The sequence below is a fragment of the Halomicrobium sp. HArcht3-1 genome (genome assembly GCF_058933345.1).
Window position 1 is genome coordinate 1 of sequence record NZ_JBZYDM010000010.1, and the last position, 115,343, is coordinate 115,343.

Here is a 115,343-nt window from a genome sequence, read left to right on the forward strand (position 1 = left end):
TTTTGAGCCAGCGATGCGGCTTGTTTAACGAAGCGGAAGAGTACTCTAGTCACATTCACTCTTTCCGCTTCGCTTCCACCTTCAGAGCGACGCTATCCCCTCGCTGTCTCCGGATTCAACAGAGCAGATTGGTGAGAATTCTCATAGGAGGCTTTCTGTCGTACTCTAAGTTGGCGCTCGCCTCGGCGAAAGCGGCCCGGAGATGGCAGCGTTGTCTACAGACCTCGCGCATGAAATGCTTTAACACACTGGGATGATGCGCACGTTTGAAGCGAACGCGACTGAAGAGATTCGATTATCGCTACTGGGCCAAGACTCGGCGACGATGGAACGGGCCCTCGAACACGAAAAGACCTGTACATTTGCACCTACGCTGGTGTGCTGGGTCCAGACGAATCGTAAAGGCAGACTCGCTGGTTTTCCTTGTCAGTCTTCGACGGCCTCCGCACGCCCATCTTCCTGCAAGGAGGGAATCCGACAACTACTGAACGAACCCCGTTCTAACGCTCGCCCCGAATGCCGACCGTCATCTTTAACGTACGCTACTTCTTACGTTTAGGCGGATGAGAGCTGACTTCGATATGGAGCGAGGCGGGCCACTTCACGAAGCCGTGAAGGAATATGCCCGCGACCACGGAATACGCCACTCACGAGCGTACCCCGAACTACTCCGCAAAGCACTCGAATCCGAAGGCTACGATGTCAACGACCCAGACGGCGAATAAGACGCTGGAAGCCACGTTCGCACCACCCACGCGGTGCAAAGAGCAACGCCTCCAGCAAACGCTGTCTGAGTACCGTGACGCACTCGACGACGCCTTCGAGCAAGACTGCGATACGATGAGTGCTACGAACGACGTGGTGACGCCGTACAACCTGCCGTACCAAGCGAAAGATGCCCTCAAATCCTACGTCCCCAAACTCCACACCACGTACAACGCTACAGAGTTGGACGACGAACATCCGCTCCGATTCGTGAATCGAGCCGGGAAGTTCGACCGTGACTCCTCGCGTGAGTACGAAATCTGTTGGAATGTTCCACAACCCGGTCGCGGAACCAACTTCTGGATTCCACTCCGGCTGAATCCTGATCAAGAAGAGTCGTGGGACGACCTGCTCGATGACGAGTCGAATACGAAGGTGGGCGAACTTCGATTGCAGAGACACCGGAAGACGTGGACACTCCACGTCACTATCGAGTACGAAGTCGAGGACACCTCCAAACTACCCGAGAATCCGACTCAGGTTGGATTCGATATTGGCGAGTCGATGTTGGTCACGGGCTGTGCCCTCCAACACGACACTCCCACGGACCCGTTGCTGATCGATGGGAAAGAAGCCAAGCGACTCCGAAAAGAGACGCACACGACGCTCAAACGTCTTCAACAGCGGGATGCTTCCACGTGGCGTATCGAAGAACGATTCTCGTATTACCAGAACCGACTCACAGACATTATCGAGAAGGCGTCTCGTGAGTCTGTGGAGTACGCCAAACAGTTCGAGAATCCCGTCATCGTGATGGAGGACTTGGCGTACATCCGAGAGTCACTGGACTACGGGAAATACATGAACCGACGCCTGCACTCGTGGGCCTTCGCTCGGTTACAGGGACGAATCGAAGACAAGGCGAAGGACGCGGGGATTCCGGTTCGGTACGTCCACCCGCAGTACACCTCGAAGACGTGCCACTCATGCAAGCATATCGGGTATCGGCCTCGGCAGGCCGAGTTCAAGTGCAAGAACCCAGAGTGCCACGTATCGACGTTTCAAGCGGATATTAACGCGAGTGCGAATATCGCACGGCGCGTCAACCCGTGGGGAGAGAGCCTACCAGTGAAACGGGGAGGCAATGACTCGCCACAGGACGGGAGCGGTTGTGACACCGCCACGACTCTGTGTGAGCAGAGCGAGATACCCTCGCAGATGACACTCACATCGTTTCGAGAGTCGGACCCCTCTGCCAGCGACGATTAACTGGCATTCCTACCGTGTAGGAAGCCCCGTCGTTTACGACCGGGAGGATGTCACGTCCGCTGTTCTTGCACTGGGGTCTCTATTTGCTTGGGACATCTCACCCACACCACTCTGTCCGCAGTTCTTTTTCCAAGAGTGACCCCACTGTTTCCGCTGTAAATCGTTCTCTTAGAGTTTCTTAGAGCTGTCTTTTGGACTTTCTCTTTAACTCAGGTACCATGATATGGATGGCACCCACCCCACCACTTCCGCTGTTAGCGATCACGAAGTACCCTCAGAACGTTCGGTGATCTACCCCACGTTTCCGACATTCTGCTGAGACACTCACACCACCATGTCCGCAGCTCTTTTCACACAACCACCCCACCGCTTCCGCTGTTAGCTCAAAGAGAATCACGCTCTCACAACTCACCATCCACACTACCAGTTCCGCTATTGGCGACGTAAGGATTGTCTCTCCCGAGATACCACACCCACCCCACCGCTTCTGCTGTTAGCAAATTGGAAAGACGGTAACCTCGAGAACCACCGATCCCACTCTGTCCGCTGCTCTTGCTGAGACACCCACACACCACTATGTCTGCAGTTCTGATCGCAGAAGGGACCCCACTATTTCCGCTGTAAATCTATGTCTGAGGATCTGATTTAGCTGTTTTCGGGTGTACCTCTCGGTGGCTCAGACTGCTATCTAGCTTTCTCGAATGACACCCACCCCACCGCTTCCGCTGTTAGCGATCAAGAAGTACCCCTTCAGAATATTCGATCCCCACCCCACGTTTCCGACGTTCCAGACTTTTCCTCCTCCGACATCCTCGATCTCTCCACAGAGACACCACTGCTTCCGCTGTTAGCTTCTGCAGGGAGTCAGTGCAATCGTGGTGGAGTCACTGCCCCGTGCCAACCAGCTCTGGTGTCGATTCAAGAAACTCTGTGAGCCCATCTTCGATCGACGAGATGGATTGTTCAAGCTCGTACTCCTTGAACTTCCCACCACCTTTCCCCTTGTTGTACTCCGTCGAGGAGATGATTCCTAACTGCTCGAGTTCTCTGAGGTAATCTCGGACTGACCGTTCAGAGACTGGATCCAGACCCTCTTCGGTTACGATCTGTTTGTAGGTCTTGAGAACGTCTTTCGTCCGCGCAGGTGTTTCTTCTCGCTTTCCCAGCACCGTGAGTGCATACAGGACGAACTGGCCGTGGTCGGAGTAGTTTCGAATCCCTTCGACCACCTGGTCGGTCTGGAGACGCTGTCGGGCTTCTCTGACGTGTGCTTCAGTCACAGAGGCATCGTTTCGCTCTCGGGCGAGATCGCCGGCTTCGAGCAAGAGATCGAGTGCTTGGCGAGCGTCACCAGAGTCTTTTGCGCCGTAGGCTGCACACATCGCAATGACTCCGTTTTCGAGGACATTATCTTTGAACGCCACACTCTCACGTTGTTCGAGCACGAGGCGAAGTTCTGCAGCGTCGTATGCCGAAAAGGAGACCTCCTTCTCACAGAGGCTCGACCTGACTTTCGAGGACAGTTGGTTTCGGAAGTCGAGATCATTCGAGATCCCGATCACGCCGAGTTTCACTGCAGAGATGTCCCCGTTCGAGCGCGCTCGTGGAAGTTTATAGAGTAAGGAGTCGTCCTGGATGTGGTCCACCTCGTCGAGGACGATCAGGACTGTCCCACCGATCTTGTCTAGTTCTTCGAAGAGGAACTGATAGACCGAGGCCTGTGGATACCCCGTATTCGAAATCTGGCTTCGTGGATCACGGAGTTCGTTGACGAGTGAGACAGCCACCTGATAGCTGGAGTTCAGACCGTCGCAGTTGATCTCGATGGTGTGTAGGTCGAGTTCCTCGACGGATTCCGAGTCTCGTTCGAGTGCATGGAGGATATGTCGGGTGGCCGCTGTCTTGCCGACGCCGCTCTTTCCGTAGAGGAAGATGTTCGATGGTGTCTCGTTGTTGATCACGGGCTGGAGGGCAGCGTGATAGCGCTGTAGCTCTGTATCGCGGCCAACGAGTTCATCAGGCGTCCATTCTTCGAGGAGTGCTTCTCGCTGCTCGAAGATAGACGAAGAGGGTGAGAACGTGAGATCGGACATATGCGAATCGAAGCATGAGGGAATTATATAACTAGCGGTTCCGTTGTTTCCGCTGTTGGGTTCTATTTAAATACGACGGACACCACGACTTCCGCTGTTAGAGGAAGGGTGGGGTAGATATTGAACGCAAGCGAAGAGCTGGAGACGGGTGGCCTATTGCTGTGGCTAACAGCGGAAGCAGTGGGGTGGGTGTGTGTTGTGATCGGTCCCTGTTCTTCCTAACAGCGGAACCAGTGGGGTGGGAGTGTTGGCATCTCTTTCAGCATAGGCCTTTGTCTCCGGAGCTAACAGTGGAACCGGTGGGGTGGGTGTCCCAGAAGAACAGCGGACAGGGTGGGGTGTGGGTGTCTCTGGATTGGGGATCTAATCGAATCCTCCTATCAGCGGAACCAGTGGGGTGGAGGTCTCGCCCTCAAACGCCTTCGGGCCGCTCGCGGCCTGCTCCACATCTTTCGTTCGAGAGGGGCCTGCGAGCGACACCGGGCACGAGCGGTCTCGCCTGTTCATCCACCAGGGCGTGGGTGTCCGAAACATCACGACTCCAGTCTTTCGCCGTTCGGTCTCGTGTGTGTCCTGCTCTCCAGTTTCGCGTAAGGGGCGCGGCTGGCTCTGCGTGCACAGCCACTCTCGGTCGAGCCCTGGTGGGATCTCTTTCGATCGTGCAACACACTTTCGAATGACCTCGAGTGCCTCGTTGTCTTCCCAGAGTGCGAGGATTTGCTTGACCCGGATCCACCGGATCAGTCCGATATCCTGTTGCTGTACGACCAGATCCGGATTCATCAATGGGGGGTAATAGCCGTCGCCGTCCGGTGAGAAATCGAGCACGGTGAGCGTCGTCGTATCAACACTCAACACGCCGTTCGAGTCGTTCACCCTGAGTCTGACCAGCGCTTCGTCGAAGCCATCCGTGGTTGGCTCGATCGTGTCGATTTCGCAGTGCTTGCATCTGGCTGCGTCGGGGAGCCACGTCAGTGGCGGATCGTGCAAGTCCTTCAGATTCGGCATATCTCCCACGCGAAGAACGTCGTACTGGAGGGGGTCGTCGATCTCGAAGTGGTCGCCACAGTAATCACACCGTCGATCGTTGAAGACCCGTAGACCGTGAATTTCCCGTCTGAGCGTCTCTTTCGTCGCTGCAGGCATCGGCGGCATCTGCTCTCTTGAGGCAGTAGTGGGGTGGATAGTCTTCCGGCCAGTTGATGACAGGGTGATTCCGAGTCGTGTACAGGTGGTGCGACTTTGGTGAGCAGACGTGCTGGTGTCGTTTCTGCAGTGCGTCTCACGGCTGGCCGTCACTGACCGTGGTGAATTACGAGGATCCCTCGAACGCCCTCGGTCCGCATACGGTCGCTCGCAGACATCTCTCACTTCGTTCGAGAGGGGTCCACGAGCAACACCGGGCGCGAGTGGTCCTCGCCCGTTCATCCACCAGGATGTGGTTGTTGGGGCACTGCTCAGAGCCATTCGATCAGTCACCGAGAGAGTGCTGGCGCAACTGGGAGACGTACTGCTCGTCCCATCCCTTGGTCTCCACGTAATATGACAGTGCAGACTCGACGTATTCAGGAGGGAGGATTTCGTGGGTCGCGAGCGTACAGAGAATATGCGGTGTGGTAAAGAGGCTGTTCCGGTCGTCGAGAGCGAGCGTGACGAACAGGTAGTTGGTCGTGTTGAACTCGTCTGTCAGGAAGAGATCGGCCTCCAATTCGTTTGCCAGCCAGATGCCCTCAGATTCTCCCCGATCGAGTCCGTAGGCGAGTGGGTCATCAGTTTGGCCGGAGACATTGTGGGTCGTCAGGTGGTGTGCTGCCTGCAACACGAGATCGGCAGCTGCTGCGAGAAGATCGTTATCTCCTGTCGCTTCAGTACACTCTCCGAGGACGCTTGCGGGGATGTGAACGTCGTATGTGGTGAGCAGTGCTTTGAGTGGGTCTGCCCCAGTGGGGGCTTTTTCACGCCCGTCGACGACCGGCGTGGCGAGATTCAATAATACGTTGGTGTCGACGACGGCGACGGCTTGGTCCGACATCCTCAGGTGTCCGACTCCGTATTGTCAGATGCAGACTCAGACGCAGACTTAGACGACGGGTCCGTCCATTCGGGGACCGCACCGTCGTAGAAAGACTCGTCGCTCGGGAGGTTGTCCTCGAGTCGTGGCTCAGCAGGTGTCCGATCGATCGACGACTTGAGGAGCTTCATTCGCATCGCTTCCTCACGACCGAGGACTGCCTCGACGGTGTCGTACTCGACACGATCGTCGTAGTATGCATCGCTGAGGCGACGACGGAACTCCTCGTCGTCTGCGAGGGCTTCGAGTTCGTCTTCGAGGGCGTCGATGAGGAGGCGCGTCCGAGAGATATCGAGGACCTCGACAACACTGTCGGCACGGTCGACGAGGGATTTCGGCGCGTTGAAATCGACGCGTGTTTTTTCTTCAGCCATCACTCTATGTGTAGGTTCTACACATAGTTAATGCCGTCGGCGTTTGGTTTACAGCGGACATGGTGGTGTGGGTGTCTCCAACTCGAACGCCCTCGGTCCGCTCGCCCGTTCATCTACCAGGGTTCGGTTATCGAGCCCATCGAATTGGCGACATGCAACAGCAGCACGATCCTGACTCAGCAGCTTCGGAATCTCTGCCACTGGTATAATAGTAGATAAATGTGCTACACGGAGGGTCGGGTGCCAAAGTCCACAAGTATACTATCCACGCTCAATATGAACAAAGCGTCCTCACACGCCCGGTACGTATACTCACTATAAAAACAACTATACTTGTGGGTGGCGATGGTCGTGCTATCACAATGCCCTCTCACGAGCTCCCCGATCGTGCACCGGGAAAATACGTCCCGTATCATCCCCACCCGTACTATTCACCCGAGGCGCTTCCAGTCGAGCCGACGCTCGACATCGCCGACCAGACGCGCGATCTGGTGGCCGATGCCGCGTATCAAATCGGTCGCATTGAAGGGATTAGCTCGACGGTCGACTTCGCGACAGTACTGTATACCTCCCTCATTCGCATCGAAGCTGTCGAATCCGCACAGATCGAAGGGGCAGAGGTTGCATATCAAGACGTCGAGGCGTACCATACAAAACACCCATCAGGCGATGGTGGGGCGAACATCGAGAAAGATCTGCGAGAGGCACTCAATTACGAGACTGCGCTCACGTATGGGCTCGACAACATCGAGCAGGGCGAGGCAATAACGCTCTCGCTGATCAAAGAACTCCATTCGATGTTGCTCGAGGATGTTCGCAACGAGGGTGATGTCGTCGGAGACTTCCGCGACCATATGGTCCACCTCACGAGCCCACAGCCTGGACAGCGTCCGTTCGTTCCACCGACCCCAGAGGGACTCACTGCGCTCATGCGATCGCTTGAGTCGTACATTCAGATGGGTGGGCAGTACCATCCACTCGTCGACGCTGCCATCATCCACTATTTTTTCGAGACGGTGCATCCCTTCTCGGATGGAAACGGTCGCCTCGGCCGATTACTCATCATTCTCTATCTGGCGAGCGAGGGCTACCTCGAAAGTCCCTACATCTACCCGAGTGCATACTTCAATCGCCACAAAGTTGAGTACGTCGAGCGAATGCGTGCGGTGAGTGAGGACGGTGCGTGGGACGAGTGGCTCACGTTCTTCCTCGAAGGACTGCGAAGCCAGGCTGCGACATCGTACGATCGTACCCATCAACTTCGTGAACTCCAGGAGCGCTACGAGAAGGAGTACCCTGGCAGCACCAATACGGACCAGTTCGCTCGACAGTTGCTTCAGTACCCCTATTTCACGGCACCGGATCTCGTGGACTATCTCGATGTCTCACGCCGAACCGCGTACAAGATCGTCGAGGATCTCGAAGCGGATGGTCTCATCGAGGAAGTGACCGGCAAAGAACGCGGGAAGGAGTACAAAGCAGTCGAGGTGTTTGATATTCTGGCGTAGGGCACACTTTGGAACGCCCTCGGTCCGCTCGCGGCCGCTCGTCGACATCTCTCACTCTGTTCGAGAGGGGGCGACGAGCGACAACGAACGCGAGCGGGCCTCGCCCGTTCATCCACCAGGGATCGGTCGTGAGGGCTATTCGGGTGCCATTCCTTTTGCTTCGAGTTCTGCGATTGCGTCTGCCGTCTTCTCTATCTCTTCTAGGCCCATAGCACGGAGGACGTGGTCTGGCTTGGTGTATTGGATGTCTTCGTAGGCGACGATCTGGATTCGATTGCCCCACGGATCGCGGAAGTCCAGCCCTCGTCCTGAAAGCACCTTGATGTCGAGCTCTTTGAGGCGTTCCTCGACCGCAGTTGCGTCGTCGACGACAAGGCCAAAGTGACGATGTCGGTCATCATCCGTCACCTCGTCTGTCTCTGAGAGGGCGATGAATTGATCACCCATGTCGATGAACGCACTGGCCTCGCCCCGGCCACGCAACTCGACGTCGAATATGTCCCCGTAGAAATCCAGTGCATCCTCGATGTCGCCGACTTCGAGGGCGACGTGGTTGATTCCGACGAGGCGAGCACGGGACTCAGCTGAATCGCTCATATTGATGGGTGGGCCTCTAGAGGGATGTAGATTTCAGCGGGCCCGAATGGTGGGCACTCGTTATCTGAGCGAGGGACGATTGGGTATCGGTCAGTGGCACGCACCGCTCGCTTCGAAGCGGGCCGACTCGCACTTGGCTTCGCCGCGTGCGACCTGCGCCTCACTGCGTTCGTCGCACGCGTCGCTCACGCTCTTCGGAGCCACGAGGTTAGTCGGACGGCCCGTCGCTTCGCTCGGGCGCGTCAGACTAACTCCCGTGGCCACTCGGCCGGCCCGCCCAGCGCGCGCTGCTGGTTGGGTGGCCCGAACGTGCGCGCTGCCCGCGCCAGGGGCGCGGGACGAAGGCGCGAGCAGCGCGCGTAGAGTTGTCGTCGTTTGAGGAGAGCCACGGCTGGAGAGTCGTGAAGTTGTGAAGACGCTGAGTAGGCGCCTTCAGGATATTACGGCAATGAGCATTGAGCACTCGATTCGATATGAAGTTTCGCATGATGAACAGACGGTTGACGAGTTTGAGGTCGCGGATGGGCCCGAACTCCGAGGGTCGGTCGAACAGGAGATTCAGGGAAAGGTCGATACGAATCACCACGAGGCGGCTGGGCGAGGATTGACGATGGAGGCAGAGGAGAAACTGGAGGCGAGAGAGATGGAACTCGGGCGAACGAGAGTGCGGTGGGATCGGCGCCAAGAAAGTGATCGGGAAGCACGGACGCGAGACGTGGCTGAGGCGGGAAGTCGAGAACGAGGACGGACGTTCGAGAAGCGAGCAGCGAGCGTGGATCAGTGGCGCGATCCAGATGCGGTGGATCCTCGGGCAGAGATGGGTCGAGAGGAATTGGCGGGCGTGAACAGACAGGCAGTGCGGATCAATGAGCGGTTGAAAGGCGGTCCGACGACGGCGGCGATCAGTCGGCGATTAGCTGAGAGGGTTGGACGAGGAGCAGATATCGTGGATGCGTCGGTCGAGATGATGGAGGCAGAGTGGATGAGCGAAGGGGCGGTCGTGCCGATCGATCGTATCGAGGACGTTCCGAGAGGCGAGGTGAGCATTAGCGGGGTCGTTGAGGTACTATGGGAACCCAAGCACCCAGCGATTCAGCAGGTCGGGTTGATTGCAGATGAGAGTGGCCGGACGAAATTCACGAGTTGGGTTCGGTCGGACGCGCCGCTGGTCGAGAAGGGAGACGAGGTCGTGCTTCGAGATGTCGCCAAGAGCTGGTACGAAGGTCGGTGTTCAGTCGCACTGACTGGCTGGTCAGAGGTTAGATTCGAAGATCGCGAGCAGTGGTGGTAGGATAGTCACTGGCATTCCTTTTTTATTGTATGCCAGCCCCTCCCCAGCCGTCGTCCTCACTCCGTTCGAACGCCCCTCGCGCGTTCTCGCCATACGGTGGCGATTCATCGCGCGCCATTTTCTTGGAGTGTACTGAGTCATCTACTGAATGGGCGGAATTCAACTGTGCGAGGATCTTCTGAATCCAGGAGGGCGCCCTGTTCACTCTCAGAGAATTCGCTTCAACCCAACAAAGGCCCTTCTGAAAACCCTCAAAAACGCTTCAACGCGCTCTATTGACCGAGCGCTTCAACCCAACAAGGGTCCTTCTGAAACTCGCTCAGGACTGCCCCCACACCTCAGATCGGGTTGGCTTCAACCCAACAAGGGTCCTTCTGAAACCATGCCAGATTTGAGGACTATAGGGGCTAATAAGCTTGGATTATGACGTATGTTGTCATCGACCCCCCAGTTCTGTGTCACCCCTTGGGGGGTCGACGAAAACGAGGTCTCTGTCAAACTACACTGTCGCCGTCACGTGCTGACACTTCACCTACGACGGCGTCATCCTGAGTGTCTCTCGCGAGTGCCACTCTAAAGCTGATTCAGGCGTCACATCCGCACCTTCACGCAACACTGCGTTGCATATCCACGGATCGTACTTACTCACAGCCGTAGCTATCCTGTCGACAACAAGGGTGGGTGTAGTGCTTCGGACCACCTCTGCTGCTCGCGGAACATTCTTTTAGCTGAGTATGCCAACGTCACTGCATTTTATCACCCCCAGAAGGGTGCGGGGGAACCCCCGCACATAACTAATGGGACACAGAGCACTCGTTGCCTACGAACGATCGGATGGACTGTACAACTGCCACTACTCACACTGGGGTGGCATGAATCTCAAACTCACAGATAAATTGTCTACGGAAACTCCCTTTGGCGGCCATACACCTTCGAAGGAAATTCAAGCATACTTCGAAGAACTACTCGACATTCCTCGTGACTCCACTTCACTTGCACCGCCGACGAACGATTGCCCGATCGACCTCGACCCACTAGAGGTCGCGATCACGCTCGACGACATCGCCTTCACGACACTGGATTATCTTCATCATGAGGCGTTCTACGTCGTCTCGGAATCGTTCGAGGTCACACCCTATCGAACGTGCTGGCTCGGGCTCACACAGGATGCGGATACCATCGACGAAGCACCAACGATCGGCAATGGCGCGTACTACACCGTTCGGTGGTACGAGGGTGTTCCCGTCGGCGATGGCGTCATGCGCGGTCGTTGTAAGGCGCTGAAAGACTGCACGGGCGATATGCTTGACCGCGGTGTCTTCGACCAAGAAAGCGCGACGAGATACATGATCCAGAAGCTCAGAGCCTGGACTCGTGATCAGGAACTCCACGTCACCCGGCCAGCACAGCCGTAGTTCTATTGCGCCCCGACGGGCGAGGGCGCATTCATTGCCCTCACGATTATGCCCGAGAACGAACTTGCAGAACTCGTCGACGCCGAACAGCAACTCCAAGCATTCCTCGTCGCCACTGCCGAAGATGGTGTCCCTGAACTCGCACTCATCTCGATCCTTCGTGACTATGCTGATCTTGTCGAAGAGCAGGGATACGTGCCTCGGACGTGGCGACGGTAGGAGCTGACGACAGCCACGCCGACGCATTTTATCGCCCCCTGAGGGGTGCGGGGGCACTCCCCTCGCACTTCGCTATGACTGAACCTGAGCATCCACTCGATTTCCTTGACGCACCGACTCGCATTCTGAAACGCGCCCAGTACGAAGCCCTGACGTTCGAACTCTTCGAGACGAATGTCCTCGTTCGCAACGGGAACTACACCGATCCTGAGAACCACGAGTATCTCGTCGTGATCGACGACGGCCTTCCAGTCTCGTGTACCTGCCCCGCAGACGAGCACTACATCAACGCCTGCAAGCACCGGGTCGCGGTGGCGATGCGCCGACCAATTCTCGACTTCGCTAGTGACGCGAAATTGGTTGCAGACGGTGGCTCAGTGCCAGACGAAGGGCAACGTGAGGCGTTAGATCCCGATGGGACGGTTATCAAGGACGACGCTGACGATGTTGAGGACTGTGATTGTGACGGGCTTCCCGACGAGTTTCCCTGCTGGGAGTGCTATCGTGTCGGAAGATACGACTTCGAATGATATGGCATTGGTCCCATACTCTTTTGACCTATGGCATCGAAACCATAGCTAGGGATGGCACCCTACCACCTGGTCGAAGACTGGTCGTACACGGAAGATCGAAAGATCGTCAACGTCACCATCGGCACCACCGATGACGTTGACACATATCCCAGTGGTTGGCGCTACGCGCTCCACTACGGGTCGCTCGATGGAGAGACGATCCTGCGATACGACAACGCCCACGAGAAGACGAAAGGCCACGAGAAGCATACTGGTGATGCTGTCGAAGCGGTCGACTTCCCCGGCATGACAGCGCTGTACGAGCAATTCCTCGAAGCGGTCCGCGCTGACTTCGAGGATTTCCCGCAGTGATGTCTCGGGGTGCCATCGAACGGAGGAATCTATGACCAAACTCAAAATTACGGTCGGTACCATGGACGAACTGGCCGAGCGAACGCATGACCGCCTCGCAGCCATCGAATCGGGGACTGGTCCCGAAGAGCTCGACGAGGCACAACCCGAACTACGCTTTGCGTCCTACAGCGAACTGTTCGACGTGCTGAGTGAGCAACGAATAGAACTTCTGGAGGCAATCGCGACACACGAACCAGCGAGTATCTCTGCAGCAGCCGAACTCGTTGACCGGGATTACAAAACAGTCCACCGACAGCTGAGTGAGCTCGCCGAATTGGGTGTTATCGAGTGGATCGAGTCGGATTCGGGGACTGCAAAGAAGCCACAGTTCCCCTACGACGGGCTCGAAATCGACCTTGACCTCATCAACAACGAACGATCCGGTCCAGCGACAGCTTGACCACGCAGCCACCGCTCCCGCGTGTGTCATTGTCCCCCAGAGGGGTGTGGGGCGTCCCGAAAGATGCCCCGAAATCGATCATGGCTACAACTCCATACGCGAGTGGCTTCGACGAACCGATATCCAACAACTGCAGTGGCTCCTGTCCCGAATGCGACGGTGAGGTCGAAAGCGAAGGGGGTGAACGAACCTGCCGGTCCTGTGGACTCGTTATCGACGGCTACGGGATCGTGCATGACTTCGAACCGAGATCGTTCGAGGACGGGCCGAATCGTGAACGGACGGGCGCTCCTCTGACAAACGCACGGCACGACGACACAGACCAGCCAAACACTCAACTGACGCGGTAGCGCGGAGTCCCCTTCCTCAAGGAGCGACTGTCTGGAACGAGTAGGGAGGGGAGGAGCGCGTTCGTATCTGTCACAAACACCGGTCTATAAGTAGCAATCCATCCACATTGAATATGTGGCAGACGACTACGTGCGTCGGACGGCAATCACCCGCCTCGCGGTAGATAGCGAGCAACGCGAGTTGCTTGAGGAAACCATCTCCGAGTGGAAGCGTGGTTGCCAACTCGCCACCGACATGGCGTGGGGCAAGTGCAACGCCAAGAGCGACGTACAACCCCTCGCCTACGACACTGTGCGCGAGGAAACCGATCTCGGGAGTCAGCACGCGATTCTCGCTACTCACCAAGCCGCACAAACCATCACCGGCTGTCTCGAACGCCGTTCGAACGGCAAGACGGTCAGCAAGCCCACTTTCACCGCACCGACGGTGAAATACGACACCCGGACCATGACCCTGTTCGACGACGACACGGTGTCGCTCTCCACCACGGAGAGTCGCGTCCGGTGTGAACTTGCACTCCCCGACGCCGACGATGGCTACCAACGACAGTACCTTGACTCAGACGAATGGGGCGTCACCGAAAGCACGCTCACCGCCCGCGACGGCGACTACTTTTTGCACATCGGCTTCCGCCGTCACAAGACCGATACCGAGCGCAACACCGCCGAGGACGGAACGGTCCTCGGGGTCGACCTCGGTATCGAAAACCTCGCTGTCACCAGCACCGCCCGGTTCATCAACGGGCGCGAACTCTCCCACGACCTTCGCGAGTTCGAGAAAGTCCGTGCAGGACTCCAACAGACGAGCACGCGAAGTGCCCACAGAACCCTCGAACAATCGAGTGGACGCGAACTACGATACGTTCGTGACGTGCTTCACCGAGCGTCGAACGCCATCGTAGAGGAAGCACTGCGATACGACTGTGACGTGATCGCGTTTGAGGACCTGACCCACATCCGCGACCGCACGAGTTCGTCGTGGGGTCACAAGTGGGCGTTCCGAACGCTGTACGAGCAGGTAGAATACAAAGCCGAAGCGGTCGGCATCTCGGTGAAGCAAGTTGGTTCGGCGTACACGTCGAAACGGTGCGCCGAGTGTGGCTTTACGGCAGACGAGAATCGCGCGACTCGCAGCGACTTCCGGTGCGTGAAGTGTGAGTCGGAAGCGAACGCGGACTACAATGCGGCGAAGAACATCGGGATGCGGTACGTCCGTCGGGGCCAACAGTCGTCTCGGCGGACGGGCGACAGTCAGCTTGCCCTGAAGTCTGGAACTGTGACGCCGAGTGGCGGATTTACCGCCCACCCGGACGGGTTCGAGGCCGAGTTCATGGACAAGCCCCACCCTCCACGAGCGAACCCATCAGGGTGAACGAAGTAGGGTGGGGTAGTTGACGCAGAACTCGATGCGCTCCGCGAGGCTGGGTTCTGGATCTCGGACGACCTTTATTCGAAAGTTCTCTCCGAAGCGGAGAATTAACCTCGACAGCTTTTCGAATCCACTGAGCTACAACCACCGCTCCCGCAGTTTTATCGCCCCCCAGAGGGGTGCGGGGCGTCACACCAGATGCCTCGAATCGATTATGACTACAACTCCATACGCGAGTGGCTTCGACGAAGAGACTTCCAACCAATGCAGCGGTACCTGCCCGGAATGTGACGGCGAGATCCAAACCGATGGTGGTGAACGCACCTGTCGAACGTGTGGGCTCGTCATCGACGGCTACGGCATCGCCCACGACTTCGAACCACGGACCTTCGAGGATGGACCCAATCGAGAACGGACGGGCGCACCACTCACAAACGCACGACACGACCGCGGTCTCTCCAGTCAGATCGGTCGGTGGCGAGACGGGGAACAGCAGGTCCTTCCCGAAAAGAAGCGCCGACAGTTACACAGGCTGCGACGTGAGCACAGCAGAGCACGCTTCCAGTCGAAAGCAGAGCGAAACCTCGCCTTCGGTTGTACAGAGATCGCCCGTCTCGTCTCGGCGTTGGAACTTACACGCGAGACGACCGAGTTCGCCTCCTCGTTGTTCAGGCAAGCGCAGGATCGAGACCTCTTCGTCGGACGGTCTCTCGAAGGATTTGCAGCAGGGAGTGTGTATGCCGTGTGTCGATGTCGGTCGATCCCATACTCCACCGCCGAAATCGCTGACGTTGCTCGATGTGATGAACAAACCCTCACGAACGCGAATTCAGTCCTGAACGTCGAACTCGGGCTCGAAACAGCGATCCAGACACCGCAGGATCTCATTCCGAAATTCGGCGATGAACTCGAACTTCCACAGGTCGTGCGTCGACGGGCACGAAGGCTCGCTGAACGAGCCATAGATGAAGGATTAGACAACGGTCGTCATCCAGCTGGTCTCACAGCTGCAACCCTGTATATCGCCACACAGGAACGCGACATCCGGGTCACCCAAGCGGACATCGCAGACGTTGCAGACGTGTCGATCGTGACGCTCCGGAAACGCCAAGACGAATTGCTTGCGGTGGTGTAGTGCAATGTGGCCCTGGTCATGCTTGCGGCGCTCAGGCGTGCTGTACGAATGTCGTTGGTGTGGAATGACACTCGACCGAGAAGGCAACGAGTGCCCGTACTGTGGTCCCTGCGATGTCGTTGTCTTCAATCTCGATTCGTGAGCATCATCTACGACAATCCATGACATATTCAGTTGCTCATCATATACACTGCGAATAAACACGCAATTGGCCAAGAAATTCCTCTATATGTGGCGTTTTTAAAGGAAATACGAACGCTTATACGCTGCTTCCTCACTGGTTCGAGTGAGGGCTGCTCGGTGGTCGTCGTTGGGTTGCGGTGGTCACTCTGAGTGGCTACGCTCCCTCAATCATGCAAATTGACAGTTCAAACGCTGGCGATTCGAATCGACGCTCGATTACTTCCCTCTTTGAGGCCAACGCTCTGCGACGTTGGCTTCTTTCGCTCTCAATCGGTCTTCTCGTACTCGGGACCATCGCCGTCGAGCCAACGCTTGCAGACTCGCACACAGACGGTGGTGTCGGTGAAGCCTTCTGTGCCTCATCGATGGCACTCACCATCCAAAATCTCTTCACCGTCATCCAGTTTGGCGGCCCGCTCGTTGGCGGTGTGCTCGCGCTTGGTGCCACGGTTGCGATCCCAACGATCCGCCGAGCCGACGTGAAGAAAGAACTCAAAGAGGCCCGCAATCAGGGCGTCATCTGGGGTGTCATCGTCGCACCGCTTGCGACGACGATCCTCGGATTCATCCTCAACAACGTCGTCGCTGGCGGGACGAGCTGCGGGTTCTAAGTGTGGGCCGTGGTGTTGCCTTCGGCTGGCTTGCACTCCTCGCACTGGCTGCCCTCTCGATACCGGTCAGTGCTCATCCCCCAGCAGAACCAGATCATGGGATCAACAACTCGACGTTCGCAACGCTGTGGTCACTCGATGGCGATGCAGGACATTCGACGGATGAGGATGCACTGGTGACGCTTGGGACCCAGACGGACATTCCGTTCGACGCCCCACCTGAAGCAGTCGAGGCGTGGAACGATGGCGAACTCTCGTCGTTTCCAGACAGTGGTCTCGATCGCTCGCTCGTCCCGACGAATGCGACCACCTCGAACAGTGGTGTGATCCGTGATGCTCACGCGACGATTACGGCCCTCCGTCCATCGACACGGGTCCACGCTCAAGCTGGACAGACGCCGCTGTACGTCGGGCGGCGTGGCGACATTGCAGGATTCGTCGACTATCGAATTGCACTCCCCGAAAGAGACACGCCGACAGGAGAGAACCTGACGATCACGCGCTGGGTGAGCGAGGCCGCAATCACCGAGACGCGCCTCTACGTCGGCGGCGAACGCGTCGACACTGGCGAGGGATCGCACACGCCAACACTCGCATACAGTCGTGAGGACGTACAATCGCTCCCAACAGTAGAGACGACGATCCGACTCGAATCCACGATCGAGGTCACGTGGGTGCGTGAACGCAGCGTCTGTACACGATATAATAACACGACTGGCTGTACGGGCTGGCGTCGATCGACTCGAACGACGACCGACTCGGTCGATGTTCACGATACCGTCGCTGTCCATCTCCACGAGATCGGGGTTTCTGGCTATGTTGGCAGGTATCCCGACGGCGACCGGGCAATCGTCGCCTACACGAGTGAACCGTGGGCGGGCTTCGAGCGTCAGAACTCGCGCGGGTCGGTCAACGGTGTCTGGCGTTTTTACACGGCGAGAGATCCACGCTTCGATACGCTGATCGAACACTCTGGGTCGAGTGCTACGCGAGTCCATTCCCCGGTCCATCCACTCACTGTCCATGCCTTTCCGATGGAGACCGGTCCAACGGCTGGGCCACGTCAGTCAGTGAGCATCGTCGAGGGTTTTGGTGGGCAACGGACACCGCCTGATCTCCCACCAACGGTTGCACTCGATGTTGTCGAGGAACCGTACACTGCGACGTTCGGACTGGCAACACGGTGGTCTGCAGACACAGCAACGACAGACGATCAGTCGAATACGTCACCGGAGAGCATCATCGCCCGCGGACTGGTACGCGGCGTCGAACACCGTCGCTCGCTCTCGTCGTTCGAACCGATCCCGATCAACGAGAGTACGATTATACTCACGGCACTGAACGACTCAGGAAACGACACCCGTCGGGTTCGCATCACTCTTACCGACGCCACCACCGGTCGTCCAATCGAGACGGCCAATCAGTCTGGCTACGTCCACGTGGCCGGCGAGCGCATCAACACCAGTGCCAACGGGACTGCCACGGTCACGCTCGATCAGACGGGTGGGTCGGTCAGTGCCCGTTACTATCCAGATGATTGGTGGGGACGCAATCCCGGCTACATTGGCTCACAGACGACGCTTCGACTCGAAAACAGTGTGCTCGAATTCCTCGAAACGCTGTTTCGCTTCGCTGTCCCGGTCGGTCTATTCGCCATTGGTGTCTTCCTGATCGACCGTCTTACTGGGTGGGGCGTCTGGCCACCGTGGAGGCTGAGATGACTCACTCATCCCGTTCCCAGCGGCGACGAGGTGGGCCGTGATGCAGGCCCTTGGCGACATTATTCCCGAGGCACTCTCGGATTGGCTCCGTGGACTGTTCGAACCAATCGAGCAGGTCATTCAGAACGAGGGATCGGAAGTCATCGAGGCGGTCGTCAGCACGCCCGCACCGGATACGGTCTTTGGCACACCCACAAACGGGGCGTGGCCCCAGATCTACGAGTACTACTGGGAGGGGCTCATCCCACTCACCCTCTTCCTGTACGGCCTCTCGATCGGGTTGGTGATCTTCTTCGAGTCGACCAGTGGACTGTTCAGTAGCTATCACACGACGAATCTCAAGCGACGGGCGTTCTCGGGGTTGCTCGGCATCCTGTCGTGGTGGTGGATCGCTGCGTTCTCGCTCAGGCTGATCGACGGTCTGGGCAGATATCTTGTCCCTGATCTCGCGACGGTCTCGCTGTTCGAGATCACCTCCTTCGGTGTGATTGGTCTCCTTGGACTACTTGTGTCGCTGACGGTCGACCTGATCCTGTTCGTCCTCATTGCGTTGATCTACTTCACGCGCCACGTGATGTTGTACCTCTTCGTCCTCCTGATGCCGCTGCTGATCGTCTTCTGGATTCCCGGCGTCGGCCCGTTCTCGCTCGTCTCGCGGTTCATGCAACGTCTTGCCGGATTCTACGCACCCTTCCTGTTCATGACGATTCCGGTTGCACTCCTGTTCCGACTGGGTGCGCTGCTCGGTGAGAGCTTCTCACTCTCACTCGATGGGATGCTCGCCTGGGTCGTTGCGCTGATTATCCCTTTCGTTGCCGTCGTTTCGCCATTGCTGTTGTTCTGGCAGGCCGGGGCGATCTTCGTCTTCGGCGAGCGCGCCGGCCATCACGCGTCCGGTCGGCAGGCTCAAAATCGTGTGGCGAAAGCCAGTGCAGGAGCTCAGACGACCGCGCACGGCGGCCAGAACTTCACTCGCGGTGCCCGTGGGGATGCCGCAGTGAAACGCGATGGACAGGCCGTCCTTGGCTCTGGAAACTCTCGCGCCCACGCAGCGGGAACGAAACTCCGAGAGACGAGCGTCTCGCTCCGTGACCGGATTACCGAACGGACTGGCGACGCCGCGTCGAGTGGTGGGGCTGGTGACGATCACGACGGTCCATCGACGTCGAAGAACGATGCAGCCCCGTCTAGAGCCACTCGTCAGAGCGACTTCTCGACACTTCGCAACCGTGGAAACGACACTCCCTCCGAGGGTGACGACGCGGACGAACCGCCCTACGATCCTGACGACCGACCACGCTACATCAACTGACTATGGCACATCGAGATCCCGAAAAACGAATTCCGAAGTTCATCGGCACCGATCCCACGCTCGTTGGGAACTATACGATTACCGACGCGGCAGTTGCACTCTTTCCTGCCGTGTTGGTCCTCTTGACGATCCAGATGGTCGTTCCGGCCTCGTTTTCGGTCGCTGGCTACACGGCCGAGACGCTGGCGATCCCCCTCGCGATCGGTGCAGTTGCCATCGGGGCACTGTTTGTCTGGCTCACGCCCGACTATACGACCAGTCTCGAATGGATCACGACCTACGCGGGCTGGCTTCAGCGTTCGACTGAGCACACCTTCGAGGAGGCCACCCAATACACGCAGCTCGAACGACTCCACTCCGAACACGACGCAATCGAACGGACGGATGGTGCATTCGTCGGGATGATTCAGGTCGATCCACCGACGATGGCGCTTGCGACTGACGAAGAGTGGCACCAGCGAGCCAATGCCTTCAGCAGCGTCCTCAACTCGACGGTCGAGTTTCCCATCCAACTGTACTCGACCACGCAAGAATTCCCAGTCGAGGAGTATCTCGCACACTACGAGGATCGGCTCGACGATCCGGATGTCAAGAATAATCCGAAACTCGCCCGGCTCATCGACGCCTATCGGTCGTGGTATGTCGACGACGTGGCAAGTCGCCAGATGACGATCCGTGACCACTACGTCATTGTCCCGGTCACTCCCGCAGAGATCCAGTTCGACCGCGAGAGTCTGCTTCAACAACTAACCAGAATCCCAGTCATTGGCACACTCATCAGTGCATGGTTCGCCCCGCGCGTACTCGACGAACAGCAGGCGATGTTCGAGGAACTCGATAGTCGACTGCGCCGGCTCGAAGGTGGGCTACGGGAGATCGAGGGCTGTGGCACGACTCGTCTACATGGCGAGGAATGTCTGGCCGTTCTCGGACGGTTCTGGACGAACGAAGAGTACGCTCCCAAGACACTCGACAGGCTGACTCGAACTCAACCAGTCGTCGGGGAGACCTCTGCATGATCGGTCGTCTACTCACGTCGCTTGGCCTTGCCAGTGCTGTCTCCGATACTGAAGACGCTGGCGGGGTGCACGAACGGCCAGGTCGGCCGTCGAGGAACGCTGGTGGGTCGCGACCGGATGCCGATGATGATCAGAGCGCAGCCACTCTTGATCGTGCGGACTCAGAATCAAAGACCAAAGACATCACCGTGACGTACGATCCTGCGAGTGAGTCGCTTCCCACACCCGAGGAGATTCATCGCACACTTCTCGCGCCATCGGGCATCGAAGAACATCCCCAGCATGTCAGTCTCGCCCAGCACTCGATACGGTCACGCTGGATCGCCGAGTATCCAGAGACGCCCAGCGATGGGTTTCTCGAACGACTGTACGCCGCTCCTGAAACGAAACAGAGCGACATCTCGATTCACATCGACCCGCGCGAGACGACGGCGACACTCGATGCGCTGGAAAATCAGATCGAGGAACTCGAAGCCGACGTGGAGTACTTAGCGGAGAAGCGCCGCGCCAGTGCGCGCGGACTCCAGAAAGATCTTGAAGACTATCGAGACCTGTACGATTCACTTCGGAACAGTTCGACGCGAGCGTTCGATGTTGCAACGTATCTCACGAGTCGTGCTGGCGACGAGCAGTCACTCTCGGATAACGCTGTCAGAAAGACGGCCAGACAGCCACCCGCAAATCTCGTCCCGGTCACACCGCGCTGGCAGCAACTGGATACCCTGATTTCGGGCAGTCCGATCGGGCTCAACAAATTAGAGCACTCACTCTCGACACGAACGCCGATGCTCTCGGGAGCGGTGGGTGCGATGTTCCCCTTTGTCTCCGGTGCATTCGCAGAACCCGGCATCGAATACGGAACCTACGCACTGAACGAGAGTCCGTTGATTCTCGATCGCTTCGCTCGCGAGACGGGCTACTGCACGATGGTGATCGGGAAACTCGGCGCTGGCAAGTCATTTTCGACGAAACTCCAGCTTGTCCGTCGACGGATGTACGATCCCGACACCGTGATCATCATGCTCGATCCACTGCAGGGTTTCGCCGGAGTGAACGATGCACTCGGTGGCGAGCGCATCACTGTCGGTGGGACACGGGGATTGAACCCACTCGACTTGCAGCCAACGCCGCCCGGAATTCTGGATTCGGTCCCGGACCTCGACCCGTGGGCCGAGCAACTCTCACGGTCGATGGCCTTCTTCGAGACGTTCTTCGACAGCGTCGCGAACAATCCACTGGCCGATCGAAAACAGACGCTCCGTCGATCGGTGCAGGAAGCCTACGATCGGAAAGGGATTACGCGCGATCCGAGTACGCATTCGAATCCGTCGCCGACGATTACGGACGTGATTTCGGTGCTGGAGTCGCTGCTCGAAGAACCTGCGACGTTCGGGTATGCGACCAGTGGTGAACAGGACAGTGTTCGAGATGATGCTCAATCACTGCTGAAAGATTTACGACCGTCGTTCCGGGCGGACGGTGACCTCGCGAACCTCGCTCGCGAGACCGAGTTTGACCTCGACTCGCGCGTGGTCTACCTCGATCTCCATCAGGAGGAAGGCGCACGCGGTCGTGGTGAGACGAGCCTGATGATGCAGGTGTTGTTCAATGCGGTGTATGAACGCGCCAAGCAGACGGACAAGAAGGTCGTCTTCGCCATCGACGAAGCCCACTATCTGATGCACGATGCGACTTCGCTGTCCTTCCTGGAGACGGCTGTTCGACATTCGCGACACTACGATCTCTCGCTGCATTTCATCACACAGACTGGCGGCGAGTTCGCGCTGACGCCCGAGACACGGACGATCGCGAGTTTGTGTTCGATGACAGTTATCCATCGGGTGAATGAGGAAGCCGAGAAGTTGGTCGAATGGTTCGATTTGAGCGAGCGCGAGGTGAACTGGGTTCGAACGGCGAAGGCCGGGAACGACGAGGATGGCTACTCAGAGGCGTTGCTCGGAATTGACGAAGAGGGATGGTTCCCGTTGCGAGTACGGGCGAGTGAGTACGAGGTGAGTGCGATCGATGGCAGAGACAAGTGAAGAAATCATTTTTCGGAATTTGGATTGTTGATCAGGGTGGTTGTTAACCAACAAATTGTATCTAAGAGACGTTTGTTGGTTAATTTGGGTCGAATCCAGCTTCGGAGCGGTTCTAGCCCCTTCTTGGTCGAACTCGCAGTCCGCATGCGTCATCGCGATCGCAACGAGAATCTGCCGGGGTCTTCACCAAGATACCGACGCTGACCCAAAGCGGCATTAGTATGAATATGATCTGAATATATATGTCCGAAAAACATCGTCGGAAGGTTGGTGGCCGGGGGGAGGTGACGATTCCACAGGAACTCCGTGCCCAGTTCTGCCTCAGCGGCGGCGATGAAGTCCTCATCCACGAGGAAGACGGAAAGCTCGTTATCGAACCACCGGTCTCTCGTGAGTTGCTGGCAGAGGGGTACCGCAAACGGGCCAAGCGAGATCGTGAAATCGCTGATGAACTATATCACATCTCCAGGGAGACAGATTCCCAGCTGGGCGATGCACCGGACTGGGAGGCGTGACCGTGTGAATTCAACGAGGTGATATCGGTCTCGTTGAGCTGGACCCGACGCAGGGATCGGAGCAGCGTGGTACTCGACCGTGTCTCGTCGTGCAAAATGATATCGGGAATGTGAATGCGCCAACGACGATCGTCGTACCGTTTACTACCTCGTTTGCAGACCAGCTCTATCCCTTCGAAGTACTTGTGCCAGCTGATGAGTGTGCTCTGAAAGAAGACTCGGTAGCGCTGTGCAGCCAACTCCGGACGATTTCTGTGGAACACCGGATTATTGACAATGTGGGTGCTGTTTCATCGAGTCGGATGACTGCGGTGGATGATGCACTCAAATATAGCCCCGGACTGACTGAGGTATCCTGAGACGCGGAGGACAAGAGACTACCAAGGGGGTCGTTCTGTTTGAGCGCTTGTGACGTAAGGGGTGTGGAAGTGAAGATTTCACAACCGCGTGGGTTCCACGCAGTTGCAGGATATCTGCTTAACTAGTGTCCACACACGTCCACCGTCTAGTGGTTTTGCGCTGAAGTAGTCACAGATATACGAGAGCGCGCTACTATGGTGAAGTGCCTGTTGGGGACTCTCGGGCCCGCAAAACACCTCTAGCAGCTATCTAGGCTGTCAGAACAGAAAACCGGCAATTCACACTCGTCGCTACAGCCCGCAAGAGGGTGTTTCAATGGATACTAGCAGTTGTGTGTGATTCTATGCGCGCCCGTTCGGGCATTCGTAGAGCTGTGGGAAGACACAGGTGCGTGTATACGCCTATGAGAGACGGTTTTAGTAACGTGCCCGGCTTCGAACGTGGGTCATCGCAGGGGATTCTGAAAGTAGCCAAACCGACAGACGAAGACCGTGTGTGGATGCGATCTAAGGGGTGAAAAGGCGTCCGTCGATGGGTCTTCGCTGGTCAGTCGGTCTCAGACAAGACACGCGAAAGTGTGCTCTGGGGCTCAGAGGTGCGTGCTCTCTCCAGTTTCGCCTACACGCCACGCGTCGTCTATTTCTCCACACATTCGATGTTCTCTCCCTGTGAAACCCCTTCTTGCGGAGGAGAGAGCCGATTGTGCGATTTTGGCGGTGATCTTGGCTGACTCTGTCCGTTGAGTCACACGGATGCAAAGAGGACGTACATCGATATTGAGGTTGACGTGGAGTGCAAGCGAGGACAGTACGAGGGAACTCCCTCGGTGAACACGAAGCGGTTCCGCGTCATCGGCGTCCGTCACAGAAGTTGAAAACACGGCAATTCCATCCTTCTCTGCCCACCGATGCACGCGGTACGCCATCGATTGGATCATTCCCTACAGTGGTGGAGTGATGTTCTCCGCCGGGTTGCAGGTTCGGTGCAGTATGCGCCCACGGATCGACTCGGAATTGCGGTCGGCGTCGTTGTGTTTCTCCTTCGCCAGGCCCTGTCACCACCTACTCATCGTCTCGCCACGACCCCCATACCTCTCGATACTTGCCGAGTTCGCGGTACTCCTTCTTCCGCTCGAACGCATCGATGGCGTAGATCACCTCGTTGTCCTTGTCCCAATCGATGAGTACGCGGAAGTCACCGACACGAAGCCTGTAGCCGGGGTGGTTCTTCAACCGGTCAAGAAAATGATCCGGGAAGTCGCCAATGTTCTCCAGCTTGTTGATGATCCGCTCTGCGTCCTCTGTTTCGAATTGCTCCAGCGTTTCGACCACCGTCTCCGTCAGAACAACCTCATGAGCCACCGTTCAGCCCTCAGTCCTGGTCGATGCCGAGGCGTTCGCGGGCCTCGTCCGTGGACATCGTCCGCCCCGCTGCAACGTCCGCGTAGCCTTCCGAGACGCCCTCCTGCGCGCCGGGGGTCAAGATCGGTTCCGTGGTGTCGCGCAGCACCTCCCGAATGAACTCCGAGCGGTTGGTATACTCCAGTTCCTCGGCCAGTTCGTCGATCTCTTCGAGAAGTCGCTTCGGCACCTTTACGTTCAATTTCACCATGTCGCCGTCGTCGTTGTCGTCCGCGTCCGTGCTCATACAGCGTGGTACGCGGGTGGTACTCAAAGAACTGTCGCTCAGTCGTATCGCGAGTCGTCAACCAGTTCGTGAACCGCCTCGAAGTCAAGTGGTTCGAGACGCCGAAAGCGTCTCGTCATTACGGACGCCTTCGTCTTCCGTACAATCCGAGGCTTACTGCGTCCCGGTTGCTTGGGTGAACGAACAGCGGACACGGTGGGGTGTCCGGATGTCGATCGTGGCTTGATATGGCCCTCGCTCACAGCCGGTATGGGTGTGTCTGGAAGGACTCGAACGTCCTCGGGGGGCTCGCGGTCGCTCGTCGACATCTCTCACGGTGTTCGAGAGGGGCCGACGAGCGACTGCCCGAGCGCGAGCGGTCCTCGCCCGTTCATCCACCAGGGGGCGGTTGTGGGGGTCGTTGAGTGTGGCTGTGGTGGTCTCTGAATGGCACGCAGCGCTCGCTTCTTTGCGGGCCGACTCGCACTTGCTTCGCCGCGTGCGACCTGCGCCTCACTGCGTTCGTCGCAGGCGTCGCTCACGCTCGTCGGTGCCACGGGGTTAGTCAGTCGGCCCTTCGCTTCGCTCGGGCGCGTCAGACAAACTCTCGTGGCCACTCGGCCGGCCCGCCCAGCGCGCGCTGCTGGCAGTGTGGTCTCGAACGTGCGCGCTGGCCGCGCCCTATCGGGCGCGTGAAGGCGCGGCCAGCACGCGTAGCGGTGTCGTCGTTTTGAGGAGAGTCACGACTGGGAAGTCGTGGAAGTAGAAGACGCTGGATGGACGCCTTCGGATACTACTGCAATGAGCATTGAGCACTCGATTCGACAAGAAGCTTCGCATGATGAACAGACGGCTGAGGAGTTCGAGGCGGTGGATTCGCCCGAACTCCGAGGGTCGGTTGAACAGGAGATTCAGGGGCGGGTGGATACGAATCATCCCGATGGGGTTGGACGAGGACTGACCTTAGAGGCAGAAGAGAAACTGGCAGCGCGAGAGGCAGAAATCGGCCGAACGAGAAGCCGTTGGGATCACCGAGAAGACTCAGACCGAGAAGCACGGACGCGTGAGGTGGCTGTGAAGGGGAGTGAAGAACGTCGACGAACGTTCGAGAAGCGAGCAGCAAGCGTGGATCAGTGGCGCGATCCGGATGCGGTGGATCCGAGAGCGGAGATGGATTGTGAGGAGTTGGCGGGCGTGAACCAGCAGGCAGTGCGAATCAAAGAGCAGCTGAAAGGCGGGCCGACGACAGCGGCGCTCAGTCGTCGACTAGCAGAGCGGATTGGACGTGGAGCGGATCTCGTGGATGCGTCGGTCGAGGTGATGGAGGCAGAATGGATGAGCGAAGGGGCGGTTGTGCCAATCGATCGGATCGAGGATGTGCCGAGCGGCGAGGTGAGTATTTCCGGGGTCGTTGAGGTGCTTTGGGAACCCAAACATCCGAGCATCAGTCAGGTCGGGCTGATTGCGGATGAGACAGGGAGAACGAAATTCACGAGCTGGGTCCGGTCGGATATACCGATGGTCGAGGAGGGAGAACAGGTGTTGCTACGGAATGTGGCCAAGAGCTGGTACGAAGGCCGGTGTTCGGTTGCGCTGACGGGGTGGTCGGAGATCAGATTCGACGATCGCGGGCCGTGGTGGTAGGATAGTCACTGGCATTCTTTTTTGTACGCCAGCCCCTCCCCAGCCGTCGTCCTCACATTGCTCGGACGCCCCTCGCGCGTTCTCGCCACACGGTGGCGATTCATCGCGCGCCCAGGGTCGTAGCCCTCTCGTGGACGACCACACAGGTCCTGAAATCAAGGGTGGACTAGCGATCCTACAACGCACTCCGTTTGGTATTCTTCTCAGTGCGCCCAAAGGATCCTTCCTGAGTCAGGTGAGAGAACCCCTGGGGACCCCACCACGTCCGCATAATTCTCAGAGAGATAGAGTAGATTGTGTTGTGAGGTGCCCCTTCTGTCGTGTGGATTCGACAGTAGATTATGCGGACGTGGTGGGGTAGTTGTTCTTCATTTCCAGAATGCAGACGCTCCGGACACAGTGGTTTTATTCGCCCCCAGAAGGGTGCGGGGCACACCCCGCAGAGTACCAATGGGACACAGAGCACTCGTTGCCTACGAACGACCGGACGGACTGTACAACTGCCACTACTCACACTGGGGTGGGATGAACCTCACACTCACAGACAAACTCGCAAAGCAGACACCCTTCGGCGGTCACACGCCCTCGGACCACGTTCAAGACTACTTCGAGGGGCTTCTCGACACTCCTCGTGACACCACTTCCATCTCACCCCCGACGAACGATTGTCCGATCGATCTCGATCCACTAGAGGTTGCGATCACCCTCGACGACATCGCCTTTACGACACTCGATTATCTCCATCACGAAGCATTCTACGTCGTCTCGGAGTCGTTCGAGGTCACACCGTATCGAACTTGCTGGCTTGGGCTCACACAGGATGCGGAGACAGTCACAGAAGCACCGACGATCGGCAACGGCGCATACTATACGGTCCGATGGTACGAGGGCGTCCCTGTCGGTGACGGCGTCATGCGCGGTCGGTGTAAGGCACTGAAAGACTGCACGGGCGATATGCTAGATCGAGATGTCTTCGACGAGGAGAGTGCGATGAGATACATGATCGATAAGCTCAGAGCATGGTGTCGTGAGCAAGAACTACATGTGACCCGTCCAGCACAGCCGTAGTGTATCACGCCCCGAGGGGCGAGGGCGCATTCATCGTCCTCGCTACCATGCCCGAGAACGAACTCGCAGAACTGGTCGAAGCTGAACAGCAACTCGAACAACTCCTCGTCGCAACTGCCGAGGATGGTGTTCCCGAGCTCGCACTCATCGCGATTCTTCGGGACTATGCTGATCTCGTCGAAGAGCAGGGATACGTTCCTCGGACGTGGCGACAGTAGGAGCAGACGACAGCCACGCCGACGCATTTTATCGCCCCCCTGAGGGGTGCGGGGCGCTGCCCTCGCACTTCGCTATGAGTGATGCAGAACATCCGCTCGATTTCCTTGACGTACCGACTCGCATCCTGAAGCGTGCCCAGTACGAAGCGCTGGAATTCGAATTGCTGGAGACGAACGTTCTCGTTCGCAACGAGAGCTATGCCGATCCTGAGAACCACGAGTACCTCGTCGAGATCGACGACGGGTTGCCTGTCTCGTGTGCCTGTCCTGCAGACGAACACTACGACAACGCCTGTAAGCATCGTGTGGCGGTGGCGATGCGTCGTCCAATCCTCGACTTTGCGAGCGAGGCCAAACTGGTTGCAGATGGTGGCTCAGCAACCCGAGAGAGCGGGAGCGCTCCCTCCTCTCTTGACGAGCGGGGCATCGAGCAGGAAGGTACTGAAGATGATCCCGAGGACTGTGATTGCGATGAACTCTCCGATGCGTTTCCGTGCTGGGAGTGCTATCGAGCAGGCAGACAGACGTTCGAGTGACTCGCAACGCCGTCCCTCCTCGGGTAGCTGATTGTGCGAACAGCTTTGTCTACCATCACACAGCCACTGCTACCGCGTGTTTTATCGCCCCCCGGAGGGGTGCGGGGCGTCACACCAGATGCCCTGACTTTGAATATGATCGGAACTCCATTCGCAAGTGGCTTCGACGAACCACTCTCCAACAACTGCAGCGGCCAGTGTCCCGAATGTGACGGCGAGATCGAAACCGACGCTGGTGAGCGAACCTGCCGAGCGTGTGGGCTCGTCATCGATGGATACGGGATTGCACACGACTTCGAACCACGAACGTTCGAGGAAGGGCCCGGCAGAGAAGGGACGGGCGCGTGTCTTGACGACGCAGAGCTGACATGATGCAATCCGATCTGTTCGTCGAAATTCGTCATCGCTTAGATCTTGGTGAAACTGCGGTGATCTGCCATGCAGTCGCACAGGGTGCTGATATGGAATATCGGAGGACACACGCCAGATTTTGAGTAAGGGTGCTATCCCAGAGTGCTGTATCAAGCCTGCTACCCCGCTGCTTCGAAGATCCTTACTCCAAATCTGGTGTGTGTGCTTATTGTGATTTGCTTATTTTCCAGTTCAGACTGGTGAGACGCTCTTCCTCTTTGGCACATCTCTGCTCTGTTGAATCCGATGACGGCACGGGGACTTAGAATTCTCTCGACAGCGCTCCTGAACCGACGACAGAGTGACCCGATCCCGACGCCTTCTGTGGGTTCAACAGAGCATTCTGGACCGTAGTCACTCATCACATGGAGAGACACACCAGGTAACGAGTGTAGTACTCAATCGAAGAGAGACACCAGGCGCCTAGTGAAAAGCCACTACTGAGACTCAGCGTGGCTGATGACACACCAGATTTCCGCCGTCTTTGAGGCTGGATCGTGGAATGAGCTGAAATCGCCTGTGGATAGAGGCCGTCCATAGAATGGATGGGAAGATCTGCTGAGGGATACACACCACATTTCCGTTGTCTTTTCAGAAGGTGATGGCACTTCTTCGATTGATTAGATCCGATAGATTGTCTGCAGAATCTTCGAACAGAAGATGTATTCTGAATTGATTCTTGAGGTGTGTTTGGCCACTCCCGGCCTCATCATACACCATATTTCCGCTGTCTCATACAGAGGGTGATCCAAGGTTACTACCTACCTGTATAGGCAGATAGTGACTCGTGCATTCCGATATCGTCTATCGTCCCGTCGAGAGCAGTCACCATCGTTTCCAATCCATGATCCAGTTCGAATTCGTAGTAGTGGCCACCAGCTTCTCCCTGATTTCGTTCGGAGATCGTGATTGCCCCTAACATGTCGAGTTCTCTTAGGAAATCGCGAACTCGTCGTGAGGTCAATGAATCGACCGCAGTGAGGTCACAGATACGGGTGTACCGGTCGTGAATGGTTCGTGTGCGTGCAGGAGTAGCAGTTTCTGCTTCGAGCGTACAGAGTGCATAGAGGACATACCGACTATGATCGTGGAGTGATCGCACACCTTCGATGATTCCTTCGCGCTGGACTCGGCTCTGTCCCTCTTCAACATCTGCTTCCGTGACAATTTCGCGATCGTCGTTTCGAGCGATATCACCCGCTGCCCGAAGCAAGTCCAGTGCTTCTCGTGCGTCACCACTCTGTTTGCGACCGTATGCGGCACAGAGTGGTAGTACGCCCGATTCAAGCGCGTTGTCTTTGAATGCGATCTTCGCTCGCTGTTCGAGAACTTCCCGGAGTTCATCTGCATCGTACGTCTCGAAAAAGATCTTCTTCTGGCACAGTGAGGACCGGACTTTCGGAGAGAGGCGATCGGAGAAGGTGAGATCATTGCTAATGCCGATCACACCAACACGCATAGAATCAAGCGTATCCTGTTCTGCAGCACGGGAGAGCTGATACAGAATAGAATCTTCTCCAGCCTCAGTATGATCAATCTCGTCAAGGACAAGCAGGACAATCATGTTCTGTTCAGGATTTGCTTCCCTCTCAACGGCGTTGAGTTCAGACCACATCATCTCGTACACTTCTGACGTGCTGTATCCACTTTCGCCGATCCTGTTGTGCCGTTCTCGAAGGCTATTGATTATCGCGATCGCAACCCGATACGAGGTTGAAAGCCCGTCACAGTTGATGTAGACCGATGTGATATCTGTATCAGGATACTGTTCAACGTCTTCCTGGAGATGTGTGAGAAGATACTGTGTCGCGGCAGTTTTTCCGACACCAGTTTTCCCATACAGGAAAATGTTGTTTGGCTCTTCTCCCCACACTGCGGGTTCGAGATAGTCGATATATTGCTTGAGTTCTTTGTCTCGCCCGACAAGTTCGTCTGGAGTGTATCGATCGGAGAGGACATCCCGGTCAGCAAACGGTGTTTTTCCCCGGGTGAACACACGATCAGTCATTACCAAAGTAGAGAATAGCATGGGTCATAAACATACCCTTCTATAGGTACCGCAATTTCCGCCGAGACCAGTATTTCTTTTGTCTTCTGGTATGGTGTTAGTTGGTGTCTATAGGTCTTTATCGACTGAAGACTCCGGAAATATGGTGTGTCTATATTCCGCAATCCGGTAGACAGAGTATTCGCTGATTCGGGCGGCAAAGTATATTACAAAGACTGCGGAAATGTGGTGTCTGTGTCGATCTGTAATGCTCCGCTCAGGTGAGGTTCATCGGTGAGAATAACTTCAAAACAGGTGTGTCTCTACAGGCGGAGCAGGCTGAATATTCCGAGACGGCGCAAAAGACGAAGTCTTCCCCCAATGCCTCGAATCGCTTAATTTTGAGGCGGTTCAGGGGTAGATAGGAATGGGGAGTCACGTTATCTATGTGTGGGTCATCTCTAGAACAGCTAGTGACGCTTCTTGCTTAGACAGTACAACACGGAAGCCTTTCCGAAACAGTCAGTCAATCCCCGTTCGCAATCCGTGTATGCGCACTAATGAGCGCGCCGTCGAGATCCAGTCCTTCGATGTGGGTTTTCTCGTCGATGATCGACTGTCGGACATTAGCATCTCTGACCGTCGCCTCCGGGAAGACAACTGCATTGTCGACGTGCGCGTCGTGTAGTTCTGCACCTGGGAGGACGTGGACGTTCTCACCGAGCGTCGTCTCCTGAAGTGTCGCATCCGGAGCAACAACGTTCTCGCCGTTACTCTCCCAGCGGATCGCTTCGAGGTAACTCTCCGCGGTCCCGATGTCGTACCACGCGCCATCGAACGTGAAGGCTCGGACAGAGCCGTCCTCGACGAGCCACTGGATGAACCACCCCGGTTCGTCGGGGTTGTTGCCCGCTTCGAGGTACTCCTCGAACCGGATCGATTCTGATGGGAACGCGTAGCAGGCGATCGAGACGAGCGTACTGTCTGGGTCGTCGGGCTTCTCCTGAAAGTCGACGACTTTGTCGTCCTCCAGTTGAACCAGCCCATAGGATTTCGCCTTCTCCCGGGACCCGACATCGTAGGCCGCAAGCGTCGGATCGCCGTCCTGTTCGAAGGAGTCAATAAAGCCCGAGAGATCGAAACTGATAAGATTGTCACCAGCGACCACTAGGAGATCGTCGTCGTGAAGGTTCTCTCGGTCGACCAGTTGAGCGAGCGCTCCGACGACACCGAACTTCTCGTCTTCTTCAGTGGTTTCTTCGATCGTCAACGTCGGTTTCTCGAACGAGCTCTGTGCGATATGCTCTCGGAAGTCCTCGGCGAACCGCTCGTTCGTGCTGACGTATACGTCGCCGATGCGGTCGTCGTCTTCGAGTTCACGCAGAATTCGGTCGATGACAGTTGTCTCTCCGACCGGAAGGAGCATCTTCGGCCGATTTCGCGTGATCGGCCAGAGCCGTGTTGCGTACCCGCCCGCGAGGACGATCGCTTTCATATCACCTGCCTCTGTAGCCGTGTATAAATAGTTGTATATCCTTCTCAAGTATCCGATATTGAGACTATCAACCTCGGCGTTAAGACGTTTAGAAGGGGGTGTGTACCAGTTAAAACTTTGACTTCTTTGTTGCTTATGATAGAACTACGATATTGTGGTGGTATAACAAGGGATTCTGTATCTTGCTCCGGTGGTTTTATTCGGTTGAACATTGGTGCCTTAGATAATATGGATGACGTGCGCGAGGAGATTGATTCCCTTCTCGAAGAGAAACCCCAACTCGAATCTGATATCGAAGTACTTCTCAGCGCGGATGGGGACGGGCCCTGGACGTTCGATGAGGTCCCCGTTGACTCCGGTACTTTCGGCGAAATCGTCTCCCGCGATATCGTCGAAGAGCGTGATGACGGCTACCGGTTAACTGACGCTGATGCCGTCCGTGCCGTCCTCAACGACGAGTCAGTTGAGAACGGATCTGACGATGCAGGCAATTCACTCTCTTTCTCACTTCCTGACATTGATCGACGAGCGGTATTTGCGTTCATGGGGACACTCGCCCTCGTTGCGCTTACTCGTGTGGTGTTCATCTGGGGGAGTGTATTCAGAGGAGAGCACGTTGTTCTCGCTGGAAACGACCCTTGGGGGTATCGCTACTTCGTCGAGCAGTTGCTTGCTGCGGATCTATCGCCGTTCGCGTTCGGGTCACTCTCGGAGTTTCTTGGTACTGGTCTTGCACAGGACCACCTCTACGTCATCGTAGCGTGGTGGACAGCCGAACTCATGGGTGGGACGCCCCGTACTGCAGGCCTCGCACTTGCGTGGCTCCCCGTTGTTTCGGCTGTTCTGACAGCACTGCTTGTCTATCTCCTTGCCGTCAGGCTGACCGCGGACCGACGGGTCGGACTTGCGTCAGTTGTCCTACTCGCGTTGACGCCCGCTCACGCGTATCGGACTGCGCTCGGGTTCGGCGATCACCACGCGTTCGACTACTTCTGGCTCACTCTGACGGCGTACGCACTGGTCGTGCTTGCCACCGAGTACGAGAAAGTGGATCTGAAGCTCGGCAATAACAGTATTTCACTCCCTAGGTCGTGGGCGGTCTGGGTCAGCACGGCGTTTCTCGGGCTCGGAATTACCGCACAGTCGCTGGCCTGGCGTGCCGGCCCGTTGCTCTACCTCCCGGTTAGCGGCTACGCGGTCTACCGCGCTATCTCTGACGGTCGTTCCGGGTCGTCGCCCCTACTCGGTAATGCACCATTGATTGCTGGTCTCACGGTTGCCGCGTTGTTAGCGGCACTCCCATCGACTGTCTGGGGTTGGTCTCTGCGCTGGATCCGAAGCTTTGCCCCAACACTGTTACTCTGTGGTGTCATCGGTGTTCTCTTGCTCGGCGAACTTGGATACCGACTGGAGTTATCGACGAAAACGATCGGTGGTGGGGCCCTTGCGGTCGGTGTCGCTAGTCTCGTTATTGCGTGGTTTACGCTTCCAGAATTCACGAATACGATAACGGGTTTTTTCAATTATCTAGAGTATTACGGTCAAACGAATATTGCAGAGACGGCTTCCCTATTCAGCGGTGAACTTGGGAGCATCCTCGCCCCAATCTTCATTCTCGGATTTACGCTGTATTTGGCGTTACCCTATGTGGGATTGGCCCTCTGGAAGGCTTACCGGAACCATCGTCCTGCGTGGGCCGTTGTCGGGATATACACGGTATATTTCTTGCTTCTGGCAACAGTCCAGCTCCGCTTTGCCGGACAGCTCGCAGTGCTTATCGCTGTCTTTGCCGGTATCGGATTTGTCCATTTGGCTGCAGTGGTTGATATCACGACGCGACCGCGAGTGCTTGACAACTGGCGAGCGGTTGTTGACGTCATCCATCCCTCTTCGGTCAAGTTACCTGATCGGGCATCGTTGGGGCACCTCCTAGTTGTGCTCCTGCTCGTAACGAGCATAGGATTAGTACAGACCCCCATTAAACAGGGTCAGCTCGCTATTGGGGATGACACCTATCGAACTGCGATATGGGTTGGTTCTAATGCTAGCAGTCTCAATCAGAGCGACTCGGGCGGATACGTACTCAGTAATTGGGGACGAAACCGGGTGTACAACTACTTCCTTGATGGTGATTCTGAGTCATACTCGTATGCACGCCAGAATTACGCCGACTTCCTCCGATCTACTAACGGGCCCCGGTGGTATAATCGGCTCAGTGAGAGGAACACGTCCGTTGTGACAGACTCGATTAACGTGTCTGCCCCCAACTCGTTACAGGTCCGTCTCCACGAAAACCACGGAAGCGAAACCACTCGGAGCGACCCATTGTCACACTACAGATTGCGGCATATCTCGGAAAGCGGTGACCAGAAGGTGTTTTCCCTTGTTCCGGGTGCGGGGATTGTCGGACGGGCACCGCCCAATGAAACAATACAGCTACGGACCAATCGAACCGTATCAGGCACGACGTTCACCTATGAACGGACCGTACGAACGACGAAGAACGGGTGGTACGGCGCGATAGTTCCATATCCGGGCCAGTACACTGGTGTGAACGACACGTATGTCCCCGAAACGGCAGTGTCGAACGGTGAATTTCTTACTAATCAGAGTAACCATGCACACTGGCCACTTGAAGCCGGTCGGGGATCTGTGGCGTTTGACGTGGAAGGCGGGAACCATGCTCGGATACAAGGCGCGTCGTGGACTCAGACAGACAATGGACACGCTCTTTCATTCGACGGAGGTGATACAGTGGTCGTTGACAATGCAAGCACATTATGGAACAACGAGTTTACCCTGACCGTTCGGTTTAGAACACACCCGAATATTGATTACATAAATGAAACAAAATGGCCACGTCTTGCTACAACCGCATCCGACAGTGCATACAGGAACACAAGTGGATATACTCTTGCTTTAGCGAGGGGAAGGTTAATAGGTGTCGTAGGAAATGGAGAAGAGGCGATAAAGATTGAGAGCAAGGAACGTATTGATGATGCAAGATGGCACCAAGCACGTCTTGTTCGAGATGGTGATCAATTCCGTATGTATCTTGATGGTAAACTTGTCGGAAGTGGTGAATTCACGAGTGAAATAGAAAATGAGAATCGATTTGTAATTGGTGCTACTTCGGATCTGGTAAGTAAATTTATTGGGGACATAGATTATGTCGGATTTAAGAATAAAAATATCTAAGACGACTAGTTATTATTTCGAATTACTGTCTGTGGACAGCCATTGTCTAGTTGATGAATTGAGGAACGAGCAGGCTGTAGCGAGAACTGATCATGGCACTCGCGGATCCGCTGCAACAGGTTTGCTGGCGTGATGACGTGGAGTCCCCTGCTACCGCTTCTGACCGTCCGGTCAGAATCGGCAGCTATCGGATGTATCAGCGGAATTTGTGTATGAATTGCAGTCGCACGTTCAACGACAAGACCGATACGATCTTCCCTCACTCCAAACTGAATCTCAAAGAGTGGTACTTCAAGATTTGCGTGTTCTTGCAGCTTAACACGGGTATTCGTCATATTAAGGCGAAATTCGATCTTTTATACAGAGCAGTGGGGTGGCGTGTTGAACGCTTCGCCAGTGCGTTCGACGCGCCTTTGATCACGTTGTCTGGACCGTCGAAATCGACGAAGTGTATCTCTCTGTTGGCCTCAAAGGCCACGAACGCGACTAGGGTCACGCTCACGTAGCCTATCCACGCGTGGACAAGGATTATACATCGGCAATACGCCGCCGATGTTTATGCTGGTCGAACGTGACTCGGATGATCGACGCCGTGCCAGCGAAATTCGCCGAGGAATTGACCGTTCGAACCCTGCTCGCCGACCACGAAGAGGAGTCGCTAACCGTCTATAGAGATGGATTTCGGGCCTACGACCCGTTGGAGGACGACGAGTTTGACCGCGAATACGTCGTTCGCGGCGACGGAGAATACGCCGACGGTGGCATCCACATCAACATCTACGAGAACCACGCGTCGCTGACGCGACGGTAGCTCTCTGCCCACCGGGGAGTCTCGAAAGATAAGCTAACGTCGTATCTCAGAACCTTTCAGCTCCGCCGCGAACTATACAGAAAATCAGGTGATGAAGCGCTCAAACATGCTCTCTACGCTGCCCTCTGAAAATCAACAACAGCCTTTACAAAAGGGTCTAGGATACCGCGCCGATGCGATTATCACGAACCGCTTCGGGTTGAACAGCAAATTCTATCCATGAGCTTATAATCTTTGGAAATGTATTTTCACTACCGTGAGTAAGCGAATCGCAATTCTTGAAGCGGCTAAAACTCCCTATAGGCCGCCTGTATTTGAATCCGTAGGGGAATCATGCGACGTTACAGTATATTACGGAAACGCAGCTGCAGACTATCGTAAGTGGGAGGTTGATCACGACCCAGAAAATTTCAATGAATCCTCTATTTGGAGCGTCAAAACCGGGCCGTTAGTGATCCCTATCCTCTTCTGGTACCAACTCCTCCAAGAGGATTATGACGAGTACATAGCTTCTTCTACTTCAACTATGATCCTTTGCAGTATTACAATGATGGTTATGAGTAGATTCACAAATACCCAATTAACTATCTGGACAGAAAATATTGACACAGAATGGAGTTTAGCACAGAATAGAGGACTCCCGACGAAAATAAGTTACAAAAGTTGGCAGATAGTTCAAAGGGGTTTCCGAAAGATTCTCTACGGGCAGGCAGATCGAATCGTGGCCTTCAGCAAATTAGCAGCTAAATTGGCTGAATCAGAATCGCCTGGGGGAGTACCCGTTATTACTTCGCCACAGGTATATCCGGGCTCAAAATTGGCTAAAAGTGATCCCACTATCAGTTCGTCTCCAGAATTGTTTACTGTCATTTCAGTCGGTCATTTAAGTCATAGAAAGGGCGTGGATTTGCTCATCAATGCGTTTATGGGAATTGACAAGCCCTGTGAGCTACTTATTGCAGGAGAAGGCCCAGAAGAGGGAAAACTTAAAGTACTCGCAAAGAACGATGATAGAGTTCGCTTCCTTGGATATGTTTCAGAAGAAGAAAAATCGGGTCTATATGAAACCGCCGATTTATTTGTCCTTCCCACTAGGCATGACCCATGGGGGCTTGTAGTCAACGAAGCACTACATTTTAATACTCCTGTAATAACTACTGAAGCAGCCGGTGCTTCCATGATTTTAGACGACGATCGCGTCGTTCCGCCTAATGATGTGACTGCCCTTCGGAGGGCCATTAGTCAGGAAATAGAAACGCCGACGAATCCTCCTCAACCACCGGAGGTTGAAGCTATGGCACAGTCGCTTCAAGAAATACGTGATTGACTTTTGATGAGGATATTATTGAGGAGATTTATAGAGAGTGACTCAAAAGATACAATATAGAAGCAGATGAGAAAGATACTGTCCGATGTCCGTTTGCAGGTTAGTGTAGGTCTTTTACTCATAGTCACACCATTTTTATTAGCTAGTGATTTAGCACCAACATATCACTACCGGAATGTTTTCTATTTTGCTGACTCAACAGTTACGCATAATATCCTCAAAACAGGACATTCGCATATTGCACCCACAACTGTATCGGACCAATGGGCAAAAATACTATCAAGGAGTAGTCAGCCAATCCAGCCAATATTCATGGCTATTTCAACGCTTATTACCGGAACCCAACCACACATATTCCAATCTTATTTTCCTCTGTATATTGGGGTAGTCTTGCTCTACTTTGCCATCTGTCGGTTGTTTACCAATAGTCAAACTTCATTTCTAATCGCGTTAGCTGCGGCTATTGGACCAAATATGAAGATTGTCACCTCAATGGGTGCACAAAGTTTAAAGTACCTGTTTTACCTCTTGATAGTATATATTGCTATACGAAGATTCAATAATAAGCGTAAAACCGTTTTAGCTGGGATCGGGATTCCGATATTGCTTGTCCTTCTACTCTACACTTATCCTCGGTTGTTCGTATTGTCCGCAATTTTTGGATTGCTATTATATCTGAATAACACCTCAAAAAGTCGTTATCTAGTAACTGCAGCTATGTCACTAGTTGGAATTCATACTATTATAACAACTCCATTTGAAGCATATGTAACATCAATATCAGCTGTTATACTAGCCCTTTTAGAACCAGCAACCATTCTTAAAAGCTTTAATTACATTGGTGGAGCAGCGGATAGTCTGAGATGGGCTTTGGAATCTCCATCTTATACAATCTATACTGTACCAATCCCCGCCCTATTTGGGGCAATTGGTGGAATCGCGGCTCTAAAGAAGGCATATCTTGCGAAGTCACCCAAATACCAAGTTACAATAATTTGGGGGGTGTCAATAATACTGTTTATCTTAGTTCAATTTTCATCTGGCCTAGCATGGGTTGCCAGTAGAGCTTATGTGGTTGCGTTTCCAATAATGATTGTAGGAACTACAATCGGGATACAGTATATTTCACAGTCAAGAATACGACTAAACTTGGAATCAAGCATACCAACGACTTTCTTGATTATTATGGTGGCTTTTTTCATATTATCGGCTCAATCCAGCTCAGTTGCTCTGCAAACATATTCCATAGAAGAAGAAATTGGTGGAGACTGGATCACGTCTTATGGAAACAGTGAAGTAATGTCAGATATGAGATTGGCATCGTTACCTGCATCGGAGAAACCAACAGGAGACTACCCACAAACCGGATCACAGGTGTATAACATTTTCTACTCTGAGAATAGTTCGCTGTTCAGACATAGTATCTCTGGAAAATATTTCATTCTCAGTAAGAGAATGAATCAAGTAGGAATATATCTCCCACCCGGTAGTCGGCAACCAGTTTCGGATAGACAGGTAGCTGTATGGCACCAATCTTCGTCAAAAATATATAGTAATGGGGAAGCGAGAGTACTTCGAATATCGTAAATAATTTTAATCTCGTACAGAGTTTAAGAAGTCTGCTCGAAGAAAATACAGTAGCGGTCAACAGACCGTCGCTACTGGTTGAACTATTTCAAAGACTGCAGCTTACGGTGACGGACGCTCACCTTCAGGAGACGGCGAGATCAGTGTCAAAAGAACGCGATACGTCTGATTTATCGTGTTTAGTTAAGCGAATTCCCCTAGACGGCGAAGGCTTGTAGCCACGTTTCGGCCACCGTTGGATCAACGTGACTAAAACGATTGCTAAACGAGGTAGTACGCCGTTTTATTTCTCGAAAGCCATGTTCGACGACTTTCCGATTTCTATGCCGGACGGTCTGAAATCGAAGTCTTACTCGTCGAAGTGCAGCCGCCGAAATCAAGTTAATTTTGGCTGTCCTACAAAACAAGTTGTTTTAGAATAGACTCATATTCACCAAATATATCACTCCAATAATAATCCTTAATAGACTCAGCAGAATTCCTAGACAAATCTCTACGAAACGCATCATCTCCAATCACCCGGTCTAATTTATCGGCTAGATCAGCTGGGTTTTGGCGCTTAGCCATAACTCCAGCACCACACTCCTCAACAAATGGCTCAAATGTTTTTAAATCGGAAGTAACAAGCGGTGTCGAAGTAGCATATGCTTCTAGAAAAGTAAGCGGGAATACCTCTGTGGGAACCCGAGATGGTAAACAATATACATCCGCTCGGTTGAACAATTCTCTCTTGCGATCTTCTGAGACAAAGCCTAAGACAGATACGTTTCCATTTGTGGCTTGTCTTACTTCGTCTAATTGTTCGCCTTTGCCTGCGATAACTAGATGTGAATCATTGGACATCTGGGAATGCGCCTCTAATAGGTCCAACGGCCCCTTTTTTCCGATAACATCACCAAGGTATAGGATAACAGGCAGATCTCCACCAATATCGGCTTTTCTCGCGTCTTGAAATTTCGATACAGTCTCTTTGTCGATTCCATTAGGGACATAAATCACTTTTTCGTCATCGTACCGCTGGAGGAGCGGAGATTCAAGAGCGTACGAAGGAGAGGGAACTGTCACAACTTCTGCGCCCTCAAAAATAGGGGGTAAGACTGCAGTTGAGTATAGAATGTCACCGTACTTTTTGATAAAGGAAGCGCCCTCCGGTACATAGACCCTATCCTTCCCGTGGTGTGTAATCACTATTGGAGCGCCAGATCGTTTGTGATGCAAATATCCGGAGAGCATTCCCGTCGGGGTCGTGTTGTGTATATAGATTACATCAGGGTTCTTTTTTGGAGGTATTAATTGACCTAGTGAAACCGGGGTTTTACCTACAACGGCACGTGGTTTGGATCGGTTAACCGTGACACCTGTTTGGCTATCTGTTTGAGGGTCTCCCTCCGTATAGACCGTTACCTTGTGTCCCAGCTCAGAAAGGGCTTCAGAGACACGTTTAGCGACCCGTTCGCCGCCACTAGGCATTTCGTCATCGATTGGGTATCGAGAAGTGTGTACCGCAATGTCCATAGCTACCTTGAGATAGCGGCGTAGATTACTTTAGTTTGCCCTTGGAATACCCATAACAGATATTACATTCATATGTTTGCCATACACATATAGTAGCATTATCAGATTGAGACTCTATAATTCATCACGGTTTCACCTTACCTTTCTCCTCCGAGTAAATCATTGTAGCTCTCTTCAAGTCGGTCACCGACAACATCCCAACTGAAGTTCTGCACAACGTGTTCACGTCCTTGCTTCGCAATTCTATATCGAAGATCATCATCTGAGAGAAAAGTCAAAATCCCTTCTCGCAACTCTTCGGAACTTTTTCGGCTAACAACTAATGAGTTCTCTCCGTCAATAAGATGATTTTGCCCTCCTTGTTGATGAGCATCGGTTCCTATAATTGCTGTTTGACAAGCCATCGCTTCTAAACAGACGACGCCGAAGCCTTCATTAATAGAAGGGAACGCGCAAACATCCGCAGCAGTGTAGTAATTGATTAGCGTTTCGTCATCAACCGAGCCGATGAACCTCACATTAGGTGGCGCAATTGATTGAAGATGGTCTATCAATTCTTCATCTCCTCCCCCATATACCAGCAATAACGTTGCGGGCACCTGTTCTACCGCCTCAATCAAGTACTCGACACCTTTACTAGGGGAAATCCTGCCCACATAGAGTACGTAGTCATGGTCCTCTTTCAATCCGATATTTTGCCTCGATGCGTTCTGATCCTTTGGATGGTATTTTTCAGTATCTATTCCATTTGGAAGATATGCGTAATTGCTTGCGTCAATGAAATTAGATAGATTTTCTAGTTCTTTCTTATTCACAGATAGAATTGTAGAGTTGTCGGGGAAAACAAAATCGAGAATATTGTATAAAATTTGTGCAGATGTTTTATTCTCATTTAATTTTGGCCCATGATTTTGCCCCACAACATCACGGTTATAGATATTCATTAGTATATACGAGGGCCAGTTCTCAACAGAATGGAATGAATGGAAATGGAAGATATCGGCCTCGCTACGGACTAGGTGTTTGTACATTTGCGGGCTAATCTCCGTTTCTATTATAGGGATTTTAAATGAGTGAAATTGGCGGATATTGTGTCCATATTCATGTGTCGTTGTTGTTGTTCTTGGCCCTAGATGCCAGAATTCCACATTATGACCTCTCTTAGACAACTCTCTACAGTATTGATGATGGTATTCTGCAAATCTTATGAATTCAGATTGGGTGTCATATCCTACCGCTTGAGGTGAGTGTGGAGCGACGAGAACGATATCCATTATCAGCCTGTTACTGCATGAAGTTATAACCGTTATGCTATTTCCGCAGCAGTATTCGAAGGAGATCGTGAGGTCGATATCTTCGGAAACAGTCTACTGCCTATACCTGCGGTTCTGATGCTATTAAGACAAGAAGTATACACAGAAGGAACGTGTTTAGCCCCGACGAATTTCGCCACTGTCTCGTAGCAGGCGACCAATCAAGGGGGTATGTATCCTCAGCAAGAGCTAATTGAGCTTCTCCAGGGATGGTCTCCGCTCGGAGACCATCCCGGTGGCCCTGCTGATAGCACTGAGGTGATCATAGTGGATCGGGATGACCTCAGCAAAGACAAACTTCTCTCGCGGTTTCTCCAGATGGAAGAGCGAATCGACGAGCTGGAGAGAAGCTTGAGCAGAAGGACGAACGAGTCGAAGAGCAGCAAGAACACATCGAGGAACTCGAAACACGCCTTCGCAAATACGAGAATCCACATACACCGCTTAGTAAGCGTCGGTCGGCGGCTGACAAGTCCCCGACATCCCAAGACGACGAAGACGACGATGTCAGAACTGACGGCGGCACTCCCGGACGGAAGGACGGTCACGGCCCTGAGTGGCGCTCTACGGATGATCCGGACGAAGAAGTTGAGGTTACCTGTGACTGCTATCCAGAGTGTGGCCAACACTTCGACGAGTCGGTGGGCGTCAGCCCCCGACTCGTCGAGAAAATACCGGACCCACAGCCACCAGAAGTCACGCAGTACAACCGCCACTGCTACCAGTGCGATTCCTGTGGGACCGAGACAGCCGCTATACACCCCGACTGCCCCTCATCGGGGCAGTCGGGGTGAACGTTATCGCCCAATCAGCACTGTCAAGGTACGATTACCGCCTCCCCTATCGGAAGATTGCAGACCGTTTCGAGCAGTTGCATAAGCTGGAGTTGTCAGGCGCGGCCGCGTGGCACGCGACCGAGCGCGCTGCGCGCGCTGGTCGCTGTGAATATGAGCAGATCCGCCACCAGATCCAGCGGGCTGACGTTGTCCATATCGATGAAACAGGCATCAAGCGGAATGGTGAGCAAGCCTGGATTTGGACGTTCACCACCGAGAACCACATGCTGTATGCGGTTAGAGAGAGAGAGAGTCGTGGAAGCGATGTTCCCGCGGAAGTCCTCGGCGAGGACTTCGCGGGAACGGTTATCTGTGATGGGTGGACGGCCTATCCAGCCTTCAGCGACAATCTCCAGCGGTGTTGGGCTCATATTCTGCGAGAGGCTGAAGATGCCGCTGAGAAGCGGCCCGAAGGCAAACTGATCTACGAGTCTCTCAAGCAATTATACGTCGCTCTCCAGACGGGCTGGAGAGCACCTTGACCATTCGTGAGCGAGCATAGCTTCAGCGTGTTGCACGGAGAGAGCCTGAATCGTTGATTGAGCGGTCAGTTCCCGACGGACCAGTGCCACCACTCATCAGAAAAATCGAAGGTGGCCTCGACCACTGGCTCACCTTTGTCGGTGAGCCAGCGGTCTCTCCGACGAACAATGCTACGGAAAACGCGCTCCGTGAGCCGGTGGTTCACCGGAAACTTATCGGAACACTCCGCAACGACCGCGGGATGTTCGTGCATGAGACACTGCTGTCCCTGCTGGCGACCTACCGCCAGCAGGGACGTAATCCCTACGACGCTCTTGCGAAGGAGATTGTTGATAGCGAGAGCTGCGGCTGAAAGTCGAAGAGGGCAAGGGAACCGCGCCAGCGGTGCCCGATATGTTCCCAATAAGCCGGTTCGTGTCGGAATCGGCTGCAGCGGACCTGTTGCAGCAGGTTCGCTGGCGTGATGGCGTCGAGTGCCCCCGCTGCCGTTCTGACCTGGCGGTCAGAAACGGCAGCTATCGGGAGTATCAACGGTATCTGTGTAAGAATTGCGGCCGGACGTTCAACGACAAGACCGGCACGATCTTCGCTCATTCGAAGCTCTCGCTGAAAGAGTGGTACTTCACTATCTACGTGTTCTTACGGTTCAACACGAGTATTCGCCAGATCGAGGCGGAGCTGGATCTTTCGTACAGAACGGTGAGACGGCGCGTCGAGCGCTTCGCCAGCGCGCTCGACGCGCCTTCGATCACACTGTCTGGACCGGTCGAAATCGACGAAGTGTACGTGTCTGTCGGTCTCAAAGGCCGCGAGCGCGACCAGGAGTCGCGCTCGCGTGGGCTGTCCACGCGTGGACGAGGCTCGTACGACGGCGACAAACCGCCGGTGTTCACGCTGGTCGATCGTGGCTCGGACGATCGATACGTCGTGCCAGCGAAATCCGCCGACGAATCGACCATTCGACTCCTGCTTGCTGACCACGACGAGGAGTCGCTGACTGTCTATACGGACGGATTTCGAGCGTACGAACCGCTCGAAAAAGACGACGCATTCACCCGTGAATACGTCGTCCACGGCGACGGTGAATACGCTGATGGCGAAGTACACGTCAACGGTTGCGAGAGCCACGCGTCGCTGACGCGACGGTGGCTCTCACCCCACCGAGGAGTGTCAAAGGACAAGCTAACACCGTATCTCAGAGCCTTTCAGCTCCGCTGCGAACTCTACAGAAAACCAGGTGACGAAGCGCTCAAACATGCTCTCGATGCTGCCCTCTGGAAATCAACAACGTGCTTCACAAGAGCGTCCCTACGAAGAGTTCAAGCGAGTCGCCCGAGACAACGAGATGATTTCACGGGCTCAGGCTGTGCCTGCTGTCGCGTCCTCGGGGTAAACACGTACGGTCTTTCTAACGGCTTGATTATATGAAACGCTAATTTTCTCATTACCGAATTTAAGAAACTTATCGAAATAATGATGTTGTGTTATCGATAACCGAGAGCTTCTAATCGTGCATCTACAGACTCTGATTCATCTGGTATAATATGTTCACCCGGGGATAGGTTCATGTCGATACTGTCAATCATATCATCTTGCTCAAGAAATTCATTTAGACTCTCTTCAAGGTCGTTGAATTTCTGGTCAATCGAGGGGGTGTCATATAAATCATTCTTTTCACCTGGATCAGATTTCAAATCGTAGTATTCTGTCCTTAAGTGATTCATAGTACCCTCTTCATATGTTCTAATTATTTTAGAGTCAGTTGTTCGTACAGCGGCATAGTTTTTTCCTAACTGTGACGCTGTATTAATTATGAATGATTTGTCCGATCCTTCTGTTATTGGAGTACCAGACCATTCAGTAGGGATTTCGACCCCTATCTGGTTTAGTATTGTCGGGGAAAGATCAATATGTCTCACCTGTTGGCTTTTCGTACGGTTTTCAGCTATATTCTTAGTTAATAGTGGTACTCGAACACATTCATCATACAAACGTGCATGACGTATCAAGCCGTGCCAAAATTCTTCACCATGGTCTGCAGTGATTATTACAATTGCATCTTCCGGTATCATAGACTCTATTTTATGAAGTTGTACATCTAAGTAGTCTACTGATCGGTCATACATTCTTTTAATATTTTCAATATCCGCTTCAGTAAGACTCTCCCTGTTAGAATTCAATTTTTTCAATGACTTATATGGTTGTACCACCCCCTCTTTTAATCCTAGCCGAAAGCCGGGTAGATATGGTTCATGGGGTTCCATTAGATGTAGCAATAAAAATCGAGGAGAGTTCTGGCTTGAAAACCATTTATTAGCTTTCTTTGCTGCGTCAGCAGCTGTAACTCTGTCTTGGAATTTAGCTAGACGGAAAATCCTATCAAACTTTGTTTCTTCGCCGGGGTTGCCATTCCAAAAATGGTCGAATTCGTCTACAAATCGATTGAGATGTGGATTATCAGCGATAATCGCGGCAGTAGTATATCCTACGTCAGACAACTTACTAGGAAGAGTTTTTGTATCTGCTTTCAGAGCGCCATTCTCCATATATGCCTGAGGGTAGTACTGACTGGTAAGAATTGATGGGAAAGAACCTGGGGTTGCAGCAGACTGGGATATTACATCTGATTGGACATAGTCTGAGAACAAGGTTTGAAGACGATCCATCTGGTTGATTGTATCATACCTCCAGGAATCAACTGTAAGCAAGATTATATCCTTGTGATCAGTCATTATTACATGGAATTGGTCAAGTCAGTATATAACTTTTGGGATATTTACGTTAAGACCGATTTAACAATCCAATATAAGTATATATTATTTCTTGATCTTCCTCTTCCAAGCCGAGCAAAGTTAACAGGAAAACATATACCAACATTCCTGCCACACAACCCAACACTAGACCAATTATCCCATTGAATCTTTCCGCGATAACAATCATTGGAGCTACACAACCCAATGTTGAAACTATTGGCTTCCAAAGGTTGAGTGAGTAAGGTTGGAATCCCTCTAGATACCAGAGTTCTACGACCCTAGACACATTTAGACCTACAACTGATATCGAAGTGGCTAGTGCAGCACCTAATATTCCAAATTCCTGGATTAGAAAATAGTTCAGCAATATATTGATGAATCCAAATAACCAGTGATTGACTGTTTTTAAGTACTGATGCTCAGTAATCATTAACAGGTTACCACTTGGCCCAACCGCTGCATTAATTGTCTGTGAAATAATCAACGTAGAAAATACGAGTGCACCCACAGAGAATTCTTTCCCAAAAAGTGACAATACATCATTTCTATAAATAATTAATGCACAGGCAGTAGGTAGTGTTATTGTTAATACCCATCTGGTCACGGTTTTGAATATAGAATTCACTTTATTATGTTTTTTCTCAGAATATAATCCCGATGCGATTGATGGAAACAGTTGGTTTATTGCTGTAAGTGGCAACAAGATGAATCCAGACAATAAAACCGAAATATTGTAGACTCCAACAAGACCTGAGGATAAAAAGTATCCGACCATTAATATATCCACCTTTGTATTTAAAACCCAGCCAACATCAGAGATAGTAAGGGGAAGAGAGAAATTTAATAATTCTTTATACTCCTCTTTACCCGATCTGAATTCTGGGGAAAATCCGATACGGAAAATTAGTAGGTAAGATAAACATATAATAACAATAATACTAGACACTAGTAAAGCTAATGTAGCACCCAAAACTGAATATCCAAGAAGTAAAATAATACCCACGGAGGTCAATCTCAATATAGAGAATAAGACATCCGCCAACAAAACTAAGTATTTCATCAAACCCAGACCTCTGAAAACATTATTTAATATATCCAGGAAAACTTGGAGCAGCAACAGAATCGAGAATACACGGAGTACACTAACAAACAAAGGATGCTCTAAAGTGTGATTATTGATTGTCGGAGAAAATGCGAATATAGTGATGGTCGTAAGTATACCACCAATAACTCCAACTATTATTGATATTCCGAATACTCGACTCCCTCTTCTTTTATCACTTTCGGGAATGTATTTTAACACGGCTTGGTTAGCCCCAAAGTGGGCGAATGTAGAAGCAACATTCAAAATTTGAGAACCAAGTGCATACAAGCCATACAGTACAGCTCCAAGCGAGTTAGTGAGAAGAATATTCAAGCATAGAGTCAGTCCCTGTCGAGTTAGCTTTCCGACAAAAAACCAATTTGCCCCATCTCCAATAGACTGTAAATCCTCTATAATCTTATCTGACTCATCTGACGAAGACATCAATAACGAGTAAAGGTCTTAGAATATCCATTAGAATACTTAACAACGGGGCATTCCCAATTCATGTTTCGTAGTAACGTCACAATTGCATAAGCTTTACTATTACCCTGCTCCGTGGATCTATATGTTAAAACCGACCCCTGAAAGGGTGAAAAGGGCGTTGCATAATCCTCGACTGATAAGGGCATGGTTTTCAAAACTAATCGAAAGGAGCGTTCATATCCCTTATGCTTCGATTGCGCTAAGTCTTCTCTCACGGTGGCCTGTTGGAACTAACATTTACGAGAGGGAATGGGATCTCCTCATAGTTCTTGACACTTGCAGAATTGACGCAATTGAGAATTTAAAAGATGAGTACCATTTTATTGATGATGTAGATAGTATCACTTCTGTAGGAAGCAAAACATCAGAGTGGGTGGCACAAACTTTCGTTGAGGGGTATGCCGAGGAGATTTCAAACACAACGTATATCTCTGCCAATCCATGGAGTGAGAAGGTTCTTAAAGGAGGTGCTGTACCTGAAGAGCATTCGAATATTCCCTTTGCATGGACTGATTGGTCAACACTGAATGGATCATGTTTCAAACAATTCGATCCAATTTGGCAATTTAATGCCACAGGAGAGTTTGGTCACAAAGAGGGTCCTACACCAGCAGAAAAAGTAACGGACCGGGCTATCGAAACATGGCGTTCTAACAGTGCCTCTCGAATGGTTGTCCATTACGTCCAACCGCATGCCCCCTACACTCGAAAAGCATATGAAGAGGATCGCCAACTCAATGAGAAGGAGATAAATTTCGACCTTTTCCTCCGCCAAGGACATGATAAGGAGGAAATTTGGAGTCTATACTTACGTGAGCTCCGATATGTGTTAGATTCGGTTGAAGTGCTTCTTGACAACGTTGATGCAGAGGAAGTAGTAATAACCGCAGATCATGGAGAAGGATTTGGTGAATGGGGCGGGTATGAGCACCCTTTAGCAGCCCCACACCCCCAAATTCGAAAAGTTCCTTGGATAGAAACATCAGCTGAAGATAGCATGTCCCATATTCCTTCGACAGCAGACACTAAATTGTCAGTTTCTAGTGACGTTGAGGACCGATTGGAAACCTTAGGATATACCTAATAGGGCACTGTATAATTCAGAACCTCCTGAGCTGGCGTTCGTCCGTCGAGCGCTTGATTATGTCGTTCGTGGTTATAGTGATGTTTGAAGCGTTGTAACCACTGTTTGGCGCTGGATTGACTGCCCCGCCAAAACGAGTGGAAGCGGTCGATTCGCATGGTGACGGTCTGGAACCATTTTTCGATGTGGTTCCGCGTTCGATAGTCGAGTCGACCGCTCAGTTCGTGACGTGCGAGGGCAGTCAGATAGCCACCAGCATCGACGAGAAACTCTGTATTGGCGAGATCGTGTTTCTCAGTGAGTCGATGCAGGAACGCCGCCACGGGATCGGTCCCACCTCGGCTGAATACGTCGATTTCGAGCAGTAGTTTTGAGTCGGTGTCGATCGCGGCGTAGAGCCACTGTTTCTCACCATCAACTTCGATCTGTTTCTCGTCGACCGCGACCCGCGACGGCACTGCCGTCCTCAGAAATCGAAGATTTCTGATGGGCTGCACGAGAACAGAGTTCTCGTGAACGTCGGCGGGTCGCTCTGGGCTTCAGACAGCGTATGAACCCAGTTCCAGACCGCGCCGTGAGAGCGATCGACACCCAGTAATTCTAAGATAGCGACCGTCTCCCTGATCGACAACCCCGCCGTGTGGAGACGCACCCCAAACCGCCGGGCGGGTGTCGGGGTGCGCTCGTTCTCCCAAACATCTTAATCGTCCGTTTCTAACGTTTCTCTGAGCAGGTCTGCGAGTTCCATGAACAGTTCTCGCTACGGCCTGCTCGTTCCTCAATCCCTCAACTGGACAGTGCCCCTAATAGTCATATAGGAGGGTGTCATAGAACTCTTCTCACACCGTGATGATCGTGCTTCCCGGATTATCCCCACGTTCGTAGTTGGTGATTGCGACGACGAGGCGAAGACACAGAGCGATGAATACCTGCGCTCGTGCGTGGACGCAGCCTCGGGCGTGCGTTCGCCCGAGGCCGCAGTCCTTGACTGATTCATTGGTTCGTTCGACTCCTGTCCGGCGGTTGTACGTCTCGTCTAGCGTCGATTGCTTCAGCTGAACGTCCTCGCTGTGTTCTTCAATACGGTCTTCGACTCTGTACTCAATGTCTTTCGGGTCGTCGGTGTTTCGCGGGTTGTACGGGGCGACTGGCACGACCCCTGGCCAGCAGGTGGTCGTGCCAGTCGAGAGTGTCGTAGGCGCTATCACCGATCATCCAGATCGGCGTGGCGACGGCGAGCGCGTCACGCGTGACGCGCTCGCCGTCTCTTCTGGTGCTTGCTTACTCTCGGTGAACTCTGCTGCGATTGGAATCTTTGAGCCGGTCGAGACGATCGTACAGCCGTAGCCGTAGTAGTACTCTTCAGCGGTTGGATCGTAGCACTTCGACGCATCTTGATCAGCGGGCATCGCCCTCACGTCGGTCGAATCAATGCAGTAGGTCAAGTCGAGCAGACCGCGCCGGGCGGCCTGCTCGACGAGTCGGTCGAAGACGTCGTCAACGACGTGTTCGAGGTCAGTGAGGAAACGATCGACCGCGTCTCTCGACGGCGGTCGATCAAAGCCACAACTCAGCCAGACAACCGATTCCGAAGCTCTCGTTCAACGGGACGGATACCGTAGATATCGTGGTAGTAGCAGTGGAGGAAGCCACGCATCAGTTCTGGTGGCTCGTGCTCTCGTGTTCGCCCTGTCTGTGCCGGGGCGAACACGTCGAACTCTGCGAGAAATTCGAAGGAGAGATGCTCAAACAACGCTAGCGTTTCGGCCTCCGCGACATTGAAGAAGGTCTCTATCGAAGCATCATCTTGCAGGGTCGCTGAGGCCATGCCATCTCAGCATTCACCCTGCTCTTTGGTGTGGTAATCGTTCTATGACACCCTCTTGTCTGGTACTACTGCGGATTCGACAAACCACCATCCAGAGACACCATTGACCGGTTTCTCACTGATCTCGAATACGTCGTGGACGATGTCTTCGACAGACTCGTCGAGCAGGCCGCCGCCCGCGGCCTGCTCGACTCCACGTACTCCATTGACTCGACCCATGTCGAAGCGATTCAGCACAACGACGCTGCCTCGTGGAACTACGATTCAACAGCCGAGGAGTACTATTACGGCTTCGGCTGTACACTCGTCTCAACTGGTGCAAAAATCCCGATAGCAGCGGAATTCACACAAACCAAGCAAGCGGATCAGGAGACGGCGATGCGCGTCACATGTGACGAGCTCGCCGTCGATACACCGATCTGGATGCTTGAAGACAGCGCCTATGATATCCTTGACTGGCACGACCACCGCCTGGCCGCAGGGGTCGTGCCAGTCGCCCCGTACAACCCGCGAAACACCGATGACCCGCTGGACATCGAGTACAGAGTTGAAGACCGCATCGAGGAACACAGCGAGGACGTTCAGCTGAAACAATCCATCTTGGACGAGACGTACAACCGCCGGACAGGAGTCGAACGAACCAATGAATCAGTCAAGGACTGCGGCCTTGGGCACGTCCGCGCCCGAGGCCGCGTCCACGCACGAACAGAAGTGTTCCTTGCACTGATCTCCGACTTGTCGTTGCGATCACCAACTTTGAGCGGGCCGACGAGCCTGACCGCGAGAAGCTCAAGCTATGAGATCGTTTCTATGACAGACTCTTCCCCAGGAAAATGAGAACGCTTCCTCGAAGAAGTGTATCAAGCGAGGAGACGTTCAAATCTTCTTCAGATTCGCTCATGAATTATCAAGAAGTGACCAATAGAGCGAATCAAGCTGTTCACCGATAGATTCCCAAGTATACTTTTCTTCCATTGTGTTTCTGGCACCATCACCTAACTGGGCTTGCAACGAACAATCTTTGAGAAGACGGACGATTCCGTTAATAAACTCCTCATCAGGTGATTGGTATATGAGAGCAGATTCCTCATGTTGAAGTTCAATTCCTTCTACTCCTGTTTCAGTGGTCACGATAGGAAGAGATGCACTCATATAGTCAAACATTTTGAGCTTTGTTCCTCCCCCTTGTTGAAGTGGGACAACAGCAACATCAGCACTAACCAATAATGCTTCTAGATCATCCACAAAACCCAACCCCCGCACGGAATCGTTGTTCTCAAATGACGGAACACCGTTACCGGCTAGAATGAACTGGAATTGATCGTCAATCTGGTTCAAATGCGGAGCAATAAATTCTACTATTGACTCTACTGCTTGCTTGTTTGGCGGATAATTGTATGAGCCATGAAAAACAAGTAAATGAGAGTCAGGGTATCGTTCTCGTATTTCGTGTGGCGAGGTATTCAAATCAAAAAGATTGGATCCGGACGGTACAATGGTTATCTTATCATCGGAAATCTCGTATTCTTCACGAAATTTCTCTTTATCAGACTCACTCACTGATATGATGTGGTCAGATGCGTGTACTGCAACTTTTTCAAGTGAAGAAACTACCGAATCAGCAACAACTTGCTTATACCAAGGCAGATGGATTTTATCTTCCTTTATCTTTCCAGTCTCAAAATTGTGGGCATCATAGACAACATTTGTCGTACTATCCGAGAAATATGATGTGATTTTTGAAGCGAGAACGCCAGAAAATGATTTCACATGGATGATGTCTGGCTGGAACTCTTGAATTCTTTTGAATAAACTTGAGTACAGGAATGGGTTAATGTCATTTAATCTATCAGGTAGGAAGTGGTGGAAACTTCGGACGGATATATCCATGTCTCCTGTATAATGTGAATCTCTCTGCAGTACTTCAATTTCCCAACCTCTATCCTCTAATTGTTTGATGAGATTCCATACTCGAACCTGATGTCCCGCTTTTGGAGATGTGATGTTAGTTCCCGGAGAGATGACTAAGAGTCTCATATTTGACTATCGACAGGAGTTACTTGGTCACACCTCCTTTATAGTCCTGCTGAATCAATAGGAAACCATATTGAAAGCCTGAAGGTTGTGTTGAACAGAGGATATCATCAACAATTGCTGAAAGTAGACAGTTAAAGTCTACTGAGTAAGACCCCTTGATTACTATATTATGGACATTGCTTATGTCTCGAATGTCGTCTACCCGTTCGTTACTGGCGGGGCCGAGAAGCGCATCCACGAAATCGGCACCCGACTCGCCAACGAGGGCCACGACGTCACCATCTATGGCCGTCACTTCTGGGACGGCCCTAAAGAGATCACTCACGAAGGAATGACGCTGCGCGCAGTCGCCCCCGAAGCCGACCTCTACGATGGAAATCGACGTTCCATCACGGAAGCCATAGACTTCGCGGCCCGCGCACTCACAGAACTCCGAAAACACCTCCGACGCGACGAACACGACGTCGTCGTCGCCAGTGTCTTCCCGTACTTCCCGGTGCTCGCCACGAAACTCGCCAGTCTCTGCACGGACACACCACTCGTAACGACGTGGCACGAGGTCTGGGGCGACTACTGGGAAGAGTATCTTGGTCACCTCGCCCTGTTCGGCAAGCTCACCGAGCACGCGACCGCACGGACACCACAATATCCGATAGCAATCTCGTCGATCACGGCCGACCGTCTCGCCGCTATCGGCCCCGCCCGCGAGACCATCGGAATCGTCCCGAACGGCATCGACGTCGAGCAGGTCAGAGGTGCCCCGATCCCCGAACAGGGCTACGACGTGCTCTTCGCTGGCAGGCTCATCGAACACAAGAACGTGGACGTGCTTCTCGATGCCTTCGACGAGGTCGCCGACGATCACGGCGCCACGTTGGGTATCGTCGGCGATGGCCCCGAACGCGAACGCCTCGAAAGAAAGCAGGAGTCACTGACTCACGCCGACCGCGTCGAATTTCTTGGGTTTCTCGACGACTACGAGGACGTCCTCGGCCACATGCGCGCCGCCGACGTATTCGCTTCTCCGAGTACCCGGGAGGGTTTTGGCATCACGTTCGTCGAGGCGATAGCCACCGATTGCACCGTCATTGCGGCCGACCACCCCGATTCGGCAGCAGATGAAGTCATCGACGACGCGGGATTCCTCGTCGAGCCCACAGTCGAGTCCCTGGCGGAGACACTCGACGCCACACTAAATGGAAAACGACCACTGACGAACCCCGTCGAACGGGCACAGCGATACGACTGGGACGCAGTAGCCAATCAGGCAGAAACAGCCTATCAGCGTGCCATCGACGGCGAGTGGTGATCAGTACCCCATCGCATTGTACAGTCCCCCGAGCAATTTCATACGTCCCACCATCGAACGGCGTGGCGGTGCATACAAACCTGGCGACGATTAGGTGAACCGTCAGATCAGGTCTTCATGGACGGAGAAATGGAAACCGTACCGTTGGGGGATGAAAAGCGGGGTAGCGACTGCTGCTAGACGTCTTCCAGGTACTCCCGTCGCTGTTCCATCTTCTCCTTATCGGTGCGCTCGTCGTAGTGCTTCTCAATCACTCGTTCAGAGACATCTGCGCGATCCGCGACCACTGGAGACGGAACGTCGGCCCGAAGCCAGTCCGTAATTGACCCACGTCGGAACGGATGGGACGAGACCGACTCCGGACAGGAACTGACCTTATCGTGGTCGGTCGCCTCACAAGTCTGTGGGTTACGGTCGAGGGGACACCGCCGGTTATACCGGCACGGTTGGGTGTATTTGTACGCGTACCCCGCTATCGTGTTCCCAGCGATGCGCCCATGCTTCGTCGTGATTAGCGGCTCCCGACCGTACTCGTCGGTCACGTCGAGGCGCTTGTGCTCGATCCAGTCATCCAGTAGCTCGGCGAGAGACTCCGTGATGGCGACGTGGCGCTCGGATGTTCGCTTGTTCTTGAGCGGCGTTCCGGTCTCGGGCCGGTGCTCGAACTGAAGGGACTGCTCCGTGGCGTCGTAGTCGTTCAGGTCGAGGGACCGAACTGCACCACACCGGGCCATCGTGTGCCACATCACCGCCAGCGTCACGTGGGGCCGACTACAGTAGTGGAATCGGTCGAGATTTTTCAATACTGCTTGGGCCGTCTCTGCGTCGAGATGTGTGTCTCGAACGCCCTCATCCCCCGTGAGGGACGGCGACTGGACGCGCTCGGAGAGCCCGCTCTCGACGGCCTCGATGCTCTCACACCACCGGACGAACACCCGGGTCGTGGCCATCATCGATTTCTCCGTCAAGGGGGCCCAGTCGCCCGCCTCGCGACCGTCGAGTTGGTACTCCTTGACGAGGCGACCCGTGAGCTCGTTCAGGTTGATGATTCCCCGGTCGTCGAGCCAGTCGACGAACGAAGAGATGCGCGACCGATGGGATACAATGGAACTTCGAGAAAGGGTTCCTTTCTTATCCGCGATGTGCAATTCTAAGGCGGTGCTCGGATCGATGGGATCGAGGCCAGACATACTAGTTCACGCTCATGTTGGTGGCACGAATCACCAGACTGCGGCGGTATTCGGATCGCGTTCAGCGTGTGTGTACCCTGGGCGTAGTGGTCTGACTACCCGACGTGAACGTGGTTTCGAGATTACATGAGTCTCCGTCGCGTTCGTGTGTGCGCCACTTGAACAGCATCTTCACGGCTTTCTGACAGCAGTCTCGGTGGGCGTCGCTGTAGTCTCCGTACGCGAGGTCCTGCATCCACTCGTCGGCGTATTGGTGCGTGATCTGGGTCGTGTAGCCGCCCTCTTCATACCAGACCCACCTGTATAGATAGTTTATCCGGTGGGGCGCGGTTCGAGACCATTGTGGTTGCGTATCCTTTCACCTTATCGGGATTCTTGCCGAATGCGAGGAGCCAGCGGATCCATACCTCTCGATCGGATCGGTAATCCGCGACCTGCCAGTCGCTCAAGAACTCCTCAGACGGTTCGGTGACGATCGTGACTTCGTCGAGTCCTTCAAACGTCATAGTCAGCCCTCCGGGGGTTCGTTCTGATCCGATTGCCTGTCCACATTGAGAGTTGGTGTACGGCGTCGTGGTGGTTCGAGGGTAGGGTCCAATTGCCTTTCAACATACGTTTTACCTCGGATTTACACGGGACGAATAATCGACAGACTGCGGGAGGATGTTGAGATTGAGGCGAGATTTACACCCGGATGTTGCCTCGAGCAGGTAAATATCTACTCTAAGCCAATACGCAGATAAATGCTAATCAAAATGACCAATCATAAACGGGCTCACCTGATCCTATCGATGTTCAGTAATCGTACTCATAAAGAACGACGAGAAGACAGTCTGCACACCCAGAACGATCAGTGTAAACGCAAGCACGTCGTGGGTGAGGGGTGGGAGGATTCCGTATCCCAGCGTCCACCATTGGACGATCAAGTAACTAGCGTACGCAGCACCAGCGACTAAGACAATAGAACCGACGGTAGCTCCGGATTCTAGCGTTAAATGATTCACGAGCCAATTCGTAATCGCATCGTCGGGGCGGCGGATCGGATCGCTTGCGACTGTCGCAAACACGCCCAGTGAACCGATCTGATATCCGACGATAGTCAGCAGACTGCCCGCAATCATAGACCGAATGCCAATCTGAACCGGACCGTCGGCGAGACTCGTCAGCTCGATAGAGAAGAACGCACCTCCCATGATCAACAGTCCAACGACGAACAGTACGGCACCCGGGAGGGAAAACAGATAGCCCGGTGCGTTCTGGAGCATGAACTTCACGTGACGCCAGCCGTCGCTGAAACTATCTAACGTCGCTTCACCTTCTCGTTCGTGGTAGGTGATCGGTACCTCTGCGATCGAGAGGTCGTTCGCACCGGCTTCCATGATCATCTCGCTGGCGAACTCCATCCCGTCAGTCGTGACGTCGAGTTCGTCGAACGCCTCACGAGTGAATACTCGGAACCCGCTGTGGGCGTCACTTACATCGGTATCGTAGAACACGTTGAGGAACTTTGTCAACGCAGGATTGCCGATATACTGATGCAGCGGTGGCATTGCACCGGATTTGATCTCTCCCGCGAACCGGCTCCCCATGACCATATCGGCATCCTGCTCACGGAGTTCTTGCACGAGTTTCGGGAGTTCCTCGAAGTCGTACGTCGTGTCCGCATCGCCCATCGCGATGAAATCACCGCGAGCCCGATTGAACGCGTAGCGGTACGCGTATCCGTATCCCGGCTGATCGGGTTCGACGACGATCGCACCCATCTCTCGGGCTATCTCTGGTGTCCGGTCAGTCGAACTGTCGCTGATGATGATCTCTGCAGAGACTCCCATCTCAGCGATCGCCGTCTTGATCCGTTCGATACACTCCGTGATCCCGGATTCTTCATTCAGTGTCGGCATCACCACACTGAGGACTGGGGTCTGTTCACTATCCGCACCGCAGAGTAAATTCGAAATATCGGTATCGAGTGTGTTATCCGTACTGTCCGACGTAGCATGTGTTTCGTCAGAGAGGGTATCGTTCCGTCTCGCCGACATACTAGCTAGCACCGTGGTTGTCTTTGTGTGACTGTTCACGATTTCTAGTGTTTCGTGTCCCTGCGAAACACTGCTGCGAATGATCCCGATCACAGGAGTCTATGATCATCCGAGTTCTCCGGGTAGCGTGACTCATTACAATGAAAACACGTAGCCCACCACATAGAACTTGCTCTTCGGTTTGGGAACCAAGATCCAATGATTACTGTTCACTCTGTGCTCACGTTAATCCACAGATGGGTTTCCCGGTAGGCGTTCTCGACCGTCGGCGAGCTGGGAACCGAACCACGATACAGCAAGAACGCTAGTCGAAGCCGCTCACCAGTCATCGTCGGTGTGACCTGCCGGGTCGTTTGCCACGTTTCGTTATCAGCGAGGCGAGGCAAATCGAATCGTGACAGCTCCTGCTCTTGCACCACTCTCGTTTCGTTATTCGCGGTCGATACTTGTTGTAGTTCGGTGACAACGGTGTAAGACACTGATTCGTGCTCGTGGTTCCCGATACCGACGACGATCGGTCGTGAATTCCCAACTGAGAATTCGGTTGGATAGTTGTCGGCGACGGGTTCACCGTCCTCGTTTTCGGTGAGCAGGTAGAACTCCGTGAACGATTCTCCCTGTTGTGGAACAGCCACTGCGTAGGTAACCGAACCCGCGGCCAGTAACACACTCAGTACGAGGACGACGTTAAGGACGGTGTCCACTCGCGTCTCTGGGTGTGCGAGTTCGTCGTACCCGGCGTGAGCCCACGATTGATACGGCACCGAAAACCGTTCCTCTACTGGCAGGTCCCAACGACGACGGGCAGCGACGCCAGCCATTACGAGCGTGAACCCACCGACGCCGACGAGAATCGGTACGAGTCGGATTCCCCACGGCGTGAAGTTCAACACTAGCCCGATCAGCGGGACGACGGCGATACTCAGCCCGAAGGAGAGTGCGACGCGTTCGATCCCGTCGATGCCGTCACGCTCACCTTCTCCATCATCATCCGAAGAGGGTGACTCACCGGCCTCCGGAAACAGCACGGCAACGAGCGCATACCCGGGGACGAACAGCACCATTGGCAACCCAAGCACGACTCGGAGTGGTGTCTCACGGACGCCCGGTATGGTCGCCGCGAGACTCGTTAGAACGACGAGGACGACGACCACGGCCAGGTCTGCGGGAAGATTTCGCACCGGTCGCGGCAGGAGGAGCCACAGTCGCGAATCCGCGTCCGGCGATCGATCCATGCACGTCGGTACGACCGGACGCGCTGAAAAGTCACTCGGTCCATAGCTTCACCGCCGACCGGCTGCCGGTCAATCGGCGGGCTGGCCGGCCGCCGGTTCAGTGTCGAAAAGCGTCGCCACACGGTCGAGAATCGACGTGTCGGCCCCATCGACACTCCCGCCGTCGGTGAACCGTACGCGCTCGTAGCGATCGGTCATCTCCCGCAGTCCCGTCAGCGCGTCCTCGTCGATGTTTGCTGTGACACACGTCTGGTAGAACTCCCACGGCGTCTGGCCCGCCGTCCCGTCGACTTCTTCGGCCAGCCGCAACCGAAGCGCTACGTAGCCGACGCGAATGGCCGCCTCCTCTTGCCCGTCGTTCGCGTAGTCGAGAGCGAGGTCGAACAGTTCCATCGCGGAGTACTCGCTGTCGTAGCCGTCGTCGTCGAGGAGTGTCTGCTCGGCCACTGACGGGTCGCCGCTACCACTGATCATCCGCTCCAGTCCGCCGAAGCGACGCCACGCCGCGAGCGCGCCACCGAGTGCCACCAGCACAGCGAGTCCACCGGCCAGGAGAACGCCGACGGGCGTCGTCGGTATCGTCACCGAGCCACCGGCAGTCGAATCGGCGAGGCTCCTCGTACTTCCGTCGTAGCGGGCGGCCACCTCTACCGTCGCCGTCGCGTCGAAAGGACCTGCAGTGATCACGCTGTCGGGGACGACGAACCGTCCCTCGTACGTCCCGTTCGGATCTGTCGTCGTCGATCCGAGGACGGTCCCGTCGGCGACGATCCGGACACGCTCGCCGTCGACTCCCAGTCCATCAGCGGTGGTCAGATTCCCACGGACGCGGATCGTCTTCGCCTCGGCGTGTGCCACCGTCGCCGTCAGATTCGTTTCCGTGTCGACGACGGTGAGTGGCGTCGATCCGTTCGCACTCCCCACTGCTCGCCCTTCCAGCGGGAGCAAGACACGAACGGACTGTTCGCCCGCCGAAACGCCAGCCGGAAGCGTCACGTTCGTGATCAAGTAGCCATCGGTGTTGGTTTCGCCCGATCCCAGCACGCGACCGGCGACAGTCACGAGATAGGAGACGTTCGCCGCGCCGCCGCCGTCCTCGCCGATGCGGCCTGCAACGGCGATGGTTTCGTTGTACTCTGCACGGGCCGGTGACACGGTGACGCTGACTGTCGGTTCGACCTGTTCGACGGTCACGTTCAGCGTCTGCTCGGCGGCCAGCAGTGTGGTGTTTCGGTCGGGAACGTATTCGAGAGTCACTGTACTCGCGTTCTCGGGGAGCATCGTCGGGCGATAGGAGAGTGCGAACGAACCCGAATCGTCGGTCCGGGTGTCGAGCGACTGATTACCGATCGAAAACTGGACCGCCTGACTGGCGACTGGCGTCCCGTCTGCTCGCTGCAGTTGGCCGCGAAGGACGAGCGGGTCGTGGAACGAAATCCGTCGATCGTTCGCTCGGACGGCGAGTGTCGTCTCGGTCAGGTGTTGCTGGCGAACCTGCTGTTGGGTGACGTTGATCGTCCGCACCGACTTGTTGACCGCGGTGAGTGATGTCGTCACGTTCTCGTCGGTGATGGCCGAGAGGTTCCGCTGTGATCGGAGCAAAGCGGTGTAGTTCGTCTCCACGGCGTCCCACTCGGATTCGAGTTCGCGGGCGAGGCGGCGCTGTTCCGCCTGATACCCGTTCCAGACCGGAACCCGCTGTGGCGGCTGGTCTGTCACCACCCCGCTGCCTTGCAGTGCCTGATACCGGTCGTAGGTGCGCCAGTATTCGTCGATCGAAGCCGTGAGGTCCAATTGATCGCGCCGAACGTCGCGGAAGGCCAGTGATTTCTCGAAGTCCCCAGTTTGGTTCGCCACGTCGCCGTAGCGATCGAGTAGTTCCTCGTAGTCCGATCCCTCCAGGGACTCACGGGCCTGATCAGCCTGTTCCCGACTGATGTTCAACGACCCACTCCGGGCACGCTGTGCGAGTCGGTCGGCCATCTGTCGTTCGAGCGCACTCAACGACGATCCGCCCTCGACTGTCTCGGGATTCGCGTGTGCACCGGTGTCGGCGTCGGTGTCGCCAGCCCCGACCGACGCACCGGGTACGATGGCACCGACGATCGTTCCGGCCACGAGCACGAGCACTGTCGTCGCGATGAGTGCGACAAAGAGCAATCGCCCGCGGTCGGTGTCGGTGCCAGTCACGATACGGGATTCGGCCGTCAGCGTATAAACACTCTTTCGTTCCCGACACTCGGGCCAGTTCTGTGTCGGTCCCGAAACAGGCCGTCGCGTCCGGCCGCTGTCCCGAGACCGCTAGGTTCAACTACGACAGCCACGTCTGCCGGACCGATGCGAGTGACGCGGCGGTTCTGGGCGCTCACTGCGGTCGGCTCGGTGCTAGCCCTCCTTGCGATCCTGTTCGAGCGGCCGCTCCTGTTGGCCGGTGCAGCGAGCAGTGGTGCGGTCCTCGTGGCCGCACAGGTCCTGTTCGTCCGTCGTGTCACGCGACTCGACCGGACGCTCGAAGTCGACCTCTCGCTCCCGCAGGCATATCTCACCGAGGGAGAGGACGTGCCGGTGACGCTCCGGGCGGCCGCGCCCGCTTCGCCGCTTTCGGTGTCGGTGACGGCGTCGGCACCCGCGAGTGCAAGCGGCCCAGAGACGACAGCACGGCGGGTCACGCTCGACGGCGGCGACCCGGCCTCGACGACGTTTCTGGTGTCGTGGCCGGTCGCGGGCACCGCGGCGTTCCCAAAGCCGACGGTCACGGTCCGTGATCCGACGGGCCTGTTCGTCGAGACGTTCGAGCGTGGCCCGACGCCGACCGTGACCGTCGAGCCACGGACGACGCGAACCCTCCACGTCGGGCAGGGCGGCGATCAGGCGGTCGCGACCTTCGGCGAACACCCGACGGGCGAACTGGGTGAGGGACTCGATCCCGCAGAGTTGCGAAAGTACGTCAGTGGCGACTCGGCAGGCGACATCGACTGGAAGGCGACGGCCAGACTCAACGAGGCCTACGTCCGCGAACACGAGGTCCAGACCGACAGACAGACGCTCTTGCTGGTCGACCACCGCGAACGGTTCGGCCGGGGCCGGCCCGGCGAGGCGAAACTCGACTATCTCCGCGAGGTCGCGCTCGCGTTCGCCCACCGGGCCGGCGACCTCGACGACCCGCTTGGGTTGTACACGGTCGGCGACGACGGTCTCACCAGTGAGATCGAACCGTCGACCGCAGCGGATCGGTATCGTGCGATCCGGGACGCGCTGTATGATCTGGAACCGAAGACCAGTGACGAGGACCGCGCGAGCGCACGACGTGGTCCCGGATCGGCCCAGCGGGCCAACACGATGCTCCGAAGCGACGATTCGGCGTTCGGGCGGACGCTGCGACCGTATCTCGGCACAGCCCAGGGGTACGTCCAGCGCATCGAACGGGACTCGCTGTTCGCGACCGTCGAGACGTACCTCTCGCGGCTGAAGGGTGTGTCGTGGGTGTTGCTCTTTACTGACGACCGCGACCGCACCGAGCTTCGAGAGGCCGTCAAGCTCGCGCGTGCGGACGGCGATCACGTCGTCGTCTTTCTCGCGCCGGACGTGCTGTTCGAGCCGGGTGAACTGGGCGACCTTGAGGGGGCTTACGAGCAGTACGCGGCCTTCGAGGAGTTCCGGCGCGAACTCACCTCGCTGGATCGTGTCACCGTCTTCGAGGTCGGCCCGGGCGACCGGATCGACGCGATCCTCTCGGCTGCTCGCCAGTGACCGCCCGTCAGTGACTACCCGCCAGACGGCACGCGACGACAACGCGAATCAGAAAACGTAACACGGCGACCCACAGGGTAGTACGTAATGGCAGCAACAGCTACGGCCGAACACCGGACCGACCGTACGTGGCCGGTCCTCGCGGTCGGTCTGGTCACGCTCTGCTTCGTCGGTGCGCTCCTGGTCGTCCCATCGACGCCGTCACTCGTGGGCGTCGCCACCCTGTCGGGCGTCGTCCTCGTGGCGCTGCTCGCAGTGATCGCTTTCACCGCGGGCGTCGACCCACTCCCCGCGATGGCGGTGGCCTTCGTCGCAGCTACGGCGACGACGTGGGCCGTGCTCGCGGTCACGGACCTCCTCGTCGCGACACTCGTGATCGTCGGTGGCCTGACACTCGTTTCCTACGGACTGCATCGCTACGAGCTGGTCGCGCTCGGTCTCGTGGAGGTCGGCGATGAGTAGCGACCTCGCTGGCGACACGACGGAGTCCGACGAGCGAGCGAGCGCCGACCTCGACGCGACCGAACTCCGGGCGCAGGTCGAACTGCTCGAAGACGAGAATCAGCGCCTGCGCGAGCAGTACACCCGTGCGCGACAACAGCAATACCGGCGAACGGCGCTGGGACTGGCGGGTCTCGGTGCCGCCGCTGCGCTCGGTGGCGTGGTCTTTCCTACGGCGGGGAGCGTCCTCTTTGCCCTCGCTGGCACCGGTCTGTTCCTCGGTGTCCTGATCTTCTATCTGTCGCCCGAACAGTTCGTCCCTGCCTCGCTGGGCCGGCGGGTGTACAGCGCGCTCGCACGAAACGAGGCCGACATCGTGGCCGAACTGGGCCTGCGCGACGACCGGGTGTACGTCCCCACCGAGGGCGGTGACGTTCGCCTGTTCGTCCCCCAGCACGAGGACTTCGAGATTCCCGACGCCGATGCACTGGCCGACTCGTTCGTCGTCACGGGCGACCCGTCGCGTCGCGGTCTCGCACTCGAACCGACGGGTGACGGACTGGCAGACGAGTTCGAGCAGGCCGTCACCGGGAGCCTCGCGGCCGATCCAGCGACGCTCGCGGGACAGGTCTGTGACGCGCTCGCAGAACAGTTCGAACTCGTCGAGACGGCGACACCCGACGTCGACCCGACGGGCGGACGGATCACCGTCGCTGTCGGTGAGAGCGCGTTCGGCGACGTGACACGGTTCGATCACCCGGTCACGTCGATCCTCGCCAGCGCAGTCGCACGCACCGTCGACGAACCCGTTCGAGCGGACGTGCGTGAGGCCGACGACGACCGCGTCGACTACCGGATCACGGTGACGTGGGACGCAGACGGTGAGGCGACAACAGACGAACGAGCAAGCAACGACGACGCAGTTGAAAACTGAACATTCAGATCGACCCTTGTGTAAAAATCGTCCGGACTACCACTTACTTCTCGTCAAGCCGATCATAGATGGTTCTCGGTTCGACAATATCGATCCCACGGAATGATTCGAGATCGAGCAGATGGTTGTCTCCGGAGACGAGATAGTCGACATCACCAGCGACGGCTGCTTCGAGGAATTTGTCGTCGTCGGGATCTGCTTCGACTGCGATGATATCCTCCTGGGGATCGACGAACTCTGCAAAATACCGAATCGTTTCGACCTCTTGTTGGACCTCGCTTTCGCTCATCTGGAAACGTTCGGGATATTTGCACAACGTCGTGCGAAATTCCGTCAGCGTCTCTACCGAGACGACGATCTGGTACTCGTGGTTGAATCCCTTGACGAGCAGTTTGTGTGGGGTCCCAGTCGCGATAACGCCCGAGATGAGTACGTTTGTATCCAGAACCGCCCTCATTCGTCATTGCCTCGTGCCTCGTGAACCAACTGGGTGACCTCATCGAGAGACATTTCAACAGTTTCCGTGCGGTCCTCGACACGCTGTTGGAACTCCTCGATCGACGGTAGGTCGACCTTCTTCAAGATGAGACCGTACTCTGTCGGGACGACCATGAGCTTCGTCCCTTGTTCGAGTCCAAATTGATCCCTGAGTTTACTGGGGATCGTGATCTGTCCCTTCGAGGTTACTGTTGTTACTTCTGGTTCGTCGGAAGCCATGATATGCGTAAGAATTCCTTACGCAACGGCTTGAATCTGGCGGTGGATGTGTCCACTGTCCGATCAAATAGCTCAACGATATTCACTCGTCGTCTCGGGCCGATGGTTCGTCGGCGGTCCCGCCGTCCTGTACGGCGGCCGCGACATCGCCTTCGGCCTCGAACGTACTGCCCGGTGGCTCGACGCCAGCGACGAGGTCGTCGATCACTTCGCGGGCCGTCCGGTTGCTCAGTTCGGCGTCAGTGCTGAGTCCGACGCGGTGTGAGAGAATCGCCCCGGCGAGGGACTTCACGTCGTCGGGGATGACGTAGTCCCGGTCCTCGATTGCGGCCCGGGCCTTGCTGGTGTTGAGGAAGGCAAGCGAGGCTCGCGGCGAGCCACCGTGGTCCAGTTCGGCTGACTCGCGTGTCGCGGCCACGATGTCGAGGATGTACTCCTTGATGGTCTCGTCGACGTACACGGCCCTGACCTGCTCGCGTGCCGCCTTGACATCGGCTGCGTCGACGACCTGCGAGACGGAACTCGGATCGAGGTCCGGTTCTCGGTCGAACCGGTCGAGCAGTTCCGCTTCCTCGTCGCGCTCGGGAATGTCGGCGACGAGCTTCAACTGGAAGCGGTCCCGCTGGGCTTCGGGCAGTTCGTAGGTGCCTTCCATCTCGATTGGGTTCTGGGTTGCGACGACGATGAACGGCTCTGGCAGGTCGAGCGTCTCGCCCTCGATGGAGACCGTTCGCTCCTGCATCGCTTCCAGTAGTGCGGACTGGGTCTTCGGCGTCGCGCGGTTGATCTCGTCTGCGACGACGACGTTCGCGAACACCGGCCCTTTCTGGAGTTCGAACTCGCCGGTCGCCTCGCGATAGATCGCAGAGCCGGTGATGTCTGCCGGGAGGATATCGGGCGTCATCTGGATTCGATTGTAGTCGAACCCGGTCGCGACGGCGAACAGGTTCGCGACGGTCGTCTTGGCGACCCCGGGGACGCCCTCCAGTAGAATGTGGCCGTCAGTCAATAGCGCAATCGTCAGTCCCTTCACGAGCGTCTCTTTGCCGATAAGGACCTGTCCCATCTCGTCGCGGATCGCGGCGTGGAGGTCGACCGGATCGGTCATCCCCTACTGGTCCTCTCGCCGGCGTATAATGTGTTGCGACACGCGACGAACGCGCTCGCTCTCCCAGTCGGGATGGCGCTCCCGGACGAAGGCCACCACGTCGTCCTCGTCGAGGGTGCTCTCGGCCGATGGCCGTGTTCGTTCGAGTCGCCGCCGAACGACTGTCGAGGCGGTCGTCGCCGGCCAGCGCGCCCAGAGTGCGACCAGTGCGAGTGAGAGCGCTGCAAGCACGACCTGCACGATCGGTGTTCCCCGGACGACCAGCAGCGAGTACGTCAACGGTGCCAGTGGCGGCCGGTGCGAGTAGTCGAGCATCGCCGTCGTCGCGTTGGCAACCAGCGCCCGGGCGAACGCGGCGTTGCCCTGCTGTTCGAGCATCGCGTTCGTGAACACGCTCGCGTCGCTGACCACGACGACCCGGCCGTCGCCGACCGGTTCGGCGACCGCGACGGGGAACGAGCCGAGCGGTTCGGTGTCGTTGAGTTCGCCGTCGTCGTTGTCATCCATGTACGACGACTCTGCCGTGCTGACGAGCACTGCTGGTCTCGCGTCCCGTCCGACCGTCCGCTCGTCGGGCACGTCGAGGACTGTGCCGTAGTTGAGTGTGAGGCGGTCGACGCCGTCGACGAGTGGGTGTGCCGAGACGTTCGTCGCCCGCGGGAGCGAGCCGTTCCGGTAGTTGTTCTGTGCGTCACGGACGGTCGTGCCGTTCAGGCGCGTCTCGACGCCAAGTCCGGCCAGTAGATCGTTCGTCGCGCTCGGTTCGGCACTCTCGTTCACCGCTTCGCCGGCGACGACGAGCGTCTCGCCACGGGTGACGAACTGCCGGAGACGAGCCACGTCCCCCGCGTCGTAGGACTGTGTCGGCGAGAGGACGAACCCGACGCTGTCGGTCTCGGCTGTGACGTACGCGTCGGTCGTTCGGACCAGTTCCGGTGTCGCACCCGCCTCGCGCACTTCCTGACGTACCGACGCACCGCCGTCCCACTCGTCGTTGTACGGGCCGTATGCGACCCCGGACGTGCTCATCGCGACGAACAGGCCGACGTTCGTGAGTACCAGCAACAGCACGAGGGCCACTCGCGGGTAATCTGTCCAGTCCATCTACACCAGCCCCGGGGGGAGGATTTCGAGGATCCGTCTGACGACGATGTACGCGAAGCCGAGCAGCCCGGCGAGGATGAGCCATTTCAGCCGACTGCGCCACTGTGGCGTGACGTTGATCGGAGCCGTGAGTTCGACGATGACGAGAAACCCGATCAGCGAGACCACGAAAAAGAGATCGAGCGTCATCGACCCGAGCGCCGAAAGCACCAGCACCGTCGACAGCATCCAGAGGGCCTGTCCGTGGATGAACTGCTGGCGGCGTCGGGTTACCATCGCCTGCGAATTGCCAGCCGAACGTTTAGAAGGTGTCGACACACGAACCGACAGGCCAAAGTTCGCCGTCCTGTTTCGACGCTATATGTGGCCCTGGGGACACGTCGCCGTCGGCTATCTCGTGTATTCGATCGGTGTTCGCCTCGACGGCCGGCGTGTCACCGGACTCGCCGCCATCGCACTCGCCGTCGGGACGCAGTTCCCGGACCTGATCGACAAGCCGCTGGGCTGGACGTTCGGCGTCCTCCCCGGTGGGCGGACACTCGCCCATTCGCTGCTGACGGTTGCAGTCGTCGCCGTGGTCGCCGGCACGCTCGCTCGACGAGTACAACGCCAGCGTGTCACGGCGGCGTTTCTCCTTGGCTACGTCTCACACCTCTTTGCCGATGGGCTTTACCCGCTCGTCGAGGGCGAGTACGCGAACCTCTCGTATCTGCTGTGGCCTGCCTTCCCCGCGCCCGAGCCGGAGATCGGTAAGAGTTTTCTCGCACATTTCGCGAACCTCTCGTTCGATTCATTCTTCGCGTTCGAGGTGATGCTGGTCGGTCTGGCGACCATCGTCTGGGTTCGCGATGGCTATCCGGGCGTGAGTGACGTGGCAACGTTGCTGTCGTTCGCCAAGCGGAAGATCGACCCGAGCGGACGATCGTAAGCGCGTCCAGACCGAAGAACTATTATTCACTGACGGATCCCTACTGGACGATGCGAATACTCGTCACTGGGGGAGCCGGATTCATCGGCGGCCATCTGGCAGAGCGGTTCGTTAGTGACGGCCACGAGGTGGTCGTCCTCGACAACTTCGATCCCTTCTACGACCTTGACATCAAGAAGCACAACGTCGAAGTCGGTCGAACGGCCGCAAACGAGAGTGCCGGTCGGTACGACCTCGTCGAAGGAGATGTTCGCGACGGTGACCTCGTCGCTGATCTCGTCGCTGACGTAGACTATGTCTACCATCAGGCCGCACAGGCTGGGGTCCGCTACAGCGTCGAGAACCCACGGAAGTACGACGAGGTCAACGTCGATGGAACGCTCAACGTTCTCGACGCCTGCCGCGACGAGGGGATCGAGCGATTCGTCATGGCGTCCTCGTCGTCGGTCTACGGTGTCCCGCAGTATCTCCCCTACGACGAGGCACACCCGACGACACCGGTCAGCCCGTACGGTGCATCGAAACTCGCTGCCGAACGCTATGCGTGTGCCTACAGCGAGGTGTACGACTTCCCTGCGGTCGCACTGCGCTACTTTACCGTCTATGGCCCTCGGATGCGACCGAACATGGCGATCTCGAACTTCGTTTCCCGGTGTCTGAACGATGAGCCACCGATCATTTACGGAGACGGCACCCAGACCCGTGATTTCACGTATATCGACGACATCGTCGAGGCGAACGTCTCCCTCCTGCACGAGGATAGTGCCGATGGTGAAGTCCTCAACGTCGGTTCGACTGACACCATCCAGATCCGGACTCTCGCTGAAGAGATCCGCGACCAGCTCGCTCCAGACCTCGATCTGATCTACGAAGAACGCCACGACGCCGACGCCGACCAAACACACGCGAACACGGAGAAGGCCCAACGACTCATCGGATACAACCCTGACTACACCATCCGAGAAGGGGTCGCGAAGTTCATCGAGTGGTACCGAGCACAACGCGCGTGGTACGAGCCACTCGTCCGAACGTGACTGTTTGAGCACCACAGTACTTTTATTTTGTACTACCCTTGTCACCTGACAGTGATATCCGGGTGGCGATATCGCCTCACTGCGTTCGGGGGGGCAACAGCGCTGATCGCTTGTGCTGTCGTCGTAGCGAACACGCCGGCTGCACAGCAGTTCGTCACGTCGCTCCCGGTGGTGAACAATCTCAAACCGGTGACGGTCGACTGGGGAAACATCCCCGACGAGATCGCCACGACGGGTGTGATCGTCCTCGGGGCACTCTGGCCGCTGTTCAAGCCTCGTCCCCGACGGATCGTCGACACGGTCATGCTCGTCCAGAAGCGCGTGTTCCTCGCGGCGACCGCACTCGCGACGCTTGGCTACTTCGACTGGTCGACGCGACTGCCACGGACGACGTTGATTCTGACCACGGCCCTCCTCGCGGTCTGGATGCCGCTGTTGTTCGTCTCTATTCGTCGTCGGCCCCGACGCTCCGAACGCGCGATCCTCGTCGGTGACGACGGCCCGGCGATGAGACGGCTACTCGACGCCGCTGAGATGGACATACTCGGCTATGTCGCCCCGGCCGGCGTCGATCCCCGCCGACAGCCCGTCGTCCCGAAGATCGCCGACGGTGGCGTCGAGCGCGAGACGCTCCCGCGACTGGGCGGACTCTCGGGGCTGCGGAGCGTCCTCATCGAGCACGATATCGACACGGTGTTACTTGGCTTTGCGCGCCCGGATCGAGAGGAGTTCTTCGGGACGCTCTCGGCCTGTCACGAACGTGGCATCGAGGCGAAAGTCCACCGAGACCACGCAGACGTGGTCCTCGCAGCCGATGGAACTGCGACCAGCGAACTCGTGACGACGAATCTGACACCTTGGGACCTGCAAGATTACGCGCTCAAGCGGGCGTTCGACGTGGTGTTTGCAGGCGTTTCACTGCTCGCCCTGGCACCTGTCATACTCGTGATTGCGGCGGCGATCCGACTCGATTCACCGGGCCCGATCCTCTATAGCCAGCAGCGGACGGCCTCGTTTGGCAACACGTTCACCATCTACAAGTTTCGGAGCATGGTCGTCGACGCGGAGGCGGGATCGGGTGCGACGCTCAGCCCGGCGGACGCCGGCGAGACCGATCCGCGCATCACCCCCGTCGGGCGCTTGCTCCGAACGACCCATCTCGACGAGATTCCACAGCTCTGGTCGGTCCTCATCGGCCGGATGAGTGTCGTCGGGCCACGGCCGGAACGTCCCGAACTCGACGCAAACATCGAATCGACCGTCGCCGAGTGGCGCAGCCGCTGGTTCGTCAAGCCGGGATTGACTGGGCTCGCACAGATCAACGACGTGACTGGACACGATCCGCAGGCGAAGCTTCGGTACGACATCGAATACATCCGCGATCAGTCGCTCACACTGGATACGAAGATCGTTATCCGACAGCTCTACCTCGTCGCCGCAGACGCGGTTTCGGTCCTGCGCGCGACGTGAATGCGTCTCGCTGAGCGAAAGAATCATGCCCGTACCCGAAAACTGCAGGCGTATGGATGGCCCTCGGGAGTCACGCTCGCTCCTCGACGAGGACGGGAATCTTTTCGGAGTCGTCAACATCGTCGACGCGATGGTCGTTGTCTTGATGCTCGCGGTCCTCGTGGCTGGTGGTTCGCTTCTGTCACAGCCGGCAGAGAAGCAGCAAGCGCCGACACGGTACGCGACCGTCTCGTACACCGTCCCGCTCGACAGCAGTGCCGCCGGGCTGTCAGCTGGCGATACCCTTGTCCCGGTCAGGGGCGGTGACGCGCTGAATGTTACCGATGTCCACCGAAGTTTTGCCCGGAACGGTTCGGGTCACGTCGTCGCTCGCGTCAGCCACCACGGACCGATGATCGTGAGCGACCAACAGCAGTACGGTGGGGAGTCGTTCGACGCGACGACGCGATCGTACCGGATGCCGGTCGCGTTGGCCGCAGTGGACCAGAATACGTCGACACTCGATACTCGACGGGTCTCGGTGACGGTTGGCGTCGCTGAGACGGCCGCACAGACCCTCTCACCCGAACAGCAAATTCGATATCGGGGCGAGTCGGTCGGGACTGTCGTCTCCATCGGTCAGTCGAAGACCGACACCGGACGCGTTCCGGTCAGGATCCGGCTGACGGGGTGGAAACGGGACACTGGCCTGTCCTTCGGTGGGATGTCGCTTCGAGTCGGCAATCACGTCACCGTCGTCACCGACGACGCCGTCGTGTCTGGCCCGATTCGAGCGGTCGAAGGGGAGTGATCTAAACGGATGTTCGACACTGCGTACCAGTACTCGTGACTTCGAAGGGCGGTCGACCGGCTCGGTCACGTCCAGCAATTGGTCGCGGCGATCTATCACCGGTCTCGTCTCGCCACTGTGGCAGACCGACTGACGACGGTCGTTCGGGCGTCAGCAACGTGGACGTGGCTCACCAGCGAATCCGAAACGGAGACGGTCGTCATCGACCTGACCGAGACTCGTACCGTCGGCCCAGTGGTGGGGTTTCTGAAGCGGTTTCGCGGCCGGGACTAGGATTTCCGTCCGAGACGTCACTCGACGGTGACGCTCTTGGCGAGATTCCGCGGCTTGTCGATGGACCGACCGAGTCCCTTCGCGGTGTAGTACGACACCAACTGCAGTTGGACGTTCGCGAGGACTGCTGCGGCCGAGGAGTGTGTCTCGGGAATCTCTAGCACCTCGTCAGCGTACCGTTCTACGTCACTCCGGCCGTCGGTGATCGCCACGACCGGCGCGTCGCGGGCCTCGACTTCTTTGATGTTCCCGACGGTCTTGCGAGCCTTCTCGTCGTCACCGACGACGACCGCGAACACGGGCGTGTCCTCGGTCACCAGCGCCAGCGGGCCGTGCTTCAGTTCGCCCGCAGCGAAGCCCTCGGCGTGTTTGTAGGTGATCTCCTTCATTTTCAGCGCCCCTTCGAGCGCGACGGGGTGCTGGTGGCCCCGACCGATGAAGAAGTACGCTTCGGCGTCCTGATACGTCTGTGCGACCGCTCTGGCGGTCGAGGTGTCGAGTAGTTCTTGGACCTGTCCGGGCAGGTCACGGAGCGCGGCGATAGATTCGCGAGCGTCGGTGACCGGGGCGGTCCCGAGCGCCAGCAGATTCAGCGCGCCGAGCTGTGAGGCGAAGGTCTTGGATGCTGCGACGCCGATTTCTGGGCCGGCGCGGATGTACAGTGCGTGGTCACACTCGCGGGCGGCCGTCGAACCGACGGTGTTGGTCACTGCGAGCGTGCGCGCACCGCGGTGGCGCGCCTCCCGGAGGGCCGAGAGGGTGTCTGCGGTCTCGCCGCTCTGGGTGACACCGACGACGAGGGCGTCACCGATCGGCGGGGGCGAGGTCGCGTACTCGCTCGCGAGGAACGTCTGGGCTGGGATGCCGGCCCGCCGGAACAGCTGTGCGCCGTACAGTGCAGCGTGATAGGAGGTTCCGCAGGCGACGAACTGGACGCCGGTCGGCGAGAGATCACCGAGGTCCTCGATGTCCACAGTCCCGGAAAGTTCGTCGACGCGCCCGCGCAGGCACTGGCGCAGCGCGCGCGGTTGCTCGTGGATCTCCTTGAGCATGAAGTGGTCGTAGCCGCTCTTGCCGGTCTCTTCGGCGTCCCATGAGACAGTGTCGACTTCCTTCTCGACGGGATTGCCGTCGCCGTCGGTGACCGTCCACCCCTCGCTGTCGAGGCGTGCAAATTCGCCGTCGGCCAGATAGACTACCTTGTCCGTGTAGTCGCGGAAGGCGGGTACGTCGCTCGCGAGGTAGGTGGCGTCTCCGTCGACGCCAAGCACCAGCGGCGAGTCGTTGCGCGCGACGAAGACGGCGTCTGTGCCGGCGACGACGGTGGCGATGGCGAAACTGCCTTCGAGTCGGTCGACGGCCGCTCGCAGGGCGGCCATCGGGTCGGCACCCTCGGCCAGCGCCTCTTCGATCAGGTGCGGGACGACCTCGGTGTCAGTGTCGGACTGGAAGGTGTGGCCGGCGGCGACGAGTTCGTCGCGGATGGCCTGGTAGTTCTCGATGATGCCGTTGTGGACGACTGCGACATCGCCGGTGCAGTCCCGGTGTGGGTGGGCGTTCGCGTCGGTCGGCGGCCCGTGGGTCGACCAGCGGGTATGGCCGATGCCGACCGCGCCGTCGATGGTCGTCTCCGCCAGTTTCGCCCGGAGGTCGTCGATCTCGCCGGCGCGCTTCGCAACTGACACGTCGCCCCCATCGTCACCGAGCGCGACGCCAGCCGAGTCGTAGCCCCGATACTCCAGTTTCGAGAGACCGTGGACGAGTACGTCAAGCGTCTCGTCTTCGCGGCCGACACAGCCGATGATGCCACACATTATCGAACCACCTCCGACCCCTCTTCGATCTGGCCGAACGCGTGGACGCCCGCGTGGAGGGTCGCGGACGGACCGACCAGTGTACCCGGCGAGACCGAGACGTTCCCCCGCGTTCGCGCCCGGTCTGCGAACACCGCTCCCAGCGCCTGATCCTCGAACACGTCGGTCCCGACCTGTACGTCGGCCGGGCCGCCGGGGACGACTGTCTCGACGCCGAGTGCCACGTCCTGTCCGGTGATCGTATCGACCAGCGTCGCACCGGCGTCGACGCGGGTGTCGACGTCGAGGACGGTGTTCTGGACGGTCGCGTTCGCGCCGATGGTGACGTTGGCACCGAGGGCCGTGTTCGGGCCGAGGACGGCACCGGCGGCGATCTCACAGTCCGGGCCGACGACGACCGGGGCCTGCAGCGTGGCGTCCTCGTGGACGTGGGCGGAGTCAGCGACCCAGACACCCTCGTCGACACTCGTCTCCGTGACGCGCCCGCGTGCCAGCACCTCGCGTGCGACCGTCAGCAGGTCCCACGGGTAGGTCGCGTCGACCCACATTCCGTCGGTCTCGACCGCACGGACCCGGTCACGCTCGATCAGGCGGGCAATGGTGTCGGTCAGGGCCAGTTCGCCGTCGGCCCGCGGTGTCGCCTCGATCTCGTCGAAGATCGTCTCCGGGAAGGCGTAGATCCCACCGTTGATGAGGCGATACTCGTCGGTGTCTGGCTTCTCGACGATCGAGACGAGGTCACCATCGCGCAGGTCTACAGCGCCGTAAAAGCTGGCGTCACTGCGTTCGAGGACGGCCAGTGCCGGCGTCGTCGGGTCGCTCTCGAAGTGGTCGATCACCGACCTGACGGTCCGCGCGTCGATGAGGCGGTCGCCGTTGACGACCAGCACCGGCCCGCTGGCGTCCGAGCGGGCCTGCAACAGGGCGTGGCCGCTCCCCAGTTGCTTCTCCTGTGTCACGTACGTGAGCGTGACGCCACGATAGGACGGGCCGAAGTGATCCTGCACGCGGTCGCGTTTGTAGCCGACGACGACCGTGATCCGGTCGATGCCGGCCTCGATGAGTGCGTCGAAGACGTATTCGAGGATCGGCCGGTTCGCCGCGGGGAGCATGGGTTTGGGGCGATTACGCGTCAGCGGGCGCAGGCGGGTTCCTTCACCTGCCGCCAACACGACAGCTGTTCGAACGCTCATACCGTCTCCATGCAGTGGGGGTTTGAACGTTTTGTCCTTCCTACCAGTTCTCACAGAACTCTCGCTTGGGAGTAGGAGCCGTTTACTACCGGCCATTCGGCGAAATCCGACCGCTCGTCGCTCGTTTCCTGTGGTGCACTCGACAACGCCTCACTGCTCGCTAATGTTCTCCCCGGCCGTCCGTCGCCCTTTAGTCGTCAACTGGACCTCGGTGCGTTCGCGGACGACGCTGATCACGTCCAGTTCGATCAGTCGGTCGAATATCTCTTCGGTCTTTTCGACGTCGATCCCGACGAAGTTCGGGATGTCGAACGGCGAGACGCCCGAATGCAGCGCCATGATGACTCGCCGTTCGGTACTGGAGAGGTCCAGATCCGCCCGATTGCGTTCGGCGCTCTCTTCGAGCATCACCTGTAGCACCGTCGCGTGGAACTCCTCGCCGGCGAGGTGGGTCTCGACGCTGATGCCGTCGTCGGTGTGTTCGACCTCGATGACCGTTCGCTCCTGACCCGAGACGGTCTTGTCCTCGATCACGAGGTCGCCGATGTCGGCTCGCTCGATCGTGACCGCCTGCCCGTCTGCCAGTGCCAGCCGCAGTGTCTCGGCGGTGACTTTCATCCGTCCTTTCGTCCACTCCGCACTCTGGACGACACCACCTTCGACGGCTGGATGCTGGACGAGGATGATCTCGCCGTCGAGGGCAGCCCGGTACAGATCGGTCTCGAACTCCGCGTGTTCGCCCGCGGAGACGAGGACCACGTCCTCGCCGATGTGGAGCGCGACGTAGTCGGAGACGCTCGCACTCTGCTGGTTCACGTCGTAACGGTCGGCGATCCGGTCGACCGACTGGAGCGGGATCTGGCGCTTGTCGTCGGCGATCAGGATCAGTCGCTGGGTCGTCAGCACGATCCGACAGGCTGTCCAGGCGGCGTCGTTGAGTTCGCGTCCACCCTGGACTGCCTGTAGATACTGCCCGCGTGCGTCCGAGATTTTCTTCTCCGTGTCACTCATTTCAGATTCGAGGGGTTGCTACGCCCACGTTGCTCACTCTGGGGAATATAACTTCCGCCCCAATTTTTGTGCGCGAGATTGAGGACGGTCGCTGCCGTGTGTTCGGAAGGATCGTGTTCAGAGGAGAGGCCAGCGTCAATGAGACACCGAAAGGGCGAGCGGGGGCCGAACCCCCGGACGACGATTGCCGGAATCCATCCACGAGAACCGTCTGATACTGTCGGCTGTACGTCTGTGAAGAGTTTCGTGACCTCGGGTCGCGAATAACTTGAAACAGTTACAGCCGACAGTATGCGCACCTGCCGTCTCACTGCTCGTTCATGGCTTCACTCGCCATGTTTCGTCCCTGTGCGTTCAGGCTGACCTCAGTCCGGGTACGGACCTCGTCGACGGCCCCCGCCTCCAGTAGCTTCTGGTAGATTTCTTCGACTTCGTCGACGGGGATGCCGACGAAATCGGACATCTCGAACGGCGAGACACCCGAATACAGCGCCATCAGGACTTGCCCTTCCGTCTCGCTGAGTTCGTAGTCGCCCTCCCGTTCCTCGATGACGCGCTCGAACAGCGACTGGAGCGCCCGCGTGTGATGGTCCATCCCCGAGAAGTACGTCTCGACACTGCGGTCCTGTTCGTCCGTGTGCTCGACTTCGAGGACGGTCCGGGACTCGCCCATGACGGTCTGGTCGCTCGTATCGATCGTCCCGACGTCGTCGACCGCGAAACTCGTCTGGTCGCCGTCGGGAAACGCCAGACTGATCACCTCGTCGTCGAGGTGAAAGCGCGTCTTGCGCCACGTCGCCTCGTCCTGAATCACGCCTCCCACGACCGCGGGGTGTTTCGCGAGGATGACGGTGCCATGGAGCGTCGCGCGGCAGTACTCCAGTTGGAAATCGGAGACGTTTGCGGCGTCGAACAGAACGACGTTGTCGCCGATGCGAAGCGGCGTCGCGCCCGCGGGGTCGACTCCATCGGGCAACTCCTCGGGGTCGATCACCTCGATGTTGCTGTATGGTAGCGCCTGCTTGCCGCTGTTGTTGGCGAGCACGAGGCGCTTGCTGGTCAAGACGAGTCGACAGGAGCGCCACTGTGGCTCGTCGACCGGGGTGCCACCCCTGACGACGTACATGTAGTCTCCCGAGGTGTCGACCAGTTTCTGTTCGTCGCTGCTCATCGCGTCGTCTGTACGCGAAATTGTCGCTCTCCGGTATATAAGTTCTTCACGGCGCGTCGACTCAGACCAGCAAGAGACCGCCACCGACCAGCGCCAGCCCGCCAAAGCCGACACACACCGCCCAGAAGGGGACCCGCCGGACGAGGCGGACGAGCGCGTCGACGGTGAGATAGCCGACGACGGCACTGACTGCCAGAGCGACCACGGCTCCGGTCGTCGACACGGCCGGGATGCCGTCGGAGACGACGACGAGCGCGTTCGCCGCGAGGGCGGCCGGAATCGAGAGGAGGAACGACAGGCGTAGCGAGGTCTCGCCTTCGTGACCCCGAAGCAAGAGCGCGCTGACGGTCGTTCCCGACCGCGAGACGCCCGGCAGGATCGCCAGTCCCTGTAGTCCGCCGACGACGACGGCGTCGAGCCAGTCCGGTGTCTCGCGTTGTGCCAGTGAGACCCACGCGGCAAAGCGCTGGAGCAGCCCCGTCAGGACGAGCAGGCCCCCGATCAGCGCGATGAACGCGCCCCCAGTGAGGTCCGAGACGAGCGCATCGAGGAGCAAGAAGGCCGGCAGCCCGGTGATGCCAGTCGCCAGCGTCGCCAGTACCAGAAAGGAGAGGTCGGCAGTGTCTGCTTCGAACGCCGTCCCCGGCGTCCACCCGCGCAGCGACGTGAGGACCGTCGTAACCTCGTCCCGGTAGTACGCGAGCGCCGACAGTGCCGTGCCGGCGTGGACGAACAGTGCCAGTCGGGTGGCGACGGCCGGCGACGCCCCGGTCAGCGCGGTGACGACGACCGCGACGGTCCCTTCACTGGAGACGGGGAGCCATTCGAGGACTCCCTGCACGACCCCGACGACCGCCGCGACGATGGCGTCCGCGACCATACTCCTCTCCTGTTGCGCGAATCAATAACTCGTTTCATCCGCGCCGGCCGTGGCGCCTGCGACATCCGCCTTCGCTTCCGCGACCGCGGGCTTTTTCGCCATCGGTTCCTAAGCGAGGAGTATGTCAGCCCTTCGTGAGGCTCTGGGGGACCTACCGGCCTCGGTGTTCGCCGACGTACTCGAATCGGACGACGCCTATCTGCTGGTCGTTGACCTACCCGGTGTCACCGCCGACACGCTCGATGTCAGTGTCGACGGCGGGACGCTGGTGATCGAGGCCCAGCGTGAGAAAGACGTGGGCTACGACTTTCGCTACGTCGACGAAGACCGATCGCTCTTTCTCGACGCCGAACTGCCCCTGCCACCGGATGCGACGGGACAGGGGGCCGAGGGGACGATCGAAAAGGGGGTCTTCGAACTTCGGCTTCCAAAGGCCAGTGCGACGAGCGCGACGACGATCCCGGTCGAGGATGCCTGATCACGGGGTGGCCGGCCGGTGAATCTCCGCGCCTACTGGCGGTTCGTCGTCGTCGTTCGTCACTTCCTGCCCCTGGGGCTGTCCTACGCCCGTGACCGCAATCGATTCCTCCTGTTCGGGCGCTCCCGACAGGTCACGGCCCAGCAGCGTCGCAACCGCGCCCGGCGCTTGCTCGACTCGCTGTTGACGCTCGGGCCAACGTTCATCAAACTCGGGCAACTGTTATCGACTCGGCCCGACATCCTCCCGCCGGAGTACATCGACGAGTTCGCGCAGTTACAGGACCGCGTCCCGCCCGCACCGTGGGACGAGGCCCGAACCGTCCTCGAAGCGGAACTCGGACCCATAGACGAGGCGTTCGCCGAGTTCGAAGAAGACGCGATCAGCGGGGCCAGTCTCGGGCAGGTCTATCGGGCCGAGGTCGACGGCGACGCCGTCGCCGTGAAGATCCGTCGGCCCGGCATCGAGGACCTCGTCGAGGCCGACCTCCGGGCGATCCGCTGGACGCTGCCGATCTTGATGTACTTCGTCGCCGATAGCCGGTCGTTCTCTCTGGAGACGCTCGCCGACGAATTCTCCAAGACGATCAGAGAGGAGATGGATTACGGCCGCGAGGCCGAGATGCTCACGGAGATTCGAGGCAACTTCGCCGACGACGACGCGATCAGGATTCCGGGCGTCGTCGAGACCCACTCGACCAGTCGCGTCCTGACGATGGAGTACGTCCCGGGGACGAAGATCAACGACATCGAGGAACTCGACGAGCTATCGATCGACCGGACGGAACTGGCCGAGACGCTCCAGCGCAGTTACCTCCAGATGATCATCGACGACGGCGTCTTCCACGCCGATCCCCACCCCGGAAACCTCGCCGTGCAGTCCGACGGGACGCTCGTGTTCTACGACTTCGGGATGTCCGGTCGGGTCGACCCGTTCGTCCAGGACCGGATCGTCGACTTCTACGCCGCCGTCGCCGCACAGGACATCGACGCGATCCTGGACGCGTTGATCGAGATGGGGACGCTTAGCCCGGAGGCCGACCGGCAGGTGATGGGCGACGTGATGGAACTGGCGATCGCCGACGCCCGTGGTGAAGACATCGAACAGTACCGCGTCCAGCAGATCGTCCAGCAGGTCGAGGACACTATCTACGAGTTTCCGCTGCGACTGCCTGCGAATCTCGCCCTAGTCTTGCGCGTCGCGACGGTGGTCGAAGGCGTCTGTGTCACGCTCGACCCGGACTTCGATTTCATCTCGGTCGCGACCGACTACCTCCGGCAGGAGGGCCACATCACCGCCGGGGTGAAACAGTACGTCGAGGACCGTGGCAACGAAGTCAGGCAGGCCGCCGAGTCGATGGTTCGAGTCCCGCCGAAACTGGAGTCGGCGCTCGACCGGATCGAACGCGAGGACTTCCACGTCCGGGCGGACATCGAGGATTCGGGCGGTGTTCTCGAACGGATGACACGCCGGCTGATCCTCGGGATGATCCTCGCCAGCGGGACCATCTCGACGGCGTTGCTGTACGCCCAGTCGACGCTGGTCGCGACGGCCGTCGCGGGCGTCGGCACGCTCGCCGTGGCCGGCCTGACGTACTTCTCCTTTCGCCGGTCGAAGGGGATTCGCGCGAAACCACAGTTCACCCGCCAGAGCATGCGCCAAAACGATGCTTCGAGCAGCGACGCTGGCTACGCGAGCGCGTATGGAACCGACGAAGACGGGTAGCCGACTCGAACTACCCGAGAAGGAGTTTCAGCCAGCGATTGTTCTGTACGATGTCCGTTTCTTCGATGATCGCGTCGAGTCCGAGGATGCGACCGGCACCGACGGCACCCAGGCCGAACAGGAGCAGGGCGTAGACGAGGTGGTCGTCGACCACCCAGCCGTGGGCGACCGGGAGTCCCTGCAAGAGTCCGCCGGTGAGACTCGCCAGCCAGAAAAACAGCATCATCACTGCTCCCCAGAAGGCGTTCCAGCGGACCAGCGCGCCGAGGATGAGTCCGAGACCGGTCAGTGTCAGACCCCACATGACGAGGCTGTCGATCACGGGACTCCCGGCGAACGACCCCCACAGGCCCATCAGGGGATTACCTTCGGGGATCGCGTGGTTGAGGAACCCCGCGGCGGTCCAGTTGTTCGCCGGGTCGCCATCGAGGTAGGTGATGAGTTTCGTCACACCGCCCTGAAACAGCGTCCAGCCCATCACGACACGCAGCGACACCAGCGCGTACCCGACCCAGTTTTCCGAATAGGTAAAACTCGTTTCTCTGCCGAACAGTTCGGTCTGAAGCTCTCTCGTGGACATTGGTAACGTGCCTCATCGATAATGACAATGGGGGATGCCATAAAACTACGCTCAGACCCCACATACTGTGGGTGTGGCTGTCCGCACGTGGATTCGATCGGAAATCCGCTGGCGTCGGTCCGACCGTGGTGACGGCCGATTCCAAACCGTTTATACCCGCACATGGATAATCCCGCCGTATGCCACGACAGCAGACCGAAGTTCGCGAACTCGACGAAGGCAGCTACGTGATGATGGAAGAGACGCCGTGTAAGATCACGTCCTACAGCACGGCCAAGCCGGGCAAGCACGGCAGTGCCAAGGCCCGTATCGACGGCAAGGGTGTCTTCGACGGCAAGAAGCGCTCGCTCTCTCAGCCCGTCGACGCCAAGATCTGGGTCCCGATCATCCAGCGAAAGCAGGGTCAGGTCGTCTCGGTCACCGGCGACGACGCACAGGTCATGGACCTCGAAACGTACGACACTTTCACGATGCGCATTCCCGAGGACGAGGACCTCAACCCCGACGACGAGATCGAGTACCTCGAATACGAGGAACAGCGCAAGATCGTCTAGGATGTTTCCCGGCGCGGTCTCTGCGCCCGACGCGGCCGACTACGTCGTCGTCGGCGCTCCACTGGACGCTTCGACGACGTTCGAACCGGGCACGCGGTTCGGGCCGGATCGCGTTCGCCACTACGCCGAGTCGTTCGAAGACTACGACCACCGAACGGAACGTCGTTTCACCGATCTATCCGTGGCCGATCACGGGAACGTCGGCCCGACTGACGACGTGGACTCCTATCTGACCTTTCTCGAAGGCACGATCGGGGACTACGCCGACGACGGCGTGACGCCACTGCTGATCGGCGGCGAACACACCGTCTCGATCGCCGGCGTCCGCGCCATCGATCCCGACGTGTTCTGCTGTCTCGACGCGCATCTGGACCTGCGCGAGGACTATGCCGGCAATCCACTGAGCCACGCGACCGTCACACGTCATGCCCTCGATATGGCCGACCGTGCGGTCGTCCTCGGCGCGCGCAGCGGCTGTGAAGCCGAGTGGGTGCGAGCGACCGAGACGGACGTGACCGTCGTCGAACCCGACGCCGTCGCCGACTGGAAACCGGACTTCGAGAACGAGCGCGTCTACTGCTCGGTCGACATCGACGCCGCCGACCCGGGCTTTGCACCCGGCACGGGAACGAAAGAGCCGTTCGGTCTCACGCCCCGGGAGATGCACCGGGTGGTCCGGGCGGTCGCACCACACAGCGCCGGCTTCGACATCGTCGAGGTCAACGACCGCGACGACGGGCAGGCCGCGGTACTGGGGGCGAAACTGCTGCGGTCGTTCGTGTTCGCCCACGCCACCCACGACGGGTCAGCCACCGAAAACGAGTGATACGGATTATTGGAGCGATTTACCGTGATCGTCGCCACGGAGTAGACGATCACCGGTAAGCAACTACAATAAACCGTCTGAGACGGAGAGTGTAGTCACCCCTGAATGGGTGTGTGAATATCAGATCGGGCCACTGTGTTTAAGCGTGCGGCCATCACAGGCATCTGCATGGAACAGTTGTCTTCCTGCTACTTCTGTGGATCGGCCCTCGACACACAGATCGACCCCTATCAAGTGATCCCACCGCAACTGGAACCGACGAGCGACCAGCAGCGCGCGGTCTCGCTGTGTCCGACCTGTCGCCAGAAACTCGCCCACGTCGTCGAGACCGTGGTCGAGGCGACCGACGCGACGACCGGCACGACCGTCGACGACGTGCCCGCCGTCGATCCGAAAGGCGACCTTCTCTCGGACGGGACGACGGGTGCCACAACTGAGACGGCCGCCACAGCGACGGACTCGAACGCAGGCGACGACAGAGCCGACGGCGACGATGAGGACGCAGGCGACGACGGGACCGCAACCGAGACGAACGCGGCTCGGTCGGGCACTCCGTCGGCCGACGACAGCGACGGGGGCACAGTCGAAGCTGCCACGGACGAGTCGGGCCACGACACAGCACAGCACCGAGACACCGAGGCCCGAACGCCGTCCACTCCTGCCCCCACGGACGATACGTCGATCGCCGACGTACAGGACATGTCGGGGCCACAGGACAGCGTCGGCACTGGCGACCGGACGGAATCACGCACGGATTCGTCACGGACCCCACAGTCGAGCGGAACCGAGTCGGCCGACACTGAGCCCCCAGCCAGCACCGAGGCGAACCCCACAGCCACGGACCGGACCGACACGGCCGCGGCGACGGCCGACGAAACCGAAGCGGACGACACAACAGCCGACGAGACCGAGGCGAACGACGGACCGACACTCACCGCACTAGAGTACAACAAAGTGATGCGCCTCCTCCAGAACAGAGAGTTCCCGGTCGAACGCGCCGAGATTCAGGGCATCGCGACCAACGCCTATCAGATCAGCCAGCGGGAGTTCGACGCGATCATCGACGCCGCCATCGAGCGCGGTCTGCTGGACGAAGAGGGCGGCCAGCTTGTCAGCGCCGGCGATTGACATCCTCCCCGCGCTAAAGCGCGAGGATTCCTCCGTTGGGGTTCGGCTACCGACCCACGGAGGCAACTTGCGGGTTTGTGCGCACTTCTTTGGGACTTTCGTGAGGGTGTGGTTTCCCCGACCAGTCGTGGTCGTCCCACTCGAATCGCACGGGCCGTGCCATCGGCCTGACTTCCGTATCGCTGTTTTCCCGAAGGAACGTCTCTGACGCCGTGAGGTCGGCGTGCCCCTCGAAGCCACATGGACAGGTCAGCGTATCCTCGTGGCGAACCGTCTCCTCGTGGTCGCCACACTCGGGGCACGTCTGACTCGTCCACGCTTCCGAATCGGCTTCGAGAGAGATACCGTACTCCTCACAGACACACGCGAGACGGTGGATGAACTTCTTGAACGCCCAGAAGTTGTGCGTCTTCTCGTTCACCCTGACCGACCAGTGCATTTCCAGCACGTCGGTCAAGTCGCCCACGTACACCGTCGCCACGCCCTCGTCGTACAGCCGTTCAACGAGGTCACGTACCAGCGCGTTCTGTGCGTGGTCACGGCGCTTCGTCCGCTGTCGGTACAGCCGTCGAATCCGCTTGGAACTGTAGCGTCCCTCTCGAAGTTTTGACTGTAGGCGGGCGATTTCGTCAGTCGTCTCGCGGAACCGTCCGAACAACTCGCGTCCATCGTAGAGGTACTGGTTCCCAGTAGTCGTGGAACAGGCGACGAGATTGTTTGCGCCAACGTCGAGGGCGGCTTCTTCCGAAGCCAGTGGTGAATCCAGTCGAGAATCAGGGACGGTGACTGGTTGAAAAGCCCTGAACGTGTCGCTAACCTCGTCGTACTCCAGTTCCAGACGACCCTGTTTGCCATCCCACTTCGGGTTGCCTCGGACTTCGAGGCGGAGTCGTTCGTGGTATCCGAGTCCGTATTCGTCTTTCAGTTCTTGTCCGACAGGGATTTCGAGACGGCTACGTTTGTCCCACTCAATCGTGTACTGGTTGCATCGGATGTAGGTGCGGAGTTCGCGTCCGTCTTCCTCGTTGCCCCAGTACGACGGTGGGTTGGCGTACTCGCCTTTCTCCTTGAGGGCGAAGAACGACCGCCACGCTTCGCTGTTCTTGCGCGTGACCTGTTGGACAGTCGCGCTTCCGACGACACCGTTGTACTGTCCACGGTACTCGGAGGTGTCCCATACGTCGCCGTCACCGAAGTAGTTCTGACGACGTTCGTAGGTCAGTTCGTTCCACAGGGAGGCAGAGGCGTCGAGTAGCCGTAGAAGACACTCTTTGTCGTTCTCGATCTGTGGAACCACCTCGAAGGTGTTGACGCGCTTCATTCGTCGCCACCTTCCTGTTCAGCGATGTACTGTTCAACAGCGCCCTTTGAGGCACTACCCGCCGTACCGACGTAGTACGAACGAGTCCACTTCACGCGGTCGTCGTAGCGTTGGTTGTACTTGCGGGCGGAGATACCCTTGACCCAGTTGACGATGAGTGACGGGGCGTTCTTGGGTGGACTCCCGATGAACAGGTGTACGTGGTCGGGCATGACCTCGCACTCGGCTAGTTCGAGGCCTTTGTCCTCACAGATTTCCGCGAAGATGGTTTCGAGACGTTCCTTCGTCTTCCCCGTCAGGTGCGAACGCCGATACTGAGCGGAACCCTGTTCCGCGAGGTCAGCGGGACCTTTGGTCCCGCCCGATTTCGGCACGAACACTATGTGGTAGTAGAGTTCGTATTTCGCGTGACGGGTACTCTTTACCATCTATGCATACTGTCACGGTCGGACGGGTTAAAGATTGCGTTGGAACCCCATCTAGACCATCGACGGCGGTTGAATACTATTGGTCGGCTTCATCCCCGTCCTCGAAAAGCGGAGCTTTTCGGTTGCAGCGAGAGCTTCGCTCTCGCCATGCCCCTGAAGGGCGAGGCTTTCGCCTCGAATTTTCCGTAAACCCACCGAGCCGTTTCGCTACTCCACGCGCTGGACGTAGCTCACCTGCTTCTCGACGAAATCGTTGTCCTCGTAGAACCGCCGTGCATCCTCGTTGTGCCACTCACACGAGACCGTCACGTAGTCCGCTCCCCGTTGGCGAGCGATGGCTTTCACGCGGTCGATGGCCTCGCTGCCGTACCCCTCGCTCCGGTGGCCCTCCTCGACGTACAGGTCGACGAGACGGACGTAGCTGTCGTGGGTTCGCGAGGGATGTTCGCCGTCGCGCAAAAGGAGAAAGCCCACTTCGGTGGCGTCGGCGACGAGCAGGAAGAGCGTGGCCGATTCGTCGTCGAAGATGGACTCGAAGCCGGACTCGGCGTCGGCAGGCCCGTCGTGGGCCAACTCGTTCAGCTCAGAGTACGGTTCCATCTCCTCGGCCAGTCGGTACCAGTACTCGGCGAGCGTCTCGATGTCGGCTTCGGTCGCCTCGACGAGTTCCATACCGGTCTCATTCGTGGGGTGGCCTTCGTTCTTGCCCCAGCTTGTCACATCCTGCCACACGCCCGTTGGACCGAAGGCATACGGCGGGGGCCGTCGAAGCGGGCGTATGGACTTACAGACTCTCACCGAGCGCCTCGACGAGCGACTGGACACGGCGGCCTACGCCGACATAGACGCCAGCCCGAACGGGATTCAGGTCGGTCCCGAGATGGGCGACATCGAGCACGTCGCGGTCGCCGTCGACGCCGCCGAAGCGACGGTCGAGGCGGCTGTCGACGCCGGTGCGGACATGCTCCTGACACACCACGGTATCGTCTGGGGCGGGATGGAACGCCTCACCGGCACGCACTACCGACGGATGGCCCCGCTGGTCGAACACGAGATTCCACTGTACGTCTCCCATCTCCCGCTGGACGGCCAGCAAGAACTGGGCAACGCCGCGGGCCTTGCGGACGTGCTCGGTCTCGACGACCGCAACCCGTTCGGCGAGGTCGGGCCGGAGTACATCGGCCAGCGCGGCCGTGTCCCCGACGGGTACACCGCCGACGAACTGCAGACATTGCTGGCCGACGAACTCGATACTGCCGGCCAGCCCGTGCAGACGCTCGACTTCGGCCCAGACCGGATCGAGGACATCGCCATCGTCACCGGCAGCGGCGTCGACTGGATCGACGAAGCCGTCACGAAAGACGTCGACGCGCTCGTCACGGGTGAGGGGAAACAGAAAGCCTACCACGAGGCCCGCGAGGCCGGACTGACGGTCGTACTGGCGGGCCACTACGCGACCGAAACCTTCGGCGTCCGGGCGCTGGCTGACCTGCTCGAAGAGTGGGGACTGGCGACGACGTACGTCGACCACCCGACCGGGCTGTAGCCACCGTTCTAAGGCGAGTAACCACACGCTTCAAGCCACTCCCGCGTCCAGTGTGCCTCGATGGACGCGCCGGTGACTTTCGATGCCATCGCCGACCACGACGACCTCGTCGAGTGGTCGCGGGCCTACTGCAAGCACGCCCGTCGCGAGTGGCTGCTGGACGTGCGTTTAGACCTCGTCGAGTGGGCGGTGTCGACGCGCGCACGTCGGCGCGCCGCCGCGGTCAAACGCCCGCTGCTGGACAACGCTACCGTCGGCGAGCCACTCGACTGGGACACCGTCCCCGGATCGGACGGCCGCCCGCTCCCCTGCACGCTGTCGCTCACGTGGGACGCTGTCTGTGAATTCACTCGCGAGGAATGGACCGCAACGCTGCGCCACGAACTGATCCACATCGAACAGTACCAACACTCCGGCACGACCGACCACGGCGCGGCCTTCGAGCGACGCGCTCGGGAGGTCGATACCGAGGTCCACTGCCGCCAGTTCGCCGACGCTCGGTGGACGTTTTCGTGTGTGGAGTGTGGAACTGTGGTGGCGCGCCGGTATCGTGACTGTCCGTTCGTCCACGAGTACGAGCAGTATCGGTCCGACTGCTGTGGGGCCGGACTGAGGAAAGAAACGGGTACGAAATGAAAACGGGTGTCACTGGTCTCGCCACAAATACCACTACTTATCCGGTTTCCTGAATCCGTGGTTGAGAAGTTGATACTACTGGTCGATGACTTTCGGGGGGGTCGAGCGAGGGCTTTAATCCTCGCGGTCGTGTCTGCTATCATGCTTCCGTGCCTTGCTCACGGGAGCCACCGCGGGCCGGTGTTGCAGCACCGGGTCCGCGTTCTCCGAACTGTTGCAGCAGTCCGGGTGACCTCCGTACCGTATTGTTGTATTATACTCTATTAATAGTTTTCAAAGATACAATGGGCAACATCCTTCGGCTTCTCTGGTGGGTTTTATAGGCGAAACACGCCATTGACGTTGTAATGGCTGGACGGAAACCCGACGTGACTGACAACGAGATCGTCACGGTTCTACGCGATACATCTGAGCATATTCTATCTACGTACGAGGTCGCAGAACAGCTACCGATCAAGGAGAAGGCTACAATTCGGCGTCTCAAGGAGCTTCGCAATGAAGGCCGTATCAACGGGAAGCAAGCCGGACGTAGCTGGGTGTGGTGGGTTTCAGAAGATAGCGACTAACTACGCACTCCCATCGAGAACTCGGTCGCCGTCAGCACATCGAGGACTCGTTTGACGGACACTTGATATAGTATCTGTTTTCGCCTACTCTTTAAATAAACATCTTGCTGGTAGACAACTCAGCTATCGTCTGAATCAGCAGATGGGAAATTGAAAAAGCTATTTTGGGATTTTAGATCCTCTATGATTTCATTCTTAGAGACACTTGCAACGAAACTTCCACCAGTGAAGTGACCTCGATCGAATACTTCTCTTAATGTCCATTCACCGGAGTCAGGTCGACCACCGTAGCCGATCGACATTCCTGCTGGGGAATGTGTGTCCTTCAATTCAGCCATCATTTCCTCTATTTCTTCAGATTGGTCTAAGTTCAGATTTAATGTTCCGATTATTCTAACAAATACTTCATCAGTCACACCACGATAAGCAAGCGAAAGCTGTAAGCTAATCTGTGTTACCCCTATCTCATCCAAGGTTTGAACAGTATCTTCTACTGTATTACCTCTCCAAGATGTCTGCTCATCCTTTGGGTCATCTGCCTGCATAAAACGAGGTGAACAAATATACGTGGCCTTGGAATCTACCTCAAGAATCTCTCCCTCTACCATGGGATTTCTACCAATATCTTTAGGTTTTGGAGTTCTCAGTGGTTGTGGTTGAGGACGAAAACTCACTATTTCATCGTCCTTCTTGATCTTGTTTGATTCTGATAACATAACTACATCATCTTCTATATTTACCTTCCCATGTACCACGATGTGAATGTCCTCGGCAAGATCTTTTCCTACATTTTTAAGAGTAAGAGCTAATCTGTCATCGTCAGTCAGTTGTATCTCGCTAATCGACAATTTCGGCTGGTACTCTAACTGCATCAAATCCTCTTGTTTCCTCATTATCTCGGACTGTTCATCTTGGATAGCACTCAAGTCACGATATACAGCGATAAGAATGAAACTAAGAAGGGTTGATGCAAAAATGCTAGTTGCAAGCAGCCGAAATCGGATTGCAATCTCGATTATATATTTTTGAAATATATAAAAAGACAATATTAGTGATGCTGCACCAACACCTCTAGTGAGGATCCAGATTACTCTCCAAGAGTCACCTTCTTGCCAGCTCTTTGGATAAATACGCTCCTCAAACCAAAACATGGTACAGCTTTGTTCATTGTCAACTATCAATCTACTCCTGTAGATTGGTTCATATTCAAAGCCGTACACACAGTGATATTATCAACCCCATACATCAACAATCGGCGGATCCTTTTCTCGATCTACTATCGGCACGTCGTCACTGTCGTCGGTGCAGTCCTCGACGGCTTCGAGGTCCTGCTGACCGTCGCCCAGCTCGTCGCTGGGGAGGTTCCAGTACGCATACGCACCGATGTAGTCGACGACACAGCGGAACGTGGCTTCCTCAGGCAGCGTCGAACGCACCTGTGGCTGTTCCACGTCCGAGATCGCCCGTTCTACGGCGGCTTCGAGATCGTCGAGGTCGTCCCACTGCCGACGCGCGAGGTCGTCGCGGATCTGGCTCTCGCTCGCAGCCTGTACTGAATCGAGCGAACACCAGCGGACGGCTTCACGTACGTCGGGGTCCTGCGTGTGGTCGTTCGGGTCGATCCCTTCCGTGATCGACTCCGAGCAGGACCAGAACCGTCGGTTCGTCGCCCAGTACAGCGCGAGTTTCCACGTCGCCGCTTTGTCGGCGTACGACTCCCGGTCGTCGTCGGACGCCTCGAAGGACTCCGTGGCGTCGAGCAGCGAGCCGAACGTCGCGCTCAGGTACTTCCCGAGGTACGCGCCGGCCGTCGATTCCATCTCGTGGCCGTCGTCGCCGAACTCGATCAACTCGTGCGACCGGGTACGCTCACGTACCCAGTCTTCGCCGTGATCGTGGTCGCCGAAGCGGTACCAGTCGACGAAGCCCTCGTTGCTCTGGAACTCCGGTTCCAAGTCGTCGAGGTCGTCGCGGTACGTCAGCGGGTACACGTCGACGATCTCGCCCTGTCCATAGTCGGCCCACTTCGCGGCGATCTCCGGCTTGTCGCACAGCCACGGCAGGCCATCGGATACTCGCTCTGGTACGTCGAAAAACAGCACGTGCAGATGAGGATAGCCCTTCTCGGTGAACTCCAACGCCTTGATGTAGTCCGGTCGCTCTCGCGGTCGCCCGGTCACGTCATCGTCGAGGTCGGGCCGCCAGCCGGGGACAGCGGGGTCGCGGGTGTCGTCTTTCGTCGACGGGTCGGAGTCGAAATACGACAGCAACCGATTGAAGTTCTCGTTGATCGTGTCGATCCCGTCGAGCAGGGACGCTTGGCGCTTCGGGTCAGTCGTCAGCGTCACCAGCACGGCGTTGTCGGCGGTCTCGTATCCATATTCCAGTGCATCGTTGAAACGCGCGAACTGCTTCGAGACGCGGCCCTGGTCGTTGAAGCGGGTCTTGTAGTCCTTCGTCATCCGCCGGTTTGTCTCGCCGCCGGTACGACCCACGAAGTGAACGTCGAACAGCAGGCGGTAGTCTTTGATCCTGTTGAGGTAGGATGTAAAACCGTCCTTCAGCAACTCCCGCAGGTCATCGTCTACAGAATCGACGCGAGAGAGGTAGTTACGCAGAAATTCGCGGTCGTACGTCAGGCCCTCTGTCTGTGCTGTTTGAGTAATGCCTTCTGTAATCAAGTCAAGAAGCCGCAGGGTGGGTGTCACCATCAGAACGCCTGACGACTCGGTTTTGCGCACGTACGGGTCATCAGGGGCTACGAGGTCGTCGACGAACCGATACGCGAACTGGTAGTCGGGATCGGAGCCGTCGACGCGCTCGCACGCCTCTGGCGACACTCCTTTCACCGCATACGAAACGACGTGAGACAACGGCGTACCCTCTGGCTTGGCGGCTATGAACTTCGCAATGCGTACGCGGTCTTCGTCGCGTTGGGTCAGCGTCCCGTCGAGCAGCTGGCCGTGGCCGAGGAGATCGCGCTCTTCGAGGAGGTCTGCCAGTGCGGGAGTGTTACATCTGTCCGCGAGGTCGAGACCGCCGAGATGGCCCGGAGGCTCGACCCGGCTTTTCATCTGTTCGACCCCGTGGCAGTAGAAACAGCGTTGGTCGGACAGACGAACGCGATAACGATCCCCCTCCCCCTGCGGGGTCGGGGTAGACGCTCGGGCTTCCGGGTCGACCCGCGAGGGGTCGCTGCCGGCTGGTCGAGCAGGTGCGGGCCACGATTGGCGCTCGTGGCCCGGTCCGGGCTGCTCGCTTCGCTGCGCTGCCGGGCGGACCAGCTCTCCCGCGCCCTCGCTTTCGGTGGTCGGTGGCGGCTGGCACGGACCTGTAGCTGGTGGGTCGAGTCGACCCCCGTGAAGGGGGCCGACTCTCCCTGTACGCCCTGGTCCGGGGTCGGGCCGTCGCCACTCGACTGGCTGGGCCGGTGGGTGGGGCGGCTATCGCTGGCGGTTCGTTCGCTGTCCGTCCTCCCGTGCATCGTCGGACAGCGGAGTCACCGCCGCTCGTCGAGATCGTCGACGCTATGCCGGTCGAGCGTCGGCACGACGAAGCAGTGCCGACACTCTCTGGCCCGAGCGTACACCGACTCGATCCTGTTGATGCAGTTGTCCCGGCAGATGACGCAGCAGTAGGCTGTGTACTTGCTCCAGTCGGTGCGCTCATCGTCCTCTGCGTGGGGGACGTTCGGCCTGTGTTCCTCGGGAAGGTTCTCGGCCGTCGCACCGCGTCGTGACGCCGGCTTCGGGCCGTCCCGTTCCTCTACCGTCTCGTCGGCTTCAGCGGACCGCTCAGCGTCACTCATCGGCACCACCTCGGTCGAGGTCGTCGACGAGCTGGCTCGCCGGAACGAACGCGCAGGGTGGATACGGCCACCGCTGGCGACGGAGAATTTCGACGATGAAACGGAGCTTCTTGACAGCCTCCGTAGGGGTCTGTCTGCTATTTAAAGAGCGACTTAGTTCCAGACGTACTGTTTCAGGAACTTGGACGCTCGCACAGCTCAGACTACTACGATGGGCATCTGTGAAAACGGAAAGTGGGACCGCCGAGATTCGAACTCAGGTCCTACCGACCCCATCGGCAGAGGATACCGCTACCCCACGGTCCCGCATTCAGGGAGAGGAGGGTCCCCTAATTAAGGGCTACGCTTCGGAGTCGGGAGTGACGTTGTGATCCTCAGACCAGCACGCGTTCCAGTTCTACGACGACCCCGCTGTCGGCGTCGGGATCGCCCACCAGCCGGCCCAGACACACCGCAGCGCCGTCGGGCGTGATACAGCACACGTCGCCACCTTGTTCGGTGTCGGTCTCGATCACGCCGGGGGCGTAGACGGGCGCGCCGGTGGCGACTTCTTGGGCGGCGCTGGGTGCGATCGTCACGGTCGGGTAGCCACCGAGGGCGCGCTCGGCGGGGTCGACGACCGCCCGGAGCGGGGCGTCGTCATCGTGGTCGGCCCACGCGGCGAGTGCGTCGACGAGGTCCTCCATCGTCACGAGATCGCCGTCGTCGAAGTCGCCGGTCATCGTCCGGCGCAGTTCGCCCATGTGTGCGCCCGTCCCAAGCGCGAGGCCGATGTCGTGACAGAGTTTGCGGATGTAGGTACCAGAGTCACAGCGCACGCGCAGGAGTGCGCGCCGGTCCTGTCGCTCCAGTACGTCGAGGTCGTGGATCGTGCGGGCGCGCAGGCGGCGGGCGACGGCGCTCTTGCGCGGCGGTTTCTGGTAGATATCGCCTTCGAACGCCGCGACGACGGTCTCGAAGTCCGGTGGTGCGTGGTCGTGGAGTTCGAGGATGGTGACGTACTCCTTGACGGCATCGTCGAAGACCCGAGCAGCGCGGGCGGCGTCACCGAGCAGGATTGGGAGACAGCCGGTCACCTTCGGGTCGAGGGTGCCGCCGTGGGCGACCCGGCCGAGTTCGCGGTCGACGCCGGCCCGGGAGAAGGCATCGTCGACGGCGTCGCGGACCCAGCCCGCGACCTGGTGGGCCGACGGGCCGGGCGGTTTGTCGAGGTTGACGACGCCGAAGGGAAGCAGGTCGGCCGGTGCGCGTTGCTCGGGTGGGCCACGCAGCATCTTAGAACTCGTAGGCGACGCCGGCGGTTGGGGCTTTCCCCTCGTCGCCGTCGGGGTCGTAGGCGTCGACGGCGCTGGTGATCAGATCGAGGACGCCGGCTTCGTCCCAGCGGGCGGTGTTGACCGCCAGATCGTAGATCGAGCGGTCCTCGATGTCGATGCCGTAGTACTCGCGATAACGCAGCGCTTCGCTCTCGGCGCGGGCTTGCGTCTCCTCGCGTGCCTCGGCGACGGCCTTGTCCTCGCGGTCGGCGATCCGGGTGGCACGCACGTCCAGTGGCGCGTCGAGCCAGAGTTTGAGGTCGGCGTAGTCGCCGGCCATCCAGCCGGCGAGCCGTGATTCGAGGACGAGGTCGTCCTCGTCACGCGCCGTCGAACGCAGGCGGCGGTCGAGATCGCGGTCGATCTGGTCGTCGGTCTCTGCGAGCTGGTTCAGTTCGACCAGCGATACGTCGCGTTCTTCGGCCAGCGAGCGGAAGATGTCGCCGCCGCTGACGTGGTCGTATCCGAGCGCGTCGGCGAGGCTCTGGGCAAGTGTGCTCTTGCCGCTGCCGGCCGGGCCGGAGACGGTGATCAACATGTCTCAACTGGTGAGGGCGTGAATAAAGAGGTTGTCTGTTTCCGGCCGGCCAGAGACCGGTCCGTCCGGTCTATCCGGTCGGGGACGTCTGGACGTTCAGCGCTTTCCGCAGGAGCTGGCTGAAGCCAAGCGAACACAGGAAGTACCAGACGATCCAGGCCGGCATCGGTCCGATGCCGCCGGCCTGCCAGTCACTGACCGGTCCCGTAAGCGGCATGACCATCACGGTCTCGGCGGCCTCGATGTGGCCGTCGCGGATCATCCAGTACATCCAGAGGAAGGCGGGGATGGTCAGGAGCATGATCCAGACCATCGGCCGGAACTGGGCCTTGAACATGCCGAGCTGGTCGCCCATGGCCTCCATCTGCTCTTGCTGGATGCGTTCGAGTGCTTCGTCGTCGCCACGTTCCTTGGCGGCCTCGCGGCGTTCTTGCAGGTCCTGCATCTTCGCCTGTGCTTGCCCCATCACTTCCGAGTCCATCAGATTGTCCTGCAGGAGCGTCGACCACAGGCCAGTGAGGATCGCCAGCACGAGGATGACGATGTAAAACGGCAGGATGTCGTTGAGCGGGCCGAGGACGATATCGAGGGTCGAGCCGACGACGTTTCGAACGTCCTGCTGTGCGTAGCCGACGAAGAAGACGAGCGTGACGAGGGCTGCTCCCTTGTCGTAGCTCGTCCAGTTGATCTCTGCGCCGTCGTCATCGTCGTCGCTGGCGGTGCTGGCGCTGGCGACGGCGTCTGGATCGGTCTCGTCGAGCGCGTCGCGGACGCCGTCGGGGTCGTCGAGGACGAACGCGCCGTCGGCGTCGACGAGCAGCCCCTTCTCGATGAGACGACCCCACTGGCCGCTCGTGAGGTCGTCGCTCACGTCGGCCCACGAGATAGTCCCCTGCTCCTCGGCGACGGCGAGGACGGTCGCGAGTGCATCGGTCATGTCCTCGCCTTCGCTGGCGAGTGACTCTACCTTCTGCGCTGTGCGTGCCATTCTTGTTGTAGTGTAGCGCCGCGAGGCCTTATGAACGTTTTACTCGACGCGCGCCTCGATGGCGTCCTCGATCTCGGCCCAGACCTCGTCGGGCGTCTGCTCGCCGTCGATGGTGACGAACGCATTGTCGTCTTCGTAGTGGTCGATGACTGGCTGGGTGTTCTCGTCGAACACGTCCAGACGGTTGCGCACGGACTCCTCGTTGTCGTCGTCGCGCTGGATCAGGTCGCCGCCACACTCGTCGCAGACGCCCGATTCCTCGGGCGGGCTGAACTCGACGTGGTAGTTCGCGCCACACTCGTCACAGACCCGGCGGCCGGTGAGCCGGTCGACGAGTTCTTCCCGTGCGACCGAAAGCGAGAGGATCACGTCGAGGTCGGTCATGTCTTCGAGTTCTTCTGCCTGGTCGAGGTTACGCGGGTAGCCGTCCAGCACGAACCCGTCGGCCTGTGAGAGCGCTTCGTCGACGATGGCGTTGACGACCTTGTCGGGGACGAGGTCGCCCGCGTCCATGTACGCACCTGGCGTGTCGTACTCGGTGTCCATGTCGGAGATGTCCATCTCCTTGTTGCCCCGGAGCGCATCGCCGGTCGTGACGTGTTCGACGCCGAACTCGTCGGCGATGTTACTCGACTGTGTGCCCTTCCCTGCACCCGGCGGGCCCAGAATCAGGATTCGTGGTGCTGCCATACCCGCCGATTCTGGGGGGTCGAATAAATGATTGTCCAAAGCGTTCTCCCAACCCAGAAGTGGGAGGCGCGAGACCCGCCCGTATGGACGACCGAGTCCGCTCGACGGTGACGACGTACGAGTCGGTGGCCGACCGGTACGCCGAGTGCCACGGCGACCGCGAGAAAGTCGCCGATGTCGTCGCCCGTTTTCTGGACGCGCTCGACGCCGATGAACCGGAACGTCAGCAATCGGCGGATGGCGAAGCCGGGACTCGGGTCCTCGACGTGGGCTGTGGTCCGGGCTGGGAGACGGCCACGTTCGCAGCGCGCGGGTTCGAAGCCGTCGGACTGGACCTCACTCCCGACTTCCTCGCTGCGGCCAGCGAGCGCGCGCCCGAGTCGGCGTTCTTGCGGGCTGACATGCGATTGCTTCCGCTTGCCGACGATCAGTTCGACGGACTCTGGGCCTGCGCCTCCGTGCTGCACGTCCCGCGTGCGGATGTCCCATCGACTCTCGCGGGATTCCGGCGTGTGCTCACCGACGGTGGGCTGCTGGGACTGACGATGAAACGTGCGAACGTGGACAGCACGAACGACTCACCGTACGAGAACGACGACAGACACTTCGAACGCTACGAACCGGACGAACTGTGTGTGCTCCTCACCGACGCCGGGTTCGCTGTGACGGACGTGATCACGTCCGAGCGATGGGTCTTTCTCACTGCTCGTGCGTGACCGACGGCTGGCGTGACCTCACTCCGTCAGTGGCAGGACGATTCCGAAGACGAAGGGCGACAGCAGTGCGATCAAAACGCCGAGAATCTCCGCGTCGAGCAGGAGCGTCTCTTCCCAGCCCGGAAGCTGGCCGAAGTATGCGTGTGCCACGAGTTCGAGGGCTGCAGCCAGCGCGAACAACCCCGCGCCAAACAGGAACGATCGTTTCGTCCACGTCGCGTAGTCGATGCCGCGATGAGATGCCATACACCGTCGGTGACGGTCCGTCGACAAAAACGCACCTGATCGCAGAGCGTGTGCGAGACCCTGTCAGTCGCGAGGGCAGTGGTCGAAAGTACTATCCCCGGCCATGTGTAGGGAGGGATATGAGCACTCCACCGGGGGAGTACTACACTGACGAACGGTGGCAAAACTGGATCGACCGCCTCGACGAGGAGGAGATCGACCCCGAGAACGAAGATTCCGCGCGCCTGCTGTTGAATCTGCAGGACGATGCAGCGATCGCTGTCGCGAAGATCATCACCGATTACGATGACGAGCTGCTCGATCGCGAGCCCGCGCTCGAGGAACTCGCGGACATCCGCGAGATCGTCCTCGCGGAGGTCGACCTCGACGACGAGGAGAAACTGATGCTGATCGACGGCGTCCAGACCTCGCTGGTCTGTGTCTTCTACGCGGCAGAGGAGTACGTCGCCGAAGGGCCGGCAGCGGAAGGGGCCGTCGTCGACTACATCGAGGCGGCGGCCGAGGCCGAGGCCGAGGAAGACCTCGATGCGGCACTGGGCTACTGCGTGCAGGCAGGAACGCTAATCATCGACGGCGAGGAACTCGACGTCGATACGGCGGCCGATCTGGAGTACGGACTGGTATCGGAGTGGGTCAACGGACTCGACAGTCTCCAGACGGCGATGAGCGACCCCGAGGTCGTCGAGGAAGACGAGGACGACGCCGAGTAGTCGTTATCGTTTGGCTCATTCTTGCGGATAGCTTTTTCACTGGGTACTGGCAAGGACAATCAATGCGACTCCGGGACGACGAGCGCGCCCAGTCGGTGCAGATCGGAGCGGTGTTGCTGTTTGCCGTCCTCGTCGTCGCGTTTTCGAGCTATCAGGCGTTCGTCGTCCCGAATCAGAACAGCGCCGTGGAGTTCAATCACAATCAGGAGGTCCGCGACCAGATGCAGGACCTGCGCAACGAACTGGTTTCGGTCCACGGCGAGGTCTCGACCCGGTCGGTGACCCTGACGCTCGGAACGCGGTATCCCGGCCGTCTCGTGGCCGTCAATCCCGGGCCCCCGTCGGGAACGATCAGAACTGTCGCCACCGACCGCATGGCGGTCAACTTCTCGGTCGCGAACGCCACCGCGACCGGTGAGACCGGCGACTTCTGGAACGGGAGCGAACGGGCGTACAACACCGGGACCGTCGCCTACCAGCCCAACTACAACGTCTACGGTTCGGCCCCGCTGACGGTGTACGAGAACTCCGTGCTGTACAATCAGTTCCGGGAATCGAACCTGACGGCGTCGGGTCAGACGCTGATCGACGACGAGCGCATCAGTCTCGTCGCGATCAACGGCTCGGTGAGTCGGACACAGACCGGATCGACCAGTCTCGACCTCCAGCCGGTGAGTACGTCGTCGACGACGGTTTCGGTGTCGAACACCTCGTCGACGGAGAACGTGACGGTGACCGTGGCGACGCGGTTGCCCGAGAGCCGATGGGGAATGCTGCTGGAAGATCAGCTCTACCCCAGCGGCCACGTCGTCGACTACGGCGTCCGGTCGATCGACGGGTCGCAGTTCGATCAGCTCTGGATCGAACTGGAATCCGACGTGAACTACCGACTCCAGATGACGAAGGTCGGCGTCGGAACGAACGTCGCCGAAGAGGGAAGCGCCTATCTGACCGACGTGGGGGGCAACGAATCGACGATTCCTGAGGAAACGACCCAGGAGCTCGTGGTCTCGGTCCGAGACCGACTCAACAATCCCGTCTCTGGCGTGACGGTCAACGCAAGTATCGAGCCAGCGACGGGGAACGGGACACTCGCAGCGACGGAGCGGACGACTGACGATAGCGGTCAGGTCACGTTCAGATACGAAGCGGCCGATATCTCTGGGACGACAAGTGAGACGTTTCGTATCAACGCGAGTCTGACTGGCACGAGCGCCGAGATCGGCGACGCACAGTTCGATTCGACCACCGCGGAGAACGTGACGCTCACTGTCAGCGTCCAGAACAGCGACAACAGTGGCCTCAGTAGTGGCGGCAGTGGTGGTCCGTACGCAGTTTCGTGGCTCGATCCCTCACAGACAGGCGTCACCTGTCCGGACGGCGCCAATGGCATCTGTACCGTCGATGCGAGCAAGGTGGCCACTGTCGACCTGACGGCGGCGACCAATCCGACTTCGGTGGGAACCATCATCGATTACTCGCTCAACGATTCGGGCGCTGGGTCGGTCGACCCGGGTGAGGGTGAGACGGACGCGGCCGGCGAGAACAGCACGACGTTCACGCTGACTCGTAACGGAGGCGTCACTGTGTTCGCGTCAGGGGCCGGGAGTGGCGATGCAATCGAACTCCTGGTGTCGAACTACGCGTCCGACCTGATGTACAACGACGACGCCGTGACCTACGACGGCGAGGACACGGACAGCGTCGCTGGCGGGGTGAACTTCTCCGTCACGAACCGTTTCGGCGAGAGCGTCACGATCACCGACGTCAGGATAGCGCCCGCAAACAGCGCTATCACGACACTCAGCGACGGCGGGTTCCCGAACGACGAACCCGTGACGAGCGAAGTGTACGTCGCTGCGGACCTGGCCGATGCCCACGTCGATTACGGCGGCGGAACCGGTATTCCGCGAACTGTCGACCTGGACATCGACGGGCAAAGCAACGACGGGAACGCACAACTCTCGGACGGCGCAACGGCGACGTTCTACCTCTACGAGTTCACTGACGGTATCTCGTCGGTCGACATGAGCGGCGAGGACGTGGAGATCACGGTTACCTACCAGCCAGCGAGCGGCGGAACCGAGACGAAGACGTTTACCATCACGCCAACCGGTGGGGGTGGCGGAGGCGGTAGTTCCGCGCCGTCGGCGAGCATAACAAGCGCGACCTACAGCGCCGGGTTCTCGCCGCCGAGCGACCGGTACGATGTCACCGTCGATGTCTCAGACGCGGACGGCGACCTCGACCGCGTCGAGTACGAACTTGCCGATTCGTCGGGCACGGTTGTCGACACGGCGACGGACAACGGTGTGAGCGGATCCAGCGACACCTCGACCGAGCAACTGATCGCACAGACCAACGAGCGCGATAGCTCGTATACCATCACGGTGACCGTCTACGACTCCGCATCGACCCCTAACACGGGGAGCGACCAGACCGTCGTCCCGGGTAGCGGCTGACCGGCCGATCGGTGTCTCCCCGAATTCCCGACCGGAATTTGGATCGGGATGTCACTGACTGTCAGCAGTACCCGTACTACTGCACTGACTCCCGTCTCACGGCACCAGTCATATCGACAGTTCCGGGGGAGGACTGGCAGCTCGGGTCCGAGTCACCGCAATCGATTTTGCAATCACGCCGACTATTGGCCGCCTCCAGCTCTGAAGTCGTACGCTACCATTCAAGACCAGTCATCACCCGGCGATGAGAGCATGCGCTCATGTCGCGCCCAGTCCCAGGTCATCGGGGTCGTCCTGTTGATTGCCTCGTCGTTCTCCCCGTGGGCGCTTTTCCCGCGCTGATCGAGACGAGCGGGACGACGCTCGGACGGACCGGTATCGCTGGTACCACGAGCTACGGTGTCGACGGAACTGGCGGGCACGTCGTCGTCTCCGACGACGATCAGATGTTCATCGTCAGTTACCATGACTACCGTGAGAGAGATACATCCTGATCGACAACGCCCCGTTCGAGCCAGAACCCACGCTCCGGGTCCTGAGCGCTGGTTCGTTTTCCGATGTGACGGTCCCACGCAACCGGGGGGACACTCACGACCGGGAGGAAGGCGTTCGTTCACGACGTGCCGTCGGACGATCTGACGCTGCGTAACGTCAGTGCAATGCGATCGTCGGTCAACTTTACCTTGTGAGGTGAGTATACGCACTTCGACGATCGTCGAACTAATAGTCGACAGTCTCTTATACAGCGCCACTGACCTTTCGCTCATGACGGCTGTTGGCATCGATGCGATGGAGATTCGGACAGGGAAGTTACAGCTTGATCTCGCGGAGACGTTCGCGCCGGCACAGGACGAGGACCCCGGAAAGTACACGAAGGGGCTGGGTCTCAACGTCTCGTCGTTCCCGGACGTGTACGAGGACATCGTGACGATGGCGGCCAACGCTGCCCATCGGCTGATGGAGCGCAAGGGGCTGACTCCCGAGGATATCGGTCGTATCGACGTTGCCACTGAATCTGCCTTCGACAACTCCAAGCCGGTGTCGACCTACGTCGCTGGCTGTCTCGAACAGGTGTACGACGAGGACTTCCATCACGCCAACAAAGGCGAGCGGAAGTTCGCCTGTATCGCCGGCACCCAGAGCCTCGACGACGCCTACAACTGGATTCGCGCCGGCCGGAATCGTGGTCGGGCGGCACTGGTCATCGCGACCGACACTGCACTGTACGCTCGTGACGACCCCGGCGAGGCAACCCAGGGAGCGGGTGCGGTGGCGATGCTCGTCGACGAGGACCCCGACCTCGTCGAACTCTCGGCCGAACAGGGCTTTGGGAGCGCCGACGAAACCGACTTCCTCAAACCGAATCAGCAGTTCCCTTCCGTCGACGGGAAGCGCTCGATGAAAGTGTATCTCGCACGCGTTCGCGAGGCACTCGAAGACTTCGAGTCCGCCGTCGGTGGCGTCCACCCCGACGACTACGAACTGATCCCCTTCCACACGCCGTTCCCCGGCATGGTCCGCAAGGCCGCTGCACTGGGCTATCGTCACATCCTCCGCGACACCGACGTGGAACTGGATCTGGCCGACGAGATCGGCCGCCAACCCCGCCGCGAGGAGTTCAAGAGTCAAGAGCAGTACTTCGATGCTGTCACCGAGTACACCGACGCCCTGACCGAGACCGAACGCTATCAGGCCTGGTACGCGGACACCATCGAGCCGACACTGGAAATTGCCCGCGAGGTCGGCAACTGGTACACCGGCTCCGTCCACGTCGCCCGCGTCGCCGGGCTGAAACACGCGCTCGAACACGACCGCGACCTGAGCGGTGCGAAGCTACTCGTCGCCTCCTACGGCTCTGGTGCGCAGGCTGAGGTCCACGCCGAGACCATCGTCGACGGCTGGGAAGCCGAGATCGACGCACTCGACATCGACGAGCAACTGGAGCAGCGCTACGACATCTCCTTCGCGGAGTACGAGCGCATCCACGACGTGCACAACCACGACACCGACGACTACGCCGAAGTCGAGGAACTCACGACCCCGAGCGAGGAGTTCGTCTTCGACGGCTGGGGTCGGATGGGCGAGCGGAAGTACCGGTACGTGCGCTAGGATCGGCTCCGGATCGCTCGCTGCGCTCTCGATCCGCTTTTTCGCCACCGTCAGAGCAAGCGCTGACGAGCCTCACTTCGCTGCGCTCAGTGAGACCACGTTTTTGCGGAAGTGGTGGCGAACGGAGTGAGCTACCCGACGAGCAAAAAGGTGGGTAGCGGGTCGGATGGGCGAGCGGGAATATCGATACGTGCGGTCGTCCGACAGACGGAGCGACGATTAAGTGCCGCCACTCGGACAGAAAGGGCGGGACCTTTTGTGCGTCGTCTCACACGAGTAGACGATGCCCTCCACGAGACGACAGTTTTTGGGCGCGTCAGGAATCGCGCTCGCCGGGGTGGTCGGGATGGCTGTCAGCCGAGACACGAACGCGACCACCGACCGCTTCAGGCACGACTGGCCGATGCGTCGCCACGACCCTGCCGGGACCGGACACGAACCGAACGTGTCGGGACCGACAGACGACGTGACGATCTCCTGGGAACACGAGGCACCGTCGTGGTTCCAGGGGACGACCGCGCCGATCCGAGTCGGAGAGACGATCTACGCGGCCGGGAACGGACTCCTCGCGCTCGACGCCGAGACGGGAGCGCGACAGTTCGCACACCGAGGGCCGTATCAGTCGAGTCCGGCACGGGTCGACGCTTCGATCTACGAGACGGACACGCTCGCCGTAACTGCTCCATCGGGTGTCTTCGGACTGAACAGCGGCGGCGGTCTCGACCTGCCGCTGTCGAATCGGTCGCTCGGACTCGAACGCTGGCGAGGTCCAGCGGCCGGTCCCTCTGGGTTCTTTGGCCCAAACGAAGCGGTCGCACCAGTCGTCGCCGACGGGCGGATATACGTCCCCATCCCGGGGACGAACGCCCTCGCGGCAGTCGACCCGAACGACGGCGATGTCGAGTGGCGCGTAACCAATCACGAGGGCGACAGTCTGAGTACGCCGTACGGCCGCCCGGCCGTGCGCGACGGGCTCGTCTTCGTGACGAACTGGCCCAACCAAGCGACCGCCTTTCGCGCCGGGACCGGTGAGCAACACTGGCACCGTGAACTCGACGACCAGTTGCTCCTCCCCCCAGTCGCGACCGAGGCGGGCGTCGTCGTCACCTCTCGTGAATCGGCGTGGTTACTCGACGCCGACGACGGGACGACCCTGTGGCAGCGGTGGATCGACGGGAACGTCACCGACAGCGTGCCAGCAGTCGCAGACGGGACCGTCTTCCTCGCCGACGAACAGGGGACACTCCACGCGCTCGACCTCGCGACGGGTGAGACACGGTGGACGACGCCGTTCGACGGCAAGACGGCCCCGGTCGTGGCCGGCGGGACCGTCTACGCGGTCCGGTCAGCGTTCTCGCTCGTCGCCATCGATGCCGCATCGGGCGACCGACTGTTCGAGTACCGGCCATCTCAGGTCCCGCTGTCGGCACCGATCGTCGGCGACGGCGTCCTCTATGCCTCGAACCGACGGCGCGTGATCGCACTGGAGGAACGATGACGGGAGCGCGAGCGAGCGACGCCGATGGCGAGCAGTCGTCGTCTCCGACCGCACAGCCACCGTCCCCGTCGACGGGACTGCTCCGAACGGCCGTGGGACGACTCCGTCGCGATCCAGCGCTGCTGATCCCGTTCGCGGTCACCGGTCTCCTCACCGCGGTCGCAGATTGGATCCGCCGGTGGGATCCGGTGCCGGCGGCGGCGAACGCGGCCGAGACGACGGTGTCGCTCCGATATACGATCTTTCCCAGCGGCGTCCCCGATACAGTCAGACACATCGACGCGCTCGTCGCCCTCCGAACCCCGTATCTAGTGGGCGCTGTGGTGCTCGAAGCCACAGTCGTGCTCGCGGTCGCGCTGGTCGGGTGGATGACGATTACGCGCGCGCTCGGCGACCCACGTCGTCGCGACGGACTGGCACGCTATCTCGGGGCCGTCGCCGTCTTCAACTACGGTCCGCAGTTGTTTGGGTCGTCGACCGTCGACATCGATAGCCTACCGCTTGCGGTGCTTCTGTTCGTCGTCTTTTCGTTCGTCCTCGTGTCGTTGTTCGCAGTGCCGGGCTATCTGGCGATCGGTCACCCATTCGTGACGGCGATTCGTGAAAGTGTCCGGGCCGCTCGTGGCAGCCGCTGGCGGCTGTTCGGACTCGTGCTGGTGTTCGGTCTGGGGTCGTGGGGTCTCGCGACGGCACCCGCTCCGGTCGGAAGCGCCCTGACGACGGCTGTCGTCGCACCGGTCCACGCCGTCGTCCTCGCCGTCGTCGTCGATCAGGAGAGGAGCCAGTCGACGCTCGACGCACAGGTCGAGTAGCCACCAGTTCCGCCGTCTTTGAACGTGATGCCGTGTTCTTGCTCACGCTCGGTGCAGGTCTTGACTTCCGTGTACACGTGTCGCTCGTCGTCACCGAGGTCTTCGGCGATGTACACGGTCACGTTGCCCGGTGTCCAGCCATCGATGGTCGCCGTCCGCGTGTCACCGGGTTCGACGGTGAACTGCTGGGTCGGAACGCCCTCGTCGGCGAGCGTCACGTTCCGGAAATCGCCCGGCCAGACGAGCTGTGAGAGCGTCGCGAGTCGCCGCTCGCCGTCGTCAGCCGTCACAGCGAAGTTCAATAGCATCGCCGTCTGGGATCCCTCGACGGTGTAGCTGGTGACTCGATACGTCGTGTCGTCTTCGTTCGTCACCGAGAGCGTCGGTGGCGACGTGAGTAGCTCACTGCCAGCGACGGAGAGGGCACTGAGGAGGACGAGAACGGTGAGGAGGGCCGTCGTTCGTCTGGAGACCATATCCCACGCTACTACGTGCCCGATACAATAACGACCCGGTCCTCGAACGCGTGCCCGTCGACACCACTTTGCCCATGCCTGCTGTCCACTCGACCGTGCACGACTACCACGCCCACACGAACTACTCCGACGGCCGGTACATGTTTCACATGGTGCGGGCCGCAGAGGCGGCGGGATTAGACGGGATCGGATTCACCGACCACTGTACCGTCACCGAGCGTGACCACCGCCACGAGGACCGGGCGCGCTACGCGTTCAATCTGGACGTGACCTACGAGCGGCGACGGCATGGGATCGAGTCGCTCCGCGAGGAGAGTGACGTGGCGGTCTACGACGGCGTCGAGATGGACTACGACCCGCGTGACGAGGCAGCCATCGCCGACTTCCTCGCCGAGGCGGACTTCGACTACGTGATCGGGAGCGTCCACGAACTCGACGATCGAAACGTCCAGATACCGTCGAACTACGCCGACAGGTCCGGCACCGAACTGGATCGGCTCGTCGACGAGTATTTCGACCGGCTCGTCCAGTTGATCGAGTCCGAACTGTTCGACGTGGCCGCCCACCCCGATCTGATCGAGCGGACACCCCCACTGGCCGGTCGAGCGACCGAGGCACAGTATCGCCGTGTCGCCGAGGCCTTGGCCGACTCGCGGACGATCCCCGAGATCAACGCCGGCCGGGCGCTGACCGACCTCGACCTCGTCCACCCGACCGACCCGTTTCTGGACGTGCTCTCCGAGTACGACGTTCCGTTCACGGTCGGCTCGGACTCGCACACGCCTGAGGAAATCGAGGCGAGAACGCCGTTTCTGTCCGAGTTCTTCGACAGGCGGGACATCGAGCGAGTCGCACCGCCAGCGCTTCGGTAGCCGCGTCGACAGAGAGTGTCTGAGACGGTTTCACACGAATCGATGCTGCCGCTCGATGGCTCGTAAAGTAGAGAGTCGCTGAGGGCTGAACGCCCTCGTCCCGTTCGTCCGCCAGCACCCCACAGCACCGCAACCACACGCCTCCCCAACAGATTCGCTCTCTACGATCGCTCATCCCTCACACAGTGTGGTCGCTCGCCGTCGCGAGCGACAGCGTGCGCCACCACAGTTTGGTCAGTCGCCCGGTTCACCGAGCGCTTCGCGCTCGTGAGCAGACCCAGCGAGCGAACCCGATGCGCAAAAAGATGGTCAGGGCAGGTCTCGGAGACCCGCCAGCATCTCGTCGAGGTCCGCGTCGGCGACCGCAAGCGAGAAGCCGTCGATGCGAGCCAGATCGGTCGCACGGTCCCACAGGGCGGTCTCGTCGAGTCCGTGGAGCACGACGGCGTTGGGCGTCGGCGTGACGACCCGGAGCGCGACCAGCGGCGACTCGCCACGGGTCACGTCGGTAAACACCAAGGCCCGGTTGGTCGACTGGCCGTAGAGCTGATAGAACTCGTCGGACGAGAGGCGCGTGATCGCCGCGATGGAGTTGATGACGGTGTGGCCGGCGACGGTGTCCTCCTCGCCCCGGACCAGTTCCGTCGCTCCGATGGCGTCGTAGAAACGGTCGAGCGGGACTCTGGCGGTGTATTCGCCCAGATCGTGAACCACGTCCGAGTCGAAGCCCGCCGAGAGGACGCGAGCGTGCTGGCGGATGTGTTCACCGCCGCGTGATTCGTCGATGTCGAGCAGTGCCGAGACGACCCGGCGGACGACGCCGATGCCGGGATTGTCACGCCGGCCGCTCTCGTAGTCGGAGACGACGGAGGGCGACACCGACAGGGCGTCGGCGAGACCGGTCTGGCTCACCTCGAAGTCGGTGCGCCACTTGCGAACGGTCTCGCCCGGGTCGTCGCTGAGTGCGATCTCGCCGGCCATCTTCTCGGCCAGTTCCTGCCGTGGCCCCCGTGCCATAGCTCAGTATCTGAACGGTTGCGCCCAAAAGCGTACCGGAGCCGCGATTATCGCCACAGGACGGCTGCCACCGCCCCGCCGGTGCCAAAGACGAGTGGGTAGATGAGACCGGCGAGTCCGACCGCCGGGACCAGCGTCGGACCGCCGGCCGACGTGTCGACCGTGATCGTAAACAGGAACACGCCGGCGAGCGCGAGCGGGAGGTACCCCACCGCGGTGGCGGCCCCGATCTTGAGTGCGTCACCGAGCTCGCCAACGTCCGTCATCCGGGCAGCGAACAGACCCGCCCCGAAGAGGAGAGCCGGCGGAACGACGTACAACACCGCCGAGAGCGCGTCTCCCTGTGCGATGAAGTTGACGACTTCGGTGCCCCCGACCAGTGGAACGTCGAGCGTGATCGTCGTCGTCACGCCGTGGGCGTTGTAGAACACCCAGCCGACGAGCTTCCAGGCGGATCCGTCCTTACCGACTGCCTCGATGAGTTGGTTCAGATCCGATTCCTGGATGGAAGCGCCGCTGGTGACGTACGTGAGTACGTATCCGAGCACGTACACCGCGCCGGCGCTCACGGCTGCTGTGGCCGCGCCACGAACTGTATCGCGCATACTGTCGGTTGCTGGCGGGAGGGCCGGCATAGGTCTTGCGGCCTCGCCCATCGAAATGGGCGTCTCGAAACAGTGTCCGATCGAAGATGCAGAAAGATAGCTGATCCAAAGCCATTTATATAATGATTTACCAATCGTATTCCATGCACTCGGACGACCGTGGTGGTTCCGGCGTGCGTTTTTCACGCCGTCGTATCCTCCAGACGATCGGTGGGGCTGGGACACTGGGCGTGGCTGGCTGTCTCGATTCCGGGGGGTCGTCTGCTGGGACGGCGACCGAGTCAGAAGCGGCGACGATCGCACTGTCGACCCCGGAGTCCGGTCGCTACTCGCCGATCGGCAAACACGAACGTAACGGATTCAAACTCGCGATCGACCATCTCAACAACGGCGGTGGTCTCGTCGACACGGACAAGTTCGACGCTCTGTCTGGCGACGGTGTGCTGGGCCGACCGGTCGATTCGCTGGTCTTCGATTCGGAGAGCAATGGGTCGACAGCCGAGACCAACGTCCGCCAGCGGCTCGAAAACGACGAACTCGACATGTTTACGGGTGGTGTCGCCGGCAGCGTCGTCAGGGCACACCGCGATCTCGCGGACGAGTACAGTGTGCCGTACTTCGTCGGCACCTCGACGCTCAACGAGATGACCGGTGAGAACTGTTCGCCACACGTCTATCGGGAACTGTTCAACGGTCGTACGCTCGCGCGTTCGCTGGTCCCGGCGATCGCCGCCGACCTCGACGAGACGCAGTTCTACTTCCAGATCCACACCAACACACCCGAGGGCCGCGACCTCAAGACCAGTATCAACGAATACATCGCCGGCAGCGCACTCGACTGGACGGCCAGCGGGAGCGCCGCGATCCGCTCTGGCTCGACGGACTTCGGCGCTGCGCTCGAACAGGCCGCGACCAAGAGTATCAACGTCGTCTTCCTCGATTTGTTCGGTCTCGATGCCGTCAACGCGATCCAGCAGGCCCGCGACGTGTTACCGGACGATACCGTCGTCGCCGTTCCGTTCCTCACCCAATCTGTCGCCGACTCACTGGGCGAGCGCGTCGACGGCATCTACGGCACTGTCGGCTGGCACGAGCAGCTCGACACTCCCCTGTCGACGGAGTTCAGCGACGCCTACAGGCAAGCCTACGGTGGGACCGTCAGCACGACCACACTCGTCCCGCCGGGACCGGCCCAGAACACCTACGGACAGGTACTGTTGTACGCAAGCGCCGTCGAAGCCGCCGATAGCTTCGATCCAGCGGCAGTCAGAGACACGCTCGAAGGCTTCAGATACGCGCTCGGTGCCGGTGCCGAGGAGATGCGAGCCTGTGACCATCAGGCGCTACGATCGGTCCCGGTCGTTCGTGGCAAAACTCAGACCGACGCCGTCGGCAACTACTTCGAGTTGCTTGACGGCCGTCGAAACATGGAACCGGGCTGTGATGAGGCGCCTGCGGCCGCCTGTGATCTGTAAGCGATTCGGCGACGCTGACACCGCCCCGAACGCCGTTCGTTGCTGACGAACTAGCACCGACGCGTCGATCCCTGGCGCACGACAATTGATAGTCGTCGAGCACGGACTGCCGGGAGAGATGTCTGACCCAGCGGTCATCGAGACGCTCGTGATCAAGGACGAAGAACTGCTGACGGCTCTCGAAGCGAGCGAACGGGGAACACCGACGGTCCTGCGCGCGACCGCACCGTTCAACCCCCGGATGCGCGCTCGACTGCACGTGCGACAGCATGGGGACGACGAGGACACACGACAGGTGCTGCTTCCGCCGGATCGACTCCTCGACGACCAGTGTCCCCCTCTCCCACATCCCGACGACACTGCCGACTCGCTCAGATCGACCGACGACGACTTCACGGTCGACCGCCACCACGACCACCACGCCACAGCAGTCCAGTCGTGGCGCGAGACCGTCATGACGCACGTTCGTGATCGGGTCACACTCCCGGCCCTCGACGATCCGATTTCGATCGCGCTCCTCTCGGCAGACTCGACGTGATCGCAGTCATCGAAAGATCGCTTTAGCACGGTCGATAAAACGTCTCCAAACCTCTCTATCGGTCGTGAAACGTGCCGTAGGCGGTCTGTAGCGCTGTGAAATAGACTGAAACAGTCCGAAGCCTCGGCCGGTTATATGATGTTCTCGGTTGTAGCCGTGGATAGGTGTCCCCGATGTCGAGTTCGACGAACAACGACCTTCGATCGTCCCCGAGCGCCCGCCGCTCGGTAAGAACCGTTAGCAAGCACGTCGTGTCCCCGATCCGTGCTCTCTCGTTTTGGATCGCGGTGGCACTGCCCTTCCTCTATCTCCCGCTGCTCGCGATGGACCTCTCCCAACGGCCGGTGATCGGCGCGTTCCTCGCGCTCTTGCTGTGTAACGCTGTCACCCTCCTGATCGGTCACTCCCACCTGCAGGACTGAGCCGCTGGCCCACACGAGCGCTGCGATGCCCTCCCAATCCGGCAACGAGTAGTCATCGACGACTCGCAGATTCTGCGTCGAGAAGACTGCCACGGACAATATATTTAACACAGGTGACGTGCAAGTGATCGTATGGCCGCATACGGCCGGCCGTCCCTTCGGGACTTGTTCGACGAGTCGCCGACGCCACACATTGCGCACCCGCCGCGCACGCATCACCGAGACTTCTACATCGCTACCGACGGTTCCTATCGAGAGTCGTCTGGCGGTCTCGGTGTCGTCATCGAAACGCGTGACGGCGAACGCGTGGCTCGGCTCTCGATGCACAATCGCGCCCCCAACAACAACGTCGCCGAGTATCGTGCGCTGCATCTGGGTCTCGATATCCTCGCAGCGCGTGCGCCCTCGGACGCCACAGTCGGACTCCTCATCGACCACGACGACCTCGCGGCGAACGTCAACGCCGCGATGCTCGCCACAAAGAACGCCGAGTTCGACTCGACCCATCGCGTGCGGATCCCCCACGAGACCGGACTCCACTGGCGCGGGATCAGAGCGCGACTCAAGGGGTTCGAGGAGGTCAGAGCAGCACGTATCGACAGCGGCGTGAACCCGGCCCACCCGCTGGCGAACGCACCCGACCAGTACGATCACGTCAACGAGGAACCGGCGCGGTGTGTCCTCCCCGAGACGCCGAGCGTCGACGAGCAGGTCCCGCCGCCGTCCCGGTCCAACCGGGGCGGCGCGAGCGACTGACACTCGTTTACCGACGTGGTCGCAGGTCGCTCGAAGAGCTTCTTCTCGCTCTTACTCGTCCTGTGCGTCCACGACCGCCACGCCGGCCATGTTGACGATGTCTTTCACTTCGTCGCCGCGCTGGAGGACGTGGACGGGCTTGTCCATGCCGACGAGCATCGGCCCGATTGCTTCGGCACCGCCCAGTCGCTGGAGGAGTTTGTAGCCGATGTTGCCGGCTTCGAGACTCGGGAACACGAGGACGTTCGCCGGATCGTCGAGGTCGGAGAACTCGTAGGTGCCGTTCAGAATCTCCTGGACGACGGCCGTGTCGGCCTGCATCTCGCCGTCGACGGGGAAGTCGACGGTCGGGTCATCACGGAGTTGCTGTGCGGCCTGTCGTGGCTGGCGCGTGTCCTGCGTGTCGACGCTCCCGAAGTTCGAGTACGACAGCATCGCGGCCCGTGGCTCGACGTTGAACCGCCGGGCGAGGTCGGCCGTGTGGCGGGTCACTTCTGACAGCACGTCCGCGTCGGGGTCGGTGTTGACCGTCGTGTCCGCACAGAAGACGACCCGGTTGCGGAAGGTGAGCATGTAGACGCCGGCGGCGTAGTCGGCGTCCGGTGCGGTGCCGACGATCTGGAGCGGTGGGCGGAGCGCGGAGGGGTAGTGGTGGGTCAGCCCAGTCAGCATCGCGTCGGCGTCGCCCATCTCGACCATCACGCTCCCGAGGTAGTTGCCGTCGGTGACGAGTTCGTCGGCTTCACGGCGCGTGACGCCCTTGCGCTGGCGGAGTTCGTACAGCCGGTCGGCGTACTCGTCGAGTCCGCCCTCGGATGGGTCGACGATCTCGGGTTCGAAGGCCAGCCCGAGCGTGTCGGTGATCGCCGTGATGCGGTCGCGGTCGCCGAGCAAGACCGGCTCTGCGATCCCCTGCTCGACGAGCTGATAGGCCGCACGGATCATCTTCTCGTCGTCGCCTTCCGCGAGGACGACGCGCTGGGGATCGCTCTTTGCCTTGTTGAGGACGACCCGCATCATCTCGCGGGATTTGCCCAGGCGGGCTTCGAGACGCTCGACGTACTCGTCGAGATCGAGCGTCCGGCGGGCACAGCCCGACTCCATCGCGGCCTCGGCGACGGCCGGCGTCACCTCGAACAGCACCCGCGGATCGAGCGGTTTGGGGATGATGTACTCGGGGCCGAACTGGAGTGGCTGGTCGCCGTAGGCCTTGACGACGGCGTCGGGCACGTCCTGCCGGGCTAGCTGAGCGAGTGCGCGGGCCGCAGCGACCTTCATCTCCTCGTTGATCTCCGTCGCGCGCACGTCGAGCGCACCACGGAAAATAAAGGGGAACCCGAGGACGTTGTTGACCTGATTCGGGTAGTCAGAGCGCCCCGTCGCCATGATGACGGTGTCGTCGCGGGCCGTCTTGGCGTCCTCGTAGCTGATCTCCGGGTCCGGGTTCGCCATCGCGAACACGATCGGATCGTCGGCCATCGACTGGATCATCGACGGATCGACGATACCACCGACGGAGAGTCCGACGAACGCGTCGGCGCCGGCCATCGCGTCGGCGAGGTCCCCACCGGCCACGTCGCGGGCGAACTCGCCTTTGTACTTGTTGAGTCCCTCGGCTTTCACCCGCTCTTCCGTGATGATGCCCGAGGAGTCACACATCGTGATGTTCTCCCGGCGAACGCCCAGTGAGACGTAGAACTTGGCCGTCGCAATGGCGCTCGCACCTGCGCCGGAGAAGACGATTTTGAGGTCCGAGAGGTCTTTCTCGACGATGTCGGCGGCGTTCAGGAGCGCGGCACCCGAGATGATCGCGGTCCCGTGCTGGTCGTCGTGGAAGACGGGGATGTCCATCTGCTCGCGCAACTCCCGTTCGATCTCGAAACACGCCGGTGCGGCGATGTCTTCCAGATTGATCCCGCCGAACGTCGGTCCCATCGAGCGGACGGCGTCGATCATCGCCTCGGTGCTCTCGGGTTCGAGTTCCAGATCGAACACGTCGATGTCGGCGAAACGCTTGAACAGGACGCCCTTGCCCTCCATCACCGGCTTGGACGCCGCCGGGCCGATGTCACCCAATCCGAGGACGGCCGATCCGTCCGAGACCACGGCCACGAGGTTCCCGCGCGCGGTGTACTTGAACGCGTCTTCGGGATTCTCGTGGATGGCTTCACACGGCGCGGCGACGCCGGGTGAGTACGCCAGCGAGAGGTCGCGCTGGGTGTTTGTCGGCTTCGTCGTCGCGATCTCGATCTTTCCGGGCGGTGCACGGCTGTGATAGTCGAGGGCGTCCTCGTCGAGTCCCATACCGGTACGGCGACAGGAACGGGCTTAAAGGCCGTGGCGACCACCGGACGCTGCCGGCTCTGAGCCGGACCGAGACCGACGCAAAGAGCGGGACCTAAATATCTCAGGTCCATAGCATCGGCTATGAGTCACCGGTTTCGCAACCTCCTGTTCGGGTCGACGGCCGGAACGCTCGTCCTGATGCTGGTCGGGTTGTACACTGCCTACAAGGGTGCGGGGCTGACCTGTGAACAACGCTGGCCGTTCTGTGACGGCTGGATGGGCCTGTTTCCCGCGAACTTCGCCAGTTTCATCGAGTGGGCGCATCGCTTTCTGGCGATGGTCGTCGGCTTCGTGCTCCTGTACGTCCTGTATCTGGCCTGGCGTCGACAGGACGACCGCCGGGTGAAGTGGGCAGTCACTGCGGCCGTGTTCCTCCTGCCCTCCCAGATCATCCTCGGCGCACTGACGGTCACGGAGTTCACGGCGTTGATCACCGCTGCCCACTTCGTCACCGCGTCGCTGATCCTCCTGTGTCTGGCCGCCGCCTGCGTCTGGACCGTCGACGTGCCGCCCGTCGACAGCCTCCGCACGCTCGCCGTCGTCGCCGGTGGGGCCGTCCCGTTCCATCTCGCACTCGACGGCTCGATCGTCGCCGTGCCGGTCAGCGTGTTGATCGGCTTCTACACCGTCTCGTTCCTGCTCGCGGGCGTCCTCGTCGCCGGCGCGCTGTGGGCACACGCCCACGGTCTCGGCCGCATCAGGCTGCTGTTCGCCGCCGGGGCAGCCGTCACATGGTTCGACATGCTCGTCGCTCGCCGGAAGTTCGGGCTGGATCAGGCCCTGACGGATGTCGGTGCCCTGGTCGTCCTGCTCTTGCTCGTCGCCGTCGTCTGGACGCTCTCTCAGCGCTCACAGACAAGCGGTCTCGACGCCGTTCGTGCCGACTGAGACTGCGTTTCGATCTCTAGAAAGAGGGCTACATGAAGTCCGACAGCCCGGACTGCTGATCGTCGTCTTCGGCCTCGTCGGTATCGAGGTCCGCGTCGTCACTTTCTGCTTCGGCATCGTCCGCGACGCCGCCCAGCGTCGCCTGTCCGTCACTGTCGGTCTCGTCGCTGTCGTCGGCGTCGTCCGTCTCGCTTTCCTCGTCTGGGGCCTGTGTCTGCCCGGCACTGGCACCTTCGAACGCGCCTTCCGAGCCTGCGACGGCGGCCTCCTCTTTCAGTTCCGCGGCGTCTTCGACGATCGACTGGACTTTGTTGGTGTCCTTGCCCGATCCAGTAACGAAGGAGACGTGGCTCTCGTCTAGATCGTACTGGGCGGTCATCGCCACCGTTAGCTCGCGGTTCTTGCAGTGGTGGGTCATCGTCGCGAGGAAGGGCATGATCTCCCGGCGTGCGGTGCGCATACTCACGCCGTTGACCACTGCGATCTGCTGGGCGATGTGATCGCGGGTGTTGCGCGTCCCCTTCGAGCGCCCGAGTTTCGACCAGTAGCTCGGCGGGCCATAGCGGGTCCACCCGCTTTTCGTCCCCTCGCGTGCGGCGGCGACGCCGGCGGTCATGTTGTCACCAGCGTAGCGCCAGAACGAATAGTTTTGTTTCGCACGCACGCGCCCGAGCCAGCGGTCGGCGTTCGCGAGGAACTCGTAGGCCGTCGCCAGTTCTGCGCCCGCGTACTCCTTTGGCATGTTGTCCTCGATCCAGTTGATGAGGTCGTCGGGCGTCTCGTCGACGTCGTAGCTCCCTTCGAGTGCTTCCTGTGGCGTCGCTTCCTTCAGCAGGTCGTCGAGATAGTCGAAGATTCCCTCGGTCGTGTCCCGTTCGCCCGTGACCACGTCGTCGGCCGCGAGGTGCTCACGCCCCTCCGCGAGTGCCTGTAGGTCCTTGATCGCACCCCGGAGGTCGCCGTCGTTCATCTCCGCGATCTCGGTCAGCGCGTCGTCCTCGAAGCCGATGTCTTCCTGTCTGAGCACGTCCCGGAGGACGGGCACGATCGAGCGCTTGCCCACGTCGCGAAACTCGATGTCCTGACAGGCGTTTCGAAGCCCGTTGGACATGTCGTAGAACTCGTTGGCGATGAGGATCATCGGCTGATTGGCTTCTTTCACCAACGACGTGATCGCCCGCGCCCCACCGCGGTCGGCGTTGCCGTGGATGTTGTCGGCCTCGTCCATGATGACCACGCGCCGGCCCGCCCCGCCGGCCGTCAGCGTCCCCGACTTCGCTGCCTCGCCGGCGACGCGCTCGATCACGTCTTTCGTCCGGGAGTCCGAGGCGTTGAGTTCGATCGTCGGCCAGCCCAGATCGTTGGCGAGTGCGTGGGCTGCCGAGGTCTTCCCGATCCCCGGCGCACCGTGTACGATGACGGCCTCGCGGTGGCGCTCCCACGTGTCGGCCCACTCCTTCAGGGCGTCGCGGGCCTTGTCGTTGCCCCGCACCTCCGCCAGCGTCGTCGGGCGGTACTTCTCCGTCCAGTCGGCCATTGCTCACTGCTTGGCGCGAGGCTCGTTTAGGGGTTGCGGAGCGACGACGCGGCGTCACTGCAGCCAGCGAGCGAGCCGATGGCAGACGGCGGCCCCGGCGATCCACACCAGCCCGATCAGCCGGACCCGCCGCTTGGCGCCCGCCCGTGGCGAGAAATCGACGGCGAGCACCGTATCGTACCCCCAGCGGGCAATTCCGAGGAGCGTCCCGGCCAGTACTAGATGCACGAGACCGACCACGGTGAGCAGGTACGACGCGAACCGCAATCGTCGGATCATGCCTGTCTGTACGTGGTGGCAGTACTAGTATCGCATCCCAACGCGCGCTCGTGCTAGCTGCTCGACGAACCGACAGCGATGCCGGGCCTCTGCGCAGCCACCGTGGTCCGCGACTGGATGTCTCACCCGACAAAGAAGGGAAGGAAGAATCCCAAGAAAATCAGAGCCGCGACCAACAGCAACGCATAGAACATGAATCGGTCAGCACCCGTCATCGCAATCATGTTATTTCGCTGTGAACTTAGTACTGATACCAACGCACAGTACGTGGTGGACCACCGGTGTCGTCACTCACTACCGTTCCCTGGAGAATGTCCGACCCCGGCATTTCTCGCTGTTGGCACTCGCCGTCGCTCGTGACAGTGTAGAAATGCCCGGCGAAGGCTCCGAACTTCCGAGAGACTCACTCCGTTCGTCTCTCGTACCCTCGCTCACTACGTTCCCGAGGACCTACGGGTTCGTCGCCCCCGTCCGGGCAGACCATGACAGACTCGTCACTCACATTCGTTCGTGACTCGCGTAGTAATGGTATGCCCGGGGAGGGCTCCGAACCCTCGATCTCCGCATGACCCAGGTCACAGGCGCGACGAACGCCCACCGGTCATGCCGGGTAGGTGCCGCGTGAGTCTGTCGACCCTATGAGTGCGGCGCTATGTCCAGCTAAGCCACCCGGGCTCAGTGCATTCGTTCGTTGTCCGGAGGTGTTCTTTAACGTTCTCATCTGCCGGCGGACTGTGACGGACTGCCACCCGCGGATTTAAGCCACCGGACTGGCACACAACGGGTATGGAGATACCAGACCTCGTCCGGCAAGCGCTCGGGGACGAGGCGGTCACGGCCGGTGTCAACCTCGGGGACGAGGACGCCGTCTGTTTCACCCCGACGCGAACGCTCGTCTACAGGGGCGAAGGGCTGCTGAGTGACGAAGGGGTCTCGGAGTACGCTCACGACTTCGAACGGCTGTCGGTCTCTGAGGGGCGACGCAAGACGAAGTTCACGATGACCTACGTCGACGACAAGCAGTCCTTCGCGGTGCCGGGCAAGCGCACCAGTGCCGTGCTGGAACGACTGCTCGAAGGCAATCTTCGTGCGAAAGACGTGATCGACGAGGAAGAGGGGGTCAGCGGCGTCTTCCGCTTTAGCGAACTCACGCTGATCGTCACCGAAGCGCGCTTGCTCAAACACATCGGCGAGTTCACGTGGGCCGGCGACTTCGAGGCCTACCACTACGACGAGGTGACGGGCCTG

The 115,343-nt window shown here is 58.6% G+C and carries 102 protein-coding genes, 2 tRNA genes and 7 pseudogenes (1 of these 111 running past the window's edge); 59 read left to right on the forward strand and 52 right to left on the reverse strand.

The window, feature by feature from the left end:
* Positions 1-699: 699 nt before the first annotated feature.
* Positions 700-1,974: an RNA-guided endonuclease TnpB family protein gene (locus AC5FRW_RS15565; protein ID WP_493569386.1), complete on the forward strand. Its 1,275-nt coding sequence runs from the start codon at positions 700-702 to the stop codon at positions 1,972-1,974.
* Positions 1,975-2,858: 884 nt separating this feature from the next.
* Here the strand turns inward: AC5FRW_RS15565 and AC5FRW_RS15570 are convergent.
* The 4 genes from AC5FRW_RS15570 to AC5FRW_RS15585 all read right to left on the reverse strand — a co-directional run bounded on the left by AC5FRW_RS15570 (position 2,859) and on the right by AC5FRW_RS15585 (position 6,512).
* The gene (locus AC5FRW_RS15570; protein WP_493569387.1) at positions 2,859-4,067 is read right to left on the reverse strand and encodes an orc1/cdc6 family replication initiation protein; all 1,209 of its coding nucleotides are present in this window, start codon (positions 4,065-4,067) and stop codon (positions 2,859-2,861) included.
* 363 nt (positions 4,068-4,430) lie between these two features.
* Complete coding sequence (locus tag AC5FRW_RS15575; protein ID WP_493569388.1) at positions 4,431-5,213, reverse strand: hypothetical protein; 783 nt, start codon at positions 5,211-5,213, stop codon at positions 4,431-4,433.
* A gap of 325 nt (positions 5,214-5,538) precedes the next feature.
* Entirely contained in the window at positions 5,539-6,099 is a 561-nt protein-coding gene (locus AC5FRW_RS15580) for a hypothetical protein (protein WP_493569389.1), read from the reverse strand.
* Between the two features lie 2 nt (positions 6,100-6,101).
* The gene (locus AC5FRW_RS15585) at positions 6,102-6,512 is read right to left on the reverse strand and encodes a hypothetical protein (RefSeq protein ID WP_493569390.1); all 411 of its coding nucleotides are present in this window, start codon (positions 6,510-6,512) and stop codon (positions 6,102-6,104) included.
* Positions 6,513-6,874: 362 nt separating this feature from the next.
* On the opposite strand from AC5FRW_RS15585, the gene AC5FRW_RS15590 reads away from it, so the two are divergent.
* On the forward strand, positions 6,875-8,020 hold the full coding sequence (locus tag AC5FRW_RS15590; protein ID WP_493569391.1) for a Fic family protein: 1,146 nt from the start codon (positions 6,875-6,877) through the stop codon (positions 8,018-8,020).
* Between the two features lie 135 nt (positions 8,021-8,155).
* On the opposite strand, the gene AC5FRW_RS15595 is transcribed toward AC5FRW_RS15590, so the two are convergent.
* Positions 8,156-8,617, reverse strand: coding sequence for a VOC family protein (locus tag AC5FRW_RS15595; RefSeq protein WP_493569392.1), 462 nt, complete (start codon positions 8,615-8,617; stop codon positions 8,156-8,158).
* Between the two features lie 448 nt (positions 8,618-9,065).
* On the opposite strand from AC5FRW_RS15595, the gene AC5FRW_RS15600 reads away from it, so the two are divergent.
* The 15 genes from AC5FRW_RS15600 to AC5FRW_RS15670 all read left to right on the forward strand — a co-directional run bounded on the left by AC5FRW_RS15600 (position 9,066) and on the right by AC5FRW_RS15670 (position 23,484).
* Positions 9,066-9,908, forward strand: coding sequence for a DNA-binding protein (locus tag AC5FRW_RS15600; protein WP_493569393.1), 843 nt, complete (start codon positions 9,066-9,068; stop codon positions 9,906-9,908).
* A 797-nt stretch (positions 9,909-10,705) separates the two neighbouring features.
* On the forward strand, positions 10,706-11,323 hold the full coding sequence (locus tag AC5FRW_RS15605) for a DUF6735 family protein (RefSeq protein ID WP_493569394.1): 618 nt from the start codon (positions 10,706-10,708) through the stop codon (positions 11,321-11,323).
* A gap of 48 nt (positions 11,324-11,371) precedes the next feature.
* Positions 11,372-11,542, forward strand: coding sequence for a hypothetical protein (locus AC5FRW_RS15610; RefSeq protein WP_493569395.1), 171 nt, complete (start codon positions 11,372-11,374; stop codon positions 11,540-11,542).
* 74 nt (positions 11,543-11,616) lie between these two features.
* Positions 11,617-12,072: an SWIM zinc finger family protein gene (locus AC5FRW_RS15615; RefSeq protein WP_493569396.1), complete on the forward strand. Its 456-nt coding sequence runs from the start codon at positions 11,617-11,619 to the stop codon at positions 12,070-12,072.
* Between the two features lie 54 nt (positions 12,073-12,126).
* On the forward strand, positions 12,127-12,426 hold the full coding sequence (locus AC5FRW_RS15620; protein ID WP_493569397.1) for a toxin-antitoxin system TumE family protein: 300 nt from the start codon (positions 12,127-12,129) through the stop codon (positions 12,424-12,426).
* Positions 12,427-12,487: 61 nt separating this feature from the next.
* Entirely contained in the window at positions 12,488-12,868 is a 381-nt protein-coding gene (locus tag AC5FRW_RS15625; protein WP_493569398.1) for an HVO_A0114 family putative DNA-binding protein, read from the forward strand.
* Positions 12,869-13,333: 465 nt separating this feature from the next.
* Positions 13,334-14,590 (forward strand): RNA-guided endonuclease InsQ/TnpB family protein, encoded by a 1,257-nt coding sequence (locus AC5FRW_RS15630; protein WP_493569399.1) that lies wholly within the window; start codon positions 13,334-13,336, stop codon positions 14,588-14,590.
* Between the two features lie 34 nt (positions 14,591-14,624).
* Entirely contained in the window at positions 14,625-15,722 is a 1,098-nt protein-coding gene (locus AC5FRW_RS15635) for a transcription initiation factor IIB (protein ID WP_493569400.1), read from the forward strand.
* 548 nt (positions 15,723-16,270) lie between these two features.
* Positions 16,271-16,516 carry a hypothetical protein gene (locus AC5FRW_RS15640; protein ID WP_493569401.1) on the forward strand — a complete coding sequence of 82 codons (246 nt, stop codon included), beginning with the start codon at positions 16,271-16,273 and terminating at the stop codon, positions 16,514-16,516.
* 2 nt (positions 16,517-16,518) lie between these two features.
* Positions 16,519-18,237: a DUF8186 domain-containing protein gene (locus tag AC5FRW_RS15645; protein WP_493569402.1), complete on the forward strand. Its 1,719-nt coding sequence runs from the start codon at positions 16,519-16,521 to the stop codon at positions 18,235-18,237.
* Between the two features lie 40 nt (positions 18,238-18,277).
* A complete protein-coding gene (locus tag AC5FRW_RS15650; RefSeq protein ID WP_493569403.1) occupies positions 18,278-19,549 on the forward strand; it encodes a TrbL/VirB6 family protein in 1,272 nt (423 codons plus the stop codon).
* Positions 19,550-19,551: 2 nt separating this feature from the next.
* Positions 19,552-20,568 carry a TraC-like domain-containing protein gene (locus AC5FRW_RS15655; protein ID WP_493569404.1) on the forward strand — a complete coding sequence of 339 codons (1,017 nt, stop codon included), beginning with the start codon at positions 19,552-19,554 and terminating at the stop codon, positions 20,566-20,568.
* Positions 20,565-22,610, forward strand: a complete 2,046-nt coding sequence (locus AC5FRW_RS15660) for a VirB4 family type IV secretion system protein (protein WP_493569405.1) — start codon at positions 20,565-20,567, stop codon at positions 22,608-22,610. Before AC5FRW_RS15655 ends, AC5FRW_RS15660 begins: the two co-directional genes overlap by 4 nt.
* Positions 22,611-22,852: 242 nt before the next feature.
* Entirely contained in the window at positions 22,853-23,125 is a 273-nt protein-coding gene (locus AC5FRW_RS15665; RefSeq protein WP_493569406.1) for an AbrB/MazE/SpoVT family DNA-binding domain-containing protein, read from the forward strand.
* Between the two features lie 8 nt (positions 23,126-23,133).
* A complete protein-coding gene (locus AC5FRW_RS15670; protein WP_493569510.1) occupies positions 23,134-23,484 on the forward strand; it encodes a type II toxin-antitoxin system PemK/MazF family toxin in 351 nt (116 codons plus the stop codon).
* 1,062 nt (positions 23,485-24,546) lie between these two features.
* Here the strand turns inward: AC5FRW_RS15670 and AC5FRW_RS15675 are convergent.
* Entirely contained in the window at positions 24,547-24,846 is a 300-nt protein-coding gene (locus AC5FRW_RS15675) for a type II toxin-antitoxin system RelE family toxin (protein WP_493569407.1), read from the reverse strand.
* A 10-nt stretch (positions 24,847-24,856) separates the two neighbouring features.
* Complete coding sequence (locus tag AC5FRW_RS15680) at positions 24,857-25,132, reverse strand: ribbon-helix-helix domain-containing protein (protein WP_493569408.1); 276 nt, start codon at positions 25,130-25,132, stop codon at positions 24,857-24,859.
* 780 nt (positions 25,133-25,912) lie between these two features.
* Between AC5FRW_RS15680 and AC5FRW_RS15685 the strand changes: the two genes are divergently transcribed.
* From AC5FRW_RS15685 to AC5FRW_RS15700, 4 genes are all read left to right on the forward strand, one after another.
* Positions 25,913-26,755, forward strand: a complete 843-nt coding sequence (locus AC5FRW_RS15685; RefSeq protein ID WP_493569409.1) for a DNA-binding protein — start codon at positions 25,913-25,915, stop codon at positions 26,753-26,755.
* A 450-nt stretch (positions 26,756-27,205) separates the two neighbouring features.
* Positions 27,206-27,823, forward strand: coding sequence for a DUF6735 family protein (locus tag AC5FRW_RS15690; RefSeq protein ID WP_493569410.1), 618 nt, complete (start codon positions 27,206-27,208; stop codon positions 27,821-27,823).
* Positions 27,823-28,041, forward strand: coding sequence for a hypothetical protein (locus AC5FRW_RS15695; RefSeq protein ID WP_493569411.1), 219 nt, complete (start codon positions 27,823-27,825; stop codon positions 28,039-28,041). Before AC5FRW_RS15690 ends, AC5FRW_RS15695 begins: the two co-directional genes overlap by 1 nt.
* Positions 28,042-28,115: 74 nt before the next feature.
* Positions 28,116-28,577 carry an SWIM zinc finger family protein gene (locus tag AC5FRW_RS15700; RefSeq protein WP_493569412.1) on the forward strand — a complete coding sequence of 154 codons (462 nt, stop codon included), beginning with the start codon at positions 28,116-28,118 and terminating at the stop codon, positions 28,575-28,577.
* Positions 28,578-29,745: 1,168 nt separating this feature from the next.
* Here AC5FRW_RS15700 and AC5FRW_RS15705 read toward each other — a convergent pair.
* Together AC5FRW_RS15705 and AC5FRW_RS15710 are read right to left on the reverse strand one after the other, a co-directional pair.
* Positions 29,746-30,996 (reverse strand): Cdc6/Cdc18 family protein, encoded by a 1,251-nt coding sequence (locus tag AC5FRW_RS15705; RefSeq protein WP_493569413.1) that lies wholly within the window; start codon positions 30,994-30,996, stop codon positions 29,746-29,748.
* Between the two features lie 505 nt (positions 30,997-31,501).
* Positions 31,502-32,470, reverse strand: a complete 969-nt coding sequence (locus AC5FRW_RS15710) for a nucleotidyltransferase family protein (RefSeq protein WP_493569414.1) — start codon at positions 32,468-32,470, stop codon at positions 31,502-31,504.
* Between the two features lie 228 nt (positions 32,471-32,698).
* Here AC5FRW_RS15710 and AC5FRW_RS15715 point away from each other — a divergent pair, with 228 nt between their 5' ends.
* The 4 genes and pseudogenes from AC5FRW_RS15715 (at position 32,699) to AC5FRW_RS15730 (ending at position 39,393) form a co-directional block, all read left to right on the forward strand.
* Positions 32,699-35,668, forward strand: a complete 2,970-nt coding sequence (locus AC5FRW_RS15715) for a LamG-like jellyroll fold domain-containing protein (protein ID WP_493569415.1) — start codon at positions 32,699-32,701, stop codon at positions 35,666-35,668.
* 92 nt (positions 35,669-35,760) lie between these two features.
* Positions 35,761-36,608: pseudogene (locus AC5FRW_RS15720) on the forward strand (IS1595 family transposase).
* 127 nt (positions 36,609-36,735) lie between these two features.
* Positions 36,736-37,806 carry a glycosyltransferase family 4 protein gene (locus tag AC5FRW_RS15725; RefSeq protein ID WP_493569416.1) on the forward strand — a complete coding sequence of 357 codons (1,071 nt, stop codon included), beginning with the start codon at positions 36,736-36,738 and terminating at the stop codon, positions 37,804-37,806.
* Between the two features lie 66 nt (positions 37,807-37,872).
* Positions 37,873-39,393 carry a hypothetical protein gene (locus tag AC5FRW_RS15730; RefSeq protein WP_493569417.1) on the forward strand — a complete coding sequence of 507 codons (1,521 nt, stop codon included), beginning with the start codon at positions 37,873-37,875 and terminating at the stop codon, positions 39,391-39,393.
* A gap of 197 nt (positions 39,394-39,590) precedes the next feature.
* On the opposite strand, the pseudogene AC5FRW_RS15735 reads toward AC5FRW_RS15730, so the two are convergent.
* From AC5FRW_RS15735 to AC5FRW_RS15745, 3 genes and pseudogenes are all read right to left on the reverse strand, one after another.
* Positions 39,591-39,764, reverse strand: a pseudogene (locus AC5FRW_RS15735) (IS6 family transposase); the annotation flags it as partial.
* Between the two features lie 25 nt (positions 39,765-39,789).
* Complete coding sequence (locus AC5FRW_RS15740) at positions 39,790-40,908, reverse strand: glycosyltransferase family 4 protein (protein WP_493569418.1); 1,119 nt, start codon at positions 40,906-40,908, stop codon at positions 39,790-39,792.
* A 137-nt stretch (positions 40,909-41,045) separates the two neighbouring features.
* Positions 41,046-42,182 carry a glycosyltransferase family 4 protein gene (locus AC5FRW_RS15745; RefSeq protein ID WP_493569419.1) on the reverse strand — a complete coding sequence of 379 codons (1,137 nt, stop codon included), beginning with the start codon at positions 42,180-42,182 and terminating at the stop codon, positions 41,046-41,048.
* 306 nt (positions 42,183-42,488) lie between these two features.
* On the opposite strand from AC5FRW_RS15745, the pseudogene tnpC reads away from it, so the two are divergent.
* Both tnpC and AC5FRW_RS15755 read left to right on the forward strand, forming a co-directional pair.
* Positions 42,489-43,892, forward strand: a pseudogene (gene tnpC / locus AC5FRW_RS15750) (IS66 family transposase).
* Positions 43,893-43,933: 41 nt separating this feature from the next.
* Positions 43,934-44,815 (forward strand): annotated as a pseudogene (locus tag AC5FRW_RS15755) (IS1595 family transposase); the annotation flags it as partial.
* Between the two features lie 209 nt (positions 44,816-45,024).
* On the opposite strand, the gene AC5FRW_RS15760 reads toward AC5FRW_RS15755, so the two are convergent.
* Together AC5FRW_RS15760 and AC5FRW_RS15765 are read right to left on the reverse strand one after the other, a co-directional pair.
* Positions 45,025-46,272: a sulfatase-like hydrolase/transferase gene (locus AC5FRW_RS15760; protein ID WP_493569420.1), complete on the reverse strand. Its 1,248-nt coding sequence runs from the start codon at positions 46,270-46,272 to the stop codon at positions 45,025-45,027.
* Between the two features lie 49 nt (positions 46,273-46,321).
* A complete protein-coding gene (locus AC5FRW_RS15765) occupies positions 46,322-47,821 on the reverse strand; it encodes a flippase (protein ID WP_493569421.1) in 1,500 nt (499 codons plus the stop codon).
* A gap of 124 nt (positions 47,822-47,945) precedes the next feature.
* Between AC5FRW_RS15765 and AC5FRW_RS15770 the strand changes: the two genes are divergently transcribed.
* On the forward strand, positions 47,946-48,947 hold the full coding sequence (locus AC5FRW_RS15770) for an alkaline phosphatase family protein (RefSeq protein WP_493569422.1): 1,002 nt from the start codon (positions 47,946-47,948) through the stop codon (positions 48,945-48,947).
* On the opposite strand, the pseudogene AC5FRW_RS15775 reads toward AC5FRW_RS15770, so the two are convergent.
* Together AC5FRW_RS15775 and AC5FRW_RS15780 are read right to left on the reverse strand one after the other, a co-directional pair.
* A pseudogene (locus AC5FRW_RS15775) lies at positions 48,944-49,695 on the reverse strand (IS6 family transposase). The gene AC5FRW_RS15770 and the pseudogene AC5FRW_RS15775 sit on opposite strands and share 4 nt — an antisense overlap.
* A gap of 91 nt (positions 49,696-49,786) precedes the next feature.
* A pseudogene (locus tag AC5FRW_RS15780) lies at positions 49,787-50,775 on the reverse strand (transposase).
* 48 nt (positions 50,776-50,823) lie between these two features.
* Here AC5FRW_RS15780 and AC5FRW_RS15785 point away from each other — a divergent pair.
* Positions 50,824-51,575: pseudogene (locus AC5FRW_RS15785) on the forward strand (transposase); the annotation flags it as partial.
* Between the two features lie 97 nt (positions 51,576-51,672).
* Here the strand turns inward: AC5FRW_RS15785 and AC5FRW_RS15790 are convergent.
* Positions 51,673-52,812 carry a glycosyltransferase family 4 protein gene (locus tag AC5FRW_RS15790; RefSeq protein ID WP_493569423.1) on the reverse strand — a complete coding sequence of 380 codons (1,140 nt, stop codon included), beginning with the start codon at positions 52,810-52,812 and terminating at the stop codon, positions 51,673-51,675.
* A gap of 169 nt (positions 52,813-52,981) precedes the next feature.
* On the opposite strand from AC5FRW_RS15790, the gene AC5FRW_RS15795 reads away from it, so the two are divergent.
* Entirely contained in the window at positions 52,982-54,121 is a 1,140-nt protein-coding gene (locus AC5FRW_RS15795; protein WP_493569424.1) for a glycosyltransferase family 4 protein, read from the forward strand.
* A 176-nt stretch (positions 54,122-54,297) separates the two neighbouring features.
* On the opposite strand, the gene AC5FRW_RS15800 is transcribed toward AC5FRW_RS15795, so the two are convergent.
* The 5 genes from AC5FRW_RS15800 to AC5FRW_RS15820 form a co-directional block, all read right to left on the reverse strand.
* A complete protein-coding gene (locus AC5FRW_RS15800; protein ID WP_493569425.1) occupies positions 54,298-55,311 on the reverse strand; it encodes a tyrosine-type recombinase/integrase in 1,014 nt (337 codons plus the stop codon).
* A gap of 284 nt (positions 55,312-55,595) precedes the next feature.
* Entirely contained in the window at positions 55,596-55,817 is a 222-nt protein-coding gene (locus AC5FRW_RS15805) for a hypothetical protein (protein ID WP_493569426.1), read from the reverse strand.
* A gap of 279 nt (positions 55,818-56,096) precedes the next feature.
* Complete coding sequence (locus AC5FRW_RS15810) at positions 56,097-57,350, reverse strand: glycosyltransferase family 2 protein (protein ID WP_493569511.1); 1,254 nt, start codon at positions 57,348-57,350, stop codon at positions 56,097-56,099.
* Between the two features lie 209 nt (positions 57,351-57,559).
* Positions 57,560-58,585, reverse strand: a complete 1,026-nt coding sequence (locus AC5FRW_RS15815; RefSeq protein ID WP_493569427.1) for a DUF8471 domain-containing protein — start codon at positions 58,583-58,585, stop codon at positions 57,560-57,562.
* A gap of 69 nt (positions 58,586-58,654) precedes the next feature.
* A complete protein-coding gene (locus AC5FRW_RS15820; RefSeq protein WP_493569428.1) occupies positions 58,655-60,775 on the reverse strand; it encodes a hypothetical protein in 2,121 nt (706 codons plus the stop codon).
* 147 nt (positions 60,776-60,922) lie between these two features.
* On the opposite strand from AC5FRW_RS15820, the gene AC5FRW_RS15825 reads away from it, so the two are divergent.
* The 3 genes from AC5FRW_RS15825 to AC5FRW_RS15835 all read left to right on the forward strand — a co-directional run bounded on the left by AC5FRW_RS15825 (position 60,923) and on the right by AC5FRW_RS15835 (position 63,710).
* Positions 60,923-62,335 carry a DUF58 domain-containing protein gene (locus AC5FRW_RS15825; RefSeq protein ID WP_493569429.1) on the forward strand — a complete coding sequence of 471 codons (1,413 nt, stop codon included), beginning with the start codon at positions 60,923-60,925 and terminating at the stop codon, positions 62,333-62,335.
* An 87-nt stretch (positions 62,336-62,422) separates the two neighbouring features.
* Entirely contained in the window at positions 62,423-62,797 is a 375-nt protein-coding gene (locus AC5FRW_RS15830) for a DUF8163 family membrane protein (RefSeq protein WP_493569430.1), read from the forward strand.
* Positions 62,790-63,710 (forward strand): DUF7982 domain-containing protein, encoded by a 921-nt coding sequence (locus tag AC5FRW_RS15835; RefSeq protein ID WP_493569431.1) that lies wholly within the window; start codon positions 62,790-62,792, stop codon positions 63,708-63,710. The genes AC5FRW_RS15830 and AC5FRW_RS15835 overlap by 8 nt, the downstream gene beginning before the upstream one ends.
* Positions 63,711-63,753: 43 nt before the next feature.
* Here the strand turns inward: AC5FRW_RS15835 and AC5FRW_RS15840 are convergent, their stop codons facing one another.
* The 5 genes from AC5FRW_RS15840 to AC5FRW_RS15860 form a co-directional block, all read right to left on the reverse strand.
* A complete protein-coding gene (locus AC5FRW_RS15840; RefSeq protein ID WP_493569432.1) occupies positions 63,754-64,167 on the reverse strand; it encodes a putative toxin-antitoxin system toxin component, PIN family in 414 nt (137 codons plus the stop codon).
* Positions 64,164-64,427: an AbrB/MazE/SpoVT family DNA-binding domain-containing protein gene (locus AC5FRW_RS15845; protein WP_493569433.1), complete on the reverse strand. Its 264-nt coding sequence runs from the start codon at positions 64,425-64,427 to the stop codon at positions 64,164-64,166. Before AC5FRW_RS15845 ends, AC5FRW_RS15840 begins: the two co-directional genes overlap by 4 nt.
* An 82-nt stretch (positions 64,428-64,509) precedes the next feature.
* Positions 64,510-65,535 (reverse strand): AAA family ATPase, encoded by a 1,026-nt coding sequence (locus AC5FRW_RS15850; protein WP_493569434.1) that lies wholly within the window; start codon positions 65,533-65,535, stop codon positions 64,510-64,512.
* 3 nt (positions 65,536-65,538) lie between these two features.
* Positions 65,539-66,639, reverse strand: coding sequence for a DUF4350 domain-containing protein (locus AC5FRW_RS15855; RefSeq protein WP_493569435.1), 1,101 nt, complete (start codon positions 66,637-66,639; stop codon positions 65,539-65,541).
* Positions 66,640-66,915 carry a DUF8044 family membrane protein gene (locus tag AC5FRW_RS15860; protein ID WP_493569436.1) on the reverse strand — a complete coding sequence of 92 codons (276 nt, stop codon included), beginning with the start codon at positions 66,913-66,915 and terminating at the stop codon, positions 66,640-66,642.
* Positions 66,916-67,000: 85 nt separating this feature from the next.
* Here AC5FRW_RS15860 and AC5FRW_RS15865 point away from each other — a divergent pair, with 85 nt between their 5' ends.
* The 5 genes from AC5FRW_RS15865 (at position 67,001) to AC5FRW_RS15885 (ending at position 71,134) form a co-directional block, all read left to right on the forward strand.
* The gene (locus tag AC5FRW_RS15865) at positions 67,001-67,567 is read left to right on the forward strand and encodes a metal-dependent hydrolase (protein WP_493569437.1); all 567 of its coding nucleotides are present in this window, start codon (positions 67,001-67,003) and stop codon (positions 67,565-67,567) included.
* Positions 67,568-67,617: 50 nt separating this feature from the next.
* Positions 67,618-68,601 carry an SDR family oxidoreductase gene (locus tag AC5FRW_RS15870; RefSeq protein ID WP_493569438.1) on the forward strand — a complete coding sequence of 328 codons (984 nt, stop codon included), beginning with the start codon at positions 67,618-67,620 and terminating at the stop codon, positions 68,599-68,601.
* A 51-nt stretch (positions 68,602-68,652) separates the two neighbouring features.
* Positions 68,653-70,071, forward strand: a complete 1,419-nt coding sequence (locus tag AC5FRW_RS15875; RefSeq protein WP_493569439.1) for a sugar transferase — start codon at positions 68,653-68,655, stop codon at positions 70,069-70,071.
* Positions 70,072-70,123: 52 nt separating this feature from the next.
* Positions 70,124-70,861 carry a DUF4330 family protein gene (locus AC5FRW_RS15880; RefSeq protein WP_493569440.1) on the forward strand — a complete coding sequence of 246 codons (738 nt, stop codon included), beginning with the start codon at positions 70,124-70,126 and terminating at the stop codon, positions 70,859-70,861.
* 117 nt (positions 70,862-70,978) lie between these two features.
* Positions 70,979-71,134, forward strand: coding sequence for a hypothetical protein (locus tag AC5FRW_RS15885; RefSeq protein WP_493569441.1), 156 nt, complete (start codon positions 70,979-70,981; stop codon positions 71,132-71,134).
* 17 nt (positions 71,135-71,151) lie between these two features.
* Here AC5FRW_RS15885 and glmS read toward each other — a convergent pair whose 3' ends face one another.
* The 5 genes from glmS to AC5FRW_RS15910 form a co-directional block, all read right to left on the reverse strand.
* Positions 71,152-72,948, reverse strand: coding sequence for a glutamine--fructose-6-phosphate transaminase (isomerizing) (gene glmS, locus AC5FRW_RS15890; protein WP_493569442.1), 1,797 nt, complete (start codon positions 72,946-72,948; stop codon positions 71,152-71,154).
* On the reverse strand, positions 72,948-74,141 hold the full coding sequence (locus tag AC5FRW_RS15895; protein WP_493569443.1) for a sugar phosphate nucleotidyltransferase: 1,194 nt from the start codon (positions 74,139-74,141) through the stop codon (positions 72,948-72,950). Before AC5FRW_RS15895 ends, glmS begins: the two co-directional genes overlap by 1 nt.
* A 150-nt stretch (positions 74,142-74,291) precedes the next feature.
* The gene (locus AC5FRW_RS15900) at positions 74,292-75,152 is read right to left on the reverse strand and encodes a CheF family chemotaxis protein (RefSeq protein WP_493569444.1); all 861 of its coding nucleotides are present in this window, start codon (positions 75,150-75,152) and stop codon (positions 74,292-74,294) included.
* A gap of 307 nt (positions 75,153-75,459) precedes the next feature.
* On the reverse strand, positions 75,460-76,323 hold the full coding sequence (locus tag AC5FRW_RS15905) for a CheF family chemotaxis protein (protein WP_493569445.1): 864 nt from the start codon (positions 76,321-76,323) through the stop codon (positions 75,460-75,462).
* A gap of 61 nt (positions 76,324-76,384) precedes the next feature.
* Complete coding sequence (locus AC5FRW_RS15910; RefSeq protein ID WP_493569446.1) at positions 76,385-77,203, reverse strand: undecaprenyl-diphosphate phosphatase; 819 nt, start codon at positions 77,201-77,203, stop codon at positions 76,385-76,387.
* 121 nt (positions 77,204-77,324) lie between these two features.
* On the opposite strand from AC5FRW_RS15910, the gene AC5FRW_RS15915 reads away from it, so the two are divergent.
* Both AC5FRW_RS15915 and AC5FRW_RS15920 read left to right on the forward strand, forming a co-directional pair.
* Complete coding sequence (locus AC5FRW_RS15915; protein ID WP_493569447.1) at positions 77,325-77,681, forward strand: Hsp20/alpha crystallin family protein; 357 nt, start codon at positions 77,325-77,327, stop codon at positions 77,679-77,681.
* An 18-nt stretch (positions 77,682-77,699) separates the two neighbouring features.
* On the forward strand, positions 77,700-79,406 hold the full coding sequence (locus AC5FRW_RS15920; protein ID WP_493569448.1) for an ABC1 kinase family protein: 1,707 nt from the start codon (positions 77,700-77,702) through the stop codon (positions 79,404-79,406).
* Positions 79,407-79,416: 10 nt separating this feature from the next.
* Here the strand turns inward: AC5FRW_RS15920 and AC5FRW_RS15925 are convergent, their stop codons facing one another.
* On the reverse strand, positions 79,417-79,986 hold the full coding sequence (locus AC5FRW_RS15925) for a DoxX family membrane protein (protein ID WP_493569449.1): 570 nt from the start codon (positions 79,984-79,986) through the stop codon (positions 79,417-79,419).
* A 179-nt stretch (positions 79,987-80,165) separates the two neighbouring features.
* Here AC5FRW_RS15925 and AC5FRW_RS15930 point away from each other — a divergent pair, with 179 nt between their 5' ends.
* The 3 genes from AC5FRW_RS15930 (at position 80,166) to AC5FRW_RS15940 (ending at position 82,494) form a co-directional block, all read left to right on the forward strand.
* Positions 80,166-80,540 carry a translation initiation factor IF-5A gene (locus AC5FRW_RS15930; RefSeq protein ID WP_493569450.1) on the forward strand — a complete coding sequence of 125 codons (375 nt, stop codon included), beginning with the start codon at positions 80,166-80,168 and terminating at the stop codon, positions 80,538-80,540.
* Position 80,541: 1 nt separating this feature from the next.
* Positions 80,542-81,366, forward strand: coding sequence for an arginase family protein (locus AC5FRW_RS15935; protein ID WP_493569451.1), 825 nt, complete (start codon positions 80,542-80,544; stop codon positions 81,364-81,366).
* A gap of 168 nt (positions 81,367-81,534) precedes the next feature.
* A complete protein-coding gene (locus AC5FRW_RS15940) occupies positions 81,535-82,494 on the forward strand; it encodes a DUF8528 domain-containing protein (protein WP_493569452.1) in 960 nt (319 codons plus the stop codon).
* A 46-nt stretch (positions 82,495-82,540) separates the two neighbouring features.
* Here AC5FRW_RS15940 and AC5FRW_RS15945 read toward each other — a convergent pair whose 3' ends face one another.
* The 3 genes from AC5FRW_RS15945 to AC5FRW_RS15955 form a co-directional block, all read right to left on the reverse strand.
* Positions 82,541-83,815: an RNA-guided endonuclease InsQ/TnpB family protein gene (locus tag AC5FRW_RS15945; protein ID WP_493569453.1), complete on the reverse strand. Its 1,275-nt coding sequence runs from the start codon at positions 83,813-83,815 to the stop codon at positions 82,541-82,543.
* The gene (gene tnpA, locus AC5FRW_RS15950) at positions 83,812-84,243 is read right to left on the reverse strand and encodes an IS200/IS605 family transposase (RefSeq protein WP_493569454.1); all 432 of its coding nucleotides are present in this window, start codon (positions 84,241-84,243) and stop codon (positions 83,812-83,814) included. Before tnpA ends, AC5FRW_RS15945 begins: the two co-directional genes overlap by 4 nt.
* 207 nt (positions 84,244-84,450) lie before the next feature.
* A complete protein-coding gene (locus tag AC5FRW_RS15955) occupies positions 84,451-84,915 on the reverse strand; it encodes a GNAT family N-acetyltransferase (protein ID WP_493569455.1) in 465 nt (154 codons plus the stop codon).
* A gap of 106 nt (positions 84,916-85,021) precedes the next feature.
* On the opposite strand from AC5FRW_RS15955, the gene AC5FRW_RS15960 reads away from it, so the two are divergent.
* On the forward strand, positions 85,022-85,789 hold the full coding sequence (locus AC5FRW_RS15960; RefSeq protein WP_493569456.1) for a Nif3-like dinuclear metal center hexameric protein: 768 nt from the start codon (positions 85,022-85,024) through the stop codon (positions 85,787-85,789).
* A gap of 60 nt (positions 85,790-85,849) precedes the next feature.
* Positions 85,850-86,425, forward strand: coding sequence for a transcription elongation protein SprT (locus tag AC5FRW_RS15965; RefSeq protein ID WP_493569457.1), 576 nt, complete (start codon positions 85,850-85,852; stop codon positions 86,423-86,425).
* A gap of 685 nt (positions 86,426-87,110) precedes the next feature.
* Here AC5FRW_RS15965 and AC5FRW_RS15970 read toward each other — a convergent pair.
* The 8 genes from AC5FRW_RS15970 to AC5FRW_RS16005 form a co-directional block, all read right to left on the reverse strand.
* The gene (locus AC5FRW_RS15970) at positions 87,111-88,211 is read right to left on the reverse strand and encodes a hypothetical protein (protein WP_493569458.1); all 1,101 of its coding nucleotides are present in this window, start codon (positions 88,209-88,211) and stop codon (positions 87,111-87,113) included.
* Positions 88,212-88,223: 12 nt separating this feature from the next.
* Positions 88,224-90,065, reverse strand: a complete 1,842-nt coding sequence (locus tag AC5FRW_RS15975; RefSeq protein WP_493569459.1) for a DUF8148 domain-containing protein — start codon at positions 90,063-90,065, stop codon at positions 88,224-88,226.
* Positions 90,066-90,490: 425 nt separating this feature from the next.
* Entirely contained in the window at positions 90,491-90,799 is a 309-nt protein-coding gene (locus tag AC5FRW_RS15980; RefSeq protein WP_493569460.1) for a hypothetical protein, read from the reverse strand.
* Positions 90,800-91,034: 235 nt separating this feature from the next.
* Positions 91,035-91,105, reverse strand: a tRNA-Pro gene (locus AC5FRW_RS15985).
* A gap of 68 nt (positions 91,106-91,173) precedes the next feature.
* Positions 91,174-92,073 carry an RNA-guided pseudouridylation complex pseudouridine synthase subunit Cbf5 gene (locus AC5FRW_RS15990; RefSeq protein WP_493569461.1) on the reverse strand — a complete coding sequence of 300 codons (900 nt, stop codon included), beginning with the start codon at positions 92,071-92,073 and terminating at the stop codon, positions 91,174-91,176.
* 1 nt (position 92,074) lies between these two features.
* Complete coding sequence (cmk, locus tag AC5FRW_RS15995) at positions 92,075-92,653, reverse strand: (d)CMP kinase (protein WP_493569462.1); 579 nt, start codon at positions 92,651-92,653, stop codon at positions 92,075-92,077.
* Between the two features lie 70 nt (positions 92,654-92,723).
* Positions 92,724-93,641 (reverse strand): DUF106 domain-containing protein, encoded by a 918-nt coding sequence (locus AC5FRW_RS16000; RefSeq protein WP_493569463.1) that lies wholly within the window; start codon positions 93,639-93,641, stop codon positions 92,724-92,726.
* A gap of 39 nt (positions 93,642-93,680) precedes the next feature.
* Complete coding sequence (locus AC5FRW_RS16005; RefSeq protein WP_493569464.1) at positions 93,681-94,331, reverse strand: adenylate kinase; 651 nt, start codon at positions 94,329-94,331, stop codon at positions 93,681-93,683.
* 83 nt (positions 94,332-94,414) lie between these two features.
* On the opposite strand from AC5FRW_RS16005, the gene AC5FRW_RS16010 reads away from it, so the two are divergent.
* A complete protein-coding gene (locus tag AC5FRW_RS16010) occupies positions 94,415-95,047 on the forward strand; it encodes a class I SAM-dependent methyltransferase (protein ID WP_493569465.1) in 633 nt (210 codons plus the stop codon).
* Positions 95,048-95,065: 18 nt separating this feature from the next.
* Here the strand turns inward: AC5FRW_RS16010 and AC5FRW_RS16015 are convergent, their stop codons facing one another.
* Positions 95,066-95,293, reverse strand: a complete 228-nt coding sequence (locus AC5FRW_RS16015) for a DUF7860 family protein (protein WP_493569466.1) — start codon at positions 95,291-95,293, stop codon at positions 95,066-95,068.
* 119 nt (positions 95,294-95,412) lie between these two features.
* Here AC5FRW_RS16015 and AC5FRW_RS16020 point away from each other — a divergent pair, with 119 nt between their 5' ends.
* From AC5FRW_RS16020 to AC5FRW_RS16045, 6 genes are all read left to right on the forward strand, one after another.
* The gene (locus AC5FRW_RS16020) at positions 95,413-96,003 is read left to right on the forward strand and encodes a DUF2150 family protein (RefSeq protein ID WP_493569467.1); all 591 of its coding nucleotides are present in this window, start codon (positions 95,413-95,415) and stop codon (positions 96,001-96,003) included.
* Between the two features lie 62 nt (positions 96,004-96,065).
* Entirely contained in the window at positions 96,066-98,465 is a 2,400-nt protein-coding gene (locus AC5FRW_RS16025) for an Ig-like domain-containing protein (RefSeq protein ID WP_493569468.1), read from the forward strand.
* A gap of 320 nt (positions 98,466-98,785) precedes the next feature.
* Complete coding sequence (locus tag AC5FRW_RS16030; RefSeq protein ID WP_493569469.1) at positions 98,786-98,959, forward strand: hypothetical protein; 174 nt, start codon at positions 98,786-98,788, stop codon at positions 98,957-98,959.
* A 271-nt stretch (positions 98,960-99,230) separates the two neighbouring features.
* On the forward strand, positions 99,231-100,574 hold the full coding sequence (gene hmgB / locus AC5FRW_RS16035; protein WP_493569470.1) for a hydroxymethylglutaryl-CoA synthase: 1,344 nt from the start codon (positions 99,231-99,233) through the stop codon (positions 100,572-100,574).
* Positions 100,575-100,857: 283 nt separating this feature from the next.
* Entirely contained in the window at positions 100,858-102,072 is a 1,215-nt protein-coding gene (locus tag AC5FRW_RS16040; RefSeq protein WP_493569471.1) for a PQQ-binding-like beta-propeller repeat protein, read from the forward strand.
* Complete coding sequence (locus AC5FRW_RS16045) at positions 102,069-102,884, forward strand: hypothetical protein (protein WP_493569472.1); 816 nt, start codon at positions 102,069-102,071, stop codon at positions 102,882-102,884. The genes AC5FRW_RS16040 and AC5FRW_RS16045 overlap by 4 nt, the downstream gene beginning before the upstream one ends.
* Here AC5FRW_RS16045 and AC5FRW_RS16050 read toward each other — a convergent pair.
* A complete protein-coding gene (locus tag AC5FRW_RS16050; protein ID WP_493569473.1) occupies positions 102,842-103,360 on the reverse strand; it encodes a hypothetical protein in 519 nt (172 codons plus the stop codon). The genes AC5FRW_RS16045 and AC5FRW_RS16050 overlap by 43 nt on opposite strands.
* Before the next feature lie 95 nt (positions 103,361-103,455).
* On the opposite strand from AC5FRW_RS16050, the gene AC5FRW_RS16055 reads away from it, so the two are divergent.
* Positions 103,456-104,232: a PHP domain-containing protein gene (locus AC5FRW_RS16055; protein WP_493569474.1), complete on the forward strand. Its 777-nt coding sequence runs from the start codon at positions 103,456-103,458 to the stop codon at positions 104,230-104,232.
* A gap of 309 nt (positions 104,233-104,541) precedes the next feature.
* On the opposite strand, the gene AC5FRW_RS16060 is transcribed toward AC5FRW_RS16055, so the two are convergent.
* Positions 104,542-105,249 (reverse strand): helix-turn-helix domain-containing protein, encoded by a 708-nt coding sequence (locus tag AC5FRW_RS16060; protein WP_493569475.1) that lies wholly within the window; start codon positions 105,247-105,249, stop codon positions 104,542-104,544.
* A gap of 47 nt (positions 105,250-105,296) precedes the next feature.
* Positions 105,297-105,854 (reverse strand): DUF7978 family protein, encoded by a 558-nt coding sequence (locus AC5FRW_RS16065; RefSeq protein WP_493569476.1) that lies wholly within the window; start codon positions 105,852-105,854, stop codon positions 105,297-105,299.
* 143 nt (positions 105,855-105,997) lie between these two features.
* On the opposite strand from AC5FRW_RS16065, the gene AC5FRW_RS16070 reads away from it, so the two are divergent.
* The 4 genes from AC5FRW_RS16070 (at position 105,998) to AC5FRW_RS16085 (ending at position 109,045) form a co-directional block, all read left to right on the forward strand.
* Positions 105,998-107,329: an ABC transporter substrate-binding protein gene (locus AC5FRW_RS16070; protein ID WP_493569477.1), complete on the forward strand. Its 1,332-nt coding sequence runs from the start codon at positions 105,998-106,000 to the stop codon at positions 107,327-107,329.
* A 118-nt stretch (positions 107,330-107,447) separates the two neighbouring features.
* Positions 107,448-107,867 carry a DUF8009 family protein gene (locus tag AC5FRW_RS16075; RefSeq protein ID WP_493569478.1) on the forward strand — a complete coding sequence of 140 codons (420 nt, stop codon included), beginning with the start codon at positions 107,448-107,450 and terminating at the stop codon, positions 107,865-107,867.
* A gap of 173 nt (positions 107,868-108,040) precedes the next feature.
* Positions 108,041-108,289 (forward strand): DUF8028 family protein, encoded by a 249-nt coding sequence (locus AC5FRW_RS16080; protein ID WP_493569479.1) that lies wholly within the window; start codon positions 108,041-108,043, stop codon positions 108,287-108,289.
* 132 nt (positions 108,290-108,421) lie between these two features.
* The gene (locus AC5FRW_RS16085) at positions 108,422-109,045 is read left to right on the forward strand and encodes a ribonuclease H family protein (protein WP_493569480.1); all 624 of its coding nucleotides are present in this window, start codon (positions 108,422-108,424) and stop codon (positions 109,043-109,045) included.
* 51 nt (positions 109,046-109,096) lie between these two features.
* Here the strand turns inward: AC5FRW_RS16085 and AC5FRW_RS16090 are convergent, their stop codons facing one another.
* Positions 109,097-111,349, reverse strand: coding sequence for an NADP-dependent malic enzyme (locus AC5FRW_RS16090; RefSeq protein ID WP_493569481.1), 2,253 nt, complete (start codon positions 111,347-111,349; stop codon positions 109,097-109,099).
* A gap of 123 nt (positions 111,350-111,472) precedes the next feature.
* On the opposite strand from AC5FRW_RS16090, the gene AC5FRW_RS16095 reads away from it, so the two are divergent.
* On the forward strand, positions 111,473-112,279 hold the full coding sequence (locus tag AC5FRW_RS16095; protein ID WP_493569482.1) for a COX15/CtaA family protein: 807 nt from the start codon (positions 111,473-111,475) through the stop codon (positions 112,277-112,279).
* Between the two features lie 28 nt (positions 112,280-112,307).
* On the opposite strand, the gene AC5FRW_RS16100 is transcribed toward AC5FRW_RS16095, so the two are convergent.
* The 3 genes from AC5FRW_RS16100 to AC5FRW_RS16110 all read right to left on the reverse strand — a co-directional run bounded on the left by AC5FRW_RS16100 (position 112,308) and on the right by AC5FRW_RS16110 (position 114,770).
* The gene (locus tag AC5FRW_RS16100; RefSeq protein WP_493569483.1) at positions 112,308-113,816 is read right to left on the reverse strand and encodes a replication factor C large subunit; all 1,509 of its coding nucleotides are present in this window, start codon (positions 113,814-113,816) and stop codon (positions 112,308-112,310) included.
* 54 nt (positions 113,817-113,870) lie between these two features.
* A complete protein-coding gene (locus tag AC5FRW_RS16105; RefSeq protein ID WP_493569484.1) occupies positions 113,871-114,095 on the reverse strand; it encodes a hypothetical protein in 225 nt (74 codons plus the stop codon).
* 531 nt (positions 114,096-114,626) lie between these two features.
* Positions 114,627-114,770: transfer RNA gene (locus AC5FRW_RS16110), tRNA-Met, on the reverse strand.
* 111 nt (positions 114,771-114,881) lie between these two features.
* Between AC5FRW_RS16110 and AC5FRW_RS16115 the strand changes: the two genes are divergently transcribed.
* A protein-coding gene (locus tag AC5FRW_RS16115; RefSeq protein WP_493569485.1) for a DUF7115 domain-containing protein crosses the window boundary here: on the forward strand, positions 114,882-115,343 show its start. The gene runs 543 nt beyond the window's last position; only the first 462 of its 1,005 coding nucleotides appear in the window; it begins with the start codon at positions 114,882-114,884; its stop codon lies beyond the right edge, outside the window.

What these genes read in the sequence shown, in the direction of transcription:
- AC5FRW_RS15565 (WP_493569386.1), top strand. Translation starts at nt 700, where the DNA reads ATGTCAACGACCCAGACGGCGAATAAGACGCTGGAAGCCACGTTCGCA.
- AC5FRW_RS15570 (WP_493569387.1), bottom strand. Translation starts at nt 4,067, where the DNA reads ATGTCCGATCTCACGTTCTCACCCTCTTCGTCTATCTTCGAGCAGCGA.
- AC5FRW_RS15575 (WP_493569388.1), bottom strand. Translation starts at nt 5,213, where the DNA reads ATGCCTGCAGCGACGAAAGAGACGCTCAGACGGGAAATTCACGGTCTA.
- AC5FRW_RS15580 (WP_493569389.1), bottom strand. Translation starts at nt 6,099, where the DNA reads ATGTCGGACCAAGCCGTCGCCGTCGTCGACACCAACGTATTATTGAAT.
- AC5FRW_RS15585 (WP_493569390.1), bottom strand. Translation starts at nt 6,512, where the DNA reads ATGGCTGAAGAAAAAACACGCGTCGATTTCAACGCGCCGAAATCCCTC.
- AC5FRW_RS15590 (WP_493569391.1), top strand. Translation starts at nt 6,875, where the DNA reads ATGCCCTCTCACGAGCTCCCCGATCGTGCACCGGGAAAATACGTCCCG.
- AC5FRW_RS15595 (WP_493569392.1), bottom strand. Translation starts at nt 8,617, where the DNA reads ATGAGCGATTCAGCTGAGTCCCGTGCTCGCCTCGTCGGAATCAACCAC.
- AC5FRW_RS15600 (WP_493569393.1), top strand. Translation starts at nt 9,066, where the DNA reads ATGAGCATTGAGCACTCGATTCGATATGAAGTTTCGCATGATGAACAG.
- AC5FRW_RS15605 (WP_493569394.1), top strand. Translation starts at nt 10,706, where the DNA reads ATGGGACACAGAGCACTCGTTGCCTACGAACGATCGGATGGACTGTAC.
- AC5FRW_RS15610 (WP_493569395.1), top strand. Translation starts at nt 11,372, where the DNA reads ATGCCCGAGAACGAACTTGCAGAACTCGTCGACGCCGAACAGCAACTC.
- AC5FRW_RS15615 (WP_493569396.1), top strand. Translation starts at nt 11,617, where the DNA reads ATGACTGAACCTGAGCATCCACTCGATTTCCTTGACGCACCGACTCGC.
- AC5FRW_RS15620 (WP_493569397.1), top strand. Translation starts at nt 12,127, where the DNA reads ATGGCACCCTACCACCTGGTCGAAGACTGGTCGTACACGGAAGATCGA.
- AC5FRW_RS15625 (WP_493569398.1), top strand. Translation starts at nt 12,488, where the DNA reads ATGGACGAACTGGCCGAGCGAACGCATGACCGCCTCGCAGCCATCGAA.
- AC5FRW_RS15635 (WP_493569400.1), top strand. Translation starts at nt 14,625, where the DNA reads ATGCGCTCCGCGAGGCTGGGTTCTGGATCTCGGACGACCTTTATTCGA.
- AC5FRW_RS15640 (WP_493569401.1), top strand. Translation starts at nt 16,271, where the DNA reads ATGGCACTCACCATCCAAAATCTCTTCACCGTCATCCAGTTTGGCGGC.
- AC5FRW_RS15650 (WP_493569403.1), top strand. Translation starts at nt 18,278, where the DNA reads ATGCAGGCCCTTGGCGACATTATTCCCGAGGCACTCTCGGATTGGCTC.
- AC5FRW_RS15655 (WP_493569404.1), top strand. Translation starts at nt 19,552, where the DNA reads ATGGCACATCGAGATCCCGAAAAACGAATTCCGAAGTTCATCGGCACC.
- AC5FRW_RS15660 (WP_493569405.1), top strand. Translation starts at nt 20,565, where the DNA reads ATGATCGGTCGTCTACTCACGTCGCTTGGCCTTGCCAGTGCTGTCTCC.
- AC5FRW_RS15665 (WP_493569406.1), top strand. Translation starts at nt 22,853, where the DNA reads ATGTCCGAAAAACATCGTCGGAAGGTTGGTGGCCGGGGGGAGGTGACG.
- AC5FRW_RS15680 (WP_493569408.1), bottom strand. Translation starts at nt 25,132, where the DNA reads ATGAGCACGGACGCGGACGACAACGACGACGGCGACATGGTGAAATTG.
- AC5FRW_RS15685 (WP_493569409.1), top strand. Translation starts at nt 25,913, where the DNA reads ATGAGCATTGAGCACTCGATTCGACAAGAAGCTTCGCATGATGAACAG.
- AC5FRW_RS15690 (WP_493569410.1), top strand. Translation starts at nt 27,206, where the DNA reads ATGGGACACAGAGCACTCGTTGCCTACGAACGACCGGACGGACTGTAC.
- AC5FRW_RS15700 (WP_493569412.1), top strand. Translation starts at nt 28,116, where the DNA reads ATGAGTGATGCAGAACATCCGCTCGATTTCCTTGACGTACCGACTCGC.
- AC5FRW_RS15705 (WP_493569413.1), bottom strand. Translation starts at nt 30,996, where the DNA reads ATGACTGATCGTGTGTTCACCCGGGGAAAAACACCGTTTGCTGACCGG.
- AC5FRW_RS15710 (WP_493569414.1), bottom strand. Translation starts at nt 32,470, where the DNA reads ATGAAAGCGATCGTCCTCGCGGGCGGGTACGCAACACGGCTCTGGCCG.
- AC5FRW_RS15715 (WP_493569415.1), top strand. Translation starts at nt 32,699, where the DNA reads ATGGATGACGTGCGCGAGGAGATTGATTCCCTTCTCGAAGAGAAACCC.
- AC5FRW_RS15730 (WP_493569417.1), top strand. Translation starts at nt 37,873, where the DNA reads ATGAGAAAGATACTGTCCGATGTCCGTTTGCAGGTTAGTGTAGGTCTT.
- AC5FRW_RS15740 (WP_493569418.1), bottom strand. Translation starts at nt 40,908, where the DNA reads ATGGACATTGCGGTACACACTTCTCGATACCCAATCGATGACGAAATG.
- AC5FRW_RS15745 (WP_493569419.1), bottom strand. Translation starts at nt 42,182, where the DNA reads ATGGATATCGTTCTCGTCGCTCCACACTCACCTCAAGCGGTAGGATAT.
- AC5FRW_RS15760 (WP_493569420.1), bottom strand. Translation starts at nt 46,272, where the DNA reads ATGACTGATCACAAGGATATAATCTTGCTTACAGTTGATTCCTGGAGG.
- AC5FRW_RS15765 (WP_493569421.1), bottom strand. Translation starts at nt 47,821, where the DNA reads ATGTCTTCGTCAGATGAGTCAGATAAGATTATAGAGGATTTACAGTCT.
- AC5FRW_RS15770 (WP_493569422.1), top strand. Translation starts at nt 47,946, where the DNA reads ATGTTAAAACCGACCCCTGAAAGGGTGAAAAGGGCGTTGCATAATCCT.
- AC5FRW_RS15790 (WP_493569423.1), bottom strand. Translation starts at nt 52,812, where the DNA reads ATGAGACTCTTAGTCATCTCTCCGGGAACTAACATCACATCTCCAAAA.
- AC5FRW_RS15795 (WP_493569424.1), top strand. Translation starts at nt 52,982, where the DNA reads ATGGACATTGCTTATGTCTCGAATGTCGTCTACCCGTTCGTTACTGGC.
- AC5FRW_RS15800 (WP_493569425.1), bottom strand. Translation starts at nt 55,311, where the DNA reads ATGTCTGGCCTCGATCCCATCGATCCGAGCACCGCCTTAGAATTGCAC.
- AC5FRW_RS15805 (WP_493569426.1), bottom strand. Translation starts at nt 55,817, where the DNA reads ATGACGTTTGAAGGACTCGACGAAGTCACGATCGTCACCGAACCGTCT.
- AC5FRW_RS15810 (WP_493569511.1), bottom strand. Translation starts at nt 57,350, where the DNA reads ATGTCGGCGAGACGGAACGATACCCTCTCTGACGAAACACATGCTACG.
- AC5FRW_RS15815 (WP_493569427.1), bottom strand. Translation starts at nt 58,585, where the DNA reads ATGGATCGATCGCCGGACGCGGATTCGCGACTGTGGCTCCTCCTGCCG.
- AC5FRW_RS15825 (WP_493569429.1), top strand. Translation starts at nt 60,923, where the DNA reads ATGCGAGTGACGCGGCGGTTCTGGGCGCTCACTGCGGTCGGCTCGGTG.
- AC5FRW_RS15830 (WP_493569430.1), top strand. Translation starts at nt 62,423, where the DNA reads ATGGCAGCAACAGCTACGGCCGAACACCGGACCGACCGTACGTGGCCG.
- AC5FRW_RS15835 (WP_493569431.1), top strand. Translation starts at nt 62,790, where the DNA reads ATGAGTAGCGACCTCGCTGGCGACACGACGGAGTCCGACGAGCGAGCG.
- AC5FRW_RS15840 (WP_493569432.1), bottom strand. Translation starts at nt 64,167, where the DNA reads ATGAGGGCGGTTCTGGATACAAACGTACTCATCTCGGGCGTTATCGCG.
- AC5FRW_RS15845 (WP_493569433.1), bottom strand. Translation starts at nt 64,427, where the DNA reads ATGGCTTCCGACGAACCAGAAGTAACAACAGTAACCTCGAAGGGACAG.
- AC5FRW_RS15850 (WP_493569434.1), bottom strand. Translation starts at nt 65,535, where the DNA reads ATGACCGATCCGGTCGACCTCCACGCCGCGATCCGCGACGAGATGGGA.
- AC5FRW_RS15855 (WP_493569435.1), bottom strand. Translation starts at nt 66,639, where the DNA reads ATGGACTGGACAGATTACCCGCGAGTGGCCCTCGTGCTGTTGCTGGTA.
- AC5FRW_RS15860 (WP_493569436.1), bottom strand. Translation starts at nt 66,915, where the DNA reads ATGGTAACCCGACGCCGCCAGCAGTTCATCCACGGACAGGCCCTCTGG.
- AC5FRW_RS15865 (WP_493569437.1), top strand. Translation starts at nt 67,001, where the DNA reads ATGTGGCCCTGGGGACACGTCGCCGTCGGCTATCTCGTGTATTCGATC.
- AC5FRW_RS15870 (WP_493569438.1), top strand. Translation starts at nt 67,618, where the DNA reads ATGCGAATACTCGTCACTGGGGGAGCCGGATTCATCGGCGGCCATCTG.
- AC5FRW_RS15880 (WP_493569440.1), top strand. Translation starts at nt 70,124, where the DNA reads ATGGATGGCCCTCGGGAGTCACGCTCGCTCCTCGACGAGGACGGGAAT.
- glmS (WP_493569442.1), bottom strand. Translation starts at nt 72,948, where the DNA reads ATGTGTGGCATCATCGGCTGTGTCGGCCGCGAAGACGAGACGCTTGAC.
- AC5FRW_RS15895 (WP_493569443.1), bottom strand. Translation starts at nt 74,141, where the DNA reads ATGAGCGTTCGAACAGCTGTCGTGTTGGCGGCAGGTGAAGGAACCCGC.
- AC5FRW_RS15900 (WP_493569444.1), bottom strand. Translation starts at nt 75,152, where the DNA reads ATGAGTGACACGGAGAAGAAAATCTCGGACGCACGCGGGCAGTATCTA.
- AC5FRW_RS15905 (WP_493569445.1), bottom strand. Translation starts at nt 76,323, where the DNA reads ATGAGCAGCGACGAACAGAAACTGGTCGACACCTCGGGAGACTACATG.
- AC5FRW_RS15910 (WP_493569446.1), bottom strand. Translation starts at nt 77,203, where the DNA reads ATGGTCGCGGACGCCATCGTCGCGGCGGTCGTCGGGGTCGTGCAGGGA.
- AC5FRW_RS15915 (WP_493569447.1), top strand. Translation starts at nt 77,325, where the DNA reads ATGTCAGCCCTTCGTGAGGCTCTGGGGGACCTACCGGCCTCGGTGTTC.
- AC5FRW_RS15925 (WP_493569449.1), bottom strand. Translation starts at nt 79,986, where the DNA reads ATGTCCACGAGAGAGCTTCAGACCGAACTGTTCGGCAGAGAAACGAGT.
- AC5FRW_RS15930 (WP_493569450.1), top strand. Translation starts at nt 80,166, where the DNA reads ATGCCACGACAGCAGACCGAAGTTCGCGAACTCGACGAAGGCAGCTAC.
- AC5FRW_RS15935 (WP_493569451.1), top strand. Translation starts at nt 80,542, where the DNA reads ATGTTTCCCGGCGCGGTCTCTGCGCCCGACGCGGCCGACTACGTCGTC.
- AC5FRW_RS15940 (WP_493569452.1), top strand. Translation starts at nt 81,535, where the DNA reads ATGGAACAGTTGTCTTCCTGCTACTTCTGTGGATCGGCCCTCGACACA.
- AC5FRW_RS15945 (WP_493569453.1), bottom strand. Translation starts at nt 83,815, where the DNA reads ATGAAGCGCGTCAACACCTTCGAGGTGGTTCCACAGATCGAGAACGAC.
- tnpA (WP_493569454.1), bottom strand. Translation starts at nt 84,243, where the DNA reads ATGGTAAAGAGTACCCGTCACGCGAAATACGAACTCTACTACCACATA.
- AC5FRW_RS15955 (WP_493569455.1), bottom strand. Translation starts at nt 84,915, where the DNA reads ATGGAACTCGTCGAGGCGACCGAAGCCGACATCGAGACGCTCGCCGAG.
- AC5FRW_RS15960 (WP_493569456.1), top strand. Translation starts at nt 85,022, where the DNA reads ATGGACTTACAGACTCTCACCGAGCGCCTCGACGAGCGACTGGACACG.
- AC5FRW_RS15965 (WP_493569457.1), top strand. Translation starts at nt 85,850, where the DNA reads ATGGACGCGCCGGTGACTTTCGATGCCATCGCCGACCACGACGACCTC.
- AC5FRW_RS15975 (WP_493569459.1), bottom strand. Translation starts at nt 90,065, where the DNA reads ATGAAAAGCCGGGTCGAGCCTCCGGGCCATCTCGGCGGTCTCGACCTC.
- AC5FRW_RS15980 (WP_493569460.1), bottom strand. Translation starts at nt 90,799, where the DNA reads ATGAGTGACGCTGAGCGGTCCGCTGAAGCCGACGAGACGGTAGAGGAA.
- AC5FRW_RS15990 (WP_493569461.1), bottom strand. Translation starts at nt 92,073, where the DNA reads ATGCTGCGTGGCCCACCCGAGCAACGCGCACCGGCCGACCTGCTTCCC.
- cmk (WP_493569462.1), bottom strand. Translation starts at nt 92,653, where the DNA reads ATGTTGATCACCGTCTCCGGCCCGGCCGGCAGCGGCAAGAGCACACTT.
- AC5FRW_RS16000 (WP_493569463.1), bottom strand. Translation starts at nt 93,641, where the DNA reads ATGGCACGCACAGCGCAGAAGGTAGAGTCACTCGCCAGCGAAGGCGAG.
- AC5FRW_RS16005 (WP_493569464.1), bottom strand. Translation starts at nt 94,331, where the DNA reads ATGGCAGCACCACGAATCCTGATTCTGGGCCCGCCGGGTGCAGGGAAG.
- AC5FRW_RS16010 (WP_493569465.1), top strand. Translation starts at nt 94,415, where the DNA reads ATGGACGACCGAGTCCGCTCGACGGTGACGACGTACGAGTCGGTGGCC.
- AC5FRW_RS16015 (WP_493569466.1), bottom strand. Translation starts at nt 95,293, where the DNA reads ATGGCATCTCATCGCGGCATCGACTACGCGACGTGGACGAAACGATCG.
- AC5FRW_RS16020 (WP_493569467.1), top strand. Translation starts at nt 95,413, where the DNA reads ATGAGCACTCCACCGGGGGAGTACTACACTGACGAACGGTGGCAAAAC.
- AC5FRW_RS16025 (WP_493569468.1), top strand. Translation starts at nt 96,066, where the DNA reads ATGCGACTCCGGGACGACGAGCGCGCCCAGTCGGTGCAGATCGGAGCG.
- hmgB (WP_493569470.1), top strand. Translation starts at nt 99,231, where the DNA reads ATGACGGCTGTTGGCATCGATGCGATGGAGATTCGGACAGGGAAGTTA.
- AC5FRW_RS16040 (WP_493569471.1), top strand. Translation starts at nt 100,858, where the DNA reads ATGCCCTCCACGAGACGACAGTTTTTGGGCGCGTCAGGAATCGCGCTC.
- AC5FRW_RS16045 (WP_493569472.1), top strand. Translation starts at nt 102,069, where the DNA reads ATGACGGGAGCGCGAGCGAGCGACGCCGATGGCGAGCAGTCGTCGTCT.
- AC5FRW_RS16050 (WP_493569473.1), bottom strand. Translation starts at nt 103,360, where the DNA reads ATGGTCTCCAGACGAACGACGGCCCTCCTCACCGTTCTCGTCCTCCTC.
- AC5FRW_RS16060 (WP_493569475.1), bottom strand. Translation starts at nt 105,249, where the DNA reads ATGGCACGGGGGCCACGGCAGGAACTGGCCGAGAAGATGGCCGGCGAG.
- AC5FRW_RS16065 (WP_493569476.1), bottom strand. Translation starts at nt 105,854, where the DNA reads ATGCGCGATACAGTTCGTGGCGCGGCCACAGCAGCCGTGAGCGCCGGC.
- AC5FRW_RS16070 (WP_493569477.1), top strand. Translation starts at nt 105,998, where the DNA reads ATGCACTCGGACGACCGTGGTGGTTCCGGCGTGCGTTTTTCACGCCGT.
- AC5FRW_RS16075 (WP_493569478.1), top strand. Translation starts at nt 107,448, where the DNA reads ATGTCTGACCCAGCGGTCATCGAGACGCTCGTGATCAAGGACGAAGAA.
- AC5FRW_RS16080 (WP_493569479.1), top strand. Translation starts at nt 108,041, where the DNA reads ATGTCGAGTTCGACGAACAACGACCTTCGATCGTCCCCGAGCGCCCGC.
- AC5FRW_RS16085 (WP_493569480.1), top strand. Translation starts at nt 108,422, where the DNA reads ATGGCCGCATACGGCCGGCCGTCCCTTCGGGACTTGTTCGACGAGTCG.
- AC5FRW_RS16090 (WP_493569481.1), bottom strand. Translation starts at nt 111,349, where the DNA reads ATGGGACTCGACGAGGACGCCCTCGACTATCACAGCCGTGCACCGCCC.
- AC5FRW_RS16095 (WP_493569482.1), top strand. Translation starts at nt 111,473, where the DNA reads ATGAGTCACCGGTTTCGCAACCTCCTGTTCGGGTCGACGGCCGGAACG.
- AC5FRW_RS16100 (WP_493569483.1), bottom strand. Translation starts at nt 113,816, where the DNA reads ATGGCCGACTGGACGGAGAAGTACCGCCCGACGACGCTGGCGGAGGTG.
- AC5FRW_RS16105 (WP_493569484.1), bottom strand. Translation starts at nt 114,095, where the DNA reads ATGATCCGACGATTGCGGTTCGCGTCGTACCTGCTCACCGTGGTCGGT.